Source organism: Nonomuraea sp. NPDC051191 (genome assembly GCF_044455665.1).
Lineage (GTDB): Bacteria > Actinomycetota > Actinomycetes > Streptosporangiales > Streptosporangiaceae > Nonomuraea.
This window is the reverse complement of sequence record NZ_JBITEZ010000002.1, coordinates 393,163-506,878: the sequence shown is the minus strand read 5'-3', so window position 1 is coordinate 506,878 and position 113,716 is coordinate 393,163. Positions and strand designations below refer to the sequence as shown.

Here is a 113,716-nt window from a genome sequence, read left to right as displayed (position 1 = left end):
TCCCACAGATGCACCGGCAGGCCCGACAGAGCCAGCTCCCGGTAGCGCCGCACGAGCCGTTCCCGGTCGCCGCCGAAGCGCGCCAGCGCCTCGCGCTGCCAGACCGCGCCGGTGCGCCGCAGCCGGGTGCGCTGGGCGATGACGTCCAGGGCGGTGTCGGCGTCGTGCGGGGTCACCCCGTTCGCCAGCAGCGCGGCCCGCGCCTCGGGCAGCAGCCTGAGCACCAGGTCGGCGGCCTCGAACTCGCCGTCCAGGCCCGGCCAGGCCAGCTTGGCCTCCAGCCCGTCCTGGGCGGCGCGGTAGAAGTTCTGGTATGCCTCGGCGAACCGGTAGCCGGTCAGGTCCCGCTCGGCCTGCGAGAGCGTCAGCCCCAGCAGGAACGCCGTGTTCGCGGTCATGTCCGCGCACGACGGCCCGGCGGGCAGCGCGCGCATCTCGACCCGCAGGTGCCCGCCGTCGGCCGGGTCGTAGACGGGCCGGTTCCACTGCCAGATCGTGCCCTGGTGCAGCCGCAGCTCGGGCACCTCGTGCGGCTCGGCGCCGTCGGACAGGTCGGGCACGATCGGCTCGTAGTCCTGCACGTACCGCTCGAACAGCTCGTGCGCGCCCTCCCGCACCCAGTCCGAGCCGAACGTGACCCGCCCGTCCCTGCGCCCGCGCCGCTCCACGTCGCGGTCGTCGGCCGCCTCCTCCATCAGCGCGATCCGCGTCTCCGCCCACAGGTCCCTGCCCAGGAAGAACGGCGAGTTGCCGCACGCGGCCAGCACCGGCCCGATGGCGAGCTGGGCGGCGTTGAACAGCCGGGCGAAGCGGTCGGGCGGCGTGCGGATGTGCACCTGCCAGGAGGTGTTGGCGTTCTCCAGGATCACGTCCTCCACCGACAGCTCCAGGTCCTCGATCTTGACGAGGAACGGCTCCAGCCGCAGCCGCCTGATGCCCCTGCTCATGGCCCGGTAGCGGTTCTGGTCGCTCAGCGCGCCGCGGGTGAAGTCCTTCGCGTCCAGCGTGGGCAGGATGCCGATCGGCAGCGCGCCGCCGTCCTCGACGGCGGCGTCCACCTTGGTCACCGTCTCCTGGATCTCGGCCCCCATGCGCTCGAAGGGCGCGCCCGCCAGCGGCGTCGGGGTGAGGTTGACCTCGATGTTGAAGCGGCCCAGTTCGAGCACGACGCGCGGGTCGTCGAGCTGGTCCCGGACCTCGTCGTTGCGCGGCAGCGGCCGTCCTTGCCGGTCGATCAGGAACAGCTCCAGCTCGGCCCCGATCGTGGCCGGCCCCTGCCCGAAGCCGGGGGTTTCGAGCAGCTCGCGAAGCGTGCCGAGTTGCTCCCGGATGCGTTCTCCGAAGCGCGCGTACTCCGCCTCGGAGAACCGCTCCTTGTCCAGATCTCGTCCCATCGCCCCCTTCTGTCCACTACGCAGGTGTCCACACCTCACCAGGCGATCGGTCCGTCATCCTCCAGGTAGGCGCCGGTCGGGCCGTCGGCGTCCAGGGTCGCCAGCCGTACGGCGACGGCCGCCCCCTGCTCGGCGGTGCGGAAGCCGGTGTGCCCGTTGAGGTCGGTGGCGCAGTAGCCGGGGTTGGCGGCGTTCACCTTGATGGAGGTGTCCATCAGCTCCTTGGCGTAGCAGACGGTGATCATGTTGAGCGCGGTCTTGGAGGAGTTGTAGACGGCGAAGTTGAGGCCCCAGAACGGGCTGCCCGGCGTGAGCGCCAGGCTGATCGAGCCCAGCTCGCTGGACATGTTCACGATCCGGCCCGCCGGCGACCTGCGCAGCAGCGGCAGCATGGCGTTGGTCACGGTGACCACGCCGAACACGTTCGTCTCGTAGACGTCCCTGAACGCCTGCGCGCCGGCGGCGCTCGGGACGCCCCCGTCCAGGCCGCCGGCGATCCCGGCGTTGTTGACCAGGATGTCGAGCGAGCCGTACTCGGCCTCGATCCACTTGGCGGCGGCGGCCACGCTCGCCTCGTCGGTCACGTCGATCCGCACGTACGGCAGGCCCAGCCGACCGGCGGCGGCCCGCCCGCGCTCTTCGTCGCGGGCTCCCACGATCGCGGTGATCCCCCGCTCCGACAGCAGCCGCGCGACCTCGTGGCCGATTCCCTTGTTCGCGCCCGTGATGAGGGCAGTCGTCGTCATGGCCTAACGTTCTCCCAGGTCGGAAGGGGTGTGGGAGAGACCCGCGGAAGCTGGGATCAGCGGTACCACCTTCGCGAGCCCGCTCACCTGCCCTCAGGACGGAGGATGGAGGCATGAACCGCGACGAACTGGCCGCATTCCTGCGCAGCAGGCGCGCCCGCGTCACCCCGTCCGACGTGGGGCTGCCGGGCGGCGACCGCCGCCGCACGCCGGGCCTGCGCCGGCAGGAGGTGGCCCAGCTCGCCGGGATGTCGATCGACTACTACATCCGGCTGGAGCAGGGCAGGGGCCCGCACCCGTCGCGCCAGGTGCTCGGCGCGCTGTGCCGGGCGCTCATGCTGGACCAGGACGAGCGCGCCCACCTGTTCCGGCTGGCCGGCCAGCTGCTGGAGGCCCCCCGCATCAGGGAGGACGTGCCCGCGGGCATCCTGCACCTGCTCGCCTTCCTGGAGGACGTCCCCGCCTACGTCCTGGACGCCCGCTACGACCTGCGCGCCTGGAACCCGCTCGCCGCCATGCTCATGGGCGACCTGGACTCCCTGCCTCCCGACCGGCGCAACGTGATCCGCTGGGTGTTCATGTCGCCCGGCATCGCCGAGCACCTGTCCGACGAGGAGAAGGGCCGCTTCGCCCGCGCCTCGGTCGCCGACCTGCGCGTGGCCGCCGGGCGCTACCCCGACGACCGGGCGCTCCAGGCGCTGGTGGCCGAGATGCTGGCGCTCAGCCCCGAGTTCGCCGAACTGTGGGCCGGGCACGAGGTCGAGGTGCGCAGGGAGCAGCGCAAGCAGGTCACCCATCCGCTCGTCGGCACGATCGACGCCATCTGCCAGGTGCTGCCATGGCCCGACCGCGACGACCTCCGGCTGGTGCTCTACACCACCGAACCCGGCTCGCCCTCCCACCGGGCCTTGCGCGACCTGCGGCGACTCACTCTAAGCTCATGAGATGCGAGCGGTTGCCTTTGACGTCTTCGGCGGGGAACTCGACCTGCGCGAGCTGCCCGATCCCACCCCCGCGCCCGGCGGGGCGGTGATCAGGGTCGAGGCGACCGGTCTGTGCCGCTCCGACTGGCACGGCTGGCAGGGACACGACCCCGACATCACGGTCTTCCCCCACGTGCCCGGCCACGAGCTGGCGGGCGTGATCGAGGCCGTGGGCCCCGACGTGCGCGGCTGGCTGCCGGGGGCTCGGGTCACCGTGCCGTTCGTCTGCGCCTGCGGCACCTGCGCGGCCTGCGCGACGGGCGAGCAGCAGGTGTGCGAGCGGCAGACCCAGCCGGGCTTCACCCACTGGGGCTCCTTCGCCGAGTACGTCGCCGTCGACCACGCCGACGTCAACCTCGTGCCGATCCCCGAGGAGATGGCCTACGCCACCGCCGCCGGGCTCGGCTGCCGCTTCGCCACCGCCTTCCGGGCGGTCGTCCAGGTGGGCGAGGTGCGTCCGGGCGAGTGGGTGGCGGTGCACGGTTGCGGCGGCGTCGGGCTGTCGGCCGTGATGATCGCGGCGGCGTCCGGGGCGCGGGTGGTGGCGGTGGACATCAGCACCGACGCGCTGCAACTGGCCGAGCTGGCCGGGGCCACGCACTTCGTCAACGGCTCGGCGGGTGACACGGCGGCCCAGGTCAGGGAGCTGACCAGGGGCGGCGCGCACGTCTCGCTCGACGCGCTGGGCAGCCCGCGCACGTGCGCGGCCTCGGTCGAGAGCCTGCGCAGGCGGGGGCGGCACGTCCAGGTCGGCCTGCTGCCGGGCGGGCCGACGCCGGTGCCGATGGACCGCGTGATCGGCCACGAGCTGCGGCTGCTGGGCAGCCACGGCATGGCCGCGCACGCCTACCCGCCCATGCTGGAGCTGATCAGGGCCGGGATCCTGCACCCCGACCAGCTCGTCACCCGGACGATCGGCCTGGCCGACGCGGGCAAGGCGCTGGCCTCGATCGGCTCGGTCCCGGGCGTGACGATGATCGTGCCCGGCGGCTGACCGCCGGGCCGGGCTCACTCCTCCAGTTGCACGCCGAGCGCCCTGAGCACCAGCGCCAGCATGGAGTAGTGGGCGACGAGGACGACCAGCTCGATCCTGCGCACCTCGTCGTAGCGGTCGCACAGGGCAGCCCAGGTGGCGTCGGTGAGGTCGCCCGCGTAGTGGAGGTCGTCGGCCACCTGTAGCACCAGGCGGTCCTCGACCGGCCAGAGGGCGTCGAGCTGGCGGACCGACTCGATCTCCACGTCCGTCAGGCCCGCCTCGCGGGCGATGCGGGCGTGATGGGTCCACTCGTACGCGCTGCGGCTGTGGAAGGCGGTGCGCAGGATGGCCAGCTCGCGGTCGCGGGCCGGCAGCGTGCCGTTCAGCAGGGCGCCGCCGAAGCGCAGCCAGCCCTCGTAGACCGCGGGGTGCCGGCCCAGCGTCGTGAACACGTTCTGGGGGTTCGCCTGCTGAAAGTCGTCCCATTCCGCGGGAGGCAGGGGCTTCACTCGAGGCTTCATGGCTTGACCATTCCCCAAATGAGCGCCCTCTTGTGCGGGGGACGGCTTTACCCTCACTTAGGGGGACTTTCCACAGTGCGGGCAATAGGTCAGGATTAAGACGCCCGCAGGACGTTGCAAGCCTGGTCGACCGCAAGGATCCCATGGTGATTCGAACGTTGCTCGCTGAGGACATGCACCTGGTACGAGGGGCGCTTGTGGCGCTGCTGGCCTACGAGGAGGACATCGAGGTCGTCGCCGAGGTCGAGCGGGGCGACCACATCCTGGCCGCCGCCCAGTCGTGCCGTCCGGACGTGGCGGTGCTCGACATCGCCCTGCCGGGCATGGACGGGCTCGCCGCCGCCCGCGAACTGCACGACAAGCTGCCCGGCTGCGGCGTGCTGATCCTGACCGGCGTCGGCACCCCCGGGCTGCTGAAGCAGGCGCTGGAGGTGCACGTACGGGGGTTCATGGCCAAGGACGCGCCGCCGGAGCGGCTGGCCGACGCCATCCGCAGGGTCGCCGACGGCGAGCGGGTCATCGACTCGGAGCTGGCCATCGCCGCCATGCGCCCCGAGGAGCCGCCGCTCACCCCCCGCGAGCTGGACGTGATCGGCGCGGCGGCCGACGGCGCCTCCATCGGGGAGATCGCCGCCTCGCTGTTCCTGGCCGAGGGAACGGTCCGGAACTACCTGTGCCGGACGACGGCCAAGCTGGGCGCGCGCAGCCGCATCGACGCCATCCGCATCGCCCGCGAGTCCGGCTGGATCTGACCCCCTGCCGCCTCCCCTCAGCCGCCCGCCGCCCGGTCAGGGCCGGGTGTGGGCGGCCAGGAAGGCCAGGACGTCGGCGGCGAGCGCGATGGACCGGCTGACGGCGCGGGCACCGTGGCCGACGTCGCGCTCGTGGCGCAGCAGGACGGGACGGGAGCCGTCACCGGCCCACTGCATGGCCGCGCACATCTTGCGGGCGTGCATCGGGTCCACGCGGGTGTCGGCGGCCGAGACCGTGAACAGCGTCGCCGGATAATCCGCGTCCCGGCGGACGTGGTGGTAGGGCGAGTAGGCCAGCAACCAGGCCAGGTGGTCGGGGTCGCAGGGGTCGCCGTACTCGCCGGTCCAGGACGGGCCGAGGCCGCTGCGGTGGTAGCGGGCCATGTCCAGCAGGCCGGCCGAGCAGACAGCGGCGGCGAACAGGTCGGGGCGCTGGGTGACGGCCGCGCCGACGAGCAGGCCGCCGTTCGACTCGCCCCAGATGCCGAGCTGCTCCGGGGTCGTCCAGCCGTCGGCGACCAGCTTCTCGGCCGCGGCGACGAAGTCGTCGAAGACGTTCTGCTTGCGTTCCAGCATGCCGTCCCGGTGCCATGACTCGCCCTCCTCGCCGCCGCCGCGCAGGTTCGCGATGGCCAGCACGCCGCCCGACTCCACCCAGGCCAGCGAGTCGGCCGCGTAGCCGGGCATGAGGGGGATGCCGAAGCCGCCGTACCCGTTGAGTACCGCCGGGCGGGGGCCCGACCCTGAGGAGAGCGCGACCACGACCATGCGCACGCGGGTGCCGTCGGCGGAGGTGTACTCGACGTGGTGGCTCTTCACGTCGGGCAGCGCGACGCGGCCGGGCGGGGCGGCCCACAGGGTGCTGGCGCCGGTCCGGGCGTCGTAGCGCCAGATCTCGGCGGGGGTGACGGCGTCGGTGTAGGTGAACCAGGCCTCGTGGCCGCCCTCGGGGCGGGAGGTGAGCGAGGCGATCGAGCCGCTGCCGGGCAGGGGCACCTCGCCCAGCCGCTCGCCCGTCCTGGCGTCGTGCACGGCGATCTCGCCGACCGCGTGACGGGTCCTGGAGACCAGCAGGCGGTCGCCGTCCAGCAGGGTGAACGCGCCGAGCACCGCCCGGGGGTCCTCGGGGACCAGCTCGCGCCACACCTCCGGCTCGGCCGGGTCGGCCACGCACAGCCGGCGCCGGGGGGCGTTGCGGTCGGTGAGCAGGTACAGGCGGCCGTCGGGGGCCACCGCGCCCGCCGTGCGCACGTGCGTCCCCTCCTGTACGGCCCGCAGCTCCGGCCGCTCGGGGTCGCCCGCGGCCAGGTCCGCCAGCCAGAGCGAGTTGCCGACCGTGCCGCCCGCCGAGATCGTCAGCCAGCGGCCGTCCGCGCTGATCTGCACGCCGTACGAGACCGGCCCGCCGGTCAGGACGGGGACGTCGTCGGGGACGCCGAGCCGGTGCAGGTGCACGCCCTCGTGGAAGCGCACGTAGTAGAAGCCCTCGCCGCCGGGCAGCCAGGCGACCGGCGAGTACCGGCAGCCGCCGATGGGGCCGTCCACGAGCTTGCCGGTGTCGACCTCCTCGACGTACAGGTCGGCCTTCTCGTCGCCGCTGCGCGAGATCTGGTAGGCGACCAGACGGCCCGACGGATCGGGTTGCCAGTCGTCCAGGGTGGTCAGGCCGGTGGGGTCGCGGTCGGCCGGGTTCAGGAAGGGCCGGTCGTCGCAGTAGAGGACCGGGTGCTCCTGGCAGCCGGTCTGCCGCAGGTGGAAGCACCGGCCGCCGCGCCACACGGGCGGGGTGACCAGGCCCGTGACGCTCAGCTCGGTGAGCCGGGCCAGGAAGCGCTCGCGGTCCGGCAGGCGCGCGGCGGCCTCCCGCCACAGCCGGTCCTGCCCGGCCAGCCACTCCTCGGTACGGGGGTCGAGGGGGTCCTCCAGCCAGCGGTACGGGTCGGGGACGTCGTGCCCGCCGAGGCGGTCGGTGACCGGTTGACGTTCGGCGGGCGGGTACTCGTCTGCAAGTGTCATGACACGGGCTCCGGTTGCCAGTGGCCGGCCAGGTCGGCGTACAGGGGCGAGACCCGGATCAGCTCGTCGTGCGTGCCGATCGTGATCCGGGGACCGTCCATGAGCAGGACGCGGCGGGCGCGCAGCGCGGAGGTGAGGCGGTGCGCGACCACGATGAGCGTGCCGCCCCTGGCCGCGAAGGCGTTCTCGGCCAGGGCTTCGGCGGCGGGGTCCAGGTGACAGGTGGCCTCGTCCAGGATGACCAGCGGGGCCTCGGTCAGGTGGGCGCGGACGAGGGCGATGAGCTGCCGCTGCCCGGCCGACAGCGCCGCCGGGTCCAGCGTGGCGTCGTACCCGCCCAGGCTCTCGACCAGCTCTCCGGCGCCCAGGGCGGCCACGGAGCCGTCCAGGCCGCCGGACCCGGGCACGAGATAGGCGAGGTTGTCGCGCAGCGTGCCGCGGAAGACGTACGCCTCCTGCGGGATCAGCACGCGGGCGGCGGGGTCGGCCCGGCCGGCGGGGACGCCGCCGATCAGCACCTCCCCCTCGCCGGGCGGCAGGATGCCGCTGAGCAGGGCGGCCAGCGTGGACTTGCCCGCGCCGCTCGGCCCGACGACGGCCAGGTGCTCGCCCTCGGGGACGGCGAGGTCGAGGCGGTCCAGGACGGGCGCGGAGTGCGGCCCGTAGGAGAAGGTGACCGACCGGAGCGCGACGTCGGCGCCGGCCGGGCGGACCCTGGGCGGGGCGGGCGGCGGGGGCGGCGCGGCGGCGGCGATGCGGCGCAGCGTGGCCACGAGCCGCACGCCGCTCACCCCGAGCCCCTGGACGAGCCCGCCGAGCGCGGGTGCCAGCGACTGGGTGACGTAGGCGAGCGCGCCGACGATCACGCCCGGCCCGGCGCCGCCGTCGAGCAGCCACGGCGTGCCGGCGAGCAGCAGGACGACGGGCAGCCAGCCGCCGACGGCCAGCGCGGCGGTGCGCACCGAGGTCACCCTGGCCAGCGCGCGGGCGGCGTCGCGCTGCGCGCCGACCTGGCGGGCCAGCCGCTCGTCCTCGCGGTCGGCCAGGCCGCACGCCTCGATGTCGCGCAGCCCGGTGACCGTCGCGGTCATCGACCGGGCCAGCTCCTCGTCGGCCAGCAGGAACGCGCGCTGCCGCCGGGCCAGCGCGGGCAGCGAGGCCAGGAAGAACGCCAGCCCGGCCGCGAACGGCGGCAGCACCAGCACGAGCGTGCCCGGCGCCAGCGTCAGCAGCCCCAGCACCACGCTGGCCAGCGTGAACGCGAACCCTCTGACCGTGGTGACGACGGCGGCGAAGGCGTCCCTGGCCAGCTCGACCTGGAGCCCGGCCCGTGCCGTGGCCGCGCTGTCGGGCCGCTCGGCGAGCGGGCGGCGCAGCGCTCCCTGCACCACCCGCGTCAGGAGGTCGTCGCGGAACGGCTCGGCCACGGCGGCCACGGCCAGCACCACCTGGCGGGCGCCGACGGCGGAGACCAGCCACGCCAGCCCGAGCGCCGCCAGCCAAGCCAGGCCGGTCAGCGGCCTGGCGCGGGCGAAGCCGTCCTCGATGGCGCGGGCGACCGCGTGCCCGACGAGGAACGCGGGCGCCGCCTCCAGCACCGACCACAGCAGGATCGCGACCAGCCGCCGGGGCTCACGGACGAGCGCCCGCCAGAACCCGGCGGGGGCGCCGGGGATCGAGGGGCCGTCGGAGACCGAGGGGCCGTCAGGGGCCGCGGGAACGTCCGGGGCCGGGGTCATGGGGGGCCCTCCTGGAAGACGGCGCGGTAGGCGGGGTCGCGCCACAGGGCGTCGTGGGGGCCGGCGGCGCGCACCCGGCCCTCGTCGAGCCAGACGACCTGGTCGGCGCGGGCGGCGGTGGCCAGGCGGTGGGCGGTGATCAGGCGGGTGCGACCCCGGGGATCACCGGTGAGCGCCCGGCTGACCTCGCGTTCGGTGACGGTGTCCAGGCTGGAGGTGGCGTCGTCGAGCACCAGCACCCGGTCCCCCCGCGCGAACGCCCTGGCCAGGCCGAGCCGCTGCCGCTCGCCGCCGGACATGGGGGTCTCGGCCAGCGGCGTGTCGTAACCGGCGGGCAGGCGGCGGACGAACCCGTCGGCGCGGGCCGCCACGGCGGCCTCCCGTCCGGCCTGGGAGCCGGGGACGGCGCCGATCGCCTCGCCGACGGTGTCGCCGACCAGGACCGGGCGCTCGAAGGCGTAGCCGATGGCCGATCGCAGGCCGTCGCGGGTCAGCTCGCGCAGCGGGACGCCGTCGAGCAGCACGTCCCCGCGTTCGGGGTCGGTCAGCCGGCCGGCGAGCGCGGCCAGCAGGGACTTGCCGGAGCCCGACCGTCCCACCACGGCGGTGACCGTGCCGCCGGGGATCGTCAGGTCGCCCACGGTGAGGCCGTTCGCGGCGACGTCCCGGAACTCGACCGTGCCGGGGCCGGACGGGAGCGGGCGCGTGCCGTAGGAGACCGGCGGCAGGGCGAGGACGTCGGCCACCCGGGCGGCGGCGGCCCGCGCCCTGGCCAGGCCGCCGATGTAGCCGAGCGAGGTGCTGAGCGCGGCGCCGAGCGCGGCGTAGCGGGCGGCGGCGTACAGGTCGCCGACGGTGAGCCGCCCGGCGGCCAGCATGAGCCCGCCGGCGGCCAGCACGGCGACCTCCAGCAGCGGGATCATGAGCCCAGACCGGACCCCGGCGGCGGCGTTCGCGCGCCACAGGGCCATGCCGTGCGCGCGCAGCCGGGGCAGGGGCGCGAGCACCCGCCGGGCCTCCTGGCCCGCGGTCCCGGCGGCGGCGATGGTGCGGGCGCCGTCGAGCGCGTCCACGAGGCGGGCCGCGATCTCGCCCTGGACCTCCTGGTAGCCGCCGGAGATGACGGTCGTGGCGCGCAGGAAGGCCCGCAGGACGAACACGATGAGGACGATGCCGGCCCCGAGCGTGAGGGTCAGCAGCGGATGGATGAGGGTGAGCGCGACCAGGGCGCCGGCGGTCGGTACCAGCAGGGCCAGGGCGCCGGTGACCGTCTCGGGGGCCCGTCCGGCCTCCTCGGCGTTCAGCCCGGCCCGGGTGACGAGGTCGCCCTCGGGGAAGCGTCGGGTGGCGGCCCGGCCGACGCCGAGCACGTGCCGCAGCACGCCGAGCCGCAGCCGGGCGGCCGCGTACGCGCTGCTCGCCCCTCTGGCCCAGCCGCCGAGGCTCTCGCAGAGCACCACCACGGCGACCACGCCCGCGCACAGCACCAGAGCGGTGGCGGCGCCGGAGGAGCGGGCGAGGAGCAGGTCGAGCGTGCGGCCGACGAGGAACGGGACGGCCAGCTCACCGGCCGCGCCGGCGACGGCGGTGACCGCCAGCACGGCGGGCCACGGGCCGCAGCGCCGTACGGCGTCCGCCACCAGGCGGTCTCCCGGTCCCACCTGCCGGCCTCCTTCGGACTCGGGAGGTCCCCGCGCCACCACGAAACGGCGCGGGGACCCTGTCAGCTATCAGTGGCAAAGAGCGACACTGAGGTTGCTCGGGTGGCCCGAGTGACACGTGAGAGCAGTGAGCGAGCTGCCGCCGCTGGCCACGTCGCTGGCCGCGGGAGCCTCCAGACCCTGCAGGTCGAGAAGAACCATGTTCTACACCTCCTTCCACGGTTGATCATGCGCAGGCCGCTCGGGTGCGGCCTCCAGGAACGGCAGGCGTGCCGGCTGGTCTCCCAGCACCGCCCCGAGGGCGAACAGCACGCCGGCCGTTCCGGTCGCGAAATCCATGGACAGGCGCAACAGCCCGTCACCGGGGAAGGCCAGGCCGCCGCCGTACGGCATGGCGTGCCAGCTCAACCCCTTGATCAGCTCGCGGGCCACCGGATCTCCGGCGAGCGCCGCGATGATGCCCGCGCGGCCGGTGAACAGCCCCGGCTGGACGAAGAACCCGGAGCGGGCGACCAGCTTCAGCCGGTCCAGCTCCGCGGCGAGCTCCTCGTCGTCGCGATGCACGAGATGACGTCCGAGCACCAGGGCGATGCCCACGGAGCCCTCGTCCAGGTAGGGCAGCGTCCGCCAGCCCTGGTCCACCTGGAGCGAGCCGTCCTCCGAGGCCCGGCAGCGCCGCAGGTCCTGCCTGAGCGCGATCTCGGCCAGGTCGAGGAGTGCGCGGTCGCCGGTGTGCTCGTAGGCGTGCAGGAAGAGCAGGGCGGAGCCGGACGAGCCGTACATGAGGCCCGCTCTCGGGTTGTCGCCGCCGCTGATCCCGGGCACGTCCTCGGGGCCGCCGAGGCGGTCGGCGCACATGTCCACCGCGCGCATGGCGTGCTCGGCCAGGGCGGGCTCGGTCCGGCCGAGGCGCAGGAGGTTCAGGCCGATGCCGGGCAGGCCGGAGAACAGGGCCGTCTCCAGGCGGTCCCACTGCTCCCGCAGGGCGATGTCGACGACGTCGAGCGCGTCCTGGCGGTGTCCGAGCCGGTCGAGGACGTGGGCGATGCCGTGCAGGCCGTCGTACAGGCCGATCCCGGAGCCGGCGGCGGGGCGCAGGGCGCGTTCGCGCAGCCATTTCTCGTACTCGGGGAAGGGGCCGAGGCCGGTGGCCGACAGGGCGAGCAGGACGCCGGCCGCGCCGGTCGCGATGTTGAGGCCGCCGCCGGGCCTGAACTGGGCGACGTCGCCGGGGAAGAGGCGGTCGTCGCGGTCGGGGGTCGCGGCCGCCCGGATGGCCCGGCACATCGCGTCCCGCAGCTCGGCCCAGGTGGCCGTCCCCGGCATCGGCACGGGGGTCTCGACGGCCTGGTCACCCGCGATGGTCGCGGCGGCGGTGTCCATGAAGGCGGCGGGGACGGGGAAGGTCTCCTTGACGATCCGCGCCAGCTGGACGATCTTCGGCCGGTGTATCGGCAGCATGATCGTGCACTGCGGGGCGAACAGGGCGAACCGCAGGCAGGCCAGCGCGTACCGGTCGACCTCGACGCCGTGGCGGTCACGCGGCGCGGCGAAGGCGGGGTGGGCCAGCGCGGCCCTGGCCTGGTCCGCGGCGAGGGTGGCGACCTCGTAGTCGATGAGCACGACCCGGTCGTCCTGGGTGATCAGGATGTTGTCGGGGTGCAGGTCGCCGAAGACCACGCCGCGTCCGTGCAGTGACGCGACGGCCTCCTCGACGCTCCCCAGGGTCGTGGTGGCCCAGGCGGTGTACTCGGCGAGGTCCTGGTCGGTGCAGGTGGCGCGGGTCAGCGGGAAGCGGCGCACCAGCCGCCGCTGGAGCGGGGTGCCGTCCACGAACTCCTGCACGAGGAAGTGGTGGCCGCCGATGCTGAAGTAGTCGCGCAGGCCGGGGGCGGCGGGCAGGCCGGCCAGGCGGCGCAGCATGTCGCGCTCGTGCTGGAGCCTGGCGACCGCGTCCCGGCCGGCCACGTCCAGCCCGGCGTGCGGCCTGGCCTCCTTGAGCACCACCCGTTCGTCCGTACGGGTGTCGCGGGCCAGGTAGACGCCGCCGCCGTTGGAGAAGTGCAGCACGCTCTCGATCCGGTACGGCAGCTCCTCCATGGTCACGGCGTTGCGCGCGGCCAGGTGGGGTTCCAGGAACTCGGGCAACGTCGTCCAGGGCGGCACCGAGAACGTCGCGCCGCGCACGTCGGGGATCAACGTGCCGTCGCCGTCCTCGACGGCCAGCACCCGCTCCCCGGACGGGGACAGGCAGTGCCGCTCGGCGAACCCGCCGTACCGGACGAACATCGGCCCCTCGCCGTAGCGCAGGTCGCTCAGGATGTACGGCCCCTCGACGCCGCGCAGCAGCTCGTCGAGCTCCTTGAGCACGAGTTCGAGCTGGCCCTCGTCCCGGGGGTAGATGGTGATCAGCTTGCCGCTCGACGCCCGGGAGGCGGCCTTGGAGTTGACCATGACGAGCACGGCCGGGCCGCGCAGGAACTTGAAGGCGACCCCGCGGGGCACGCAGTAGTCCCACACGGTCTGGACGACCTTCTCGGCGTCCTCGACCCGGGCCGACACGTGGATCTTCCAGCCCTGGGTCGGCAGGGGCGCCTCCTGGGTCGGCATGTAGTAGGCCCAGGTGTCACTGAGGTCGTGGGCCCAGCCTTCCGGGACGGGCCGGCGCAGCTGGGGGAAGTCGGCGTCCGCCGCCGTGCTGTGGTCGGGAGTGTCGTAGAAACACTGGTCCACAAGGCAGTAGAGCTCGTACTTGTCCATTTGGCGCGGCCCTCCGAGGCGGTGTGCTTAGAGCCTGCCGCAGCCGCGCCGGGGCGCACTAGTAACACGCAACATAAGTCATATATGGCTATGGAATGCGCTTTGATGCGTTTTTCACAAAAGGTAATTATCTGCGCGGGGCATAAACACTGAAAGAGAACTGCCCGCCGCGCGACGTGGACGCCTCCAGCCAGCCGCCCAGCGCCGAGACGCGTTCGGCCAGGTTGAGCAGGCCCTGACCGGCGTCGCCCGGCCGGCGCGGGGGACGTACGCCGTCGTTCCTGATCGACAGGCGGACCACGTTGTCGCGTTCCATGAGCTGGATCCAGCACTGCCCGGCCTCGGCGTGCCGCAGCACGTTCGTCACGCCCTCGCGCAACGCGTGCGTGAGGGCCTCCTCCACGTCAGGGTGCAGATCGCGGCAGGCCACCCTGATCTGGCAGCGCACCCGCGCCGACTCCAGCAGCGCCCGCGCCGAGCTCATCTCGGCCGCCAGCGAGGAGCTGCGCAGGCGTCCGTGCGCGACGGCCCGGACGTCGGCCGACAGCTCCCGCAGCAGGTCGAGCGTCTCGGTCAGCTCCTGCCGGGCCTTCTCGTCACCCTCCGCCACCAGCCGCTGGATGAGCCGCGCCTTGAGCGTCAGGACGGTCAGCCGGTGCCCGACCAGGTCGTGCAGGTCGCGGGTGAAGCGGCGGCGCTCCAGCGTCACGGCCTGGCGCATGACGTCGGTACGGGCCCCGGCCAGCCGGCGCACCTGGGCCAGCAGGCTCAGCAGCGCGAACTCCACGACGCCGACCAGCGGGCAGGCCAGCGCCCACGCCGGCTCGACCTGCCAGGAGGGCGCGGCCAGCAGCACCGGCCCGCACGACAGCGCCAGCACCACCAGCACGACCGACCTGATCCGGGACGCGACCACCAGCAGGGCGCCCGCCAGCAGCCCGCACACCGGCGTCCAGGCCGGCCCGAACACCGCCAGCGGCACATAGGTGAGCCACGCCTGGACGGCCACCAGCCACCACGCACCGGCCCGGCGCGAGGGCTCCTCCAGGACGAACCTGCCGTGCAGCGTGAGCAGGACGGCCAGCGCGACCGACCCCTCGACCACCAGCCCGGACCCGGCCAGCCCGGCCTGCACCGGGATCGCCAGCCCGACGCCCCCGGCCACCAGGCCGAGCCCCCCGGCCCAGGACGGCGACGAGAGACTGTGCATCCTGGACCGTAATCGAGGCGTCAGGCCACGGTGTGTCGCGTCCACCTCACCCCCGGTACACGGTTGATGCGTCGGGACAGTACGCGTGGCGAGTGCGCTCACCGCTGCCTCGTTCCTCTAATCGACCTGATCGCGTAGCCCCGTGTAAAGGCCGGGGCCGCTTCCGGACACGCTGACTTCCCACCCCACAAGAGGTTAGACAGTTCATATCAGCCATAGGGTGGCGGTATGGAATACATGCGACTTGGCGCGACTGGTATGAAAGTTTCTCGCATCTGTTTGGGGATGATGAGCTACGGCGACCCGGCGCGGCAGGAATGGGCGCTGCCCGAGGAAGAGGCCGAGCCGATCATCCGCCGGGCCGCCGACGCGGGCGTGACGTTCTTCGACACCGCCGACATCTACAGCCGGGGCCAGAGCGAGGTCGTCACCGGCAGTGTGCTGCGCCGGATCTTCCCCCGGCGCGAGGACTACGTGCTGGCCACCAAGGTCTACTTCCCGATGGGCCGGGGCGCCAACGACCGCGGCCTGTCGCGCAAGCACATCCTGTCCGCCGTCGACGCCTCGCTCGACCGGCTCGGCACCGACTACGTGGACCTGTACCAGATCCACCGATGGGACGACGAGACCCCCATCGAGGAGACCATGGAGGCACTGCACGAGGTCGTCAGGTCGGGCCGGGCCCGCTACATCGGCGCGTCCACGATGTGGGCCTGGCAGTTCGCCAAGGCCCAGCACGTGGCCGAGGCCAACGGCTGGACCAGGTTCGTCTCGATGCAGAACCACCTCAACCTGCTCTACCGGGAGGAGGAGCGCGAGATGCTGCCCCTCTGCGCCGACCAGGGCGTGGGCGTGATCCCGTGGAGCCCGCTCGCGCGCGGCGTGCTGGCCAGGGCGGGCTCGACGGCCTCCGCGACCGCCAGGACCGGCTCCGACCAGCGCATCGACTTCCTGTACGACCCCGACAACGACCGGCAGATCCTCGACCGGGTCGCCCAGGTCGCCGCCGAGCGGGAGCTGCCGCCGGCCCAGATCGCCCTGGCCTGGCTGCTCAACCGGCCGGGGATCACCGCGCCGATCGTCGGGGCCACCAAGGACCGGCACGTGGACGACGCCGTCGCCGCCGTCGGCGTCACGCTGTCGGACAGGGAGATGGAGTTCCTGGCCGAGCCGTACCGGCCGCGGGAGGTCAAGTTCTGATCACCGGGATTGTCGGTCGAAGATCCTAAGGTAGGGGCATGCGGGCTAATGAGGAGGCGGCGGCGGCGCTGCAGGAATACGCGGAGCTGTTCGCGCTGAGCGGCGGCGACGCCTTCCGGGTGCGGAGCTACCAGAAGGCGGCCAAGGCGATCGCCGGGTTCCCCGAGGACATCTCGGAGGTCGACGTGCGCGGCGTCCCCGGCGTCGGGGAGGCCATCGCCAAGAAGATGGAGGAGTTCCTCCAGCGCGGCAGCTTCCGGCAGCTCGACGACCTGCGGGGCCGGGTGCCCGAGGGCGTGCGGCGGCTGACCCGGGTGCCCACGCTCGGCCCCAAGACGGCCATCATGCTCTTCGAGGACTACGGCATCGACTCCACGGTGGCGCTGGGCGAGGCCATCACCTCCGGCCGGCTCGACGGCGTCAAGGGCCTGGGCCCCAAGACGCTGGCCAACCTGCTCAAGGGCATCGAGCAGCTTGAGCAGGCGGGCCGGCGGGTGCACATCGGCGTCGCCATGGCGCTGGCCGAGCAGGTCATCGGCTCGCTCAAGGCCGAGCGCATCGCGTACGCGGGGTCGCTGCGGCGGATGAAGGACACGATCGGCGACATCGACATCCTGGCGGTGGCGCCCGAGTCGATCATGGCCGACTTCCGCGCGCAGCCCTACGTGGCCGACGTCATCGCCGCCGGCGACAAGAAGACCTCGATCCGCACGACCTCCGGCGTCCAGGTCGACCTGCGCCTGATCCCGGCCGGGTCGTGGGGCGCGGCGATGCAGTACTTCACCGGCTCCAAGGAGCACAACGTGACCATCAGGGAGATGGCGGTGAAGAAGGGCTGGAAGCTGTCCGAGTACGGGCTGTTCGAGGGCGAGCGGGTGATCGCCGCGGAGTCCGAGGAGGACATCTACGAGGCGCTCGGCATGCAGTTCGTGCCGCCGCCGATGCGCGAGGACGGCGGCGAGGTCAAGGCGGCGCTGCGCGGCGAGCTGCCCGTGCTGGTGGAGCTGGCCGACCTCAAGGGCGACCTGCACACCCACACCGACCTCACCGACGGCATCGCCTCGCTGGAGGACATGGTGGCCGCCGGGGCCGCGCGCGGCTACTCCTACTACGCGGTCACCGACCACGCGCCCGACCTGGCCATGCAGCGCATGACGCTGGACAAGGCGCTGGAGCAGCGCGGGCGGGTGGCCGAGCTGCAGAAGAAGTATCCGCACATGCGCATCCTGCACGGGTCGGAGCTCAACATCGCGCCCGACGGCTCGGTCGACTGGCCCGGCGAGGTCCTGCGCGAGTTCGACGTGTGCGTGGCGTCGGTCCACTCGCACTTCGGCATGTCGCGGGAGGAGATGACCCGCCGCTTCATCGCCGCCTGCGAGAACCCGTACGTCGACATCATCGGCCATCCCACCACCCGGAAGATCGGCAAGCGGCCGCCGGTCGAGGCCGACTGGGACGCCGTCTTCCGGGCGGCCGCCCGTACGGGCACCGCGATGGAGATCGACTCCTATCCCGACCGGTCCGACCTGCCGGCCGACCTGGTGCGGCTGGCCAAGCACCACGGGGTGAAGTTCTCCGTCGACAGCGACTCGCACGCGATCCCGCACCTGGCCCACCAGCGGTTCGGGGTCGGCATCGCGCAGCGGGCCTGGCTGACCGGCGACGACATCATCAACACCTGGCCGCTCGACCGGCTTCTCGCCTTCCTCGGGCGCTAGTCCCGGCCCCGTCCCGCGTCGGAGGGCGGGTCGGGTGCGGCCCGCACCCAGCGCGGGCCGCACCCGAGCCTGGAGGCGGGGGTCCGCCGCGGGCGGTCGCGGCCTTCGTCCTGGAACGAGCGTCCACCCAGATTTCTGCTCTCAAATTCGGACTTAACACCATAAATTAGAACATTTGCCGCATTCTTGCCGCGCCACGCGCAGATCATCCCGCTTCGCTAGCTTGGACGGCGATGAAGGACAACCATCCCCCGGCCCGGCCCACCGAACGGGCATCCGGGACGAAGAGCAGGCGGCGCTGGTGGCGCATTCTCGTCGCCGTACTGGCCTCGTTGCTGCTGGCCGCCGTCGGTGGGGTCGCGCTGGCCTACCCCTCGCTCGCCGCCACCACCTGCCCCGGCTGCTACGGCCTGACCGAGCTGCACCCGGGCGTCTACACCGAGGACGGCCTGACCCCCGCCCAGCGCACCCGCGTCGGCGAGGTGGCCGAGCAGGCCGCCCGCCGGGTCACCGGCTTCTACGGCACCCGCCTCAGCTCCCCCGGCCTGCTCGTCTGCCTGACCGACACCTGCTACCGGCGCATCGGCGGCGGCCAGGAGCGCGGCGTCGCGGTGCTCAACCGGTCGGTCATGCTCTCGCCGCGCGGCCTCGACCCGGTGATCGCCTCGCACGAGCTGTCCCATGTCGAGCTGCACGCCAGGCTCGCCTCCTCCGCCACCGTCCCGCAGTGGTTCGACGAGGGGCTGGCGGTGGTGGTCTCGGGCGACCCGCGCTACCTGGCCCCGGAGTCCGCGCCGGACCGCTGCCTGGTGGCGCCGTCCGGGCCGCTGCCGGTGACGCTGGAGGAGTGGCTGCGGACCGCGAGCGCGGACCCCGCCACGTACGCCAGGTCGGCCTGCCAGGTGAGCCGCTGGCTGCGGGAGAACGACGGCCGCACCGGTCTGCTCGGCCTGGTGGCCCGGCTCAACGCCGGCGAGCCCTTCTCCACCCTCGTCCGGACGCCCTGACGAACCACCCCGAAAGGCACGGTTGCCGCACCCACGCCGTTGGGTAGGTCTCGTCACGGCTGGAACGGTCCCAGATCCGGGACAGGATTCGGCAAGCACTCGCACGCGGAGACAGCGCGAGGAGATTAAATGGTTTCCAGGTAGGAAATACGTCTTGCGAGAGGTGGCTCCCATGAGGCAAGTCGCGGCGACGATCGTCAAACCGCTCCCCGACCACCTGTTCCTGGTCCACGACGGGAACGCGGAGATGCGATGGGAGGCGATGTCCGGGGTCGGCTACCACACGCCGAACGACCGCTTCTTCGTCAGGAACCACACCTCCACGCCGCTGATCGACGCCGCCGCCTGGCAGCTCCACCTGCACGGCGCCGGGCTGCGCGCGCCGCGCGCCTTCACCTACGACGAGCTGCTGTCGATGCCCTCGCGCACCCACGACGTCGCCATCGAGTGCGCCGGCAACGGCCGCGCGTTCTACGGCACCCAGCAGGGCGACCCCGCGCCCGGCGCCCAGTGGGGGCTGGGCGCGGTCGGCGTGGCGAGGTGGCGGGGCGTGCCGCTGCGCCACCTGCTCGCCGAGGCCGGGCTGCGTCCCGAGGCCGTGGATGTGCTCCCCACCGGCCTCGACGCGCCCTTCGAGCACCACGGCCACGTCCGCCGTCCGCTGCCCGTGGCCAAGGCCGTGGGCGACGTGCTGGTGGCGTACGAGATGAACGGCCGGCCGCTGCCTCCCGACCACGGGTTCCCGGCGCGGCTGGTGGTGCCGGGGTGGGTGGGCATCGCCTCCATCAAGTGGCTGGGGGACATCGAAGTCTCCACGAGCAAGCTGTTCACGCCGTGGAACACGGTCTTCTACCGGGACGTGGCGGCACAGCCCGTGAAGAGCGCCTTCGAGCTGCCCTGGGACGCCCGGCTGCCGATCCGCGGCCCGCACGCCTGGCGTGGCCGTCCGGGGCCGCACGTGCTGCGCGGCCGGTCGTGGTCCGGGCGCGGCCGGATCGTCAAGGTCGAGGTCAGCTTCGACGGCGGCCGGACCTGGCACCTGGCCGAGCACCACGGTCCGCACCTGGTCGGGGCGTGGTTGCCGTGGCACGTCCAGTGGGCGCCGAAGCACCTCGGGCCCGCCGTGCTGATGGCCAGGGCCACCGACGAGACCGGCGCCACCCAGCCCCTGCGCACGCCCAAGCACCCCTTCGGCTACTCCTTCGACGCGGTCGTGCGTCATCCCGTGCAGGTGGTCAACGGATAGGTAAGTGTCACGAACGCGGCTGAGCTGGCCCTTCACGAAAAGGTGGTCCGGAGGTGTGCATTTCATCTGAAAGACTCTCGCGGAAACGTTACGGAAATGACACCGTGCGAGGCTTTCGCACACGACGAAGAAGGGAGAGCAGATGCGCCAGCTGACCCCGTTGGACGCCCAGTTCCTCCATGTCGAGTCCGAGACCACCGCGGCGCACGTCGCCGGGCTGGCGGTCCTCGACCCGGCCGGCGGCGCGGTGGACCGGGACGCGCTGGCCCAGCTGCTGCTGGACCGCGTCCACCTCTCCCCCGCGCTCAGCCTGCGCCTGGTCGAGGTGCCGTTCGGGCTCGACCGTCCCTACTGGTGCGCCGATCCGGCCTTCGACCTGGGCAACCACCTGTTCGAGACGACGCTGCCCGCGCCCGGTGACGACGCCGCGCTGGCCGAGGCGGTGGCCGCGATCCACGAGCGCAGGCTCGACCGGTCGCGTCCGCTGTGGGAGATGCACCTGATCAAGGGCCTGGCGGGCGGCCGGGTCGCGGTCTACACGAAGGTGCACCACGCCGCCATCGACGGTGTGTCGGGCGCGGAGACCCTGGCGACCCTGCTCGACCTGACCCCGGAGGGGACCCGGGAACGACGGCCGCGTCCGGCGGCGCCGCGGCAGGACGCGCCGGGCCTGATGGAGATGCTGGCCGGCGCCGCCGTGCGATCGGTCACCCATCCGGTGCGGGCGGCCCGCTCGGCGGTCAGGGCCGCGGGCGACCTCGACGCGATCCCGCTGGCCGGCGCGCTGCCCGGCGCGAAGGCGATCGCCAGGGCCGCCCGGCTGGTGGCCGGCGACCGGAAGGAGCGGCCCGAGCTGCCGGGCCTGACCGCGCCGCGCACGCCGTTCAACGGGCCGATCAGCGCGCGGCGGGAGCTGTCGTTCGGGTCGGTGCCGCTGAAGGAGGTCAAGAAGGTCGCCAAGGCCAACGGCATCAGCGTCAACGACGTGGTGATGGCGCTGTGCGCCTCGGCGCTGCGCTCGTGGCTGGACGAGCGGGACGCGCTGCCGGAGGAGCCGCTGGTGGTGGCCGTGCCCGTGGCGGTGCGCACGGGCGGCGCCAAGGACGTGGTCGGGAACCAGATCGCGGCCATGGTGGCGCCGATGCCGACGAACGTCCCCGACGCCGGGGAGCGGCTGCGGGCGGTCGGCGAGACCATGAACAGGGCCAAGCGGCGCTTCGCGCTCGCGCCGCCGAGCTGGCTCGGCGAGCTGTGCTCGCTGCTGCCCGCGCCGGTCACCAGCCTGGCCACCCCGGCGATCTTCCGGCTGGCCGGCTCGGCGTTCCCGCCGATCAACCTGATCATCAGCAACGTGCCGGGCCCGCAGTTCCCGCTCTACATGTGCGGCGGCCGGGTGCTGGCCTACTACCCGCTGTCGGTGCTGACCGACCTGTCCGGCGGCGTGAACATCACCTGCTTCTCCTACGACGGCATGCTCGACTTCGGCATCGTGGCCTGCCCCGAGCGGGCGGACGACGTGTGGGGCCTGCTCGGCCACCTGCGTGACGCCCTCGACGAGCTGCTAGCCGAGTGCGTGGGCGATGAGTTCGGCGACGGCGTCGGGGTCGATCTGGTGACCGGTTAGCTGGCAGAGGTTCTCCTGGTAGAGCAGCACGGCGGCGAACGTCGCCGCGGCCACCTCCAGCCGCGCCGCGTCGCCGCGCGTGCCGGGCAGCGCGAGCTCCAGCGCGAACCTGGCCCTGCTGATCAGCTCGCCGTTGAGCCTGCCGAGCCGCTCCTTGACCGAGCCGTGCGTGTCGGCCTCGCGGAACAGGATGCGCCGCATCGCCGGTGAGGCCCGCAGCGGCAGCCCGCGCGCCAGCCGGGCGAGCGTGCCGGCCGGGTCGCCGGGCACGGCGTCGACCTCGCGGCCCTCCTCGACCATGGTGCGCTCGTCGACCAGGGCGACGAGTACGTCGATCTTCCGCGGGAAGTAGTGGAAGATCAGACCCTTGGGGACTCTCGCGAGCCTGGCTATCACCGCGGTCGGAGTGGCCTCGTAGCCGCCGCCCGCGAACAGTTCCTCGGCCGCGTCCAGGATGCGCGTGCGCGCGTCACCGATCGACACAGCTCGCACCCTAACGCCACCTGCGACTTCGTCGCCATCCCGCCGGGGCGAGAGCCTGCTGCCCTTGGGCCGTCATGTAGCATATGAGACGTAAATGTCTCATATTCGACGGAGTTGTCTCATGGTGGTGAGCCGGGAGCAGATCATGACCGCGGCGATCCAGCACCTCAACGAACATCCGGCCGCCTCGATGGCCCAGCTCGCCGAGGCGGTGGGGATCAGCAGGGCCACGCTCCACCGGCAGTTCAGCAGCCGCGAGGAGCTGATGACGGCGCTCGGCCACCGCGCGCACGACCGGTGGCACGACCTCCAGGTGCGCGCGGACGTCAGGTCCGCCGCCGCCTCCGACGACCCCCACCTGATCCGGCAGGCCCTGGAGGCCCTGCTGGAGGGCTGGATCGACGTGGCCGACGACTACGGCTTCGGCCTGACCGACTACGCGATGGCCGTGCACCCGGAGCTGCTGCGCCGCGCGGACGAGCTGGAGGAGCACGAGATCGCGCTCTTCGCCGCCGCCCAGCGGGCCGGCCTGCTGCGCGCCGACCTGCCCGCCCGCTGGATCAGCAACACGGTCTACGGCCTGCTCGTGGCCGTCCGGGAGAGCCTGCGCCGCGGCGACGTCGCCCGCAGGGACGTGCCCAGGCTGCTGCGCGAGACGTTCCTGGCCGGCACGGGCGCCGGGGGGTGGGCGTGATGACGGCCACCGGCGTCCCGGCGCGCAGGCGGTGGGCGGGCCTGGCCGTGTTGTCGGCCAGCGTGCTGCTCGTGGTCATGGACATGACCGTGCTCAACGTCGCCCTGCCCGCGATCACCGAGGACCTGCGGCCGACCTCGGTCGAGCTGCTGTGGATGGTGGACGCGTACTCGCTGGTGCTGGCCGGCCTGCTGGTCACGGCGAGCGCGCTGGGCGACCGGTGGGGGCGCAAGCGCATGCTGCTGGCCGGGTTCGCCGTGTTCGGGCTGGCCTCGACGGCGGTCCTGGCGGCCGACTCGGCCGCCGAGGTGATCGCCGTACGGGCGCTGCTCGGCGTGGGCGGCGCGATGATCATGCCGTCCACGCTGTCCATGATTCGGAACCTGTTCACCGACCCGGGCGAGCGGGCCAGGGCGCTCGGCGTCTGGTCGGCGATGGCGGCGATGGGCGCGGCGCTCGGCCCGATCCTGGGCGGGTTCCTGCTGGAGCACTTCGCCTGGCAGTCGGCGTTCCTGGTGAACGTGCCCGTCATGGCGGTGGCCGTGGTCGCCGGGCTGCTCCTGCTGCCGGAGACGCGCAACCCCCGGCCGGGCCGGTGGGACGCGCTGGGCACCGTCCTGTCGATGGCGGGCATGGCCGCGCTGCTGTACGCGGTCAAGACGTTCGGCAAGGACGGCCTGACCTCGCCCGCCGCCCTGGCCGCCACCGCGGTCGCGGCGGTCGCGCTGGGCTGGTTCGTGGTGCGGTGCCTGCACAGGCCCGATCCGCTGCTGGAGATCAGGCTGTTCCGCAGCGGGCCGTTCTCGGCGGGCGTGGTGACGGCGCTGACCACGTCGATCGCGATGGCCGCCGTGCTGCTGCTGCTCGCGCAGTGGATGCAGCTCGTCCAGGGGTACGCGCCGCTGGAGACGGGCGTGCGACTGCTGCCCGCCGCGCTGGCCGCGCTGATCGCCTCGCCGCTCGCGCCGGTCCTGGCCGAGCGCGTCGGCGCCCGCCCGGTGCTGACGGGCGGGCTCGCGGTGACGGGGCTGGGGTTCCTGCTGCTGGCCCTGGCGCCGCACCCGCTGGGCTACTGGCCGGTCGCCGTCGCGCTGGCGCTGATCGGCGCGGGCAACGGCGCGCTGGCCATCGCCTCCGCGGTGATCATGGCCGGTTCGCCGCCGGAGAAGTCGGGCAGCGCGGCGGCCATCGAGGAGACCAGCTACGAGGTGGGCGCCGCGCTCGGCGTGGCCGTGCTGGGCAGCGTGGCCGCCGTGGTCTACCGGGACGCGCTGAACTACGGCGGCCCGGCCGCGGGCGCGGCGCGCGAGTCGCTGGGCGGCGCGCTCGACGTGGCCGCCGAGCTGGGGGCTCAGGGGGCGCGGCTGGTGGAGACGGCCAGGACGGCCTTCACCGACTCGCTGGCCCTGACCTCCGGGGCGGGGGCGGCGCTGATGCTGATCGGCGCGCTGGTGGTCTGGCTGCTCACCCCGCGCGCCCTCGACCTGGCCTCCGTGGAGCACTGACGTCAGGTCCGCGACCAGGCACGGACGTGACCGGGGCGCCGTCCGTGCCTCTTCGCCGGGGGCGCGGATAATGGCCGCATGAGATCAATAGGCACGACGGACCTGTCCGTTTTCCCGATATCGCTCGGCACCAACGTCTTCGGCTGGACCGCGGACAAGGAGACCTCGTTCGCGATACTCGACGCCTATGTCGAGGGCGGGGGCAACTTCATCGACACGGCCGACGTCTACCCCCACTGGGTGACCGGCGAGTCCACGTCCGAGCTGATCATCGGCGAGTGGATGGCCGACCGCGGCAACCGCGACTCCGTGGTCGTGTCCACCAAGGTCGGCATGCTGGAGGGGCTCGAAGGACTGGCCCCGGCCACGATCCGGACGGCCGTCGAGGACTCGCTGCGCCGCCTGCGCACCGACTACATCGACCTGTACTGGGCGCACGTGGACGACCACGACACACCTCTGGTGGAGTCGCTGGCCGCCTTCGACGCGCTGGTCAGGGAGGGCAAGGTGCGTCAGGTCGGCGCGTCGAACTACGGGCCGGAGCGGCTGGCCGAGGCCCTCCGGATCTCCCGGGACGAGGGGCTGGCCTCGTACGTGGCGTTGCAGCAGCCGTACAACCTGGTCGACCGGGGGTATGAGGGCGAGCTGCGGGACGTGGTGGCGGCGGCCGGTCTGTCGAGCACGCCGTACTTCGGGCTGGCCCGCGGGTTCCTGACCGGCAAGTACCAGCCCGGCGTCACCGTCGACAGCCCGCGGGCCGGGAAGGCGGCCGAGTACCTCGACACCGAGCACGGGCGCAGGGCGCTCGAAGGGCTGCTGAAGGTGGCGGCCGAGCGCGGCGCGGAGCCCGCCTCGGTGGCGCTGGCCTGGCTGGCCGCCCAGCCCACGGTCACCGCGCCGATCGCCAGCGCGCGCGACCCGCGCCAGCTCAAGCCGCTGCTGGCGGCGGCCGAGCTGGAGCTGAGCGAGGAGGAGCTGACCCTCCTCGACGAGGCCTCCCGCCCCTGACCCTCTCCGCCGGCCCGCCTGACGGCCTCGCGCCCGACGTCGCCTGTCGACCCGCGCCGGACGCCGCCCGACGACCCGCGCCCGACGTCGCCTGTCGGCCCGCGCCTGACGACCCGCGCCGGGCGTCGCCGAACCCCTCCGGGAGCCGCGGCCGCGCGGGTCGTGGGCGTCAGTGGGTGCGGTTGGTCACCGAGGCGCACAGGGCACGCAGGGCGGCGGCGCCGGGCAGGTGCTCGTCCATGACGGCCAGCGCCGCCGACAGGTGGCGGTCGGCGACCTCCTCGGCCAGGGCCCGGCCGCCCGCCTCCTCGACCAGGCGGGCGGCCCGCCGCGCGCTCTCCTCGTCCCCGGCGCCCTTCGCCAGCACCTCGGACAGCTCCTCGGCGGCCGGCCCGCCGACGGCGAGCGCCGCGAGCACGGGCAACGTCTTCTTGTCGCGCCGCAGGTCGCTGTGCACGGGCTTGCCGGTGACCCGCGGGTCCCCCCAGATGCCGAGCACGTCGTCGGCGATCTGGAAGGCGATCCCGAGGTCCAGTCCCATCCCCCACATGCGGCCGGAGAGCGCGGGCGCCCCGCCGAGCGCCGTCCCCGCCGCCGCGGCCGCGGCCAGCAGGCTGCCCGTCTTGCCCGCGGCCATCCGCGTGTACTCCTCGACGGTGACCTCCTCGGGCCCCGTCCACGGGCGGGTCTCGAACGTCATGTCGGCCGTCTGCCCCTGCACCAGCTCCGTCAGGGCCGCCGACAGGTGGCGCATCGCCTCGGCGTGGCCGCTCAGGCGGCTGACGGCCAGCGCCAGCAGCGAGTCGCCGGCCAGCACCGCCGGGCCCACGCCGTACGCCTTCCACAGCGCGTCCCGGTGCCTGCGTTGCTCGTCGCGGTCGATGATGTCGTCGTGCACGAGGGAGAAGGCGTGCACGAGCTCGACCGCGACCGCGCCGGGCAGCGCCTGCTCGGCGGTGCCGCCGACGGCCTCGGCGCTGAGCATGGCGATGGCGGGCCGGAGGATCTTGCCGCCGCCACCAGCACCGCCACCACCGCCGCTGACGTGGCCCTCGGCGTCGGGCCAGCCGAGGGCGAAGGCGGCCATGCGCGCGCCCCAGGGATGCAGCTCGGAGACGGCCTCGCGGAGCGCGGGTTCGAGCAGGGCGCGGCAGCGCGCGATCACGTCGTCGTCGCGTCGTGGCGTCGTCCGGCCGGGATGCATCGCCGCTCTACCCCCAAGTACGATCTTGAATCTACACGGAAGACCGCAGCATCCAGCGACGAAGCGCCAGGTCGGATGAGGGACAGGCCGTCAGCGCAGTGTACGGCCCAGGCCGCGCGCCCCTACGACGCGGCTCGCATGATCCCACAAGAAGCGTAACTGTACCATCACGCCCCAACCTTGATCACGGGCGGATGATCATGCCATAATCACGCAAAAAGTAACATATGGCGATATAGCCACTCTTGCCTTCAGCGTCATCCTCAGGATCGGGGTTCCCCCCAATGCCGCACGCCCCCGCGAGTAGCCCCAAGACCCTTCCCCTTTATCGAGTGGTGCCGCGTCTGGTCAAGGATCCTGTCAGTGAACTCGCGAAAATGGGGACGGAGGCGGACGGGCGGATCGTCCGGCTCGACCTCGGCCCGTTCCGCCCGTACCTGATCTCGCACCCCGACCACGTGCAGCAGATCCTCAAGACCGACGCGGCGAACTTCGTCCGCGAGGGCACCCTCTGGCAGGCCGTACGCCGGGTGACCGGCCACGGCATCCTCAGCGAGGGCGACACGTGGTCGACCACCAGGAAGATCCTCCAGCCGCTGTTCACCGTGAAGCACACGGCCTCGCTGGCCGAGGACATGACCGAGCTCATCGACGACTACCTGCGCGCCTTCGACGGCCACGCCCGTACGGGCCGCCCGGTGGACGCCGGGCGTGAGATGACCACGATCATCAACCAGGCCGTCGCCCAGGTCCTGTTCGGCGGACGGATCTCGCGGGAGACGGCCGCGGTGCTGGCGCCCGAGTTCGCCACGTGTGCCACGTCCATCGCCTTCCGGCTGCTGCTGCCGTTCGTGCCGGACTCCGTGCCGCTGCCCGGCGACCGCGCGTTCATGGCCGCCAAGAAGAAGATCGACGAGATCGTCTACCCGCTGATCGAGCAGGCGGTCGCCGAGACCTCGCACGGCAAGGACACCGACGTGCTGGCCGCCCTGGTCAGGGGCAGGCGCGGGCCGGACGGCGAGGTCGACGTCCACCAGGTCCGGCACGACCTGGTGAGCGTCTACGGCACGGCCACCGAGACCACGGCGATGTCGCTCACCTGGCTCTGGGGCCTGCTGCACGAGCACCCCGAGGTGGACGCCCGGCTGCGCGCGGAGATCGCCCGCCTCGACGTCGACGGCCCGGTACGCCCGGCGCAGGTCGCCGAGCTGCCCTATCTCCGCATGGTCCTGCAGGAGCTGCTGCGCATCTACCCGACGGCGTGGATCGTGCCCCGCCAGACACTGGCCGACACGGAGGTCGGTGGCGTCCGGATCAAGGCGGGGACACACGTGCTGATCAGTCCGTTCAGCACCCATCGGCTGCCGGAGTTCTGGGACCGGCCGCTGGAGTTCGACCCGGACCGCTGGGCCGACGGAAAGGGCGAGCGGCGTCACCGTTACGCCTTCATCCCGTTCGGCGCCGGCCCGCACATCTGCCTCGGCCAGCACCTGTTCTACGTCGAGGCGCCGCTCGTCGTCGCCAACCTGCTGAGCCGGTACCGGCCGGAGCTGACCAACCCCCAGCCGTTGACGGCCCTGCCCGGCGCCTCGACCCGGCCGAAGGAGAAGCTGATGCTGAGGCTGCACCCGATCGAGCGGACCGCACGCGCGTGAGCCGGACGAGCACCGCCGCCGGCACGGCGGCGGACATCAGCGCGCGCGCGGACGACCTGGTCTCCAGCCTCATGCTCCGGCCGTGGGGGCAGGTCTCGCCGTCGGTCTACGAGACCGGGCGGCTGGTCTCGCTCGCCCCCTGGCTGATCGGGCACCGCGAGCGCCTCGACCACCTCACCGCCGTCCAGCACGCGGACGGCTCCTGGGGCGCTCCCGACGGTTACGGGCTCGTGCCGACGCTGAGCGCGACCGAGGCGCTGCTGACCGCGGCGCGCCGGGGCGACCCGGGCGTGGACCTCGACGCGGCGGCCCCGGCGGCGGGACGCGGACTCCGCGCGCTCTCCGCCATGTTGTCCGCGCCGCTCAGCCTGCCCGACATGCCGGCCATCGAGCACATCGTCCCCTCGCTCGTGTCGCTCATCAACGGGCACGGCGGGCACCCGCCGCTGCCGCTGCCCACGGGCATGGGCTACGGGACCCTGGACACGATCAGGTCCTGGGTCGCCGCCGGGCAGGACATCCCGGACAAGCTGCTGCACGCCCTGGAGATCGCGGGCCCGGACGCCCGCGGCGCGTTGGGGGCGCGGCCGTCGGTCATCGGCACCGTCGGCGCCTCGCCCGCCGCGGCCGCCGCCTGGCTCGGCGGCCGGGTCGCGGGCCCGGTCCTCGACCACCTGGAGGCGGTCGTGCGCATCCACGGCGGCCCGGTCCCGGTCGGGCTGCCGATCACCGTGTTCGAGCGCGGCTGGGTGCTGAGCTGGCTGGCCCGCGCCGGGGTGCCCGTCGAGGTGCCGCCGGAGATGATCGCGGACCTGCGGGCGGCGATCGGGCCCCAGGGCACCCCGGCGGGCCCGGGGCTGCCGGCCGACGCCGACACCACCTCCGTCGCGCTGTACGCGCTGGCGCTGCTGGGCTCGCCGTACGAGCCGGACTGCCTGTGGCACTTCCACAACGGCTCCCACTTCACCACCTGGCCCGGCGAGCAGGGCGTGTCGATCAGCGTCAACGCGCACGTGCTCGACGCCTTCGGCCAGTACGCCGCCCGCCGGCCGGACGCCGCGCCGCGCTACGGCGAGGTGATCACCGGCCTGTCCGCCTGGCTGCGCGAGCGGCAGGACCCCGGCGGGTTCTGGGCCGACAGGTGGCACGCCTCGCCGTACTACGCGACCGTGAGCTGCGCGCTCGCGCTGGCCGACTTCGGCGGCCCCGCCTCGGACGAGGCCGTGGCGGCGGCCGCCCGCTGGGTGCTGGACACGCAGCGGGCGGACGGCTCGTGGGGCCGCTGGACGGGCACCCGAGAGGAGACGTCGTACGCGATGCAGACCCTGCTGCTGACCCCGGGACGGGCCGAACCCCGGCGCGAGGCGGCCGTGGAACGGGGGCTGGAGTACCTGACCCGCGCGGCGGACGAGCGGCACGTCCCCCTCTGGCATGACAAGGACCTGTACGTGCCGGTCGCGGTGGTCAGGTCGGCCGAGCTCGCCGCCGCCCACCTCGCGCGTCCCTCCTAGCCGCCATGTGCTCCGACGTCCCCGGCCAGCTCGCGAACCGTGTAGGCGTGCGTGTCCCTGGCCAGGTACCACGCGCCGTTGAAGGCCACGCTCCTGCGCTGCCCCTCGGCGATCGCGGCCAGTTCGGGGGGCAGCTCGGCGAGCGCGTTCAGGAAGCGCCCGTTGAGCTCGGCGATGTGGGCGGCGACCCGGTCGACCGCGGCCCGCGTGTCCGTGCCCGCCCGCTCCAGGATGAGGACGGAGTTCGGCTTGCCCTCGCTGCGCTCCCGCTCGAACGTCCTGATGTCGTTGGCCAGCCGCATGCAGGCCGCGCCGAGATGGGTGGCGGACACGACGGCCCGCCAGTGCCGGTCGTGCGCCGGGCGGGGACCGCGCACCCCGAGACCGGCCACCCACCACGTCCTGTACAGGATCGTCTGGGTGCCGTTGTCCACGTAGGTGTCGTAGTCGGGCCAGGGTTCCCCGCCTTCCGACCACGCCCGCTCGCGGGCCATGGCCGCGCCCGCGAGGTCGAGCTGCTCGGCCAGGGCGGGCGCGTACACCGCCACCTCCGGGTCGGCGCCGAGCCGCGTCCACCAGTCGCGCCAGGCGCGCAGGGCCTCGCCCAACGGCCCCTCGTCGCCGGGGTCGGTTCCGTGTCCGCGCAGGGCCGAGGAGAGGCGGCCGAAGATCGCCAGGACGTCGTCCGGGGACCAGGAGCCGGCGATGTTGTCGGCTATGTCGTCCAGACCGAAAAGGATCGCGGTGAGTGTGCCGAGTTCGGCTACTTCGTCACGCGCTGCGTCCGGAAACGTGGCCGCGGCGGACAGGCAACTGAAGGCCAGCCTGCTCGCCGAGCTGTCGCCCTCGGCGAACAACGTGGAGTACGGCCGCAGGAATCCGGCCGCCACCGGGACGGCGTCCAACGCGGTTGCGAGTACCGCGGCCCGGTCGGGTTCGGGCACGCCGGCGAGCTGGTCGGACTGCTTGAGCAGGGTATTTCTGATGCTGAAGTAAGCAGGGGGAGACGAGTCGGGCATTAATAAAGGCTACCCATTTTGCCCATTTTTGACTACTGGTGTCAAAAATGGGATATAAGTACAGATAGTGCCTAGTGTTGCTTGAGAGACGCTTTGGAACTGCGCTAAGGTTTCGTGATCGACAGCGTCGATATGCCATGACCTGTCCGGATGATGAGCACGCGAAATGACTTTCACAGGGTGGGTATAAATGGGCTTCCGCAATACGAGCCTGCGGACCAAAGTCACAGCTCTACTGCTCTCCCTCACGGCACTGTGGGCGTTCGCTGCCTGGGTCACCCTTCGTGAGGGTGTCAACCTGCTCTGGGTCTCTCAAGTCGACTCCAGCGTAGTGGGCCCCAGCGAGCCCTTGCTCATCGAGCTCCAGAGGGAGCGCCGGATCTCCGTCGTGAAACTCAGCGACGCCACCGGCGGCCCCCGCCGTGACCTGGACAACCAGCGCGAGAAGACCGACGGCCTGCTCGCCGCGTTCCAGGAGGCGGCGACCGGCGGCCTGGTGAGCTGGGCCATCGACGACGAGGGCGCCGGTCGCCTGAACGACGTGCTCAAGGCCCTCGGCACGCTCAAGGAGACCCGCAAGGCCATCGACGCCGGCCGCCTGGACAAACTGGAGGCCACGGCCGCCTACAGCGATCTGATCGACTCCGTCTTCACCCTCTACGGCTCGCTGGCGACCGTCGACGACAAGACCGTCGCCAAGGACATCCGCACGCTCCTGGCCCTGAACAGGTCCCGCGAGGTGCTGGCGCGCGAGGACGCCCTGCTGGCCGGCGCGCTCGTCCAGGGGCGGATCTCGGCCGAGGAGCAGGCGCAGTTCACCCAGACCGTCGGCGCCTGGCACGTCCTCGCCGAGCAGGCCGGCGACGAGCTGCCCGACTCCGAGCAGGCGGCCTTCGACAAGCTGCTGAAGGGCGAGTCGCTGAGCAGGCTCCAGACCATGGAGAACCTGATCTCCGGGCAGGGCCCGCAGGCCGGGGCGCTGCCGTTCGGCGCGGCGCAGTGGAAGACCGCGGCCGACCGCGCGCTGGCCGACTTCAGCGCCCTGGTGCTGGCCGCCGGCGACCGCCTGGTGGACCGGGTCGTGCCCGTCGCGGCCGGCGTCATCGTCCGGCTGGTGCTGGCCGCCGGTCTCGGGCTGGTGGCCGTCGTCGCCTCGATCATCCTGTCCATCACCACCGCCCGCGCCCTGTTCGCCCAGCTCCAGAAGCTGCGCGACGCCGCGCACGAGCTGTCCGACGAGCGCCTGCCCGGCATCGTCGAGCGCATCGGCCACGGCGAGGAGGTGGACGTCGCCAAGGAGGCGCCCGCGCTGGAGTTCGGCGACGACGAGATCGGCCAGGTGGGCCAGGCGTTCAACACCATGCAGCACACGGCCATCACCGTCGCGGCCGAGCAGGCCGAGCTGCGCCGCAGCATCCGCGACATCCTGCTCAGCCTGGCCCGCCGCACCCAGGGCCTGGTGCACCGGCAGCTCACCGTCCTGGACGTGATGGAGCGCCGGGAGACCGACCCGGAGGAGCTGAAGGAGCTCTTCCGCCTCGACCACCTGGCCATCCGGATGCGGCGCAACGCCGAGAACCTGATCGTCCTGTCCGGTTCGTCGCCCGCCCGTACGTGGCGGCGGGCCGTCCCCATGGTGGACGTGGTGCGCGGCGCGCTGGCCGAGGTCGAGGACTACACCCGGGTCACGCTCATGCCGATGGGCGAGGTCGTGCTCGTCGGCCGGGCCGTCGGCGACGTCATCCACCTGCTGGCCGAGCTGATCGAGAACGCCGTGTCGTTCTCGCCGCCGTACACGAACGTGCAGGTCAGCGGGCAGCTCGTGGCCAACGGGTACGTCATCGAGATCGAGGACCGCGGGCTCGGCATGAAGCCCGAGGACCTCGACGCCGCCAACGAGCGCATCGCCGACCCGCCCGAGTTCCGCATCTCCGGCACCGCCCGGCTGGGCCTCTACGTGGTCAGCCAGCTCGCCCGGCGGCACGACATCCAGGTCGTGCTGAAGTCCTCCCCGTACGGGGGGACCACGGTCGTGGTGCTGCTGCCGCAGGAGCTGGTCGAGCTCGACCCGGCGCCGCGGCACCCGGAGGGCGACGACCGGCCGAGCCTGCCCCGCCGTACGAGCACCGGGACCACGCTGGCGACGGTCGCGCGGCCCGCCGAGAACGTCCGCACCCTGACCCCGCCGCGTCCCGCCCCCGCCCCCATCGCCTTCCCCACCCAGATCCATGCAGTGGCAGATCCCTTCCCAGCACCAGTACCAGCACCCTCGCCTTCACCTGAACCAGAACCGCCCGCGGAACCGGAGCAGCAGCCTGTGGCCGAGTTCACGCCGTCCGGCCTGCCCTTCCGAGTCCCCCAGGCCAACCTGGCGCCAGCGCTGCGTGACGACACGCCGACGCAGCCCGATTTCGAGGAGGACGATGACGAGCGCTCGCCCGAGGAGATCCGCGCCATGATGGGATCCCTGCAGTCAGGCACCCGTCTTGGCCGCACCGAGGCGGCCAGGCTGATGGAAGAGCAGCCGGGGGGCGAGGCATGACCGCCGCGGCCCGGCTCCCGACGGGAGGCCCGACATGACGCCCACCGCGGGCACCGACCTCAACTGGCTGCTCGACGACCTGATCGGCCGGATCAAGGAGGCCGAGCACGCCATCGTGCTGTCCTCCGACGGCCTGCTCATGGCCTCGTCCGCCGGTCTGCAACGCACCGACGGCGAGCACCTGTCGGCCGTCGCCTCCGGCCTGCAGAGCCTGGCCAAGGGCGTCGCGGACCACATCTCCGCCGGTCCGGTGCGGCAGACGGTCGTGGAGTGGAAGTCGCAGTTCCTGATCGTGACCACCGCCGGCGAGCGCGCCTGCCTGGCCGTGCTCTGCGCCCAGAACGCCGACATCGGGCTGGTGGCGTACGAGATGGCGATGCTGGTGGCGCGGGTCGGCCAGTACCTGACCTCCGGCGCGCGCAACGCCGAGGCCGTGGCCAGGAGCGACCGGTGAGCACCACGGAGGAGTCCACGGACGAGCACTGGATAGATCCGGAGATCATCCGGCCCTACGTCGTCACGCGCGGGCGGACCCAGCCCGCGCACGGCAAGTTCGACCTCATCTCCATGGCGCTGGCGGTGGGTCCGCCGCCGGGCCCCGACGCCGGGCTGGACCCCGAGCACCTGCGCATCCTCCAGCTCTGCCGCGAACCCAAGTCGGTCGCCGAGATAGCCGCGCACCTGAACCTCCCGGCCGGCACGATCCGCGTGCTGCTAGGCGACCTGTTCGACCGTGAACTCGTCTCTGCCCAGGAACCGCAATCCGAGGTGGACATGCATGACATGAAGATGTACAGGGCGGTGCTCGATGGTCTTCGCTCGCTCTGAGCGCCCGCGCCTCCCGACGGCGATCAAGATCCTGATCGCCGGAGGATTCGGCGCGGGCAAGACGACGATGGTCGGCGCCGTGTCCGAGACCAGGCCGTTGCGCACCGAGGAGGTGCTGACCGACCGAAGCGTGGGCGTCGACGACCTCACCTCCGTGGAGGCCAAGCGCACCACCACGGTGGCCATGGACTTCGGACGCATCACCCTGGGCACCGACTACGTCCTGTACCTGTTCGGCACCCCGGGGCAGGAACGCTTCTGGTTCGTGTGGGACGAGCTGGCCGAGGGCTCCCTGGGGGCCGTCATCCTGGCCGACACCCGCCGCCTGGCCGACTGCTTCCCCTCGGTCGACTACTTCGAGCGGCGCGGGACGCCGTTCGTGGTGGCGGTGAACTGCTTCGAGGGGGCGCCGACGTTCGAGCTGGACGAGGTGCGGCTGGCGCTGCAGCTCAACCCGTCGATCCCGATCGTGATGTGCGACGCGCGGAAGCGGGACTCCAGCCGGGAGGTGCTGATCACCCTGGTCAAGCACTCGGCGCGGCTGCGCGCGGAGCCCGTCGGGAGCTGAGCCGCCCAGATCCCGAGCCGACCGGTGGCCGCGCCGGTCGGCTCACCTGCCGGGCCTGGGACGATGGGCCCATGAGAGCCTCCTGGCGCAACACGACGCACGACTGGACGGGCACGGTCGACGTCGAGCATCTCGCCCACGTCCGCGCCCGTCCCGGCGTGTTCGCCCCCGGCGGCGTCCGGCACCTGGTGCTGGAGGTCCTCGCGTACGCGGCCGACGAGGCGGAGTCCCGTGGCGGCGGGCGCTGCGTCGTCGTCCTGCGCCCGGACGGGTCCGTCGAGGTCGCCGACGACGGCCGGGGCACCGACACCCGCCTCGACGAGCACGGACGTCCGGTGCGCAAGCCGGTCATGGCGACGAAGGACCTGCGCTTCTTCGACCACCCCGAGGCCCCGGCGCTGCCCGACGGCCGCCCGCGCCGGGGCATGTCCGTCGTCGCGGCGCTCAGCGCGTGGCTGGTCCACACCAACCGCCGCCTCGACGGCTCCTGGAGCGGCCGCTACGAGCACGGCGTGCCGGTGACCGGCCTCGAACCCGTCGCCGACGACGGCACGACCGGGACCGTCGTCCGGTTCCTCCCGCAGGAGGGCCTGCCTCCGCTCGGCGCGCTGACCGCCGCCGACCTGGCCTGGCCCCACCTGGCCGTCGAGGTGGACGACCGGCGGGGCTGAGGCCCGGGTCAGGGGATCTGCAGGGCGAGCAGGGCGACGTCGTCGCGGGCGCCGTGCTCGGTCATCACCCGCAGGGCGCGGTCGCAGACCGACTCGGCGTCGCCGGGTCCGCCGGCCAGGGCGGCGCGCAGGTCGTCCAGCCGCCGGGTCAGCGGCTCGTCGCGGGTCTCGACCAGGCCGTCGGTGTACAGCAGCAGGGTCGAGCCCCTGGGCAGGACGAACGTCTGCCCGCCGTAGGCGAACCCGGGGTCCACGCCGAGCGCCTGGCCGTGGTGCGCCTCCAGCAGGCGTACCGCCCCCGTGGACGGCACCAGCATCGGCGGGACGTGACCGGCGTTCGCGATCTCCAGGCGGCGCTCGGCCGGGTCGTAGACGGCGAAGAGCATGGTGGTGAAGTAGCGGAGGCCGCCCTGGGTGACGAACACGTTGAGGCGTTCGAGCAGGCGGGCGGGGCGCACGCCTTCGAGTGCGTAGGCGTGGACGGCGGCGCGCAGCCTGCCCATGAGCGCGGCGGCCTCCACGCCCTTGCCGACCACGTCGCCGATCACCAGGGCCACGCGGCCGCCGGGCATGGCGATGACGTCGTACCAGTCGCCGCCGACGAGCCGTCCTGAGGTGCCGGGCTCGTAGCGGGCGGCCAGGCGCAGGCCGTCGAGGTCGGGCAGCCGGGCCGGGAGCAGCGAGCGCTGGAGGCTGAGGGCGGTGCGGTGCTCGCGGGCGTAGGCGGCGGCGTTGTCGAAGGCGAGGGCGGCGCGGTCGGCCAGCGCGGTCAGGAAGGCGCGGGCCTGCGGGTCGGCGGTCGCGGCGGCGGGCTGGGCGAGGGTGACCACGCCGACGCTCCCACGCCGTCCCCGCAGGGGTAACACGAGCAGCCCGGCGGGGTCGGGCGGGGGTGGACCGTGCAGCAGGGCGCGGGCCGGGCCGGATGCGGGCGGGGTGCGGAGGAGGGTGCGGGCGGGGGCGGGGAGGTCGGGGGTGGTGCGGACGGCCTGGCGGCGCGGGGGCGGTGGCGGGCCGCCGGGAGCGTCCGCGTCGTCCGGGACGAGCCAGACCGCGCAGCCGGCCGCGTACTCGGGCACCAGGTGCTCGCACAGCACGCCGGCGATCTCGTCCGGGTCGAGGCTGGCGTGCAGGCGTTCGCCCAGCTCGGCCAGGGCCCGGATGCGCCGGGTCGCCTCGACGCGCCGACGCAGGGCACGCAGGTGGGTGCCCACCCTGGCGACCAGCTCGGCGGCCGTGAACGGCTTGATCAGGTAGTCGTCCGCGCCCGACTCCAGGCCCTCGACGGTGGCCTCCTGGCCGGCCCGCGCGGAGACCATGATCACGGGGATGGTGCGGGTGCGTTCGTCCGCGCGCAGGGCGCGCAGCAGGCCGTACCCGTCGAGGCCGGGCATCATGACGTCGGTGAGCACCAGCTCGGGCGGCGCCTGCGCGACAGCCCGCAGGGCGGCCTCGCCGTCGGCGACGGCGGCGACCCGCCAGTGCGGGGACAGCAGGCGGACGAGATGCGCCCGCATGTCGGCGTTGTCGTCGACGACCAGCACCTCGGGCGCCCGTTCCGCGGCGGCGGGGTCGTTCGGGACCCAGCCGAGCGCCTCCTGCACGAAGGCGGCCGCGTGGGCCCCGCTCCCGGCGGCCGTCCCGGACGCCTGCCCGTCGGGTGCGAACGGCAGCAGGACCGTGAACGTGCTCCCCTCCCCCAGCACGCTCTCCACCTCGATGACGCCTCCGTGCCGCTCCACCAGCTCCCGCGTCAGCGCCAGCCCGATGCCGCTGCCCTCGCCGCTCCTGGCCCGCGTGCCGGCGACGCGGCGGAACCGTTCGAACAGCCGGGGCAGCTCGGCGGCCGGGATTCCGACGCCGGTGTCGCCGACGGTGACCCTGGCCCGGTCGCCCGCCACGTCCACGCGGACCCTGATCTCCCCGCGCAGGGTGAACTTGAACGCGTTGGACAGCAGGTTGAGCACGACCTTCTCCCACAGGTCGGGATCGACGAGGACCGGCCTGGGCAGCGGCGGGCAGTCCACGACGAGGCTCAGCCCGCCGCGCTCGACCGCCGCCTGGAACAGGCTGGCCACCTCGGCGGTGAGCGCGCCGAGCTCCACCGGCCGGGGCTCGGCGGGCAGCGCGCCCTCCTCGCCCCTGGAGAACTCCAGCAGCGTGTTGACCAGCTTGAGCAGCCGCAGCGCGTTGGCGTGCACGGTACGGACCCGCTCCCGGTCGGCCTCGCGCAGCACCGAGCCGAGCAGGTCCTCGGCCGGGCCGAGCATGAGCGTGAGCGGCGTGCGGAACTCGTGGCTGAGGTTGGCGAAGAACATGGTCTTGGCCCGGTCCAGCTCGGCCAGTTGCTCGGCGCGGCGGTGCTCGGCCTCGAACGCGGTGGCGTTGGCCAGGGCCGCCGAGATGTGGTTGGCGGCCAGGCCCAGGAAGGTGTGGCAGTCGGCGTCGAGCGGGCGGGCGCTGTTGACGCCGGCCACCAGGAACCCGGCCGGGTGATCGGCTCCCGCCTGCTCCAGCGGCAGGACCAGGGCGGTGTCCGGCGGGTCGAACCCTGGCCTGGCCAGCCGGGCGAGCGCCTGGTCGGGCGGGCAGGACGTCACGACGCGGCCCTTCTCGGCGGCCTCGCGCAGCGGCCAGCAGGTGCTCTCCTCCTCGTCCAGGAGGAGGGTGGCCGGGCTCAGCGCGCCGCCGGGTTCCAGGCCCGCGGCGGCGGCCAGGCGGGCGGTGCGGCCGTCGGCGTCCAGCAGGTAGAGCAGCGCGAACGGCACGTCGTCGCGGTGCCGGGCGAAGACGGCGGCCGCCTGCGCGCAGGCCTCGGCGGCGGAGGTGGCGGTCATGGTCCGCTCGCCGAGGTCGCTCAGCACGGCCAGCCTGCGTTCGCCCACCACCCGGCCGGTGGTCTCGGTGACGGCGCAGAACACCCCGCCCACGCCGCCGGACTCGTCGCGGATCGGGCTGAAGGAGAAGGTGAAGCAGCACTCCTCGGCGTACCCGCTGCGCCGCAGCACGAGGTGCAGGTCGTCGGAGTACGTCGCCTGTCCCCGGTCGAGCACCTGGTGGAGCATCGGGCCGACGACGTCCCAGATCTCCCGCCAGCACTCGTCGGCGGGCTGGCCGAGCGAGCCGGGATGCTTGCCGCCGAGGATCGGGACGTAGGCGTCGTTGTAGAGCTGCGCCAGCTTGGGGCCCCAGAAGATGATCATTGGGAAGCGGGAGGACAGGCAGATGCCGACCGGGCCGGTCAAGCTCTGCGGCCAGCTCTCCGGCGGGCCCAGCGGGGTGCGCTCCCAGGGATGGCTGCGCATGAGCGCCCCCATGGCCCCGCCCGCGCCGAGCACGGCGTCCATGGCGGACCGGTCCTCGCACAGCCGGTCGGGTGGCTGGTCGGAGGCGCCGCCGGAGGGTTTGCCTGAAGGCCGAATGGCGTCCATCTCAACCTCCATACGCTCGGAGGCGTCCAGATTATGCTTGTTCGTTCGCCGCGCGCCTCCCCCTGCCGTACGTACGTGAACGGGGCCCGGCCGGTGACAGGCCGGGCCCCGTTCACGCGGGGGGCTGGGTCAGTGCTCGGTGGCCTTCTCGGCGCCCACGCCGGTCAGCGAGCGCACCTCGATCTCGGCGTACTTGGCGGCGTTGTACTCCTTGCTGAGGATCGTCCCCAGCCAGCCGAACAGGAAGCCGAGCGGGATCGAGACGATGCCCGGGTTGCTCAGCGGGAACCAGTGGAAGTCCACGCCGTGGATCAGCGCGGTCACCGCGCCGCCCGCGGGCGGCGGCGGGGCCGAGACCACCGGCGAGAAGATCACCAGGATCAGCGCCGAGCCGAGGCCGCCGTAGATGGCCGCGACCGCGCCCGCCGTGTTGAACCGCTTCCAGAACAGGCTGTAGAGGATCGCCGGCAGGTTGCCCGAGGCCGCGATGGCGAAGGCCAGGGCGACCAGGAACGCCACGTTCTGGCCCTGGGCCAGGATGCCGAGGCCGATCGCGATGGCGCCGATGACCAGGGCCGAGACGCGGGCCACGACGACCTCCTGCCGCTCGCTGGCGCCGCCGCGCTTGAAGACGTGCGCGTACAGGTCGTGGGCGAAGCTGGAGGAGGAGGCCAGGGTCAGGCCCGCGACGACGGCCAGGATCGTGGCGAAGGCGACGGCGCCGATGAGCGCGAGCAGGATCGTGCCGCCGACGTCGCCGAACATCTGCGCGCCGATCCGTTCGGCGAGCAGCGGGGCGGCGGTGTTGGCCGCCTTGTCGGCCTTGAGGATGTCGGTCTTGCCGACGATCGCCGCCGCGCCGAAGCCGAGCACCAGCGTCAGCAGGTAGAACACGCCGATGATGCCGATGCCCCACAGGACAGACTTGCGGGCGTCCTTGGCGGTCGGGACGGTGTAGAAGCGGATGAGGATGTGCGGCAGGCCAGCCGTGCCGAGCACCAGCGCGAGGCCGAGGCTGATCAGGTCGATCTTGCCCGCCAGGCCCTGGGCTTCGGTGCCGTACTTCAGGCCCGGGATGAGGAAGTTGCCCGGGTTGGCCTTCGGGCCGCTGGTGGCGGCGGCCTCGCCGAGCAGGGACGAGAGGTTGAAGCCGTACTTGCCCAGCACCATCAGCGTCACCAGCGCGGCGCCGGTCATCAGCAGCACGGCCTTGACGATCTGGACCCAGGTCGTGCCCTTCATGCCGCCGAAGACCACGTAGACGATCATCAGGGCGCCCACGCCGATGATCGTCCAGACCTTGCCGGCCTCGCTGGTGATGCCGAGCAGCAGGCCGACCAGCGCGCCCGCGCCGACCATCTGGGCCAGCAGGTAGAAGATGCTGACCACGATCGTGGACACGCCCGCCGCCGTGCGCACCGGACGCGGGCTCATCCGGAAGGCCAGCACGTCGGCCATGGTGAACTTGCCGGAGTTCCGCATCAGCTCGGCCACCAGCAGCAGCGCCACCAGCCAGGCGACCAGGAAGCCGATGGAGTAGAGGAACCCGTCGTAGCCGGAGACGGCGATGATGCCGGCGATGCCGAGGAAGGAGGCGGCCGACATGTAGTCGCCGCCGATCGCCAGGCCGTTCTGGACGCCGCTGAAGGACCGGCCGCCGGCGTAGTAGTCGGCGGCCGTCTTGGTCTGGCGGCTGGCCCAGAACGTGATGGCCAGGGTGCCGGCGACGAAGGTGAGGAAGAGGATCATCCCCAGCGTCGTAGAGCTCACTGCGTCTTCTCCTCGACCTCGTGGCGGAGCTTGTCGGCGATCGGGTCGAGCTTCCTCTCGGCGTGCCGCGCGTACGCCCACGCGATGAGGAACGTCGAGACGAACTGCAACAACCCGAAGACCAGCCCGACGTTGATGTCGCCGAGCAACTTGATGCCCATGAAGTCACGGGCCCAGCCGGACAGCACCACGTACAGCAGGTACCACAGCAGGAAGGCCACCGTCATGGGGAAGGTCCAGCGGCGGAAACGCCGTTTCAACTCCTGGAACTCAGTGCTCTCCTGTACCTGTTCATAGACAGACGCGTCATGTTCTCTGGTCGTCACGAGACCTCCACTGTGATGCGGATCACGCCCAACGTAAGAGCGCAACCTACCCGTCGTGGAGAGCCGCGGGGGCGCTGTTCGGCGAGCCGCTCGCGTACCGCGATTAGTTGGGGATGGCCTGCGGTGAAAGGTCTGTTCAGCGCGATGAGCGGTCGGGTATTCCGTTCACCCCGATATCGGGCCCGCGTTGCCGGGCAGGGCGTCCAGGGCCTGGGCCAGGTCCTCGATCAGGGTCTGGGCGGGCTCCAGGCCGATCGACAGGCGGGCCAGGCCGACGGGGATGCCCATGGTGGCCCGTACGCTCTCCTCGATGGTGAGGGCGGGCGCGTTGACCAGGCTCTCGAAGCCACCCCAGGAAACACCAATCCTGAAATGTCGCAATTTATCGAGGAAAAGTGCGGCCTGTTGGCGATCGTCGGTGGCGAGTTCGATGCTGAACAGGCTGGAGAAGCCGGACATCTGGCGCGACGCGATCGCGTGGCCGGGATGGGAGGGCAGCCCCGGATGGTTCACCGCGCGGACGGCCGGATGCCCCTCCAGGAACGCCGCCACCGCGAGCCCCCGCTCCTGGTGGGCGGCCATCCGGACGGGCAGCGTGCGCAGCCCCTTGATCACCTTGGCCGCGTCGTGCGGCGACATGGCCGCGCCGTAGAGCTGGTACTCCGTCAGCGCCAGCGGCCGGATCAGCCGGGACGGCCCGACCACCACGCCGCCGACCAGGTCGCTGTGCCCGCCGACGTACTTCGACAGCGAGTGCACGACCAGGTCCACGCCGAGCGTCAGCGGCTTCTGGAACAGGGGTGTGGACCAGGTGTTGTCCATGACGGTGACGAGCCCGCGCCCGCGCGCCCAGTCGGCCACCCCCGCGATGTCCACGATCTCGTACGCCATGTAGGAGGGCGACTCGAAGTAGAGTAGGCGCGTGCTCGCCCTGATAGCGCTGTCACATCCCGCGAGGTCGTCGACGTGCGTATGCGTGACACCGAACTTCTCCAGGTAGCGCAGGAACTGCGTGGTCGGCCCGTACACCGCGCCGAGCACCAGCACATGGTCACCGGCGGAGACCAGCGAGGAGATCGTCGCCGAGATGGCGCCCATCCCCGAGCCGAAGCACTTGGCCCGCTCACCGCGTTCCAGCGCGGCCAGCTTGCGCTGCGCCACGTCGACGGTCGGGTTGGTGCCGCGGCCGTAGACGTACCGCTCGTCCTCGTCGCGGATCGCGGCTCCCAGTTCGGCCGCCGTGGCGAAGGTGAACAACGAGTTCTCGAACACCGGCGGGTTCACCGCGCCCAGCGTCCACGGCTCGTCCTCGCCCATCCGGCCGCAGATCCATTCATCCTCCATGGGGGGAGACTATGACAAACCGGAAACCCACCATGGCGGACGTCGCCCGGCACGCGGGCGTCAGCCTGAAGACCGTGTCCCGCGTGGTCAACCAGGAGCCGCACGTCCGGGCGTCGCTCCAGCAGCGCGTGCACGACGCGATCAGCGCGCTCGGCTTCCGCCGCAACGAGGCCGCCGCCCGGCTGGCCCGCGGCGCGACCATGCTGACGCTCGGCCTGGTCATGGAGAACATCTCCAACGAGTTCTACGCCCGTCTCGCCGCCGCGGTGGAGGCCGCGGCGGCCGAGCAGGAGGCGCTGGTGGTGTTCGGTTCGTACGAGGAGCGGCCGGACAAGGAGCGCATGCTGATCGAGTCGATGCACGCGCGGGGCGTGGACGCGCTGATCGTCGTGCCGTCGCCGGCCGACCACGCGTGGCTGGCCGAGCACGGCGGCCCGCGCACGGTCTTCGTCGACCGCGTCCCGCACGGCCTCGACCACGCCGACGTCGTCATGCTGGACGACGAGCGCGGCGGCCGGACCGCGACCGCGCACCTGCTCGCCCACGGGCACCACCGCATCGCGCTGATCTCCGACGACGACGGGCTGAGCTCGGTGCACGACCGGGCCCGCGGCTACCGGGCGGCGCTCGGCGCGGCGGGGGTGGCGGCCGACGAGGCGCTGGTGGTGCGGGGGGTGTTCGATCCGGGGCGGGTGTCGTACGAGGTGGGGCGGCTGCTTGGCCTGCCCGACCCGCCGACGGCGTTCTTCGCGACGAACAACCGGGCGGCGATCGGCGTCCTGCAGGCGTTGCGGGGGCGTTCCGAGCGGCCGGCGTACGTGGGGTTCGACGACTTCGCGCTGGCGGACCTGTTCAGCCCCGGCGTGACGGTGGTGCGTTACGACATCGGCCGCCTGGCGCGCGGGGCGGTGGAGCTGCTGCTGGATCCCGTACGCGAGCCGCGCCGGATCAGGGTGCCCGTCGAGCTGGTCGCCCGGGGGTCCGGGGAGCTCCCGCCTCCCTGACCTTCTGGTCAAACCTCCCCCAAGTCCCCACATGTCGGGGCCTGAGGGGATACGCGAGGGGTAATCGCAGGTCATGTCCGAGAGCAGCCCGCACCGCGATGACCGTACGCCCGAGGAGCGGGCGCTCGGCTCCGACGCCTCCGCGCCCGCCTGCCCGAGCCCCGACGGGCGGCTGCCGCGGGTGCGCGACACCTCGACGGGGCCGGGCGCTCCCGACGTCCGCCTGGAGATCTCCGAGGTCCGGGTGGAGGAGCTCGACGTCGAGGGCGAGGACCTGCACGCGCGGCTCGGCGGCACCCGGGCGCGAGCGACGCTCCGGATACGGCTGGACGACGTGGCCCACCTCATCGACCGCCTCCTGGACGCCGACCCCCACTTCCTGGACCATCTCCCCGCTTCCCTGCCCCGCCACGCCCTGCGCACCGCGGGCACGTCCGCCCCGGGAACGCCTGCGTCGGCGGCCCATGAAGCCGGAGCGGCCATGGGCCGGGCACGAGAGCCCGGGACGGGCGTCGACCGGGCACGCGAGACCGGGACGCTGCGGGACTGGCCGAGAGGCGGCGCCCCCTCCTGGCGACCGGGCCGCAAGCACGCGGGCGACCTGGGAGCGGCCACCGGCCGGACCGTCCACCACCCGCCCCCGGTCGAGGAGCCCCTGCACACCGTCCCCGGGCACGAGGTGCTCGACGTCGAAACCCACGCGGGCACGGACGCCAGACCCATGACCGAACAGGCCACCCGGCACGGCGACGTCCCCCGCCCGACGCCTCCCACGAGACCGTACTTCGCCCCCGACGAGGGAACCACCCCGGACGACCCCTCCGACACCACCCCGCACGAACCTGCCGGCACCACGCAGTACGGCACGCGCGCTCAGCGTCCTGGCCGGATCGCCCGGCCGTCTCCCACGGACGGCCTCTCCCGCCGACCTCAGCCCTCCGCCCAGGACCCGGGCCCCGGTCGCTCCAAGACCCCGCCCACCGACGTCGGCCCGCGTCCGGGCCTGGACCCTCCACCGCCTGAGCCGCCCCACCCGAGCCTCGCCCACCGGATACCGGCCCAACCCGGCCCTCCCCCACACGCACCACCCCATCACGACCGGACACCGCAAGGCTCGGCCCAACCACGCCCCGGCCGCGCCCCGACCCCACCCGGCCCCGCCCTGTACCGCCCCGGCCTGGACCCGCCGCCACAGAGCGGCCGGCCCCACGACCAGGCCCGGCTTCCTCGGCACGCGCGAAGCACCCGCGAGGCCCCGGCCGGACACGACCGCGCAACCGAATCCGCCACCAAGGCCGGGGCCGGAAGCGGGGCTGGGACCGTGGCGGAGAACGAGGGTGCGAGTGGGAACAGGGTGGCGTCGGAGCGGTTGGGAGGCGTCGCCGCAGGCTGGTCGTGAGCCGAGGAGGCGCACCGGCTCGCGTCCCAGAGCCCCGGGGAGGCTCGGAAGGCCGTCCCCCATGGGTCAGGGGGAGCGGGGGCGCCAGTCGCCGCGGTCCAGGTCCAGGTTCTCCGGGGTGTGGAGGCGGACCATCGTGCGGGCCACCCCCGGCGGTACGCGGTGCGGCGTCAGGAACGACACCGACACCATCACCGTGAACGCGATCGGCACCGTCCATGCCGCCGGCTGGGCCAGCAGCGCCCCCGGCAGCCCCTCGTACGGCCCGCCGGTGATCGTGACGAGCACGGCCGCGCACGCCAGCCCGCCCCCCACGAACAGCCCCGCCAGCGCCCCGGTCGTGGTGAGCCGCCGCCACCAGATGCCCAGCACCAGCAGCGGGCAGAACGACGAGGCGGCCACCGCGAACGCCAGCCCCACGACGTCCGCGACCGGCAGCGCCCGCGCCCAGAGCGCCAGCGCCAGCGGCACCGCGACCGCCATGAGCGTGGCGATCCTGAACGAGCGCACCCCGCCCTTCAGCAGGTCTTGCGCGATCACCCCGGCGACGGACACGGTCAGCCCGGACGAGGTGGACAGGAAGGCCGCGAACGCCCCCGCCGTCACCAGCGCGGTCAGCAGGTCGCCGAGCGTGCCGCCGATCATGCGGCTGGGCAGCGTGAGCACGACGGCGTCGGTACGCACGAGGTCGGGGGCGTAGAGGCGGCCGAGCCAGCCGTACAGGGCGGGCAGCAGGTAGAACGCGCCGAGCAGGGTCAGCACGACCAGCGTCGTCCGGCGCGCGGCCCGTCCGTCGGGGTTGGTGTAGAAGCGCACGAGCACGTGCGGCAGGCCCATCGTGCCGAGGAACGTGGCCAGGATCAGCGAGTACGTCGAGTAGAGCCCGTACTCCTTGGCCCCGGCCAGCGGCATCTGCCAGGTGACCGCGTCCTGGACGCTGAGGGCGGGCGCGCCGTCGCCCTTCCAGGCCAGCAGCAGGAACACCAGCGGCACGGCCAGCGCGGTCAGCTTGAGCCAGTACTGGAACGCCTGCACGAACGTGATCGACCGCATGCCGCCGGACAGCACGTTCACCGCCACCACGCCGGCGACCAGCAGCCCGCCGGCCCACACCGGCGCGCCGGTGATCGTGCGCAGCACCAGCCCGGCGCTCTGGAACTGCGGCATCAGGTACAGCCACCCGATCAGGACGACGAGCACGCTGGCCGTCCTGCGCACGGTCATCGACTCCAGCCTGGCCTCGGCGAAGTCGGGCAGCGTGTACGCCCCCGAGCGCCTCAGCGGCGCCGAGACCAGCACCAGGAGCACCAGGTAGCCGCCGGTCCACCCGACGGGCAGCCACAACATGTCCACGCCGTAGGACAGGATCAGCCCGGCGACGCCGAGGAAGGAGGCCGCCGACAGGTACTCGCCGCCGATGGCCGAGGCGTTCCACAGGGGGCTGACGGTCCGGGAGGCGACGTAGAAGTCGGAGGTGGTGCGGGAGAACCTGATGCCGTACGCGCCGATGAGCACGGCCGCGGCCATCACGACGACCACCGCGGCGAGGCTCACGACGGGCCCTCAGCGCCGGTCACCGGCGTTCCACCAGCTCGGCGAAGTGGCGTTCGTTGCGCTCGGCCTGGCGGACGTACAGCCAGGCGCCGATGACGAAGGCGGGGTAGATGAGCCCGGCCAGCACCGCCCACGGCAGGGAGACGCCGAGGACGTCCACCTCGCGCAGCTCGGGGATGAGCAGGAACAGCAGCGGCAGGCCGCCGACCACGCAGGCCAGCACGGTGCAGACGAACAGGGCGAGCCGGAACTGGGTGCGCAGCAGGGAGCGCATGTAGACCTCGCCGAGGCGGGTCTGCTCGTCGATCTCCCTGGTGGCCGGGTAGCGGGGGCGGCGGGCGGCGGCGCGCGGGCTGGTGACGCTGACCCGGCGCGGCGTCTCGGACCGGCGGAAGGCGTCCATGCGGCGGGCGGCGTCGGTGCGCGGCGCCCCGGCGGGGCGCCCCGGACGGGGGTCGGAGGTCATTCCGTCCTGCCCTTCCTGGCCCGGCGGACCAGCAGGTCGCGCAGCTCGCGGGTGTGCCGCCGGCTCACCGGCAGCTCGGTGTCGCCCACCCGGACACTGCACCGGCCCGAGTCGATGTGCAGCTCCTCGATGTGCCTGACGGCGACCAGATGACTGCGGTGCACCCGGACGAACCCGGCCGGCGCCCAGCGTTCCTCCAGCGTGGCGAGCGGGATGCGGACGAGGTGGCTGCCGGTCGCGGTGTGCAGCCGCGCGTAGTCGCCCTGGGCCTCCACGTAGAGGACGTCCGCGCTGGAGACGAACCTGGTCACACCGCCCAGCTCGACGGGGATCGTGTCGGTCTCACCGGTCTCGGCGGGCACGTCGGCCGAGACCGCCACGCGCCTGATGGCCTCGGCCAGCCGTTCCGGACGTACGGGTTTGAGCAGGTAGTCCTCGGCCTTGATCTCGAAGGCGTCCACCGCGTGCTCCTCGTACGCGGTGACGAACACGACCCGCGGCGGGTTGGCGAACTGCGACAGCAGCCGTCCGAGCACGACGCCGTCCAGGCCGCGCATGCGGATGTCGAGGAAGACGGCGTCGATCGGGCGGCCCTCGGCAATGCCCCGGTCCAGCAGGCGCAGCGCGGCCGCCCCGTCGCGCGCCGTCATCACCTCGCCGATGCGGGCGTCGGCGCGGAGCAGGTAGGACAGGTCCTCAAGTGCGGGTAGCTCGTCGTCCACCGCCAGGACGCGCAGCCCGGTCACACGTGACTCCTCACACCTCGAATGCATTAGACAGTGATGAAACCGGCACCAAACGTCAAGGCCGTCACGGCAGGGTCACAGGTGGGGGCAGGTGTGTGTGAGGGGCGGGTCAGCGGGCCGAGACGCCGGGGTGGTACTTCGGCAGGCGCACGTTGACCTTCGTGCCCGCGCCCGGTCCGGTCTCGACGACCAGGCCGTACTCGTCGCCGTAGACCTGGCGCAGCCGTTCGTCCACGTTGGCCAGGCCGACGCCGCCGGTGGGGGCGATCTCGCCGGCCAGGATGCGGCGCAGCCGTTCGGGGTCCATGCCGAGCCCGTCGTCCTCGACGCTGATGCGGCACTCGGCGCCGGCGTCCTCGGCGATGATCGTGATGCGGCCGACGCCGTTGCGGCTCTCCAGGCCGTGCCGTACGGCGTTCTCGACGAGCGGCTGCAGGCACAGGAACGGCACCGCGACCGGCAGCACCTCGGGCGCGATGCGCAGGGTGACCTGCAACTGGTCGCCGAACCTGGCGTGCTCAAGGGTGAGGTAGCGCTCGATCGAGTGCAGCTCCTCGGCCAGCGTGGTGAACTCGCCGTGCCGCCGGAAGGAGTAGCGGGTGAAGTCGGCGAACTCCAGCAGCAGCTCGCGGGCGCGTTCGGGGTCCGTACGGACGAAGGAGGCGATCGTGGTGAGCGAGTTGTAGATGAAGTGCGGCGAGATCTGCGCGCGCAGGGCCCGGACCTCGGCCTCCATGAGCAGCGTGCGCGAGCGGTCGAGCTCGGCCAGTTCGAGCTGCGAGTTCACCCAGCCGGCCACCTCCTGCGCGGCCCTGACCAGCCCGGCCGAGGCGTTCTGCCCGTAGGCGGCCAGCGCGCCGACGAGCCGGTCGTCGGTGGTGAGCGGCACGACGACGGCGTGCCGGATCGGGCATTCGAGCAGCTCGCAGTCGATGGTGAGCACCTGGGTACGGCCGTCCTCCAGGGTGGCGGCGGCGTGCTCGAACGCCTGGGCGGCGTGGTGGTCGCCGGCGCCGTCGTAGACGAGCAGGCGCTCCCGGTCCGTGATCGCGAGCGCGGCCGAGCCGAGGAGCGCGCGCAGGTGGCGGGAGGCGCGCTCGGCGCCCTCGGCGGTCAGCCCGGCCCGCAGCGGCGGGCCGGCCATGGAGGCGGTGTGCAGGGTCTCGAACGTGGCCCGCTCGGCCGGGCTCGTGCCCAGCTCGCGACGGCCCCGCATGACGCGCCAGAGCACGATCGCGGGCACGCCCACGAGCACGGCCACGACGGCGACGCCGACCAGGTACTCCACGCGCCCCGAGCCTAGCGCCCCCGCCTCCCGGCCCTGACCCCGCCTGCGGCCCTCACTCCCCCACCTGCCCTCACTTCCCCACGGCGCTCATTCCGCCGCCGTCAGCGCCTTGGCGACGGCCGCCGCGTACGACTCGGCCTCCTGCGCGGACTCGTACGTGGTGCGCGGCCAGAAGAAGCCGCGCAGGCCGTCCTTGCGGTTGCGCGGCACGACGTGCACATGCAGGTGGGGCACGCTCTGGCTGACCCGGTTGTTCATCGCCACGAATGTGCCGGCCGCCTCCAGCCCCTCCTCCACGGCCCTGGCCACGGCCTGGACGCGCGCGAAGAACGGCCCCACGTCGGCGAGGTCGGCCAGCGTCTCGACGTGGACCCGGGGCACGACGAGCACGTGCCCCTTGAAGACCGGCCGGGTGTCGAGGAAGGAGACGGCCACCTCGTCGGCGCTCACCACGTACGCGGGACGCTCACCCGCGACGATCTCGCAGAACAGGTCGGTGCTCACCGGCCGACCTTATCGGCGAAGGCCGTCCAGCTCGTCATGTTGGGCGCCGTCCACTCGGTGGGGGCGTGCAGGAAGTGCTCGCCGACGCGGTCGCGCAGGCGCTGGGGCACGTCGGTGACCTTGGCACCCCTGCAGTGGTAGACCAGCCCGCCCGGACGCTGCCCCATGGCCATCCAGGGCAGCCAGGGCGAGACCCGGCACCAGGAGAAGACCGCCGGCACGTCGGGCATCCCGGACTCGACGTCGGCGGCGGAGGCGAAGAACTGGAACAGCTCCAGCGCCCGGTACATGTCCCGAGCCGAGTTATCCGGATATTTCGCGACAGGCAGCGGCGAAGGGTAAGAAAGGCGGATATCGGCGTTGAAGACCAGCTGCTCCCCCAACCGCGTCACCGGCACCGGATACGCCCCGAGCCGCTGGTTGACCGGGTCGTTGAAGACGTGCATCACCTCCACGGACCGCCCGGTGAGCGGGTTGTCCCACACGTCGAGCGGTTCCCTGGTCCTCGGGTCGAGGTAGAGCGCCGCCTCCCTGGTCAGCAACTCCCAGCCGCCGTCCGCCGGACGCGCCCGCGCCACATTCAGCCCCTCGAAGCCGAACAGGTGGTGGGGGCCGTCGTCGTCCTGCCAGCCGTAGACGTCGCCGGTCCAATACGAGATCGTCTCGGCGCCGTCGGCCGAGGCACGCACCCGGATGAAGTCCATGATCCGGAGCTTACCCCTTGTTTCGCGACAGCTTGTTGCTATGTTTAGGGACATGGTGTCGCTAAATGAGCGGACCCGGCAGAGCTGGCTCCCGCTGTTCGTGCTCGGCGTCGGGATGTCGATGATCATCATCGACGCGACGATCGTGAACGTCGCCGTCCCCGCGATCATGGGCGATCTGGGGCTGTCGGCCACGGACGTCGAATGGGTGAACTCGATCTACTCGCTGGCCTTCGCCGCCCTGCTCATCCCCCTCGGCCGGACCGGCGACGTGCACGGCAGGCGCCGGATGTTCGCCGCCGGGCTGGTGGTGTTCCTGGCCGCGAGCATGCTGGCCGCCTCCGCGCCGACCGGCGCGCTGCTCATCGCCGCCCGGGTCGTCCAGGGAGTGGGGGCGTCCATGGTCGTCCCGATGACGCTGGCGATCATCAACTCCCTCTACACGGGCTCGCGCCGGACGATCGCCTTCGCCGTCTGGGGCTCGATCATCGGCGGCATGGCCGCGCTCGGCCCGCTGCTCGGCGGCTGGGTGGTGACCGACTTCGGCTGGCGGTGGGCGTTCTGGGTGAACCTGCCGATCGGCCTGCTCGTGCTGCTCGGCGCGGCAAAGGTGCCCGAGTCGAAGGACCCGGCGGCGGGCGGCTCGGACGTCCCCGGCGTGCTGCTGTCGGTGATCGGCCCGGCCGCGCTGGTGTTCGGGCTGATCGAGGGCCAGCGCTACGGCTGGTTCACGCCGACCGGCGAGGCCACCCTGTTCGGATGGACCTGGCCGCTCGGCGGCGTCTCGCCGATCCCGTTCGCCTTCGCGCTCGCGGTGCTCGCGCTGGTGGCGCTGCTGCTGGTCGAGCGGGCGCGGGCGCGGGCCGGCCGCCCGGTCGTGCTGGACCTGTCCCTGTTCTCCATCCCCTCCTTCAGGTACGGCGGCGCCGCCGCGATGATCATCACGCTGGGCGAGTTCGGCCTGATCCTGGTGCTGCCGCTGTTCCTCCAGGCGGCCATGGGGTTCACCCCGTTCACCACAGGCCTGATCATCGCCTCGCTGGCCGGGGGCACGTTCCTGGCGGGCGGCGTCGTCCCCCGGCTCAACCTGGCGCCCAGGCTGATCGTGCGGCTGGGGCTCGTGCTGGAGGCCGCCGGCGCGATCGCCATCGGCCTGGCCGTCTCCCCCTCGCTCGGCCCGTGGACGCTGGTCCCCTGGCTCGTCCTGTACGGAGTCGGCGTCGGCTTCGCCTCGGCCCAGCTCCCGAACGTGATGCTCGCCGACGTCCCCGCCCGCCGCTCGGGGGTGGCCTCCGGGCTCCAGAGCACGATCCGCCAACTGGGCGCCGCCGTCGGCATCGCGGTGCTGGGCGCCGTCCTGGTCACCGGCCTGGACGCGGCGATGGCCGAACGCCTGCCGGACAAGCCCGCCCTCGGGCACGCCGTACGGGAGAGCGGCGGCGCGGCCATCGCGGCGATCAGGGAGCCCGCCGACCACGCCGCCGCGGTCGCGGCGGGCGCGGACGCCACCCGCCGGGTCACGATCGTGACCGGCATCGTGCTGTTCGGCGGCGTCGGGGCGACGTTCCTGCTGCCCGATACTGGGAGGAGACGACGCGAGGAGGAGTGAGCCCGGTGCCGAGGATCAGCGCGGCGACGGTGGCCGACCATCGGGCCAGCCAGCACGCGGCCCTGCTGGCGGCCGCCATGGAGATCCTGGTGGCCGAGGGCCCGGCCGGGCTCACCCCCGCGGCCGTGGGCGCGCGGGTCGGGCTGGCCCGCTCCAGCGTCTACCGCTACTTCTCCTCCACCGCCGACATCCTGTCCCAGCTCGTGGAGGACGCGATCCCCCGGTGGGCCGAACGGCTCGTCACGGCCACCCGCGACGGCGGCCTGGAGGAGCGGGTGCGCGCCTTCGGCACCGTGTCGCTGGCGTTCGTGACCAGCCCCGACTACGCGCTGCTGCGCGCGGTGGCCTCGGTCGACCTGCCCGGCGAGTGCCGGCACCGGCTCGACCAGCTGCACGAGACGATGATCGAGCCGCTGCGCGGCCTGCTCGCCGAGGCCGGGCAGCCGCATCCCGACCTGGTGGCCCACCTGGGGTGGAGCATCCTGGGCGAGGGCCAGCGCCGCCTGGCCGCGGGCGCCGACACCGACGCCGACGTGGTCACGACGACCACGCTCGACGTGCTGTGCCGCGCCGTGCTCAGCGCACGGTGATCTCGAAGACCGCCTCGCCCGACTGCCGCCTGCTCGCCTCGTCGGGCGGCGTCGAGCCCTGCCCGCAGCGCCAGCAGTCGCGCAGCGTGATCCGGGCGCTGCCCGGGCTCTTGGTGTTGAAGACGAAGTAGGCGGTGCCGCCGCTGCCGGGGCCCTCGCCGGCGCTCTTGCGCTCCTCGCTGATGTAGGAGGCCACCTTGGCGTCGGGCACCGCCACCAGCCGCCAGTTGTCGCCCACCGACGGGTTGTCCGGCACTGCCAGCGAGAACCGCTGCCCGGCGCGCAGCTCGGCGCGCACGGTGGTGCCCTTGGCGCCCTTGACCACCGTGCCGAAGTCGCTGACCGCCGAGCCGTCGCCGCAGCCGGCCACCAGGCCCGATGTCGACACCGACGTCAACAGGGCGATCGCGACGACGAACCTCCCACGCTTCACTCCGGCAGGCTATCCGCCTTCGGCGGGTCCCGGGGCTCCACGTACGGCTCCCGCTCGGCGGGCTCCCCCTCGGCGATCCGGCGTTCCCTGATCAGCTCGGCGTCCAGTTCGGCGCCCAGCAGCAGGGCCATGTTCGACAACCACAGCCAGATCAGGAACACCACGACACTGGCCAGCGTGCCGTAGGTCTTGCCGTAGGAGCCGAAGTTGGCCACGTACAGGGCGAAGCCGCCGGAGACGACGACCCAGAGCACCACGGCGAGCAGCCCGCCGGGGCTGATCCAGCGCACGCCCGGCTGGCGCACGTTCGGCGCGGCCCAGTAGAGCACCATGATCAGCCCGGCCGCGACGAGCGCGAGCACCGGCCATTTCACGATGTCCCAGGCGGTCACCAGCGCGCTGCCCAGGCCGAGCGCCCTGCCGACGGTCCTGGCCAGGTCGCCGGTCAGTGCGACGGAGATCGCGCCGAGCGCCAGCAGGACGGTGGCCAGCACGGTGAGCCCGATCCGGAGCGGGGTCACCTTCCAGAACGGGCGTCCTTCGTCGATGTCGTAGATGGTGTTGCCGGCCCGGATGAAGGCGCCGATGTAGCCCGACGCCGACCAGAGCGCGACCAGCAGGCCGATGACCGCGACCAGGCCGGCCGAGGCCGCGTTCTGCTGGACCGACTGGACGCCAGACACGATCAGGGAACGCACCTCGTCGGGCGCCAGCACCACGAGGTTGCCGACCAGGCTGGCGGTGTCGCGCCGCCCGAGCAGCCCGAACACCGAAACCAGCACGATCAGCGCGGGGAAGATGGACAGGACGGCGTAGTAGGTGAGCGCTGCCGCGAGATCCTGGACCCCGTCGTTCCGGAACTCGACGACGGTCCTCCTGAGGACGCTCCACCAGGCCCTGCGCGGCAGTTCAGCGGGTCTTTCGGGGGAACGCACGCCTACTTCGTCCTGCTGCGCTTCCTGAGGCTCCGCACGATGATGGCGGTCACCGCCGCCGCCGCGGCCATCAGCAGCACGGGACGCTTCCTCGCCCCCGTGGCGGCGTCCTTGACCTGGTGGGGGGTGGCCTCGCGGACCTTGTCCGCGACCTCGCCGGCCTTGCCCTTGGCCACGCCGGTCACCTCCGCGGCCTTGCCCTTGGCCACGCCGGTCACCTCGGCGACCTTGCCCTTGGCCGTGCCCGCCGCCTCGGCGGCCCGGCCCTTGAGGTCGGCCTTGTGGGCCAGCGCACTCACCGTGTCGCCCAGTTCGTTCCTGGTCTCCTTGATGCTCTTTCGCACGTCGTCGTCCTCCTCGTCTTCGTCTTCGTCCTCCCCGCGTCCCCCGGTCAACGACTCCTCCTCGACCGCGCGGCTGTCCACCGCCTCGGTCCGGTCGTCGGGCACGGGGGTCTCGGGGATGAAGGTCTCGTGTTCCTGCCGGGCCAGCTCGGCGCGCCTGGCGTTCTCCGCCGCCCCGGGTCTCGTCGGGGGCACGTTGATCGACTCGCGCTCGGTCGGCGTGCCGACGGTCGCCCTGCGGGCGCCCACGTCACCGGCGTGCTGTTCGCTGTATCCGGGATCCGTCTCGCTCATCGGCGTGCCCTCTCCTTGACCATGTCGATATCGGCCCTGACGCTCGCGATGGTCTCCGCGGGGACCGGCGGCCCGGCCTGTTTCACCTGGTTCTTGCCGGTCAGGCCGAGCAGTGCGGCGGCGATGAGCAGGACCGCCCCCACGATCGCGGCGGCCGCCCACGCGGGCAGGACCAGGGCGAGGAGCAGGATGACGGCGGTCACCAGCGCGGCACCGCCGAAGAACGCGGCCATCCCGGCCGCGCCGAACAGCCCCGCGCCGAAGCCCGCGCGCTTGCCCTTCTCCGCCAGCTCCATCCTGGCCAGGCGCAGTTCGTCCTTGACGAGCCTGGAGACCTGGTCGGAGAGATCACTGACCAGCTTGTGGGTATCGTTCACGACGTCGCCTCCTCCGCTGCGGAAGGCGACTACCCAGCTGACCGCCGGTTATTACCTCTTGGCGGCCTTCAGCAGGAACCCCAGGACGGACACCACCGGCGACTTGGGCACGTCGCACCAGTTGTCAGGCTGCCTCGGCCTGCTCCACGGAGAGGGGAGCTCGCACGAGGGAGCCTGCGGCTCGGGCCGCTCACACCACGATCCGGGAGGATTCATACCTTCATGCTACAACTTCGGGTTCGGCTGGGCTAAGCCGCGGGATCGGCCGCCCGGCGGGCGGCGGTAATCTGCCGAGGTGCTGGTACACGGGGTTTGGGCGGGTGACGGGCTCGCCTTCTGGGGTGAGGATCCCGGTCGTGCCGGCGCCGCCGTGCCGCGTGGGGCGGGCGCGCGTCCCCATCCGTTCGCCGCGTCGCCGGGTGAGCTCGCCGGCGTGGCGGGGCTCGGGGTGGGCGGGCCGCCGTCCAGGGTGCTGGAGCTGCTGCTGCCGGGGTCGGCCAGGGGCCCGCTGCCCTCGCCGGAGACCGGGCTGCTGACGGAGGTGGTCCGGCCGCGGCTGCTGCCGTGGGAGGTGCCCGCGGTGGTCCTGCCGCCCGCCGAGGCCCTTCAGGCGCTGGACGAGCATCCGGGCGAGGCCACCGCCACCGTGCGCCACTGGGCCGCCGTCGCCGCCCTGGCCCGCGACCTGGTACGCCGCGGCCGGGTCGTCCCCCAGCTCATTCCCGGGAGCCCCGAGGACGGCGGCGCGCTGGCCCTGTGGCGGCCCGTGCCGACCGGGGCCGACGCCGCCTACTTCCGCGACCTGGCGCTCGCCATGCCGCCCGCCTGCCGCACCTGGGCCGCCGAGCGCCCGGCCGCCGTCGTGCAGCTCCAGGCGCTGGAGGCGTTCACCGACGCGCTCGTCCGGCGGGCTGTGGCCGCGCCCCTGGCCGCACCCCTGGTCGCCGGCCCGAGGACGCCGCGGGAGCGGTGGCTGGCCGCGCTGACCGGCGACCCGGCCTGCCCCGACGACCCCGCGCTGCGCGAGGAGCTGGACCGCTGGCGGGCGGCCGTCACGGCGGCCGAGGGCGCCACCCGCGTGTGCTTCCGCCTGCTCGAACCGGCCGAGGGCGACGACTGGCGGGTCGAGCTGGCGTTGCAGGCCGCCGACGACCCCAGTCTGTACGTCCCCGCCGCCCGCGTCTGGAGCGGCGAGAAGGGCCTGCCCGGCCGGCCGGAACGCGAGCTGCTGGCCGGGCTCGGCCGGGCCGTGCGGCTCTACCCGGAGCTGGACCGGGCCCTGCGCGTCCCGGAGCCGAGCGAGCTGGCCCTCGACACGGCGGGCGCGTTCGGCTTCCTGCGTCAGGCCGCGCCGCTGCTCCAGGCAGCCGGGTTCGGGGTGCAGCTGCCGCGCTGGGCGGGCCGTACGCGGCTCGGGCTCAAGCTCACCACCAGGACCAAACCGCAGACGGCGGCCGTCAGCCAGGGCTTCGGGCTGCGCGAGCTGGTCGACTTCCGCGTCGACCTGGCCGTGGGCGAGGAGACGATCAGCGAGGCGGAGCTGGCCGAGCTGGCCAGGCTCAAGGTGCCGCTGGTCCGGGTCCGCGGCCAATGGGTGGAGCTGGACGACCGGCAGCTCAAGGCGGCGCTGCGGGCCGTGGAGGGGGTGCGCGCGGGCGAGGCGGCGGCGGCCGACCTGCTGCGTCACATCGTCCAGGGCGACGACGAGCTGCCGCTGCTGGAGGTCGACGCCGACGGGGTGCTCGGCGACCTGCTGTCCGGCCAGGCCGAGCGGCGGCTCGTCCCGCTCGCGACCCCGCCGGGCCTCGACGCGGTGCTGCGGCCCTACCAGGAGCGCGGGCTGGCGTGGTTGAGCTTCCTGTCGGAGCTGGGCCTCGGCGGGGTGCTCGCCGACGACATGGGGCTGGGCAAGACGGTCACCACGCTGGCGCTGCTCGTCCACGAGCGGGCCGCCACGCCCACGCTGCTGGTCTGCCCGATGTCGCTGGTGGGCAACTGGCAGCGGGAGGCGGCCAGGTTCGCCCCCGGGCTGCGGGTCTACGTCCACCACGGCGCCGGCCGGGACGCCGCCCGGATCGCCGGGGCCGACCTGGTGATCACCACGTACGGCACCGCCCACCGCGACCTGGAGACCCTGCGCGGGCACGAGTGGCGCCGGGTGGTGTGCGACGAGGCCCAGGCGATCAAGAACAGCGGCACCCTCCAGGCCCGCGCCGTACGGTCGATCCCCACCGGCACCCGGCTGGCCCTGACCGGCACGCCGGTCGAGAACCACCTCGCCGAGCTCTGGTCGATCATGGAGTTCGCCAATCCGGGCCTGCTCGGGCCGCGTTCCCGCTTCCGCACCCGCTTCCAGGAGCCCATCGAGGCCCACCAGGACGAGCAGGCCACCGAGGCGCTGAAGCGGGCGACCGGCCCGTTCATCCTGCGCCGTCTCAAGACCGACCGGTCCGTCATCTCCGACCTGCCGGAGAAGATGGAGGTCAAGGAGTGGTGCCCGCTCACCCCCGAGCAGGCCACGCTCTACCAGGCCGTCGTCGACGACATGCTGGCCAGGATCGACGACAGCGAGGGCATCGAGCGGCGTGGCCTGGTGCTGTCGGCCATGGCCCGGCTCAAGCAGGTCTGCAACCATCCGGCCCACCTGCTCAAGGACGGCTCCCGCCTGGCCGGCCGGTCCGGCAAGCTGGCCCGGCTGGAGCAGCTGGCCGAGGAGATCCTGGCCGAGGGCGAGAAGGCGCTGCTGTTCACGCAGTACGCCGAGTTCGGCACCATGCTCCAGCCCTACCTCGCCCAGCGGCTCGGCCGCCCGGTCCTGTGGCTGCACGGCGGCCTGCCGAAGAAGACCAGGGACCGGCTGGTCGACCGGTTCCAGCACGACCCCGAGCCGATGTTGTTCCTGCTGTCGCTCAAGGCGGCCGGCGTCGGGCTCAACCTGACGGCCGCCGGCCACGTGATCCACGTCGACCGCTGGTGGAACCCGGCCGTCGAGGACCAGGCCACCGACCGCGCCTACCGCATCGGCCAGCGCAGGAACGTCCAGGTGCGCAAGCTCATCTGCGTCGGCACCCTCGAAGAGCGCGTCGACCAGATGATCGAGCGCAAGAAGGCCCTGGCCGAGCGGGTGGTCGGCACCGGCGAGGAGTGGCTGACCGACCTGTCCACCGACGAGCTGCGCGAGGTGTTCCGCCTCACGGGAGGGGCCTGACCATGCCCAACCGGCCCAACCGGCCCAACCGGCCCGACCGGCCCAACCGGCCCGACCGGCCCGACCGGCCCGACTGGTACGACGGCGGCGGGCCCGTCGAGGTCGAGGGCGGCCTGCGGGCCCGCTCGCGGCGCGGCAGCATCGGCTCGGCCTGGTGGTCCAGGCGTTTCGTGGACATCCTGGAACGCGTCTGCGACAAGGGCCGGCTCGGCCGGGGCCGCGCCTACGCCCGCAAGGGCCAGGTGCTCTCGATCGACCTGTCCGCAGGGCTGGTACGGGCCTCCGTCCAGGGGTCGCGGCCCGCGCCGTACGACGTCGTGGTGCGGATCGACGCCTACGGCGAGGACGTGTGGGCGCGGCTGGAGGAGGCCGTCGCGGCGCAGGCCGTCCACCGGGCCAGGCTGCTGGCCGGGGAGATGCCGGTGGAGATCGAGGAGCTGTTCGCCGCGCAGGGCGTCGACCTGTTCCCGCGCGACCTGGACATGGAGTGCTCGTGCCCCGACTGGGGGTTCCCGTGCAAGCACCTGTCGGCCGTGCTCTACCTGCTGGCCGAGTCGTTCGACGACGACCCGTTCCTGGTGCTGGCCTGGCGTGGGCGCACCCGCGAGCAGCTGCTCGGCTCGCTGGCCGACGACCCGCCCGCGCCCGATCCGCTGGAGGTGGCCGACGTGCCGTTCGCCGACCGGCTGGCCGACTTCTACGCGCCCGGCGCCACCGCGCACCGCCCCGAACGCCGCCCGGCCGCGGACGCGCCCGACCTGCTGCCGCGGGTCTTCCCGCCGCCCGCCGGCCTGGCGGACGCGCTCATCCCCGCCTACCGGTCGCTGGGCGGCGGCTGAGTCAGTTGTCCTCGAAGGAGTCGGGCACCATCACGCGCACGCCGTTGGGCACCACGCGCAGCGTGATCGGGGTGCGCAGGCGCACCTCGCCGTCGACGTCGGCGGCCATCGGCGGGTCGGTCTCCAGCAGCATCTCCCGGCCGACCACGAACGGGCCGCCCGCCAGGCTGCGCCAGCGGCCGGTGGTCGCCCGCAGCAGCGTCTCGCCGAGCAGGCGCAGCTTCTTGCCGGAGCCGAGCTGGTAGGCCACCAGCATGCCGTTGTCGATGCTGATGTCCTTGGCCACCTGCCAGCCGCCGTGGAAGCGGCCGTTGGCGATGTTGAGCTGGTGGGTGAGCAGCTCGTGCCGCCGCCCCTCGACGGTGATGTACGCCCGGAAGGGCCGGTGCCCCGGCAGGACGGTGAGGGCGGTCATCGGGTAGGCCGGACGGCCCACGATGCGCTTGAGCCACGGCTTGACCCGGCCGGCCACCTCGACCGAGACGCCGAAGCTGGCCAGGTTGGCGAAGGGCCGGTCGCCGGCCATGCCGAGGTCGATGTCGGCGACCTTGCCGGTGGAGAACACCCTGATGGCCCCGGCCAGGTCGAGCGGCAGGCCGAGGCTCCTGGCGAAGTTGTTGGTGGTGCCGAGCGGCAACACACCGAGCGCCACGTCGCGGTGGGCGACGTGGCGCACGGCCGAGGAGAGGGTGCCGTCGCCGCCGCCCACGATCAGCAGGTCGGGGTCGGTGGCGAGGGCGGTGTCGAGCAGGTCGCGCAGCCGCTTGGGGTTGTAGACCGACAGCTCGGCCAGCGGCTCGAACCCCAGGTTGTGCAGCTGCTCGATGACCTCGAAGTAGTGGCGGCGGCCGCGGCGTGAGCGAGTGTTCACCACCACCGCCACCCGGCGATCCCGCCGGATCGCCTCAGTGTGCTCGATCTTGGTGCGCAGTTCGCTCATGGTCATCAATCGTAGGCGCTGGATCCGCCGTTCCGTGCTGGAACGAGGGGCCGCCGGGATGCGGCGGCCCCTCGTCGCCCTACTTCTTCGGCGGGACGACCTGGACGATGGCGCCCAGGTTGCCCGGCAGCGGGCTGATCAGCTTGAACTGCACGCCCAGCGCCTTGCCCTCGTCGCCCGGGTTGCCGGTGCCGGCCACGTGGCCGTCGCCGAGGTCGGTCCCGTACAGCTCGGTGGCGGGGGTGCCGTCCACGTGCACCACGCGGGTGCTGTACGGCTGGTCGCCCTTGCTCGGCACCACCGTGGAGGCGTCGAAGTCACGGTAGTAGAGCGAGCCGTTCTGCAGCTCGAAGCCCGGAACCCAGGTCTTCGCGTCGGTGAAGTTCGGCACGCCCTTGAGCGCGGGGATGGTGGAGCAGTACTCGCTGAACGGCTCGTCCGGCGCCTCCAGGCACTCCTTCAGCGGGTAGGTGTTGTTGAAGGAGAAGGCCGCGTTGGAGGACTGCGTACGGCCTTCCAGGTTCTTGTGCCTGCTCGGGTCCTTCTGGGCGGCGGTGCCGTTGCGGCGCAGCGGGTCGTAGTGCGAGTCCACGACCAGCAGGCTGCCCTTGGAGCCGATGCTCGGCGGCAGGGTCAGGTTGTTGACCACCGAGTTGTTGGTGAAGGTCGAGTCGCGGTACCAGACCAGCAGGCCGGGCGCGTTGTACTTGACCTTCTCCACCTTCCACGCCCCGTCGCGGGAGTAGTTGGTGTCGTAGGCGTACTGCAGGCCCTTGTCGAAGCCGTCGAAGTTGCGCCACTCGGCGAGGTAGAAGCGGGCGATCTCGCGGGAGCCGTTGTTGACGGTCCAGCCCTGGCCGCTGGTGTTGGTGAAGGTGCCGCCGGTGGCCTTCCAGCCGTTGTCGCCGTTCTCGACGTCGTCGCTCCAGACGGTGGTGCCGCCGTTGGTGAGCGAGAAGTCGTCGGCGTGCCAGCCGCGCGGTTCGAAGGCGGCGTCGGTGTTGTAGGCCAGACGCAGCTTGACGGACTGGCCGGCGTACGGCGTCAGGTCGACGTAGTCGTGCCGCCACTGGCCGCCGGTGTCACCGGTGAGCCCGTACTTCTTGTTGCCGAACGTCTTGAGGTTCTTGTTCGGGTCCGGGTAGCCGTCGGGCGTGGTGACCTCGTTGCCGGCCTCGTCGCGCACCTTGAGCTGGCTCCACGTCTGGCCGCCGTCGGTCGAGACCTCCACGAAGCCGAAGTCCCAGTCCTGCTCGATCTCGTAGTTGTTCCACATCCAGAACCGCACGTCGGAGCCGGCGGGCACCGGGACCTCGCGGGTCAGGGTCTGGTTGGCCCAGTCCTGGTCCAGGTTGGACCACCAGGCCTTCGTGCCGCTGTGCGGGTCGATCATCTTCAGCGGGGTGGAGGCCAGGTTCACCCGGACGCCGTCCTCGGTGAGCTTGGGTGTGCGCGAGGACTGTCCGACCGTGACGATCCTGGAGGCGTCACCCGGGTTGAACGTCTTCGGGTTGGCCCAGCCGAGCACCCACTTGTCCCACAGGCCCATGTGCGTGGGCATGGACTGGAAGATGGGGCCGGAGTGGGAGCCGCTGGACATCAGGTCCCAGAAGTCCACCGCGGAGCTGGCCTGGCCGCTGGTGTCGTACAGGTCGGGCAGGCCGAGGTCGTGGCCGTACTCGTGGGCGAAGACGCCGACGCCGGAGTCCTCGGGCTGCACGATGTAGTTGGAGATCTTCTTGTCGCTGCCCGGGATCTTGTAGCCGCCCGCGACCGCGCTGGAGTGCGCCCAGATGGCGTAGGTGCCCTCGGCGCCGCCGTCGGAGGACTTGTCCTTGCCGGCGTGCACCATGACCAGGTGGTCGATGACGCCGTCGGGCTCGTCGAAGTTGCCGTCACCGTCGGAGTCGGCCACGTCCTCGACGTCGTAGTCGGCCCACGGGAAGTTCGGCTGCGCCTTGGCGAGGGCGTCGACCGTGTCGATGGCGAGCTGGCCCGCGCCGGTCGGGTTGCTGGGGTGACCCGACATGTCCTGCGGCTGGCCGCCACAGGCCGCGGCGCCGTAGTACGCCTCGGAGTGCGGGGCCTTGATCCAGCCGACGGCCGAGCCGGTGACGGAGTAGGCGCCCTTGGACAGCTCCTCGTACATCTTCTTCATCGTGTAGCCGGAGATGTCGATGCCGGGCTTGCCGTCGCGGGGGTCCTTGAGGTCCTTGCGCACGCGCTCGGTGATGCCCTTGTCGCTGTAGAGCATCTTGTTGAAGTGGTCGGTGCTGAAGTCCTTGAGCCAGAAGGAGTTGTTGTCCTTCTTCGGCAGCGTCGCGGGGTCGGGGATGTTGTTGTGCAGCGGGCCGTTCTTGAACGTGCCCGCCGGCTCGACCACGCAGTCGTCCGGCGCGCTGTCGGTCGTGCGCAGCCGGTTGAAGCCGGAGAAGTCGTCGTTCGCCTGGTCGTTGAACTCGACCAGCACGGTCAGGAGCTTGGCGGTCTTGACCTGCTTGGAGTTCTTGAAGATCCATTCGGCCGGGTTGCGGCCGGTCCTGATCGCCTGGTTCTCCCGGGCGGCCAGAACGCGGGCCGCGGCGGGGTTGCCGGTGACGAACTTCCTGTCGAACTTCTCCGCCGGTGAGAGCGAGCGGGCCTTGCCCTTGTTCAGCCCGGGTTCCTGCGGCTCCTTCTCGACCCGCGGAGGTGCGTAGTTGATGTAGTAGTCCGCCGCCGTGGGCTGGTAGTTGGCCACTGACGTGGCCTGGGCCGCGGGGACGGTCAGCGCGGCGCCGAGGAGGGCGACCGCCGGGAACGCGACTAACAGGCGCTTTGAGCTTGGCACCAGGTACCCTCTCTGCCCGGGGTCGCCGGGCGCATGGCCATAGGGTGTGCAATGCCGGACGCTAGAGGGTGGATAAACGGGTCGTAAAGTACGTTGTTGAAACGTGATCAAACTACGACATTTCAACCAGCAGAATTGCGGCGGCGGTACTGCCCGCAATGGCCCTCGGATAAACGCGACAACGCGATCATGAAATGCCGGCCGCACGGCCCTCCGGGAAGGTCAGTCGGAGGCGAGCACCGGGGGCGGCTCGGGGCCGGCGTCCGGCTCGACCGAGGGCTCGACGGCGGGCTCGTCGTCGTGCGGGGCGTCCTTGTGCGGGGCGTCCTCGTGCGGGTAGTGCAGGTCGAACGCGGGCCGCTCCGAGCGGATCGGCGGCATGCTGGTGAAGTTGTGCCGCGGCGGCGGGCAGGAGGTCGCCCATTCCAGCGAGTTGCCGTAGCCCCAGGGGTCGTCGAGCGTGACCTTGGGCGCGTGCCTGGTCGTCTTGTAGACGTTGTAGAGGAACGGCAGCGTCGAGGCGCCGAGCAGGAACGCCCCGGCCGAGGAGATCTCGTTGAGCGCGGTGAAGCCGTCGGCCGCGCTGTAGTCGGCGTAACGCCGCGGCATGCCGAGCTGGCCGAGCCAGTGCTGGACGAGGAACGTGGTGTGGAAGCCGACGAACAACGTCCAGAAGTGCACCTTGCCGAGCCGGTCGTCGAGCATCCTGCCGGTCATCTTCGGCCACCAGAAGTAGAAGCCGGCGAACATGGCGAACACGACCGTGCCGAAGACCACGTAATGGAAGTGGGCGACGACGAAGTAGGTGTCGCTGATCTGGAAGTCGAGCGGCGGCGAGGCCAGGATGACCCCGGTCAGCCCGCCGAGCAGGAACGTGACCAGGAACCCGACCGAGAACAACATCGGCGACTCGAACGACAGATGCCCCCGCCACATCGTGCCGACCCAGTTGAAGAACTTCACCCCGGTCGGCACCGCGATGAGGAACGTCATGAACGAGAAGAACGGCAGCAGCACCTGCCCGGTCGCGAACATGTGGTGCGCCCACACGGTCATCGACAGCCCGGCGATGGCGATCGTGGCCCCGATCAGGCTCATGTAGCCGAAGATCGGCTTGCGGCTGAACACCGGGATCACCTCGGTGATGATGCCGAAGAAGGGCAGCGCGATGATGTAGACCTCGGGATGGCCGAAGAACCAGAACAGGTGCTGCCACAGCAGCGGCCCGCCGTTGGCGCCGTCGAAGACGTGCGTGCCGAGCTTGCGGTCCGACTCCAGCACCAGCAGCGCGGCGGCCAGCACGGGGAAGGCCATCAGCACCAGCATGCTGGTCAGCAGCACGTTCCAGGTGAAGATCGGCAGGCGGAACATGGTCATGCCAGGGGCGCGCATGCCGATGATCGTGGAGATGAAGTTGACCGCGCCCAGGATCGTGCCGAGCCCGGACATCACCAGGCCCATGATCCACAGGTCGCCGCCGACCTGCGGCGAGTGGATCGCGTTCGACAGCGGCGTGTAGGCGAACCAGCCGAAGTCGGCGGCGCCGCCGGGGGTGAGGAAGCCCGCCAGGACCATGAGCCCACCGAACAGGAACAGCCAGTACGCCACCGCGTTCAGCCGGGGGAAGGCGACGTCGGGCGCGCCGATCTGCAGCGGCATGACCACGTTGGCGAACCCGGCGAACAGCGGCGTGGCGAACAGCAGCAGCATCACCGTGCCGTGGATGGTGAACAGCTGGTTGTACTCGTGCTGGTTGACCAGTTGCATGCCGGCCTGCGCCAGCTCGGCCCTGATGATCATGGCCATGATGCCCGCGACCAGGAAGAAGCCGAAGGAGGTGATCAGGTAGAGGTACCCGATGACCTTGTGATCGGTCGTCGAGAGCCAGGAGGCGATGACGGTCCCGGTACGGCGGCGCCTGACCTGCTCGATCGAGGTGTCCCGAACAGTCGTCACGGCTGCTCCCTCCTTCGCGGAGTTGTGCCTGCCCGATGCCGTCCATTCCACGCCAACCAACGCCGGACGGGAAGCGCTTCTTTAGAACGTCTTTGAACCGGTGTCCCACATGCCGGGCGATTACCGGTCCCCCTGTGGATTTCTTCTATCCTTTGGACCGAACCGACCCGGAGGAGAGATCTCGTGACCGCACAGAGTGACTACGCCGCCCTCGTCCAGCGGGGGCTCTCGCTCGACCTCACCAGGGGCAAGCCGTCACCGCGCCAGCTCGATCTCTCCGACGGCCTGCTCGGGCTGCCCTCCTCCGTCAAGGCCGCCGACGGCACCGACGGCCGCAACTACGGCAACCTGCAGGGCCTGCCCGAGCTGCGCGAGATCTTCGCGCCGCTGGTCCAGGTGCCCGCCGGGCAGCTCGTCGTGGGCGGCAACTCCAGCCTGACGCTGATGCACGACACGATCGTGCACGCGCTGCTGTCGAAGGTGCCGGGGGCCGAGCGCCGCTGGGTCGAGGAGCCGGAGATCACGTTCCTGTGCCCGGTGCCCGGCTACGACCGGCACTTCACCATCTGCGAGCGGCTCGGCATCAAGATGACGGCCGTCCCCATGGACGGCGACGGCCCCGACATGGACGTCGTCGAGCGCCTGGTCGCCGCCGACCCGACGGTCAAGGGCATCTGGTGCGTGCCGAAGTACAGCAACCCCTCCGGGATCACCTACGGCGACGAGACCGTGCGCAGGCTGGCCGCCATGCCGACGGCCGCCCCCGACTTCCGGATCATGTGGGACAACGCCTACGCCGTCCACCACCTCACCGACACCCCTGACGAGCTGGCCGACCTGCTCGCGCTGGCGGCCGAGCACGGCAACGCCGACCGCGTGTTCGTCTACGCCTCCACCTCGAAGGTCACGTACGCGGGCTCGGGCGTGTCGTTCTTCGGCTCCTCCCCGGCGAACGTGGAGTGGTTCCTCGCCAACACCGCCAAGCAGTCCATCGGCCCCGACAAGCTCAACCAGCTCCGGCACGTCGAGTTCCTGCGCGACGCCGCGGGCGTGGCCGCGCACATGCGGCGGCACGCCGCGCTGATCGGGCCGAAGTTCGAGCTGGTCGACAAGGTGCTGACCGAGCGGCTCGGCGACCTGGCGAGCTGGACCAGTCCGCGGGGCGGCTACTTCATCAGCCTGGAGGTGCCGCACGCCGCCGAGGTCGTGGCCAGGGCCAAGGCCGCCGGCATCGCGCTCACCCCGGCCGGCGCCACGCACCCCTACGGCCAGGACCCGGCCGACAGCACGATCCGCATCGCCCCCACCTTCCCCGAGCTGGACGAGCTGGAGCAGGCCATCGAGGGCCTGGCCGTCTGCGTCCGCCTGGTGGCGGAGGAGCGCGGCTAGATCGCCCGGCCCCTGAAGCCGAAGATGTACTCGCGCGTCTCGCCCGGATGGAACGAGACGCCGACCCCCGGCTCGAACGCGACGTTGTCGCGGGCGCAGTAGTACAGCCGTTCCCACACGGCCAGCGCCTTGTCCCGGGCCGGGGCCTCGGCGTGGTCGCGCCTGCGGGCGCCGCGCGCGCCGAGCACGAACAGCAGCCCGAGCCCCCAGAACAGCCCGGTGAGGCAGAACGGCGCCAGCAGCACCTCGGTCCACCGCGAGTCCTTGCCCATCGCGATCACCAGCGACACGACGAGATGCACCAGGGCCGCCGCGCCGAGCATGATCCACCCCTGGTTCCTGGCCCAGGGCGTGTAGTGGCGGCTGGGGAACGACATCCACACCGCGAGCTGCGTACGGCTCATGACGTGCTTCGACGCGCCCATCGACGGCGCCGTCGGCAGGTCGGCGATCTGCCGCTGCCCGGGGAGCCTGACCCTGCCGATCCGGTATGTCGTCCCCGCGGCGACCGCCCCCGGAACCGAGACGAGCTGGTCAGCCTGCGTACACACCGGGCACCTGACTTCCACCCGGGCAGTCTGGCCTTAAGGCACGTTCCGCGCAAACCGTAAGGTGCAGGTGTGAGACCGATTGATGCCCTGGTGAACTCGCTGTCCGAAGCTCGTGTGCTGACCGACCCGGACGTGATCGACTCCTACGCCCGCGACCGCACCTTCGTGGAGCCCGGCAAGCCGCTCGGCGTGGTGCTCGCCGCCTCCCGCGAGGACGTGGTGACGACCCTGCGGTGGGCCACCGAGCACCGGGTGCCGGTCGTTCCCCGCGGCGCCGGGACGGGCCTGGCGGGCGCGGCCACGGCGGGCGACGGGACGATCGTCCTGTCGCTGGCCAGGATGACGGCCATCAGGGAGCTCTCCCCCGCCGACGAGATCGCCGTGGTGGAGCCGGGCGTCATCACCGCCGACCTCGACCGCGCCGCCCGCGAGCACGGGCTCATGTACGCGCCGGACCCCTCGTCGTACGAGATCTCCACGATCGGCGGGAACCTGGCCACCAACGCCGGCGGCCTGCGCTGCGTGAAGTACGGCGTCACCAGGGACGCCACGCTCGGCCTTGAGGTCGTGCTGGCCGACGGGCGCGTCCTGAACACCGGCCGGCGCACGATGAAGGGCGTCACCGGCTACGACCTGACCGGGCTGTTCGTCGGCTCGGAGGGCACGCTGGGCGTGATCACCGCGGCCACCGTGCGGCTGAGGAGGGCCCCCGCCGCGCCGCCCGCGACGTTCGCCGCCGAGTTCGGCTCGCTGCGCGAGGCGGGCGCGGCCGTGTCGGCGATCATGGCCGCGGGCTGCCAGCCCTCGCTGATGGAGCTGCTGGACCGGGCCACGCTGGAGGCCATCGACGACTGGCGCAACATCGGGCTCGAACCCGCCACGCAGGCCATGCTGATCGGCCAGTCCGACGCGACCGACAGCCAGGACATGGCCGCCCGCATGGAACGGCTCTGCCTGGACAACGGCGCCTCGTTCGTCGCCGTCTCCTCCAGCCCGCAGGAGACCGAGGAACTGGTCGGGCTGCGCAGGATGGCCTATCAGGCCAAGGAGCGGCTGGGGGCGTGCCTGGTCGAGGACGTGTGCGTGCCGCGCTCGGCGCTGCCCGAGATGATCACGGCGATCGAGGCGGCGGCGGTCCGGCACGGCGTGCGCATCTGCACGGTCGCCCACGCCGGGGACGGCAACCTGCACCCGGTCTTCATCTTCGAGCACGGCACGGCCGAGCCGCCCGCCGAGGTGTGGGCCGCGGCCGACGAGGTGTTCCGGTACGCGCTGTCGCTCGGCGGCACCCTGACCGGCGAGCACGGCGTGGGCGTGCTCAAGCGGCGCTGGCTGGGACTGGAGTCGGGGCCGGTGGCGACCGAGGTGCAGCAGGGCATCAAGGCGGTCTTCGACCCTCTGGGGATCATGAACCCGGGCAAGGCCATCTGAATTTGCCAAGCCGTGACCTTGGCCTCCGACACGGACACGACCTGCGACGAGACACTGACATCTTTCGTCAGAAAGTGGAAGTTACTTACACGTCCGGCAGACGCCCCACTTGTCACGCTGGTAGCGTTTTGCCCCATCTGTTGGTTGCGATGGGGGTCCGACGTGAATCAGTTCCAGCCGTTGGCAGGGGACGACCCGCGGCGGCTGGGGGCGTACGACATCGTCGCCCGGCTCGGCGAGGGTGGTCAAGGCGTCGTTTATCTGGGCAAGAGTGACTCAGGTGAACAGGTCGCCGTCAAGCTGCTGCACCATGCCCTCGTGGCCGACGCCGACGCGCGGACCAGGTTCCTGCGCGAGGTGGCGGTGGCCCAGCGCGTCGCCCGGTTCTGCACCGCGCCCGTCCTCCACGCCGACCTGGACGGGAGCCGGCCGTACATCGTGAGCGAGTACGTGCCGGGGCCCTCCCTGCGCGAGCTCGTCATCAACGAGGGCCCGCGGCGGGGCGCGGCGCTGGAACGGCTGGCGATCAGCACGGCCACCGCGCTGGCGGCCATCCACCGGGCCGGGATCCTGCACCGCGACTTCAAGCCCGCGAACGTGCTCATGGGTCCCGAGGGGCCGGTCGTGATCGACTTCGGCATCGCCCGCGCGCTGGACTCGCCGGGGGCGACGGCCACCGGGATGGCGATGGGGACGCCGTCGTACCTGGCGCCCGAGCAGCTCAGCGGGGCCGCCGTGTCGGAGGCCGCCGACGTCTTCGCGTGGGGCGTCACGATGGTGTACGCGGCCACCGGCAAGCCCGCGTTCGGGGCCGACTCCATCCCCGTGGTGATGAACCGCATCCTGAACGAGGAGCCGCAGCTCGGCGGGATGGAGGGCGAGCTCGCCGCGCTGGTGGGGCTGTGCCTGTCCAAGGACCCGGCGCAGCGGCCGAGCGCCGACGAGCTGATCGTCCGCCTCACGGGGCAGCCCGCGCCCAAGGCCGCCGTCGAACCGGTCACCGGCGCCACCGTCACTCCCGCCGTCCCGCAGCAGGCCGGTCCGTCCGGGGCCGGGCAGGACGCCTATCCGGGGCCGTGGACCCAGATGTCCGGGACCAATCCCGTCCCGCAGCAGGGCGGGCCGCACAACCGCCCCGCCCCCGGCGCCCCGCAGGGACCGGCGGGCGCCATGCCCGGCGCTCCCCAGGGCGTCCCCCACGCCGGTGCGCCCGGCGCCCCGGGCGCGTCCGTTCCCGGCGGCCAGCACGCACCGGGCGGCCCTCAGGCAGGCGCGCCCCAGGGCGGCGCGCCGAACGGCCCTCAGGGCGGCGTTCCCGGCGCACCTCAGCACGGCGCACCCCAAACCGGCGCACCCCAGCACGGCGCGCAGGGCGGCCCGCAGGCCGGCGCCATGGGCGGACCGGCCGCGCAGGGCGGCCAGCCGGGTGCGGCCCCGCACGGGCACCCGCACGGCGGCATGCCCGGTGGCCCTCAGGCGGGACACCCCGGCGGACCCCAGGCGGGTCATCCCGGCGGGAACCCGGGGGCGACCCGGATCGGAACCGCCGGTGGTCCGCAGGGCGAGCCGTCCGGTGGAGCGCCGGACAAGCAGCGGCGGACGTTGACGCTCGCCCTCTCCGGCGCGGCCGCCGCCGCGCTGCTCGTGGTGGCCGGGGCCGTCGTCGTGCAGGCCAACAGCGGCGACGTCGCGATCACCGCCACCGGCAACGCCTCCCAGAACCCCAAGGGTGACGGCCAGGGCGCCGGGCAGCCCGGCGAGCCGCCGGTCGCCGAGGTGACCCCCGACCCGATCCTGACGGCGGACACCGGCGAGCCCGTCCCCACGCTGGACGTCGGCCAGGCCGATCCGCCCAAGAAGGCCAAGCACACCAAGGAACCCGTCATCGCGGTCCCGAACCCGGTGACGAACGTGCCCACGACCCACCCCACCACCACCAAGGCCCCCACGGCCAAGCCGACCCCCACCAAGACGAAGAAGCCCACCGGCCTCGTCGACGGCGAGGACGAGCCGACGGCCGACCCGACCTCCGGCCTCTCGGCCACGGCCCCGACGAAGAAGCCGGCGACGACCAAACCCACCACCAAGCCCACGACGAAGCCCACGACGAAGCCCACGGCCAAGCCGACCGCCACGCTCAAGCCGAACACCTACAACGTGGTGACCGTCTGCGGCTCGGGCTTCAAGGTGATCGAGCAGCACGCGCTGGGCGGCTCGGCCACGATCTACCTGCTCTACAACGCCAGCGCGGGCAAGAACTGCGTGGTCACGATGTCGAAGCTGGTCTATCCCGGCAAGGTCTCCATGAACGCCACCCTTCAGGTCCAGGGCGGCGCGAGCGGCAGCAACCCCGGCAAGTTCACCGCGTACGCGGGGCCGGTGCGGCTGGCGGCCGTGAAGAAGTGCGTGATCTGGGGCGGTTCGTGGAACTCGCTGAGCTGGAAGTCCGGCTGGAGCCACTGCACCTGACGCCGCCGCGCGCGGCGGGACCCCTTCCTTCCGCGCGCCCCGGTCGCTACCGTGACTGACGTGATCGTCAGGTCCCTGACCCTGCGTGGCAAGCGCACGCGGGCCACGTTGCTCGCGGCCGGGCGCGAGGCGTTCGAGGAGCACGGGTACGACGCCGTGCGGATCGACGACGTGTGCGCGCGGGCGGGTGTCTCCCACGGCACCTTCTACACGTACTTCGACTCCAAGGAGGCGTTGTTCGGGGAGGTGGCGCAGGCGGTGGTCGGCGAGATGTTCGCGGCGAGCGCGGTCGGCGCGGCCGCCCCCGACGACCCCTACGCCCGCGTCGAGGCCGCCAACCGCCTCTACCTGCGGGCCTGGGCGGCGAACTCGCGCCTGGTCCGCATGGTGGAGCACGCCGCCGACGCCGACCCCGGTTCGGGCGGCTGCTGCTGGAGCTGCGCGAGGCGTTCGTCCGGCGCGGCGCCGACGGGCTGCGCCGCCTTCAGGAACAGGGCCTGGCCGACCCCTCGCTCGACCCGCGGCTGACGGCCGTCATGCTGGGCGGCATGGTCGAGCACTTCGCCCACGTGTGGCTGGACCTCGGTGAGCAGGCCGGCGAGCAGGACGCCGTCGACCACCTGACCCGGCTGTGGGCGCGGGCCATCGGGTTGACGCCCACGTCGACTTCGTCACAGGAGGCTTCGTGATCAGGAGCCGGCTCGACCCGCGCGGCGCCGAACAGCGGGCCCGGCGCGAGGCCATGCTCGCCAAGCTGGCCGAGCTGGACGCCGAGCACGCCAAGGCGGTGGGAGGCGGCGGCGAGAAGTACGTCGAACGTCACCGCCGGCGCGGCAAGCTGCTCGCCAGGGAGCGCATCGAGCTGCTGGTGGACCCCGACTCGCCGTTCCTGGAGCTGTCGCCGCTGGCCGCGTGGGGCAGCGAGTTCCAGGTCGGCGCGGGCATCGTGACCGGCATCGGGGTGATCGAGGGCGTCGAGTGCCTGATCACCGCGAACGACCCCACGGTCAGAGGCGGCGCGTCCAACCCGTGGACGCTGCGCAAGACGCTGCGCGCGGCCGACATCGCGCTCACCAACCGGCTGCCGTACGTGAACCTGGTCGAGAGCGGCGGCGCGGACCTGCCGACGCAGAAGGAGATCTTCATCCCGGGCGGCCGCGTCTTCCGCGACCTGACGCGGCTGTCAGCGGCGGGCGTCCCGACGATCGCGCTGGTCTTCGGCAACTCCACGGCCGGCGGCGCGTACGTGCCCGGCCTGAGCGACTACGTGGTGATGGTCCGCGACCGCGCCAAGGTGTTCCTCGGCGGCCCGCCGCTGGTCAAGATGGCCACCGGCGAGGAGTCCGACGACGAGTCGCTGGGCGGCGCCGAGATGCACGCCAGGACCAGCGGCCTGGCCGACCACCTGGCCGAGGACGAGCACGACGCGCTGCGCATCGGCCGCGCCGTCGTGCGCTCGCTCAACTGGCGCAAACAGGGCGTGACGCCGCTGCCCGCCCGCGAGCCCGCCTATCCGGCCGAGGAGCTGCTGGGGATCGTCCCGGAGGACCTGAAGATCCCCTTCGACCCGCGCGAGGTGCTCGCCCGGGTGGTGGACGGCAGCGAGTTCGACGAGTTCAAGCCCCTGTACGGCCCGTCGCTGGTCACCGGCTGGGCGCGGGTCCACGGCTACCCGGTCGGGGTGCTGGCCAACGCGCGCGGGGTGCTGTTCAGCGAGGAGTCGCAGAAGGCCACCCAGTTCATCCAGCTCGCCAACCAGTCGCGCACGCCGTTGCTGTTCCTGCAGAACACCACCGGCTACATGGTGGGCAAGGACTACGAGCAGGGCGGCATCATCAAGCACGGCGCCATGATGATCAACGCCGTGTCGAACTCGACCGTGCCCCACCTGACCGTCGTCATGGGCGCCTCCTACGGCGCCGGCAACTACGGCATGTGCGGGCGCGCCTACGACCCCCGGTTCCTGTTCAGCTGGCCGAGCGCCAAGTCGGCGGTGATGGGCCCGGCCCAGCTCGCCGGGGTGCTGTCGATCGTCGGGCGGGCCGCGGCGCAGGCCAGGGGGCAGGTCTACGACGAGGAGGCCGACGCGGCGATGCGGGCCATGGTGGAGTCCCAGATCGAGGCGGAGTCGTTGCCGTTCTTCCTGTCGGGGCGGCTCTACGACGACGGGGTGATCGACCCGCGCGACACCCGTACGGTGCTGGGCATGTGCCTGTCGGCGATCAACAGCGCGCCGGTGCCGCCGGCCGCGGGGTTCGGGGTGTTCCGGCCGTGATCACCCGTCTGCTCGTCGCGAACCGGGGCGAGATCGCCCGCCGGGTCTTCCGCACCTGCCGCTCGCTCGGCGTCTCCACGGTCGCCGTCTTCTCCGACGCCGACGCCGGCGCGCCGCACGCCCGGGAGGCCGACCTCGCCGTCCGCCTGCCGGGGTCCCACCCGGCCGAGACGTACCTGGCGGTGGACCGGATCGTCGAGGCGTGCCGGGCCTCCGGCGCCGACGCGGTGCACCCGGGTTACGGCTTCCTGTCGGAGAACGCCGCGTTCGCGCGGGCCGTGCTGGAGGCCGGGCTCACGTGGGTGGGTCCGCCGCCCGCGGCGATCGAGGCGATGGGCTCGAAGATCGCGGCCAAGCGGCTGATGGCGGAGGCCGGGGTTCCGGTGCTGCCCTCGCTCGACCTGGCCGCGCCGGGCGAGTTCCCGCTGCTGGTGAAGGCGTCCGCGGGCGGGGGCGGGCGCGGCATGCGGATCGTCCGGGACGCCGGCGGGCTGGCCGCCGAGGTGGAGTCGGCGCGGCGGGAGGCCGCGGCGGCCTTCGGCGACGGCGCCGTGTTCGCCGAGCCGCTGCTGGAGGCCGCCCGGCACGTCGAGGTGCAGGTGCTGGCCGACGTCCACGGCACGGTGTGGGCGCTGGGCGAGCGCGAGTGCAGCGTCCAGCGCAGGCATCAGAAGGTCGTCGAGGAGTGCCCGTCGCCGGGGATCTCGGAGCGCACCCGCGAGCTGCTGTGCGCGGCGGCCGTACGGGCGGCCCGCCGGATCGGCTACGTCGGGGCCGGCACGGTCGAGTTCCTGGTCAAGGACGACCGGGTGGCGTTCCTGGAGATGAACACCCGGCTCCAGGTCGAGCACCCGGTCACCGAGCTGGTCTTCGGCGTCGACCTCGTACGGCTGCAACTTGAGGTGGCCGAGGGCGCGGCGCTGCCGCCGGAGCCGCCCGGCCCGCGCGGCCACGCGATCGAGGCGCGGCTGTACGCCGAGGACGCCGGCTACGTGCCCCAGACGGGCGTGCTGCGCCGGTTCGAGGTGCCGGGTGACGTGCGGGTGGACTCGGGCGTCGAGTCCGGGTCGGAGGTGTCGCCGCACTACGACGCGATGCTGGCCAAGATCGTCGGCTACGGGGCGACGCGGGCGGAGGCGGCGCGGAAGCTGGCCGCGTCCCTGCGCCGGGCCCGGCTGCACGGCGTCACCACCAACCGCGACCTGCTGCTGGAGATCGTGACCAGCCCGGCCTTCCTCGCGGGCGAGACGAACACCGCCTTCCTCTCCCCCGGCGGCCCGCTGTCGCCACTGTCGGCGCCGTCGTCCCCGCCTTCCGGCGACGGCGGGCTGCCGGCGCTGGCCGCCGCGCTCGCCATGGCCGCCGCCAACCGTCGCGACGCCCGCGTCCTGGCCGGGCTGCCGGCCGGCTGGCGCAACGTGCGCTCGCAGCCCGCCCGCGCCCGCTTCGAGGAGGCCGACGTCGTCTACGACCCGCTGCCCCCGGGTGTCAGCGTGGTCTCGGCCCGGCCGGAGGAGGTCGTCCTGGAGAGCGACGGCCTGCGGCGGACGTTCCAGGTCGCCCGGTACGACGGCGACGACCGCGTCTACGTCGACTCCGCGGCGGGCGCGGCGGTGCTGACGCCGGTGCCGCGCCTGCCCGAGCCGGTCGAGCACGTCGCCCCCGGCTCCCTGCTCGCGCCCATGCCGGGCAGCGTGCTGCGGGTCGAGGTGGCCGAGGGCGACACGGTGGTCCAGGGCCAGCCGGTCCTGGTGCTGGAGGCGATGAAGATGGAGCATCGCATCGCGGCCCCGGCGGGCGGCGTGGTGTCGGACGTACGCGTCGAGAAGGGACAGCAGGTCGAGGCCGGGGCCGTGCTGGCGATCATCCAGGAGGAGAACCCATGACGAGCCTGGTGCACAGGGAGCTGGCGGAGGGCGTGGCCACCGTCACGCTCGACTCGCCGGCCAATCGCAACGCGCTGTCCAGGCGGCTGCTGGCCGAGCTGGCCGAGCAGCTGCGCTGGGCGCTGGCCGAGCCGGACGCCCGGGTGATCGTGCTGACCGGCACGGGCCGGGTGTTCTGCTCGGGCGCCGACCTGAAGGAGCAGCGCGGCGACTCCGACGCGCCGGTGACGGCGTCCTTCCCGGAGATCATGACGCTGCTCTGGGAGAGCCCGAAGCCGGTGATCTGCCGCCTGAACGGCACGGCCCGCGCGGGCGGCCTCGGCCTGGTCGCCGCGTGCGACTTCGCGATCGCGCCGGACACGGCGTCGTTCGCGTTCACCGAGGTGCGGCTCGGGGTGGCGCCTGCGATGATCTCGGTGCCCGTGCTGCGCCGGCTCGACCCGCGGGCGGCGGCCGAGTACTTCCTGACCGGCGAGGTGTTCGACGCCGCCACGGCGGCCCGCATCGGCCTGCTGACCAGGGCCGTGCCCGAGGACGAGCTCGACCCCACCGTGCGCCACTACACGGGGATGCTGGTCAGGGGCGGCCCCGAGGCGCTGGCCATCACCAAGCGGCTGGTGCGGGAGGTTCCGGCGGTGTCGTTCGAGGAGGGGCTGCGGCGGATGAGCGAGCTGTCGGCCGAGCGGTTCACCTCGGCCGAGGGGCAGGAGGGCATCGCGGCGTTCATGGACAAGCGGCCGCCCAAGTGGGTGCCGTGATGGCGTTGCGCGTCGCCAATTGCAGCGGTTTCTACGGCGACCGGCTCTCGGCGGCCAGGGAGATGGTCGAGGGCGGCCCGATCGACGTGCTCACCGGCGACTGGCTGGCCGAGCTGACCATGCTGATCCTGGCCGGCAACCGGCTCAAGGGCCGTCCCGGCTACGCGCCCACGTTCCTGCGCCAGCTTGAGGACGTCCTCGGCGCCTGCCTCGACCGCGGCATCAGGATCGTGACGAACGCGGGCGGGCTCGACCCGGCCGGGTGCGCCGAGGCCGTGCACGAGCTGGCCGCCCGGCTGGGCCTGTCGCCCAAGGTCGCCCACGTCACCGGCGACGACCTCATGGGCCGCCCGCTCGACCTGATCGACACCGGCACCGACACCGGCGAGCGCGCGCCGGCCGCGCCGCTGACCGCCAACGCCTACCTCGGCGGCCGTCCCATCGCCGCCGCGTTGTCGGCGGGCGCGGACGTCGTGGTGACCGGCCGCGTGACCGACGCCGCCCTGGTCACCGGCCCCGGCATCTGGCGGTACGGGTGGGGCCCCGGCGACCTCGACCCGCTGGCCGGCTCGGTCGTGGCGGGGCATGTCATCGAGTGCGGCTGCCAGGCCACGGGCGGCAACTACGCCTTCTTCCAGGACGTGCCCGACCTGGCCCACTGCGGCTTCCCCATCGCCGAGCTGCGCGCCGACGGCTCGTCCGTGATCACCAAGCATCCGGGCACGGGCGGCCTGGTCTCGGTCGGCACGGTCACCGCGCAGCTCGTCTACGAACTGGGCGGCCCGCGCTACCTGGGCCCCGACGTGGTCGCCCGGTTCGACACGATCACGCTCTCGGACGACGGCCCCGACCGGGTGCTGATCTCCGGCGTCCGGGGCGAGCCGCCGCCGGACACGCTCAAGGTCGCCGTCAACTACCCCGCCGGCTACCGCAACACGATGACGCTGGTACTGACCGGCCTGGACGTCGAGGCCAAGGCGCGGGTCGCCGAGGAGGCCATCTGGGCACGGGTGCCGCGCGAGACCTTCGACCAGGTGGACGTGACCCTGACGGACGCGGGCCTGCTGCGGATCACCGTCATGGACGCCGACCGGCGCACCGCGGGCCGGGTCTTCTCCTCGGCCGTGGTGGAGACGGGCCTGTCCAGCTACCCGGGCTTCTACGGCCTCACCCCGCCGGGGGACGCCTCCCCGTACGGGGTGTACCGGCCGGCCCTGGTGCCGGCGTCCGAGGTGCGGCCCCGCGTCTTCCTGGACGGCGTGGAGCTGCTCCTCCGGGAGACGCCTCCGGTTTCCCAGGGCGAGCCGATCGAGCCGCCGGTCGAGCCGTCCGTTCCGGCGCCGCCCGGCGGACCCACCGTGCGCGTGCCCCTGGGACGGGTAGCGGGCGCGCGCTCCGGCGACAAGGGCGGCGACGCCAACCTCGGCGTGTGGGCCGCGACCGGCGAGCAGTACGCCTGGCTGGCGGCCACCCTCACCGCCGACCGGCTCAAGGTCCTGCTCCCGGAGCTGGCCGCCCACCGCGTCGACCGGCACGAGCTGCCCAACATCAGGGCGCTCAACTTCGTCGTCCACGGGCTGCTGGGCAGGGGCGTGGCGGCCAGCCCGCGCATGGACCCGCAGGCCAAGGCCCTGGGCGAGGAGCTACGCGCCCAGGTGGTCGACGTCCCCGCCGCCCTGCTCCCGCAGGGCGCGCAGGCCGAGCAGGCCGGCGCCTAGCAGGCCCGCGTCCACGCCGAGCGCCGAGACCCGTACCTCGGGCGCGGGACGGAAGGCGAGGCGGGCGGCCAGCCGGGTCCGCAGCGGGGTCAGCAGGGCGTCCCCGGCCAGGGAGAGGCCGCCGCCGACGACGATCACCGCGGGGTCCAGCACCAACGTGTACGTGGCCAGGCCCAGCGCGAGCGCCTCCACGGCCTCCGCCCACACGCGGGCGGCCGGTTCGTCCCCGGCCGCGGCCCGGCGGACGACGTCCTCGGCGGAGGTCTCGCCGGCGCGGGCGGCGACGGAGGCGGCCGAGGCGTAGGCCGCCAGGCAGCCGCGCTGCCCGCACGGGCACGGGAGCCCGCCGGGGTGCACGGGGACGTGCCCGATCTGCCCGGCCCACCCGGCGGCGCCGCCGTACAGGGAGCCGGACAGGACCACGGCTCCGGCGATGCCGGTGCCGATGGGCACGTACAGCGCGTCGGCGGCGGCCGATCCGTAGGCCAGCTCCGCCTCGCCGGCCGAGCGCACGTCGTGGCCGAGGGCCAGCGGGAGCGTCCCGTCGGTGAAGGCGGCGGCGGGGACGTCCCGCCAGCCGAACGCGGCCGAGAAGACGGCCCGCTCGGGCGCGACCAGACCGGGCACGGCCAGGCCCACGGCCTGGGGGCGCAGGAGGGCGCCGGAGACCGTGCGCGGCGGGGTCAGGTCGGCGACGAAGGCGGAGATCGCCGCGATGACGCGTTCGGGCCCTTCGGAGCGGGGAGTGGGACGGCGTTCCCGGTAGAGGATGGTGCCGTCCTGGGCGATCAATCCGCCTTTCAGGGTGGTCCCGCCCACATCAATCGCCACAACACACTTCATCAACCCATATTCCCCCAATGCGGGATGATGTCTGACATGACGCTACGTCGCCTGACATTTGATGACCTGGAGGACTGCACCCGGCTCGCCGAGGACCGCGGCTGGGGCGCCGAGCGGCACAAGTGGCGCCTGCTGTTCGAGGTCGGGGAGCCGTACGGCATCGAGGCCCCCGACGGCGACGGCCTGGCCGCCACGAACATCCTCACTCTCTACGGCGACGACCACGCGGTGATCAGCATGGTCCTGACCGCCTCCAGGTTCGCCCGGCAGGGCCTGGGCCGCACGCTGATGCGGCACGTGCTGGAGCGCGCGGGCGGCCGCACCGTCTCGCTGCACGCCACCGAGCACGGCCGCCCGCTCTACGAGGAGTTCGGCTTCCGCGTCACGAACCGGACCGCGACCAGGACCGGCGTCTTCCACGGCGAGCCGTCGGGCCGCACCCGCCCGGCCACCCCGGACGACCTGGACACCATCCTCGCCCTGGACGCCGAGGTGTTCGGCACCGACCGGTCGCCCGTGCTGCGCCGGATGTTCGGCTTCGGCGAGGGCGTCAGGATCACCGACGGCGGCTACGCCCACCGCTGGGACAACGACGGGACCGCCACCATCGGCCCGGTCGTGGCCCAGGACGAGCGGACCGCCCGCGACCTGATCGGCGACCTGGCCCTGGACTCCGGCCGCAAGGTCAGGATCGACCTCGACCTGGCCAGGGAGGACCTGACGCGCTGGGCGGACGGGCACGGCCTGACCGAGGCGTTCACGAGTTCGCAGATGGTGTGGCACGGCGACCTGCCCGGCGACCGCTCGCGGCAGTTCCTGCCGTTCATGCTGGCCCTGGGTTGACCGGCCCTCGGAGGCTCTCATAGGTTGAAGCCCTCCAGAATATCGTTCTGTCAAAGGGCGGCCATGACCTCCACCCACATCGACGTCAGCGCCATCGACCTCGACGACCTCGGCGCGTGGATGGACGCCGAGGGGCTGCCGGGTGGGCCGATCACGGAGGTCGCCCCGATCCCGGGGGGCACGCAGAACGTCATGGTCCGCCTCGAACGCGGCGGCCGGCCGTACGTCCTGCGCAGGCCGCCCCTGCACGCCCGGCGCAGGAGCAACGAGGTGCTGCGCCGCGAGGCGCGGTTGCTGGCCGCGCTGAGCGGCACGGCGGTGCCCGCACCGCGCCTGGTGACCGCGCAGACCGCCCGGGAGCCGGTGTTCTACCTGATGGAACCCGTGGCCGGGTTCAATCCTTCGACCGGGCTGCCCGAGCCGCACGCCTCCGACCCGGCGATCCGGCACCGGATGGGCCTGGAGGCCGCCGCCGCGCTGGCCGAGCTGGGACGGGTGGACCCGGACGTGCTGCCCGGCTTCGGCCGCCCCGAGGGCTTCCTCGAACGCCAGGTGCCGCGCTGGCTGAAGGAGCTCGACTCCTACGGCGAGCTCGACGGCTACCCCGGCCCCGACATCCCGGGCCTGGAGGCGACCGCCGGCTGGCTCACCCGCCACCGTCCGGCCACGTTCGTCCCGGGGATCATGCACGGCGACTACCACTTCGCCAACCTGATGTTCGCCCTCGACGGGCCCCGGGTGGCGGCGATCGTCGACTGGGAGATGTGCACGATCGGCGACCCGCTGCTCGACCTGGGCTGGCTGCTGGCCACCTGGCCGGTCAACAACGGGCACGTGCCTGGACTGCCGGGCGAGCGGGAGCTGGTCGCGTACTACGCGGAGCTGTCGCGGCGCGACCTGTCGGCGATCGACTGGTACGCGGTGATGGCCTGTTTCAAGCTCGGCATCGTGCTGGAGGGCACGCACGCGCGGGCGTTCGCCGGCAAGGCGCCCCGCGAGATCGGCGACGTGCTGCACGCCACCACCCTCGGCCTGTTCGCCCGTGCCCACGACATCATGGAAGGTTTGTTGCGCTGAACCCGATGCGGGAAAAGGATCACGCCGGACGCCCAGATGCGTACAATTGCGCGCAATTGCATCTGGCATTCGGGGAAAGGATCGTCATGCGCATGCGGTTCCTCGGCTCCACCTCGGAGGCGGGCGCCTGCCCCACCCTGTACGAGACCGATCGCGGCACCATCGTCGTCCAGGGGCTTCACGTCACCGACCCCGAGGCGCTCGCGGACCTCCGCGACGTGCTCGACGGCGAGGCCGCCGTCGAGGTGCCCCGCGAGCTCCTGACCGAGATCGCCCGCCGGGTCCTGCCCGACGGGTCAGCCGGTGTCCGGCCCACCAGCGACGGGACACCGTCGGCAACCGCTTGATCACGATTGCGCGGCTGGGCCTGGCATGATCGGTGCCCGCGAGGCTAGCCTCTTGCCGCGTGACGTCCTATCAGCAGGCGCGGATCGACCTCGGCGGCCAGCTTCGACAGCTGCGCGAGGCCGCCCACCTGTCGGGCAAGGACCTGGCCGAGCGGCTGCGCTGGCAGCCGTCCAAGGTCTCGCGCCTGGAGAACGCCAGGCAGACGGCGACCGAGGACGACGTCGTCGTGTGGGCGCAGGCCGTGGGGGCCTCGCCCGACACGGCCGACGAGCTCATCAGGCAGGCCATCGCGCTGCTGGAGCGGCACGACGACTGGAAGCAGCGTCACCGCAGCGGCCTGGCCGCCATCCAGGAGGACATCCGCGACCTGGAGGCGCGCACCAAGCTGTTCCGCGTCTTCGAGCCCGGCATCGTGGTCGGCCTGCTCCAGACCTCCGAGTACGCCCGGCACGTGTTCCGCAAGGTCAAGCGCCTCTACAGCGCGGCCGACCAGATCGACGCGGCCGTCCGCGTGCGCATGCAGCGCCAGGAGATCCTCTACGACCGCACGCGCACGTTCCGGTTCGTGGTGCCGGAGTCGGCCCTGCGCAGCGCGCTGGCCCCGGCCGACGTCATGCGCGGCCAGCTCGACCGGCTGCTGGCCGTCAGCACGCTGCCCAACGTGGAGTTCGGCGTGATCCCCTTCGGCACCGAGCTGCCGTCCGCGCCGATCAACGGGTTCTGGATCTACAACGAGGCCATGGTCGGCGTCGCCACGATGACCAAGGACCTGGTGCTGCGCGACCCCGACGACATCGCCTTCTACGTCCGGGCCTTCGACGACTACGCCAAGGTGGCCGAGTTCGGGGAGCCGGGGCGAGAAGTCATCATCCGTATTCTTCGCGAATACCTGCAACAAACTCCACATTAACCTCAGCAATTGCTTGCCACCCGCAGCAAGATCGTGCAATTCTGTCGCGAGACGTTGCGGAGGTGACGCATGATGCTGGATACCGCGCTCTGCCTTGAGCGGTTCGCGTGGCACGCGGGCCGTCACGCCGATCTTTCGGTGCAGAGTGTCGCGCTGGCCAGCGACCCGGCGTACGTGTCGGTGCGCAATCGTTTCTCCGCGACGCTGGCCGAGACCGTGACCTGCTCCGACGAGGGCGCGTACATCACCTCGTGGGGCTACCGCCTCGGCACCGCCGAGGACGTCGAGTCGGCGGCGGCCCGCCTGGCCTTCCTGCTGGCCGCCCTGCCCGCCTGACCCGGGAAGCCCGCCTGACCCGCAAGCCTGCCCGCCCGGGTCAGCCGAAGCTCTCCTCCGCGATGCCCGCCTCCCTGGCGGCGGCCGTGCGCGCGTGAGCCAGCAGCCGCGCCCGGTCGAGCACGTTGGGATGCAGGGTGTAGCGGATGATCAGGCCGTCGAGCATGGCGTCGATGCGCTCGGCCGCGCCCGCCGGGTCGGCGCAGGCGAACTCCCCCGCGTCGGTGCCCGCCGACAGCACCTGGGCCAGCGCGTCGAGCCAGGCCGTCTCCAGCTCCAGCATGATCGCGTTGACGGCGGGCTCGCGCAGCGCCGTGTTCCAGGCGTCGATCCAGAGCAGCCAGCTCTGGTCGGAGGGCGACTCGGGGATGTAGTAGCGCAGCACCCGGTCGAGGCGCTCCACCGCCGTGCCGGGGCCGTCGGCCAGCTCCTTGAGCCGGGCGCTCTCGATGTCGAGCGTGGCCCGCAACATGGCGGTGATCAGCTCGTCCTTGGTCGCGAAGTGGTAGTGGATCAGGCCGCCGCTGACATTGATGGACTTGGCGATGTCGGCGATGCGCGTGTGGGCCAGGCCGCGTTCGAGCACCACCTTGCGGGTGGCCTCGAGCAGCTCCGCTCTGCGCTGGTCGGCCTGATCGGCTCGGGTCGTACTCGCCACCCGATCAGCCTATAGCGCGCCGCGGGAATGATCCCCGCGGCCGCTCTCGCTCGTTCGTCAGCCGGCGCAGTCGTACAGGCCGGTGTGGCCGTCCACGGCCGCGCAGTTGGCGGTGACCCATGCGGTGACCCTGCCGGTGACCTCGGTGTCGCCGCCGCCGGGGCCGCCTCTGCCGCCGCCGGACAGCACGTACCTGAGTCGTCCCGCCGCGACGAGGCCGCGGAGGCGGGGGACGGTCATGGCGGGGTCGGAGCCGGTGAAGCCGCCCATGGCGATCACCGGGCGGCGGGTGGACAGGATCATCGAGGACGCCTGCTGGGCGCTGCTCACGGCCGCCAGCCAGGTCGCCTTCCCCTGGTTGGCGACCAGGTACTTCACCGTGGAGTCGGCCACGCCGCCCATGAAGCCGCCACCACGAGCGCCCGGCCGCTCCTGAGCCGACTCACCGCCCGGCGCCTCGCCGCCCTGAGGCGGGCCTCCGGGGAACTCGCCGCCCGGGGGTGGGCCGCCGGGGCCGCCGAAGCCGCCCATGCGGCCCGTGGACGGGCCCGCCGTGGGGTTGGTGCCGTTCACCGGCGACCCCAGAGGCGAGACGGCGTAGGCCGCCGGACCGGCGAGCCCCGCGACCAGGACGGCCGCCAGCGCCACGGCGGTCACCCCGCCCGCCGCCCGAGACCCGCCCGCCGTCCGCGAGCTGCCCATCATTCGCGACCTGGCCGGTACGAGCACCGCCACGGCGGCCGAGGTCGCCCCGAGCACGACCCAGGCCAGCCACGGCAGCCACTCCGGCGTACGGCGCAGCACCGCGAACGCCCACCCGCCCGTCACCGCGACGCCCAGCGGCAGCGCCCACGCCCACCCCCGCGACCTGCGGTACGCCTGCCACATCACGGTCACCCCCATGCCGGTCAGCGCGGCCACGGCGGGTGCCATCGCGGTCGTGTAGTAGGGGTGGAAGGTACCGCTGGAGAAGCTGAACACCGCGTAGTGCACGACCAGCCAGCCGCCCCACACCAGCCACGCGGCCCCGTCGAAGGGCATCCCGCGCAGCCGCAGCAGCACGGCGAGGACCAGGGCCACCGCGCAGAACGGCAGCAGCCAGGAGATCTGCCCGGCCATGACGTCGTTGAACAGCCGCCCGGCCCCGGCCTGCCCGCCGAAGTTCGCGCCGCCGAACCCGCCGCCGGCCCGGTCCTGGCCGAAGATCCGGCCGAGCCCGTTGTAGCCGATCACCAGGTCCCGGACGGTGTTGTCGGTCGAGCCCCCGACGTAGGGCCGCGAGCCGGCGGGCCACAGGTCGACGACCACCATCCACCAGGCGCTGGACACCACCATCACGACCCCGGCCGCCAGCAGGTGCCCCACCCGCCGGGCCAGGCCGTGCCGCGCGCACGCCAGGTACGCCACCCCGAACGCCGGCACGACCAGGTACGCCTGCAACATCTTGGCGTTGAACCCGAGCCCCACGAACAGCGCGGCGAGGAGCAGCGGCCGCAGCCGTCCCGTGCGCAGCGACTCCAGGCAGAACCAGGCCGCCAGCACCAGCAGCAGCACGAGCACGGTGTCGGGGTTGTTGTCCCGGTTGATGGCCACGGTGATCGGGGTGAGCGTCATGACCACGGCCGCGACCAGCGCCGCGACGTGCCCCTGACGGCCCTGCCCGAAGGACCGCCGGACCGCCGACCAGACCGTGCCGACGGCCGCGACGCCGGCGAGGACCTGCGGCAACAGCATGCTGTACGTGCTGTAGCCGAAGATCCGCGCCGACAGCCCCATCACCCACAGCGCGAGCGGCGGCTTGTCCACCGTGATGAAGGACCCGGCGTCGATCGCGCCGAAGAAGAACGCCTTCCAGCTCTGCGTGCCCGACAGGACGGCGGCGGCGTAGTACTCGTTGGCGTCCCCGCCGAGCGCCCAGGCGTACAGGACGAAGGCGGCGGCGAGCACCGTCCACATCGCGGGCCGCGACCAGCGGGGGTCGCCCTCGGCCCCGGCGAGCAGGCGGACACGGGCGGGCGCGGCGACGGCGGTCATCGCGCGCTCCTGCGCCTGGGGTTGAACACCCACACGCGCAGCAGCAGGAACCGTACGAGGGTGGCCGCGGCGTTGGCGGCGATGACCGCCATCAGCTCCACCTCGTGCGCGACCCCGTCGGGCAGCAGCGCGAGGCTCCCGGACGTCAGCGCCAGCCCCACCAGGAACGCGATCAGGCCCTCGAACTGGTGGCGCAGCGCCCCGCCCGAGCCCCTGACGCCGAACGTGAAGCGGCGGTTGGCCGCCGTGTTGGCCACAGCCGTGACGAGCAGCGCGACCGCGTTGGCGAACTGCGCGGGGACGACCTGCCGCGACATCGAGAACAGCGCCAGGTAGGCCAGCGTGCTCACCACGCCCACGATCGCGAACCTGGGGAGCTGCCTGGCCATCCCCTTCGGCAGCTCGGCCCGCCGCACCCGGGCGGGCATCGGCAGGCCCGCCGCGCCCGACAGGGTCCTGCGGGCCACCCTGGCCAGCCCGCGCAGGTCGTCCAGGGCGGTCCGGAGGAGGTCCACGCGGCTGTCGGGGTCGTCCACCCAGTCGACGGGGACCTCGTGGATGCGCAGGCCGTGCCGTTCGGCCAGCAGCAGCAGCTCGGTGTCGAAGAACCACTGCTCGTCCTCGACGGCGGGCAGCAGCGCCTGCGCGATCTCCGTGCGCGCGGCCTTGAACCCGCACTGCGCGTCGGAGAACCCGGCGCCCATCACCGAGCGCAGCAGCAGGTTGTACGAGCGCGAGATGAACTCCCGCCTGGGCCCGCGCTCCACCCGCGAGGCCCTGGCCAGGCGGGTGCCGATGGCCAGGTCGCTGTGCCCCGACAGCAGGGGTGCCACCAGCGGGAGGAAGGCGTCCAGGTCGGTGGACAGGTCGACGTCCATGTAGCTGACGACGTCGGCCTCGCTGGTGGACCAGACCTGGCGCAGGGCCCGGCCGCGGCCCTTCTCCTCCAGGTGCACGGCCTGGACCTGCGGCAGTTCACGGGCCAGCTCGGTGGCCAGCCGCCAGGTGTCGTCGGTGCTGGCGTTGTCGGCGATGGTGATGCGGAAGCCGTACGGGAACGTCGTGGCGAGGTAGTCGTGCAGCCGGGCGATGCTCTCGCGCAACGCCCGCTGCTCGTTGTGGACCGGGACGACCACCTCGACCAGGCGCGTCCTTACTGCTGTTGTCTCCATGCAGCCAGCTCACGATTCGGGTCTTTAAGAGGACTTATCCGATTCTGAGTGACGAATGAGAGTTCCGGGAAGCTCGATCGTCGCGATCGCGCCGCCGCCGGGCGCGTTGGACAGCCGTACCCTGCCCCCGATCTCGGACACCGCCTGCGCCACGATCGCCAGGCCCAGCCCCGAGCCGGGCAGGCCGCGGGCCGAGGGCGAGCGCCAGAAGCGCTCGAAGACGTGCGGCAGCTCCTCCTCGGGGATGCCGGGGCCGTGGTCGCGGACCGTCAGGCGGCCGTCCTTGAGCGAGACCTCGACCTGGCCCTCGGGGCTGAACTTGCGGGCGTTGTCGATGAGGTTGAGCACGGCGCGTTCGAGCGAGGCGGGGCTGCCGACGACGTACCAGGGGTGCAGGTCGGTGGCCACGTCGGCGCCGCGCAGCCGGGCGCGTTCGGCGGCGGCCGTGACGACGTCGTGCAGGGCCAGCTCGACGTGCGGCTCGTGGTCGGTGTCGCCGCGCGCGAGCTGGAGCAGGTCGCCGACCAGCGTGGACAGCTCGGCGAACTGGGCCTTGACGTTGACCAGCAGGCGTTCCTTGGCGCCCGGGTCGAGCTGCCTGCCGGTCTGCTCGCTGCGCAGCAGCAGGTCGATGTTGGTGCGCAGGGTGGTGAGCGGGGTGCGCAGCTCGTGACCGGCGTCGGCGACGAGCTGCTGCTGGCGTTCGCGGGAGCCGGCCAGGGCGGCGGTCATGGCGTTGAAGGAGGAGCTGAGCCGGGCGATCTCGTCGTTGCCCTGGACGGGGATGCGCGTGTTGAGATCCTCGGTCTCCGCGATGTGCTCGGCCGCCTTGGTCAGCCGGACGACGGGACGCAGCGCGGCGCGCGCGATGAGCAGCCCGACCCAGGCCGCCAGCAGGACGCCGAACAGCGCCACGCCGCCCAGCAGCAGCGCCACCGCCTTCAGCGTGTTGCGCAGCTCGCGCAGGGGGGCGGCGTCCATCACCGCGACGCCCGGCGCGATCTGCTGGGTGAGGACGCGCATCTCGGTGCCGTCCGCGGTGACGCCGTTGTGGAAGTGCCTGGACTCGGGCCACTCGCCCTTGGCCACCGCCATGTCCTCGGGCGTCACCACCAGCGCGGGGCCCACGTAGCAGGGCGGGGTGCCGTTGGCGAAGATGAGCTGGGTGGAGTGCGGCGGGCCGTAGTGGTCCTTCGGCGCGGGGGTGGCGCGGCAGCTCTCGCGGATCCAGACCAGGTCGTTGTCGGGGTCCTTGTCCGGCTGGGAGCCGAGCTGGCGGTCGGCCTGCTCGTAGGTCTGGTGGCGGATGATCAGGAAGCAGGCGCCGGCGCTGATCGCGACCGCCAGCGCCACGGCGAACGTGATGAGCAGCGTCAGCCGGGCGCGCAGGCTGTTGCGGATCATGGTGTGGCCCGTAGGACGTACCCCACCCCGCGGACCGTGTGGATCACCCGGGGCTCTCCCCCGGCCTCGGTCTTGCGGCGCAGGTACATGACGTACACGTCGAGGGAGTTGGAGGTCGGCTCGAAGTCGAAGCCCCACACCTCGTTGAGAATCTGGTCGCGGGTCAGGACCTGGCGGGGGTGGGCGAGGAAGAGCTCCATCAGCAGGTATTCGGTCCTGGTCAGGTCGAGCCCGCGGGCGCCGCGGGTGACCTCCCTGGTGGCCGGGTCCATGCGCAGGTCGCCGTACGACAGCGTGCCGACGTCGGCGGCGCCGGTGCTGAGCGCGCCGCGGCGCAGCAGCGCGCGCACCCGGGCCAGCAGCTCGTCCAGCTCGAACGGCTTGACCAGGTAGTCGTCGGCCCCCGCGTCGAGCCCGGACACCCGGTCGCCGACGGCGTCGCGGGCAGTGAGCATGAGGACGGGGATGTGGTTGCCCTGCGCCCGCAGCCGCCGGCAGGCGGTGAGCCCGTCGAGCCGCGGCATCATCACGTCGAGCAGCACCGCGTCGTACGGCTCCCCCGCCAGCGCCTCCAGCGCCGCCTGGCCGTCGTTGGCGGTGCCGACCCGGTAGCCCTCGAACTCCAGGCTCGACTGCAGCGCCTCGCGCAACGCGGGCTCGTCGTCCACCACCAGCAACCGTGCGGGCTCAGTCATGTCTCACAAGATATGAGCCCACTATGAGAACACGATGAACGGGTTCGCGGGGGTCCGCCGGGAGTCACCACGCCACGGGCAGGGCCTTGAGCCCGAAGACGACGCCGTCGTACTTGGCGGGCACGTCCTCGTCGGCGACCGTGACGCGCAGGCCGGGGACGCGCTCGAAGAGGGTGCGCAGGGCGATCTCCAGCTCGGCCCGGGCCAGGTTCTGGCCGAGGCACTGGTGCACGCCGTAGCCGAAGGCCACGTGGTGGCGGGCGCCGCGGGCGACGTCGAACTCGTCCGGCCGGTCGAAGACGCGCTCGTCCCTGTTGGCGGAGGCGCCGAGGACGAAGATGCCCTCGCCCTTCCCGACCCGCTGCCCGCCGATCTCCTGGTCCCGCGTGGACACCCGGTCGAAGGCCACCCAGTCGACGACCGAGTGGTAGCGCAGCAGTTCCTCCACCGCCATCGGCCAGCCCGCGGGGTCGGCGCGCAGGGCGGCGAGCTGGGCGGGGTGGCGCAGCAGCGTGAGCACGCCGAGCGGGATCATGTTGGCCGTGGTCTCGTGGCCGGCGACGAGCAGCAGGAAGATCACGCCGACGAGCTCCTGGTGGGTGAGCTGCCCGCCGGTGACCAGGCGGCCGAGCAGGTCGTCCTTCGGCGCGCGTTCGGCGGCGGTGACCAGCTCGTCCAGGAAGCTCCTGATCTCCATCATTGCCGTGTAGCCCGCCGCGGGGTCCTCGGTGGCCGAGACGATCAGGCGGGTGCGCGACTGGAAGAACTCGTGCTCGGCGTACGGGACGCCCAGCAGCCGGCAGATCACCAGGGACGGCAGCGCCAGCCCGAACGCCTCGACCAGCTCCGCCTCCGGGCCCTTGGCCAGCATGTCGTCGATGAGCTCGTCCACGAGCCGCTGGATGGACGGCCGCAGCTCCCTGACCCGCCGGACGGTGAACTCGGGGATGAGCAGCTTGCGGAAGCGGGTGTGTTCGGGCGGGTCGAGGTCGATGAAGTGCCCGGTCGCGGACTCGCGCAGCGTCTCGGCCTGCTCGGGCGAGGGCGGCTCGGGGGTGAGCAGCGTGTTGGGGTGGCCGGGCGTGGCGGGGTTGGTGCTGATGCCCTCACCCGACAACACCCGCTGGGCCTCGGCGTGCCGGGTGACGAGCCACACCTCGCCGCCGGGGAGCGCGGCCCGGACGAGCGGGCCCTGCTCGCGCAGGCGGGCGTACTCGGGAGGCGGAGCGAACGGGCACGTGCGCTGGACAGGGAAGTGCTGAGCCATAGTCTGCTCCCTACAAGCCGGACCGCATTGCTTACTTACGCGAAAGTAAGCAATGGGCGGCCCGGTCGTCAAGGGATGGGAGCACAATGGCAGGGCGGCGGACGGACACTCGCGAGCGGATCCAGCGGGTGGCGCTGGAGTTGTTCGCCGAGCGCGGCTACGACAAGACGACCCTCCAGGAGGTCGCCGAGCGCCTGGGGATCACCAGGCCCGCGCTGTACTACCACTTCCGCACCAAGGAGGAGATCCTGACCGGCGTCGTCGACCACCTCGTGGTCTCGATCGACGAGCTGGTGGCGTGGGCGGGCGAGCAGCCGCGCACGCTGGAGGCCCGGCAGGAGATCCTGCGGCGCATCTCCGGGCTGCTGGAGGACAGGTGGCGGCCGCTGTTCAGGTTCGCCCAAGTGAACCAGGGGGTGATGCAGGACCTGCCGTCCGGCTCGCGGATGCAGGAGGGCCTCATCTCCATGGTGTCGGTGCTGAGCGCGCCGGAGGACGATCCCGTTCAGCAGTTCGAGGCCAGGCTCGCGGTGTTCGCGGTGATCCTGGGGAGCATCCCTTTCCTCTTCGACCTGCAACTGCCCGACGCCGACCGCACGGATGTGGCGCTCACGGTGGCCACGAAACTGATCTCCCGGTGATTCACGCCCGATTCACCGGTTGATTCACACCGGGTTCACGGCACAGTTCCCGCCACAGTTCCCGCCACAGTTCACGGCACAGTTCACGGCACAGTTCACGGCACAGTTCACGGGCGCAGGAGGGCCATGGCCGCGTTGTGGCCGCCGATTCCGCTCACGCCGCCGCCTCTGCGGGCCGCGGCGCCGCACAGCAGAATGCGTTCGTGCCCGGTCTCGACGCCCCATCCCTTTTCTTCCGAGTACGGCCAGCTCAGGTCGGCGTGGAAGATGTGACCGCCCGGCAGTCCCGCGTCCTTCTCCAGGTCGACGGGGGTCTTGACCTCGACGCACGGGGTGCCGTCGGGGGCGCGGAGCAGGCAGTCCTCGATGGGCTCGGCGAGCACCGCGTTCATGGAGGCGAATGTGGCCCGCAACGCCTCTTCGCGCGCTTTTTCTGGATTTTTCCGGAAAAGTCGGGCGGGCATGTGCAGGCCGAACAGGGTCATCGTCTCGGCTTTCCCCCGGAGTTCCGGGCCGAGAATGGACGGGTCCGTCAAGGAATGGCAGTAGACCTCCGCGGGCGGCAATTCCGGGATCTCCCCTCGCGCCGCCTGCTCGTACGCCTTCGCGAGCTGGTCGCGTCCCTCGTTGATGTGGAAGGTGCCGCTGAAGGCGGCGAAGGGGTCGGCCGACGGGTCCTTCAGCCGGGGCAGCCGGGCCAGCACCATGTTGACCTTGAGCTGCGCCCCCTCGGGCACGGTCGCGGGCCTGCCGAGCACCCGGTCCAGCACCGCCGGGGGCAGGTTGACCAGCACGTGGCGGCCGTCCACGGTGTGCTCGCCGTCCTCGGCGACGTAGGTGACCTCGCCCGACGGCGAGATGCCGACGATCTCCGCGCCGGTCCTGATCTCGGCCCCCGCCCGCCTGGCCGCCCGCTCCAGCGCGCCGGAGACCGCGCCCATGCCGCCCACCGGGACGTTCCACTCGCCGGTGCCGTCGCCGATCACGTGGTAGAGGAAGCACCTGTTGGCCAGCAGGTCGGCGGCCGGGTCGGCGAACGTGCCGATGAGCGCGTCGGTGAGCACGACGCCGCGCACGGTGTCGTCGGCGAACCGCTCGTCCACGGCCTGGCCGACGGGCCGGGCGAACAGGTCGCGCCAGGCCTCCGGGCCGACCAGGCGCTCGATCTCGGCGGGGGTGCGCAGCGGTTCGAGCAGAGTGGGGGCCAGGACGCGGGCCACGTCCGCCGTCATGGCGTAGAAGTCGCGCCAGGCCCGGTGGTCGTGCTCGCCGCCGGTGACGGCGCGGAAGGAGGCGGCGGTGCGGGCCTCGTCCTCGTTGTCGACGAGCAGGCCGGTGTAGCCCTTGGGGGTGTAGGAGGCGTACCGGCGGCGGCGCAGGTCGAGGTCGAGACCGAGGTCGCGGACGATCCGGGCGGGCAGCAGGCTCACCAGGTAGGAGTAGCGGGACAGGCGTACGTCCACGCCCGGGAAGGCCCGCGTGGAGATCGCCAGCCCGCCGACGTGCCCGAGGCGCTCCAGCACCAGGACCCGCCGGCCCGCTCCGGCGAGGTAGGCGGCCGCGACCAGCCCGTTGTGCCCGCCACCTGCCACGACGACGTCATACGCACCCATCCCCGCACCTTATGACCCGACCTGTGCCATTCGTCAACGGTTTCGGGGCAAGGCGCCGCTTCCCGGTGAGCCCGCGGGACGGTCAACCCGTCTTGTTCACCCAGACGCGCTTGACCGGCCACGGCGTGAGCCGCACCGAGGAGACCCCGCCGACGGCCGTCCAGCCGCCGGTGAGCACGATGGGCCCGGCGTAGGGGTGCGACTGCTCCACGCCGACGGCGTGCTGGCCGGTGCCGGAGGTGCAGCTGCTGTAGGCGTAGCCGTTGCTGACCCAGGCGGTGCAGTCGGTGGGCGCGGCCAGCGCGGGCGACGGCGCGAGGCCCGCCGCCACCAGGCACAACACGGCCGATCCGGCCAGGGCGACGAGAGGACGACGAAGGCTCATACGGAGTCTCCAGAGGTTCGGGGGGTGAACACGCGTCTTACTCTTAGGAAACTTTCCTAAGGGAAAGCTAGATCGTCCTCGAGGCGGCGTCAACGGCCCCTTTTCGGCGGCCTTCTCACGGGCGGCTGGCGATGGCGAGCAGGGTGGCGGCCGGGGCGGTCAGCGAACGTCCGCGCCGCCACACCGCGCGCAGGTTCCGGACCAGGTTGAGACCGGCGAGCGGCACCTCGACCAGGCGTCCGGTCGCGATGTCCGCCTCGACCGCGTAGCCGCTGAGCACCGCGGGCGCGGCCCCGGCCTGCGCAGCCCCCTTGACCGCCGAGTTCGACCCGAGTTCCAGGCGCGGGCTGGCCCGGTGGAGGCTCTTGAACGCCACGTCCAGGGTCTCGCGCGTGCCGGAGCCCGGCTCGCGGACCACGAGCGGCGTGGCGGCCAGCTCGGCGCCCCGCAGGGCCGTCCGGCGGCGGGCCCACGGATGGCCGGGGGCCACCACGACGACCAGCCGGTCGGTGCCCACGACCCGGCTGTCCAGCCCCTCGGGCACACTCGGCCCCTCGACGAAGCCCAGCTCCACCTCCTCGCCCAGCACCCTGGCCGCGACGTCGGTGGAGTTGACGACGTCCAGCCCCACCTGGACCTCGGGCTCGCGGTTCTGCAGCTCGCCCAGCCAGCGCGGCACCAGGTACTCGGCGACCGTCATGCTGGCGGCCACCCGCAGGTGGGCCGCCTCGCTGTGGCGGACGGCCTCCACGGCCCGCATCAGCTCCTCGGCCGCGGCCAGCACCTGGGCCGCCCAGCCGGCCACCATCCTGCCCTCGACGGTGAGCGTGGACCCGCGCGGCGTGCGCTCCAGCAGGGGGACGCCGAGGCGGCGTTCCAGCATGGCCACCCGCTTGCTGGCCGACGGCTGGGCCATGCCCGCCGCCTTGGCCGCCTGCCCGAGGCTGCCCAGCTCGCCCACGTCGACCAGCAGCTTCAGCGAGTCGAGGTCCGGCAGCGCACTCATAGCCACAGGCTATGGCCTCCTAGGCAACGCGTGTCTACCGGCCGGTACGAAGGCCCCGAAGACTGGGATCATGCCTCTCCCCGACCAGCAGCTCCCCCAGCTCACCGCCCCCGCGCGCCCCCAGGGCGGCACGCCGACCGGAGCATCGACGTGGCCCGGGATCGGGCTGGCGGCCGTCGCCGTGGTGGTCGCCATGGTGGTGAACCGGTCCGCCCCGGCGTTCAGCCCGGCGGTGATCGCGGTCCTGTCGGGGGCGGTGCTGGCCAACCTCGCGGCGTGGGCGTCCTCGTCCGCGCGGTGGAGCGGGACGGGGGCCGCGTGGGAGCGGTTCAGGCCGGGGCTGGCGTTCGTGGCCAAGAGGGTGCTGCGGGTGGCGATCGCGCTGCTCGGGCTCCAGATCGCGCTGCCGCAGGTGTTCGCGCTCGGCTGGCAGACGCTGGTGATCGTGGTGACGGCGACCGGCGTGACGTTCACGGTGACGCCGCTGATCGGCCGCCGGATGGGCCTGTCGCCCGGCACGTCACTGCTGGTCGCGACCGGCGTGTCCATCTGCGGGGCGGCGGCGGTCGCGGCCATGCGGGAGAGCGCGGAGGACGCCGACGACGACGACGCGGCCGCCGCCCTGAGCGTGGTCGTCCTGTACGGCAGCGCGGCCATCGTGGCCGTCCCGGCGCTGGCGGCACTGCTGGGGTTGTCGCCGGCCCAGCTCGGCGTCTGGACGGGCGCCGCCGTGCACGAGGTGGCGCAGGTGGCCGCGATCGGCGCCGCGTCGGGCGTCCTGGCCGCCGCGGTGACGGTCAAGCTGGCCCGCGTGATCCTGCTGGCCCCGATCGTCGCCCTGACCTCCCTGTGTGCCCGCCGTGCCCGCGCCGACGCGCCCGCGGCGAACCGGCGGGAGGGACGCCGGACGCCCGTCATGCCGCTGTTCGTGGCGGCGTTCCTCGCCATGGTGGCGGTACGCGCCACCGGCTGGGTCCCGGACGCGGTCACGCAGGCCGTCCCGCAGGTCACCAACGTGCTCATGGCCGCCGCCCTGTTCGGCCTGGGCACCGGGATCGACGTGCGGAAACTCCTCAAGGGCGGCCGGGCCGTGCTGCTCGGCGCCATCGCCACCGGCCTCATCGCCGCCGTCTCGCTCACCGGGGTCGCCGTGCTGCTGTGAGGCGCCTGAGTGGACGTCCTGGCCGGGCCCCCGTACGCTGCTCCGTTCGGAACAAATTCCGACAGGCACGCCGTTCTCCCTGAACCGGCCAGCACCACTCAAGGAGCTTGAAACCCACCATGCGCAGCACCACCGTTCCCCTTCTCCAGCCGTCCGACGAGGTCGCCGAGGCCCTGGCGGGCGGCGCGCCCGTCGTGGCCCTGGAGTCCACGATCATCTCCCACGGACTGCCGCAGCCGCGCAACCTGGAGGTGGCCCGCGAGCTGGAGGGCGTGGTCCGCGCGGCGGGCGCGGTGCCGGCCACGATCGCCGTCCTGGACGGCGTGGCCAGGATCGGCCTGAACGAGCTGGAGCTGGAGCGCATCGCGACCGAGTCCGGGCTGCGCAAGCTGGGCCAGCGTGACCTGCCGCTGGCCTCGGCGCTCAAGGCGAGCGGGGCGACGACCGTGTCGGCCACGTCGTTCCTGGCCGCCCGCGCCGGTATCCGGATCTTCGCGACCGGCGGCCTGGGCGGCGTGCACCGCGGCTGGACCGAGGACCAGGACGAGTCCGCCGACCTCGACACCCTCGCCCGCACCCGGATCACGGTCGTTTGCGCGGGCGTGAAGTCGATCCTCGACGTGCCGGCGACGTTGCAGCGGCTGGAGACGCGCGGCGTGACCGTGGCCGGCTACCGCACCGACACCTTCCCCGGCTTCTACCTGAACTCCTCCGGCCAGCCGATCGACTGGCGCATCGAGACGCCCGAGGACGCCGCCGCGGTGATGCGCGGCCAGGACGCGCTGGCCGGCCCGGAGACCGCGTTCATCGTCGCCAACCCGGTGTCGCAGGACCAGCAGCTCGACCCGGCGCTGCACGACCGCGTGCTGGCCGAGGCGCTGGCCGCCGCCGAGCGCGAGGGCGTCAAGGGCCAGGCGATCACGCCGTTCCTGCTGAGCTACCTCGTCAACGGCACCGCCGGCGCCTCGCTGGAGGCCAACCTGGCCGCCGTGCGCGGCAACACCGCGCTGGCCGCCGAGATCGCCGTGGCCTGGTCGCGGGCGTGAGTGACACGGGCCTCCTGGTCATCGGTGACGTGGTCACCGATGTGGTGGCGCTGCACGGCTCGCCGGTCATGGCGGGCACCGACACCGCCGCGGAGATCGTGCTGCGACCCGGCGGCTCGGGGGCGAACACCGCCGCCTGGGCCGCCCACCTGGGGGCCGACTCGCGGCTGCTGGCCAAGCTCGGCTACGACAGCAGCGAGTGGCACACGACGGAGCTGGTCAAGACCGGGGTCCGGCCGCACGTGACGGTGGACCGGGAGCATCCCACGGCGGTCGTCATCGCCATGGTGGACAAGACCGGCGAACGGTCCATGCTCACCAACCGCGGCGCGGGCGGCCTGATCTCCGAGGCCGACTGGGACCCGTCCCTGCTCGACGGGGTCGGGCGGCTGCACCTGTCGGGGTACACCCTGTTCGCGGCGCCCGGCCTCCGCCTGGTCAGGGCCGCCGTCCGGGACGCCGTCGCCGCCGGGGTGCCGATCAGCGTCGACCCGGCCTCGACGGGGCCGCTGCGGGACTTCGGCGTCGAACGTTTCATGCGGGAGACGTCCGCGGCCGACCTGATCATCCCGAACCTGGACGAGGCCCTGGTCCTGACCGGCGTCCCGGCGCCGGAGCGGGCCGCCGTCCTGCTGAGTGAGACGTACGGCACAGCGGTCGTGAAGATGGGCGCCGAGGGCGCGCTGGTGGCGGTGGACGGCGAGCTCACGGCCACGTGCGCGGGCGTGTCCGCCGAGGTGGTGGACTCCACGGGCGCGGGCGACGCCTTCGCGGCCGGGTACCTCGCGGCCATCCTCCAGGGAGCCGGCGCCGCGCTCGCGCTGGAGGCGGGTTGCCGTGCCGGGGCGGAATGTGTGGCCCAGGTGGGCGGCCGTCCACGGTACGGTTTGGATCTGAACCGTCTTTACCCTATTCACACTGATTGATAGCTTGCCGCGTAGGCTGCACCATTAGCCACATGCGTACCGGGTTGCCCACGCGGCCCACTGGGGAGGATAAGGTCCGCCGATGGAAGTCGAGTCATCGATCTGCCTGAGCGACCTCGTCCCTGCTCTGCGCTGGAGCCGCCCTCAGCAGGTGGCCGAGGTGCTGGGGGATCCGCGGCTGCCGGCGGGGTGGTGGTCCTCCCTCGCGGTGTCCAGGGCGCTCGGCACGGCCGGTCTCGACTGGGTCTGCGAACGGCTCGCCCGGCTGATCTCCGCCCGCTGGGACCATCTGCCGCTGATGGACCTGCTTCCCGCGCTCGCCGTCCACCAGGTCGATCCGGCGCTGCCCGGCTGGCCGGAGGCCAGCCGTACGGCCGTCACGGGGCTCGGCGGCTGGCAGCGGCTGCGCCGCCTGGCGCCCGGCGAGCTCGGCACCCCGTCGGCGACGCCCGAGGTGGTGATCGGCTCGGTCCTGCGTGAGGTCCTCGGGCGCATCCCGGCGCAGCGGGAGGCCGTACCGGCCCAGCAGTCCGGGTCGCCGGACGTCACCCGTCCGCTCGTACGCGGCTCGGGCAGTCAGACGGGCTCCTTCCCGGCCGTCCCGGCGGCCGAATCCGGTGCGTACGCCGCCCAGCCCGGCAGCGGCCCCCAGCGCCGGCCCGCCGCCTTCACCCCACACAGCGACGCCTTCCCCGCCCAGCCCCAGGCCGCCTCGGGGCAGGGACCGACCGGCGAGGGCCCCCTTCCGCAGCGTCCGGCCGCGTCCCGCCCGGCCGCCCAGCAGCCCGGCTCGTTCCCCCCGCCGCCGGAGAACGCCCCGGGACACCAGACCGGCTCCTTCGCCGCCCAGTCGGACACCGCCCGCCAGACCGGCTCGTTCCCCGCACAGGGCGGTGGCGGCCCTCAGACCGGCTCGTTCCCCGCCCAGCCCGACCCGGGACGCCAGACGGGTTCCTTCGCCGCCCAGCCCGATCCGGGCCGCCAGACCGGCTCCTTCCAGGCGCAGCCCGAGGGACGCCAGACGGGCTCTTTCCCGGCCCAGCCGAACAGCGGCCCGCAGACCGGGTCGTTCCCGGCGCAGGGCGGTGCCCGGCTTCCGCAGCGGCCCACCGCCGGCCGTCCGGACGGCGGCCCGCAGGCCGACGGCCCCGCGTACGCCGCCCCCGTCCCAGGCGCCCCCGTCCCAGGCGCCCCCGTCCCCGGTGCCGCAGTCCCCGGTGCCGCTGTGCCCGGGGCCGCCGCTTCCGGCCAGGTCCCGGCCGACCCCGACCACGCGATGGTCCGCGTCGTCGACGGCCTGTTCCGCGGCCTGGACAAGCTGGAGCTGGCCGTCGCCGTGCACCGGCTGTTCGCCGAGGACCCGGTCAGCCTGCGGACCCTGGCCCACAAGCTGCTCGTGGACCGCGACGTGCTCTCCCAGGCCCAGCGCACCGCCGAGGAGCGCGTCCTGCACTGGCTGCGCTCGTCGGAGTCCGCGCCGGTGACCGGCCACATGTTCCGGCTCACCGAATGGCTCGGCGCGGCGGCCACCGAGGAGCAGCTGATCGGCGCCGACCCGGCCCACCCGGCGATGGTCCCGTCGCTGCGCACGCCCCTGTGGCGGGTCCTGGTGACGCTCATGCCCGACCGCCGCCTCCAGGACGGCTGGCTCGTCGTCGGCGACATCCACGGCCTCCAGGCCCGTACGCGGCAGCTCCTGGCCGCCGCCCCGCCGGACACCGACGTCGTGGAGCTGCTGACCGAGCTGGGCATCCGGGCCCACTCCGCCAAGGCGTGGCTCGACGCCCTGCCGTCGGAGTCGGCCCCCGGCCCGATGGACGCCTCGCCGCAGCCCGCCCAGCCCCTCCCCCGCCGTACGCCGGGCGCCAACGGCCACCACCACCGCGGCGGCCAGCCCATCCCCGCGGCGAACGCCAACTCCATCGACCCCTCGGCGGCCCTGGCCACGTTGTCGGCGCTGTCCGGCGGGCTGTCGGGCGGCCGGCCGGGGATGATGCCCGGCGCCCTGGCCGGAACGCCGTCCACGCCGCCTCCGCCGCTGCCGAGCCCGTCGTCGGACCCGCGCCGCTGGCAGCGCATCGAGGTCACCCCGGAACACCTCAGGGGCGGCCCGGTGCCGGTGCCGGAGGGCTACGCGGCCCAGCTCGGCATGCGTCCCGGCACCCTGCTGTCGGTGACCGGCCCGGGCGACAACGCCATCGTGCTGGTCTGGCAGGGCCACCAGCCGGTCTTCGACTCGCTCCAGCCGGTGCTCATGCGCCTGAACGCCCGTCCCGGCGACCAGGTCTACGTCACGGTGGACGGCTACCGCCTGGAGGCCCAGCTCACCGGCTGACGGCCGTCCCCGGGCTTCTCAGCCGAACAGGCCCAGCCGGTGGGCCGTCGCCGCCGCCTCGCCGCGCGTGGCGACGCCCAGCTTGGCCAGGATGTTGGAGACGTGCACGCTCACCGTCTTGACCGAGATGAACAGCACCTCGGCGATCTCCCGGTTGCTGCGCCCGTTGGTCACCTCGCGCAGCACCTCCAGCTCGCGCGCGGTCAGCCCCAGCGGCGGCCCGTCGGGCTCGTCGGTGCCGCCGATGCGGGCCCGCCGGCCGAACACGTCGAGCTGTTCGAGCAGCGGCGTGGCCCCGAGCTGCCCGGCCAGCTCCCGCGCCCGCGCGAGCATCCCGGCCGCGGCCCGCCGGTCCCCCTCGGCCAGCGCCGCGTGGGCGGCGCCCATCAGGCACTGCGCCTCCGCGTACGGCTGCCGCAACCCCGCCCAGGCCGCCACCGCCGACCCCCACGCCTTGAGCTGGGCCGCCCCGCCGAGCCCCTCCTCCGGCCCGGTCAGCGCCGCGAACGTCAGCCGCTGCGCCTCCTGGAGCTCGCCGTCCACCGCCAGCTCCCGCGCCACCTCCCGCAGCCGCGCGACGACGGACGCCGCGACCCCGGCGTACGGCGAGCCGCTCTCGCCGAGCACCGGCCGCGCGAGCTGCGCGAACGTCACCAGCACCGGCCAGGAGTAGCGCGGCGAGGGCAGCAGGTCCTGCGTCTCCAGCCCCCGGGCCGCGGCCTCCAGCGCCTCGCCGAGCCGTCCCTGCGCCCGCAGCAGCAGGACCTGCCTGCGCAGGTGCGGCAGCATGGTCTGGTCCCGGTAGGTGCCGCGGGCGAACACGCTGGCCGACGACGACAGCAGGTTGTCGGCCCGGTCGATCTGCCCCCGCGCGAGCGCGATGTCCATCACGAACCCCTGGAGGCTGGCCCGGTAGGGGGCCGGCGGCGCGAGGTCGAACGCCTGCTCGACCACCTGGAGCGCCTCGTCCCAGCGGCCCAGCGAGAGCAGCGGCTCGGTCAGGTTGATCGCCAGGAACGTGCCGGACGTGCGGGCCAGGCCGTAGTTCCCGGCCTCCTGGACGCCCTCGCGGGCGACCTGCGCGGCCCGCTCGTGCCATCCGGCGCCCTCCAGCGCGTCGGACTCGGAGATCGCGCAGCGCATCAGCGCGTTGTAGGCCCCCTGCGCGCGGGCGACCCTGCGCGCCTCGGCGAACTGCGGGAGCTGGGCCTCGATGTCGGAGAAGCACGACCGCGCCCAGGCCAGGCTGATGAGCGCGTGCGCCTCGACGTTGGCGTCGCCCGTCTGGTGGCCGATCTCCATGGCGAGCTGGGCCGTCGCCAGCTTCTCCGGCCAGTCCTCGGGACGGTGCAGCATGCGCGCCAGCGTCTCCAGGACCTGGCCGCGCAGCTTGGACGGCGGGTCGGCGGGCACCAGCTCGGCCGCCTTGCGCAGGTCGTCGAGGTAGCCGGCGCGGCCCAGATCGTAGCGGGTCAGGCCGCGCTGGCGCAGCAGGGTGGCCGCCCTGATCGGGTCGGCGTCGAGGTCGACCTCGGCGAGCGCGGCTCCGGCCAGGGCCAGGCCGCGTTCGTACTCGCCGGCGAGGTGGGCGACCGTGGCGGTCTGCCTGAGCACGTCGAGGCGGTCGCAGCCGATGCGCTCGGCGGCGTCGGGCACCTGGTCCCACAGCTCCAGCACGCGCGAGAGCATCCGGAGCTGCTCGTCGTAGGCGGTGGACTTGCGGGCCGCGGCGGCCGCGCGCCAGGCGCTGACCAGCGCCCAGGTTGAGTCGTGGGCGGAGTGCCAGTGGTGGGCCAGCTCGATCGCGCCGCGCGGGGCGGGCAGGATCGACAGGTCGCGTTCGAGGGCCTGCGCGTAGCGGGTGTGCAGGCGGGTGTGCTCGCCGGGCAGCAGGTCGTCGTGGAGGGCCTCGCGGATGAGCGCGTGCCGGAAGCCGTAGCCCTCGCCGTCGACCACCAGCACGTTGCCCGCCACGGCGGGGCGCAGCGCCCGCGACAGGGCGGTGTCGTCGAGCCCGGCCACGGCGGTGAGCAGGTCGTGCTCGATGCGCTGGCCGCCCGCGCTGGCCACCCGCAGCAGCTCCTGGGTCTCGTCGGGCAGCCGTTCGACGCTGGCCAGCAGCAGGTCGCGCAGGGACTCGGGGAGCATGTCGCCGCCGTCGGCCTCGCTCAGCAGCGCCTCGACGAACAGCGGGTTGCCCTCGCTGCGGGCGTAGATCAGGTCCATCGCGGCGGGGGACGGCTCGCGCCGCAGGATGCTGGCCGCCTGCGCGACGGCCTCCCTGCGGGTGAGCCGGCGCAGCTCGACCCGGCTCACCCACTCGATGCGGCCCAGCTCGGCCAGCATCGGACGCAGCGGATGGGTGCGGTGCAGCTCGTCGGTGCGGTAGGTGACCACGATCATCAGCCGGGCCGCCGTGCGCTGGTAGCGGACCAGGAAGGAGAGCAGGTCGCGGGTGGAGCGGTCGGCCCAGTGGGCGTCCTCGACCACCAGCAGCACCGGGCGCTCCTCGGCCAGCCGCTCCAGCAGCCCGAGCACCTGCTCGAACAGCCGGGCCCGCGCCTCGGCGCCGTCCTTGTCCGGCTCGCCGAACTCGGGCAGCAGCCGGGCCAGCCCGCGCGTCGTGCCGCCGGGCACCAGCGCCGCCACGCCGTCGCGGCCCAGCTCGCGCACGAGCCCGCGCAGCACGGCCGTGAACGGCGCGAACGGCAGGCCCTCGGTGCCCAGCTCCAGGCAGCCGCCGACGAGCACCCGCGCCTCGCCGGCCCGGTCGGTGAACTCGTTGACCAGGCGGGTCTTGCCGACCCCCGCCTCGCCGCCGACGAGCACGGTGGACGACGCGCCCGCGCGTGCTCTGGCCAGGGCGTCTCCCAGAGCGTTCAGCTCGCGGGCCCGCCCGACGAACAGTGGGCTGACGGCGTGGATGCTCACGCCCCAAGGATGCCATCAAACACCGACAAAACGGACCGTTACTCGGAGCAATCGTCTGTCAGCGCAAAACCTTGCGGAAGAAGGTGGCCGACGCCTCGTAACCCAGTGCGTGGTAGAACTCCGGCGCCCGCCGGGTGGCCATCGCCACGTACCCGGCCTGCCGGGTACGTGCCCACGCCTCGAACTCCTCCAGGAGCCGGCGGCCGATGCCCTGCCGGCGCGAGCCCGACTGGACCATGGCCTCCTCGACCCAGGCGACCGGCCCGTTGGCGAACAGCGTCAGGTGCACGAACCCCAGCAGGTATCCGTGGACGCGGCCGCCCACGACGGCCGTCAGCAGCAGGGCGTCCTCGTTGCGCAGGAGTTGCGGGAGCGCGGCGTCGAAGGCCCCGCGCTCCGGCCTGAAGGTCAGCCCGAACTCGCGCGCCAACGCGAACACCTCGTCCGCGTCCGCCTTCTCCGCCCTCCTGATGAGAAGATCGTCCGCTGTCATGAGGTACGACACTAGAACCTCTGTGCCCTTTCGTCCATCATGGCGTTCTGGCGGGTCAGAGGTCGCCGAGGCCGAGCTGACGGGCGATGAGCATGCGCTGCACCTCGCTGGTGCCCTCCCCGATCTCCAGGATCTTGGCGTCGCGGTAGAAGCGGCCGACCGGGAACTCGTTCATGAACCCGTACCCGCCGAACACCTGCGTGGCGTCGCGGGAGTTGTCCATGGCCGCGTTCGAGGACACCAGCTTGGCGATCGCCGCCTCCTTCTTGAACGGCGCCCCGGCCAGCATCTTCTCGGCCGCGTGGTAGTAGGCCAGGCGGGCGGTGTGCGCGCGCACCTCCATGTCGGCGATCTTGAACTGGATGGCCTGGTAGTGGCCGATCGGGTGGCCGAACGCCTTGCGGTCCCTGACGTACTTGAGGCATTCGTCCACGCAGCCCTGCGCCAGGCCCACGCTGAGCGCGGCGATGGCGATGCGGCCCTCGTCGAGGGTCTGGAGGAACTGCGCGTAGCCGCGGCCCCGCTCGCCCAGCAGGTTGGCGGCCGGCACCCGGCAGTCGGAGAAGGACAGCTCGCGGGTGTCGGAGGCGTTCCAGCCGACCTTGGAGTACTTCTTGGAGACCGTGAACCCCGGCGTGCCGCTCGGCACGAGGATCGTGGAGATCTCCCGCTCGCCGGTGAGCGCGGCCACGCCGATCACGCCGGTGATGTCGGTGCCGGAGTTGGTGATGAACGCCTTCGTCCCGTTGATCACCCATTCGCCGCCGTCGAGCACGGCGGTCGTGCGCATGCCGCCCGGCACGTCGGAGCCGCCGCCCGGCTCGGTCAGCCCGAACGCGCCCAGCATCTCGCCCGAGGCCAGCCGGGGCAGCCACTCCTGGCGCTGCTCGTCGGTGCCGAACCGGTAGATCGGCATCGCGCCCAGCGAGACCGCGGCCTCCAAGGTGATCGCCACACTGGAGTCGGCGCGGGCCAGCTCCTCAAGGGCCAGGCACAGGGCGAAGTAGTCGCCGCCCATGCCGCCGAACTCCTCCGGGAACGGCAGGCCGAACAGCCCCATGTCGGCCATCTTGCGCACGATGTCGTACGGGAACTCCTCGCGCTCGTAGTAGTCGCCGATCACGGGCGCCACCACGTCACGGGCGAACGCCTCGACGGTCTTGCGCAGCTCTTGGTATTCGTCGTTCAGCATGATCAGCCTTTCGCGAGGGCCTGGACGACGCGCGAGGGGCTGGGCCGGCCCAGCCGCTCGGCCAGCCAGGTGCTGGTGGACACGAGTTTGTCCAGGTCGAGCCCGGTCTCGATGCCGAGCCCGCGCAACATCCACACGAGGTCCTCGGTGGCGAGGTTGCCGGTGGCGGACTCGGCGTACGGGCAGCCGCCGATGCCGCCCGTGGAGGCGTCGACGGTGGTCACGCCCGCTCTCAGCGCGGCGAGCGTGTTGCCGAGCGCCTGCCCGTAGGTGTCGTGGAAGTGCACGGCGAGCCGGTCGGGCCCGCCGAACGCGCCGATCAGCTCGGTCACGTGGCCCGGCGTGCCGACGCCGATCGTGTCGCCGAGGGACAGCTCGTAGCAGCCGAGCCCGAGCAGCCGCTCGCCGACCTCGACGACCTGCCCGACCGGCGTGGGCCCCTCCCAGGGGTCGCCGAAGCACATCGACACGTACGCGCGCACCCGCAGCCCGTGCTCCAGCGCCCTGGCCACGACCGGCTCGAACATGTCGAACTGGCTCTCCAGCGTGCGGTTGAGGTTCTTGGCGGCGAAGGTCTCGGTGGCGCTGGCGAAGATCGCGATCTCGGTGACGTCCAGCTCCAGCGCGCGGTCGAGCCCGCGCTCGTTGGGCACCAGCACCGGGTAGCGCACGCCGGGCCTGCGGTCGAGGCGGCCGAGCAGCTCACCGGCGTCGGCGAGCTGCGGCACCCACCTGGGGTGGACGAAGCTGGTCGCCTCGATGACCCGGTGCCCGGCGTCGGCCAGCCGGTCGATGAACTCGGCCTTCACCTCGACCGGCACGATCGCCGACTCGTTCTGCAGGCCGTCGCGCGGGCCCACCTCGTAGACCGTGACCCGCTCGGGAAGCCCTTCCATGCGGTACGGCATCACGCCTCCTCACCGGTGACCACGGCCAGCACGGCGTCCATGTCGACCGGCTTGCCCGGCTGGACGGGCAGCTCGGCGACCACGCCGTCACAGGGGGCGGTGACCGTGTGCTCCATCTTCATGGCCTCGACGACGACCAGCGGCTGCCCCTCGCTCACCCGGTCGCCGGGCTGCACCTTGACCAGCAGGACGGTGCCGGGCATGGGGCTGCGGACCACGCCGTCGCCCGCGCCCGCGGCTCCGGGCCGGTCGCCCGGGTCGCCGATGAGGTGGCGGGTGAACGCCCACGACTCGCCGTCGCGGCCGAGCCAGAGCGTGTCGCCGTGGCGGGCGGTCAGGTAACGCGTGGTCCGGCCGCCCAGGGTGACCGTCAGCCCGCCGTCGCCGGTCGCGATCCGCGCGGGGACCGCCTCGCCGTCGAGCCGCACCTCGGCCGAACGGCCGGGCAGCCCGCGTACGGGCACCGCGTGCACGCCGTCCCGCGACTCCAGCCGCCAGGTCGTCCAGGCGCGCTCGCCGACCCGCCAGCCGTCGGTGACCTGCCAGGGGTCGGGGCCCTGCGGGAGCGCGTGGAAGGCCAGCGCCGCCGCGGCGGCCACCTCCCGGGGCACGCCCTCCCGGGGCAGCAGCTCGGGCAGCACCCGTTCGACCAGGCCGGTGTCCAGCTCCCCCGCCTCGACGGCCGGGTGCCGGACGAGCGCGCGCAGGAACGGCACGTTGGTGACCACGCCGAGGACCGCCGTGCGGGCGAGCGCCCGGTCCAGCGCCCTGAGCGCCGAGGCGCGGTCCGGCGCCCAGGTGATCACCTTGGACAGCATGGGGTCGTAGTCGCTGCCGACGACGCCGCCCTCGGCCAGGCCGGAGTCGACCCGCACCCGTCCCGGGCCGTCGCCGCCGGGCTCGCGCAGGGCCAGGACGCGCCCGCCGCTGGGCAGGAAGCCGCGCGCCGGGTCCTCGGCGTAGACGCGGGCCTCGACGGCGTGGCCGTCCAGCCGCACCGCCTCCTGGCCGAACGGCAGCGGCTCGCCGGCCGCGACGCGCAGTTGCAGCTCCACCAGGTCCAGGCCGGTGACCAGCTCGGTGACCGGGTGCTCGACCTGGAGCCGGGTGTTCATCTCCATGAAGTGGTAGGAGCCGGTGGTGCCGTCGACGATGAACTCGACCGTGCCGGCGCCGACGTAGCCGACCGAGCGGGCGGCCTCGACGGCCGCGGCGCCCATGCGGGCGCGCGTGTCGGGGGTCACGAAGGGCGACGGCGCCTCTTCGATGATCTTCTGGTGCCGGCGCTGCAGGCTGCACTCGCGCTCGCCCAGGTGCACGACGTTGCCGTGGGCGTCGGCCATCACCTGGATCTCGATGTGCCGGGGGTTCTCGACGTACCGCTCGATGAGCAGGGTGCCGTCGCCGAACGCCGCCCGCGCCGTACGGCGGGCCGACTCCAGCGCGTCGGGCAGCTCGGCGGCCGAGCGCACCAGCACCATGCCCTTGCCACCGCCGCCCGCGGACGGCTTGATCAGCGCCGGGAAGTCGGCCCACTCCGCCAGGTCGTCGCCGGGCTCGGCCCCGCCGGGGACGACCGGCACGCCGGCCGCCGACACGGTGGCCTTGGCCCGGATCTTGTCGCCCATGGCGTCGATGGCCTCGGGGGACGGGCCGACGAAGACGAGCCCGGCCTCGGCGCAGCGCCGCGCGAACGCGGCGTTCTCGGCCAGGAAGCCGTAGCCGGGATGCACGGCCTGCGCGCCGGAGGCGAGCGCCGCCTCCACGATCGCCTCGATGTCTAGATATTTCGAGACTTCGAGGGCGATGTCTGCTTCGCGGGCGTGTCTGGCGCCCGCGTCGGGCGGCGTGAACACCGCCACCGACTCGACGCCGAGCGCGCGCAGCGTCCGGACGACCCGGACGGCTATCTCGCCCCGGTTGGCGATGAGAACACGGTCGAAGAGCATGATCACATCCGGAAGACGCCGTAGCCGGCGGGTTCGAGCGGCGCGTTGGCCGCCGCGGACAGGGCCAGCCCGAGGACGGTGCGGGTGTCGAGCGGGTCGATCACGCCGTCGTCCCAGAGCCGGGCGGTGGAGTAGTAGGGGTTGCCCTGGTGCTCGTACTGGGCGCGGATGGCGTCGGGGTCGGCGTCGCCGACGGTGGTCAGCACGTTCGCCGCCTGCTCGCCGCCCATGACGGAGATGCGGGCGTTGGGCCACATCCACAGGAACCTGGGCGAGTAGGCCCGTCCCGCCATGGCGTAGTTGCCCGCCCCGAACGAGCCGCCGATCACGACCGTGAACTTGGGCACCCGCGCGCACGACACGGCCGTCACCATCTTGGCGCCGTGCTTGGCGATGCCGCCCGCCTCGTAGGCCTTGCCGACCATGAACCCGCTGATGTTCTGCAGGAACACCAGCGGGATGCGGCGCTGGTCGCACAGCTCGATGAAGTGCGCGCCCTTCATCGCCGACTCGCTGAACAGGATGCCGTTGTTGGCCACGATGCCCACCGGGTGGCCGTGCAGATGGGCGAAGCCGGTGACGAGGGTGGAGCCGTACTCGGCCTTGAACTCCAGGAAGCGCGAGCCGTCCACCAGGCGGGCGATGACCTCGCGCACGTCGTAGGGCTGGCGGGTGTCGGCGGGGACGACGCCGTACAGGTCGCGCGGGTCGTGGTGCGGCTCCTCGGGCGCGACGGTGTCCCAGGGGCGAGGCGCCCTGGGGGCCAGCGTCGAGACGATGTCGCGGACGATGGCCAGGGCGTGGGCGTCGTCCTCGGCCAGGTGGTCGGTGACGCCGCTGACCCGGGAGTGCAGGTCGCCGCCGCCCAGTTCCTCGGCCGTGACCTCCTCGCCGGTGGCCGCCTTCACCAGGGGCGGGCCGCCCAGGAAGATCGTGCCCTGGCCGCGGACGATGACGGCCTCGTCGCTCATGGCCGGCACGTACGCGCCGCCGGCGGTGCACGAGCCGAGCACCGCGGCGATCTGCGGGATGCCGCGGGCCGACATCGTGGCCTGGTTGTAGAAGATGCGTCCGAAATGCTCCCGGTCGGGGAAGACCTCGTCCTGTTTGGGGAGGAACGCGCCACCGGAGTCGACCAGGTAGACGCAGGGCAGGTGGTTGTGCAGAGCCACCTCCTGGGCCCGCAGGTGCTTCTTGACGGTCATCGGGTAGTACGTGCCGCCCTTGACGGTCGCGTCGTTGGCCACGACCACGCACTCGCGCCCGGCCACCCGGCCGACGCCGGTGATGATCCCGGCGGCGGGCGCCTGGTCGTCGTAGAGGCCGCCGGCCGCCAGCGGCGACAGCTCCAGGAAGCGGGATCCCGGGTCGAGCAGCCCGTCGACGCGGTCGCGCGGCAGCAGCTTGCCCCGCTCGACGTGCCGCAGCCGCGACCGCTCGGGACCGCCGAGCGCCGCCGTGGCCAGCCGTTCGAGCAGTTCGGCGGCCAGGCGCTCGTTGAGCTCGGAGTTGCGCTTGTACGCCTCGCTCCCGGGCTCCACGGCCGACCTCAGCACCGGCCAGTCGCTCATGAGTCCCCTCTCGTCATGGCCGAGATGTTAGTCATCATTAACGTAACCGTCTAGCATGTGAGACGTGACCACTGCCTCCCCACCTACCCGCGAGCGCGGCAGAAGGCGCATGGAAATCCTCGCGGCGGCCGCCCGCCTGTTCGCCGCGCGAGGCTTCCACGGCGTCTCCATCGAGGACATCGGCGGCGCGGTCGGCGTCTCGGGCCCCGCGCTCTACCGCCACTTCAGCGGCAAGGACGCGCTGCTCGCCGAGATGCTGCTCGACGTCAGCTCGCGGCTGCGGGAGTCGGCGGTGGCGGTGGCGACCTCGTCCCGGAGCCCGGCCGAGACGCTCGACGCGCTGCTCGACGTGCAGATCACGTTCGCGCTCGACCAGCCCGCGCTGATCACCGTGCACGACCGCGAGCTGGGCAACGTGCCCGAGCCCGAGCGCCGCGGGATCAGGCGGCTGCAGCGCCTCTACGTCGAGGAGTGGGTGACCGTGCTGGCCGAGCTGCACCCGGAGTGCCCGCCGGCCCGGCTGCGCGCGGCGACCCACGCGGTCTTCGGGCTGCTCAACTCCACGCCCCACAGCGCGGGCGAGCTGCCCGCGCACGCCATGCGTCCCCTGCTGCACGCGATGGCCCGCGCCGCGATCGAGGCCAGTGTTAGCGACCACTAACTGACCGGCCCGCGTTTCACACCGCACACAGCACCCCGAAAGCCCGTGAACTCTGACAAACGACCATGGATCAGGGTTAAACGGACGGACCACAATCTGTCATGGACTCCGGCAGACGGCGGCGGCGATGACAGACATAATCAGGGGTGTGGCGCGCGACACTGTTGAGACACATTTCATCCAATCCGTTGCGGCGCTGAAGGCAGGCCCCGCCCGAGATCCCGGCGGCCCGGTGCGCGAGGGCACGTCGCTGACCGGCGACCGGTGCAGGACCCTGTTCCAGCGCCAGCTCGACAGCCGCCTGCTCGACATCGCCGCCCGCTGGCTCCGCGAGCAGGACGAAGGCTTCTACACGATCGGGTCGGCCGGCCACGAGGGCAACGCGGCGGTCGCCGCCGCGGCCAGGGCGAGCGACCCGGCGCTGCTCCACTACCGGTCCGGCGCCTTCTACCTGACCCGGTCCGAGCAGGCCGGGCGGCTGCCCGAGCAGGGTCTGCGCGACGTGCTGATGGGTCTGACCGCGGCGGCCGACGAGCCGATCGCGGGCGGCCGCCACAAAGTGTTCGGCCACCCCCACCTGGCCGTCATCCCGCAGACCTCGACCATCGCCAGCCATCTGCCGCGCGCCGTGGGCGTCGCCTTCGCCATCGAGCGGGCCGCCGCGCTCGGCGACCGGTCGGCCTGGCCGCCCGACGCCATCGCCGTGTGCAGCTTCGGCGACGCCTCGATCAACCACGCCAGCGCCCTGTCCGGGTTCAACACCGCCTCCTACGCGACCTTCCAGGGGCAGCCGCTGCCCATCCTGTTCGTGTGCGAGGACAACGGCATCGGCATCAGCGTCCGCACCCCCAAGGGGTGGGTGGAGGCGGCGGCGCGGCGGCCGGGCATCGCGTACTTCGCCGCCGACGGCTGCGACCTGCCCGACGCCTACGACGCCGCCATGCTCGCGGTCCAGCACGTCCGGGCCAACCGCTCCCCCGCGTTCCTGCACCTGTCCACCGTGCGGCTGATGGGTCACGCCGGGTCCGACGTCGAGTCGGCCTACCGCACCCAGCGGGAGCTGCGGGCCGACATGGAGCGCGACCCGCTCCTGCGCACCGCGCGGCTGCTGGTCGAGGCCGGGCTCGAGACCCCGGAGGACCTGCTCAAGGCGTACGAGTCGGCGCGCGAGCACATCCTGCGCATCGCCCTGGAGACGACCCGCGCCCCGCGCCTCGGCTCGGCCGCGGAGGTCATGGAGCCGATCGCGCCGCGCCGCCCCGACCTGATCGCCAACATCAGCCCGACCGCCGGCGAGGGCCCGGTCAGGGAGAAGGCGTTCGCGGGCTCGCTGCCCGAGCTGGAGAAGCCGCTCACGTTGTCGCAGACCATCAACCGCACGCTCGCCGACGCGCTGGTGGTCTACCCCGAGATGACGGTCTTCGGCGAGGACGTCGCCAGGAAGGGCGGCGTCTACGGCGTCACCCGGGGGCTGCAGAAGCGGTTCGGCGGCTCGCGGGTGTTCGACACGCTCCTCGACGAGCAGGCCATCCTCGGCCTCGCGCTCGGCTCGGCCGTGTCCAACCAGCTGCCGGTGCCGGAGATCCAGTACCTGGCCTACCTGCACAACGCGCTCGACCAGATCCGCGGCGAGGGCGCCACGCTGTCGTTCTTCTCGCGCGGCGCCTACACCAACGGCATGGTCGTCCGCGTCGCCGGCTACGCCTACCAGAAGGGCTTCGGCGGCCACTTCCACAACGACAACGCGGTGGCCGCGCTGCGCGACATCCCGGGCCTGGTCGTGGCCTCGCCCGCGCGTCCCGACGACGCCGCCGCCATGCTGCGCACCTGCCTGGCCGCCGCCCGTACGGCCGGATCGGTCTGCGTGTTCCTGGAGCCGATCGCGCTCTACCACACGCGTGACCTGTTCGAGGAGGGCGACGGCGGCTGGCTGGCGTCGTACACGCCGCCGGCACGCTGGCGCGAGACGCACGTGCCCGTCGGGCGGGCGCGCTCGTACGGCGAGGGCCGCGACCTGACGATCGTGACGTTCGGCAACGGGCTGCGCATGAGCCTGCGGGCCGCCGTCCGGCTCACCCAGGAGGGCTACGGCTGCCGCGTCCTCGACCTGCGCTGGCTGGCGCCGCTGCCGGTGGACGACCTGCTGCGGGCGGCCGAGCTGACCGGCAAGGTGCTGATCGCCGACGAGACCCGGCACTCCGGTGGCGTGTCCGAGGGCGTGACGACCGAGCTGCTCGACGCCGGGTTCACCGGGCAGGTCGCCCGGGTGACCTCGGCCGACAGCTTCATCCCGCTGGGCGACGCGGCCAACCACGTGCTGCTGTCGGAGGAGGAGATCGAGCAGGCGGCGCGCAAGCTACTGGGCTGAGCGCGCCCCTCTGATGCAGGCCGGTCTCGACCAGGCGACCGTGGAGTCCGCCGAGATGCGCAGCGGCACGCCCACCAGGAAGCAGTAGCCGGTGTCCGGGTCGAGACCGGCGACGCGCGTGGTGGTGGCGCCCTGGCCGAGAGCGGTGACGGCCTGCTCGCCTTCGCCCGCCGGCGAACGTTGCAGGACGACCGGGTAGCGGCGGGCGTCGGCCGGGAGCGTCCAGCTCAGCTCCACCAGGGCGCCGCGGTCGGCGGTGACCTTGAGCCTGCGGGGGGCGAGCGCGGCGACGTCCCGCTTGCTGATCGGCGGCGGGGTGGTGGCGGCGGTCCTGGCCTCGGGCTGTCGCGTGGCGGCGGAGGTCGGGCCGGCGGGTTGCCGGAGCGACAGGTGGATGGCCAGGGCCGTGCCGCCGATCGCCACGACCGCGACCGTGCCGCCGATCAGCAGGCGTTTCCTGAGGCTCCCCGCTCCGGTGGGCGGCGTCGTGGGGGCCTCCGGCCGGGGGCCGCCGGGGTGGCCCGGAACGCCGGGCGAGTACGGGCCGGGGCCGGAGCCGGGGCCAGGGCCCGGAGGCAGGTGGCTGCCGGTCGCGGGCAGGGAGGGGTCGCCGGGGTGCGGTGGGGCGTCCGGGCCGCCGTGCGGGCGGCGTGGGACGGTGGACATCGCGGGCCCCGGCCCTGGGTCCTGGCCCACCAGGTCGGTCACCGACAGCCCCAGCTCCGCCTGCACCTCCTGCAACCGCCGCGCCAGCTCCCTGGCCGAACCGGGCCGCGACCCGGGTTGCCTGGACATCGCCCGCAGGATCGTCCCGAACACCACCGGCGGCACGTCGGCCCGGTTGATCGGCGGCGGGTCGAGGCTCAGCACCCGGTACATCAGCGGCGCGATCGACGGGTCGGCGGGGTTGTGGAAGGCGGGCTGTCCGGCCAGCAGGTGGTAGAGCGTCGAGCCGAGGGAGTAGATGTCGCTCGCGGCCGAGTGCGGCTGCCCGGTGAGCACCTCGGGGGCGGCGTGCAGCGGGGTGAACGCCTGCGAGGTGGCCGAGATCTCGGCGGCGTCCACGACCCTGGCCACGCCGAAGTCGGCTACGGCGAGCTCGCCGTAGCGGGAGATGAGGATGTTCTGCGGCTTGATGTCGCCGTGCAGCACCCCGGCCTCGTGCACGGCGGCCAGCGCGCCGGCGAGCTTGACGCCCGCGCGCAGCACGTCGGGCACCCCGAGCGGCCCCTCCTTGCGGATCTTGTCGCGCAGCGAGCCGTTCTCGAAGAAGTCCATCGCGATGTACGGCTTGCCCGAGCGCGTCACGCCGGTGTCGAAGACGGTCACGACGTTGGGATGGCCGGTCAGGCGGCCGGTGAGCTGGAGCTCGCGCTGGAAGCGGCGCATGGTGCGCTGGTCGACCCGGTCGACCGACAGGACCTTCAGCGCCACGACCCGGTCGAGGCGCTCCTGGTAGGCGCGGTAGACGACGGCGAACCCGCCCTGGCCCGCCTGATCGAGCACCCGGTACCCGGGCGCGTCCTCGGCTGGCAGCACGGCACACACCCCCCTGTTGCCGGTGAGTTTAATGTGAAATTTCGGCTTTCAGGGGGTCAGCGGGTTCATCAAGTACGCGCCGAACACCACCGACACGGCGGCCACCAGCAGGAAGAAGAACACGTAGAAGCCGCCGGGCAGGAACGTCAGCCGGGCGAGCTGGTCGGCGTCGGAGTCTCTGGCCTGCCGCCTGCGCCGCTTGCGCTGCAGCTCGACGATCGGCCGGACGCCGCCGAACAGCAGGAACCACGTCGCGACCATGGCCACGGCCTGCTGGACCTCGGCGGGGGCGTACATGGACAGGGCGAACACCGCGCCGCCGGTGACCAGCAGGATCAGCGCGCCGTAGAGGTTGCGGATCAGCAGCAGCATGCACACCAGGAAGAGCAGCACGCCCCAGATCAGCAGCGTGATGCGGCCCTGCTCGGTCAGCCACGCGGCGGCCAGCCCCAGCAGCGACGGCGCCAGGTAGCCGGCGAGCGCGGTCAGCACCATGCCGGGACCGTTGGGGCGGCCCCTGGTCAGCGTGACGCCGGAGGTGTCGGAGTGGAGCCGGATGCCTTCGAGCTTGCGCCGGGTGAGCAGCGCCATGACCGCGTGACCGCCCTCGTGGGCGATCGTGATCAGGCCCCTGGACACCTGCCAGGGTGTGCGGAACGCGACGACCGCGAGCGCGGCCAGAGCCGAGACCAGCACGACCCAGGGGTCGGGGTCAGGCTGAACCTTGATCAGGTGGGCCCAGAGCATGTCCATCGAGGAGAAACACTAGCCGGGTAAAGTCCCGGCTGTGGCCGCAGAACTGCATTCTGACGCGGGCGTTCCGGCGTGGTGGCGCGAGCTAGGGCTGCCGGGCCTGATCGACCTGCATGTGCACTTCCTGCCCGGACGCATGGAACGCCGGGTCTGGCATCACTTCAACCACGGCGGCCCGCTGATGGGCGCCGGCTGGAAGATCGAGTACGAATGGCCGGTCGAGGAGCGGCTGACGCGCTTGCGCGAGATGGGCGTACGGCGTTTCCCGGCCCTGGCGTACGCGCACAAGCCGGACATGGCGCGCGACCTCAACGCCTGGACCCTCGACTTCGCCCGCCGCAACCCCGACTGCCTCCCATCGGCGACGTTCTACCCCGAGCCCGGCGTCGCGGACTACGTGCGCGCGGCGCTGGCGGAGGGCGTCAAGATCTTCAAGGTGCACCTCCAGGTCGGCGGCTTCGACCCGGCCGCGCCAGAGCTGGCCGGGGTCTGGGGGCTGCTGGCGGAGTCGGGCGTGCCCGTGGTCGTGCACGCCAGCTCGGTGCCCGTGCCCGGCGGCCACGTGGGGCCGGGGCCGATCGGCGCGGTGCTGGCCGCCCATCCCCGGCTGCGGGTGGTGATCGCGCACCTGGGCATGCCCGAGTACGAGCCGTTCTTCGAGCTGGCCGTCCGCCATGAGCGGGTCGCGCTGGACACCACCATGGCCTTCACCGACTTCTCCGAGCGCGGCATGCCGTTTCCCACCCGATTGCGCCCGGTTCTGCGTGATCTCGGACTTTCGGGGAAGGTGGTGCTCGGCAGCGATTTCCCGACGATCCCGTACCCCTACGCGCACCAGCTCGACGCCCTCGCCCGCCTGGATCTCGGCGAGGAGTGGCTGCGGGCCGTGTGCTGGGACAACGGTGCGGCCATGATTCGATAGCAAGGTGAACGATCGGCACGTGGCGCTCATCAGCGCCTTCTACGACGCTCTCGGCCGCGGGGACTTCGCGGCCATGGAGCGCTGCTATCACCCCGACGTCAGCTTCGGCGACCCCATCTTCCAGGAGGTCGAGGGCCGGGACCGGGTGATGGCGATGTGGCGGTTGCAGCTCGGCGTGCGCAACGGGCTGAGATCCGGCTACCGCGACGTCCAGGCCGACGAGTTCAGCGGCTCGGCCCACTGGACGGCCAGCTACACCTTCTCCAGCACCGGCCGGGCGGTCGTCAACGAGATCGACGCGCTGTTCAGGTTCGAGGACGACCTCATCGTCCGCCACCACGACGAGTTCGACTTCAGGCGCTGGTCCAGAATGGCTCTCGGCAGACCGCAGGGGCTGCTGTTCGGCTGGACGCCGATGTGGCGCAAGACCATCAGGGATCGGGCGACCCAGGAGCTCAACGGCTTCGCGGCGACCGGGCAGTCATCGCAGTAGACCGGATCGGAGGGGTGCATGGCCAGGGTGAAGGGGTTCAGGCGCAGCGGTGACAACCGCGAGGAGGCGCCGGAGCACTCGATGGACCCGCGTGCCACCGAGGAGCACCCCTATCGGCCCACCGTCATCGACAACGCGATCTACCAGAACGGCGAGCGGGTCGACAATCCCGGCTCGCTCGCCGACGCCTTCGAACGCCTCAAGCAGATGCCGGACAGCATGGCCTGGATCGGCCTCTACCGTCCGAAGGAATGGGAGCTGGTCAAGCTCGCCGAGGAGTTCGAGCTGCACGAGCTGGCGCTCGAGGACGCGATCGTCGGCTCCCAACGGGCCAAGGCCGACCGCTACGGCGACACCCTCTTCGTGGTGCTGCGCGCCGCCCGCTACCTCGACGACGTGGAGGAGGTGGCCTTCGGCGAGCTGCACGTCTTCATCGGCCCCAACTTCGTGATCACCGTACGCCACGCCGAGGCCCCCGACCTGCAGGGCGTGCGCAAGCGCATGGAGTCCGACCCCGAGCTGCTGCGTCAGGGCCCGCAGGCCGTCCTGTATGCCATCCTCGACGCCGTGGTCGACGGCTACGCCCCGGTGGTGGCCGGGCTGCAGAAGGACATCGAGGAGATCGA

96 protein-coding genes (2 of these 96 running past the window's edge) are annotated in these 113,716 nt (G+C 72.7%); 48 read left to right on the top strand and 48 right to left on the bottom strand.

The window, feature by feature from the left end:
- Both ACIA8R_RS06915 and ACIA8R_RS06910 read right to left on the bottom strand, forming a co-directional pair.
- A protein-coding gene (locus ACIA8R_RS06915; protein ID WP_397037014.1) for a glutamate--cysteine ligase crosses the window boundary here: on the bottom strand, positions 1–1,394 show its 5' portion. The gene continues 4 nt to the left of window position 1, outside the view; the window shows 1,394 of its 1,398 coding nt (coding positions 1–1,394); the start codon lies at positions 1,392–1,394; its stop codon lies beyond the left edge, outside the window.
- 35 nt (positions 1,395–1,429) lie between these two features.
- Complete coding sequence (locus ACIA8R_RS06910) at positions 1,430–2,140, bottom strand: SDR family oxidoreductase (protein ID WP_397037012.1); 711 nt, start codon at positions 2,138–2,140, stop codon at positions 1,430–1,432.
- Positions 2,141–2,253: 113 nt separating this feature from the next.
- Here ACIA8R_RS06910 and ACIA8R_RS06905 point away from each other — a divergent pair, with 113 nt between their 5' ends.
- Both ACIA8R_RS06905 and ACIA8R_RS06900 read left to right on the top strand, forming a co-directional pair.
- Positions 2,254–3,084: a helix-turn-helix transcriptional regulator gene (locus ACIA8R_RS06905; protein WP_397037010.1), complete on the top strand. Its 831-nt coding sequence runs from the start codon at positions 2,254–2,256 to the stop codon at positions 3,082–3,084.
- A gap of 1 nt (position 3,085) precedes the next feature.
- Complete coding sequence (locus tag ACIA8R_RS06900; protein WP_357701014.1) at positions 3,086–4,117, top strand: zinc-dependent alcohol dehydrogenase family protein; 1,032 nt, start codon at positions 3,086–3,088, stop codon at positions 4,115–4,117.
- A 14-nt stretch (positions 4,118–4,131) separates the two neighbouring features.
- Here ACIA8R_RS06900 and ACIA8R_RS06895 read toward each other — a convergent pair whose 3' ends face one another.
- Positions 4,132–4,620 carry a carboxymuconolactone decarboxylase family protein gene (locus tag ACIA8R_RS06895; protein WP_357701016.1) on the bottom strand — a complete coding sequence of 163 codons (489 nt, stop codon included), beginning with the start codon at positions 4,618–4,620 and terminating at the stop codon, positions 4,132–4,134.
- A gap of 143 nt (positions 4,621–4,763) precedes the next feature.
- Between ACIA8R_RS06895 and ACIA8R_RS06890 the strand changes: the two genes are divergently transcribed.
- Positions 4,764–5,372 carry a response regulator transcription factor gene (locus ACIA8R_RS06890; RefSeq protein WP_357701018.1) on the top strand — a complete coding sequence of 203 codons (609 nt, stop codon included), beginning with the start codon at positions 4,764–4,766 and terminating at the stop codon, positions 5,370–5,372.
- A 36-nt stretch (positions 5,373–5,408) separates the two neighbouring features.
- On the opposite strand, the gene ACIA8R_RS06885 is transcribed toward ACIA8R_RS06890, so the two are convergent.
- From ACIA8R_RS06885 to ACIA8R_RS06860, 6 genes are all read right to left on the bottom strand, one after another.
- Entirely contained in the window at positions 5,409–7,388 is a 1,980-nt protein-coding gene (locus ACIA8R_RS06885) for a prolyl oligopeptidase family protein (protein WP_397037007.1), read from the bottom strand.
- Positions 7,385–9,127 (bottom strand): ATP-binding cassette domain-containing protein, encoded by a 1,743-nt coding sequence (locus ACIA8R_RS06880; protein ID WP_397037005.1) that lies wholly within the window; start codon positions 9,125–9,127, stop codon positions 7,385–7,387. The genes ACIA8R_RS06885 and ACIA8R_RS06880 overlap by 4 nt, the downstream gene beginning before the upstream one ends.
- Complete coding sequence (locus ACIA8R_RS06875; protein WP_364097779.1) at positions 9,124–10,788, bottom strand: ABC transporter ATP-binding protein; 1,665 nt, start codon at positions 10,786–10,788, stop codon at positions 9,124–9,126. Before ACIA8R_RS06875 ends, ACIA8R_RS06880 begins: the two co-directional genes overlap by 4 nt.
- Before the next feature lie 69 nt (positions 10,789–10,857).
- Positions 10,858–10,989: a SapB/AmfS family lanthipeptide gene (locus tag ACIA8R_RS06870; RefSeq protein ID WP_352327332.1), complete on the bottom strand. Its 132-nt coding sequence runs from the start codon at positions 10,987–10,989 to the stop codon at positions 10,858–10,860.
- Positions 10,990–10,992: 3 nt separating this feature from the next.
- On the bottom strand, positions 10,993–13,548 hold the full coding sequence (lanKC, locus tag ACIA8R_RS06865) for a class III lanthionine synthetase LanKC (protein ID WP_397037002.1): 2,556 nt from the start codon (positions 13,546–13,548) through the stop codon (positions 10,993–10,995).
- A gap of 127 nt (positions 13,549–13,675) precedes the next feature.
- Complete coding sequence (locus ACIA8R_RS06860) at positions 13,676–14,758, bottom strand: histidine kinase (RefSeq protein WP_364097786.1); 1,083 nt, start codon at positions 14,756–14,758, stop codon at positions 13,676–13,678.
- Positions 14,759–14,986: 228 nt separating this feature from the next.
- Here ACIA8R_RS06860 and ACIA8R_RS06855 point away from each other — a divergent pair, with 228 nt between their 5' ends.
- From ACIA8R_RS06855 to ACIA8R_RS06835, 5 genes are all read left to right on the top strand, one after another.
- Positions 14,987–15,958, top strand: coding sequence for an aldo/keto reductase (locus ACIA8R_RS06855; RefSeq protein ID WP_364097789.1), 972 nt, complete (start codon positions 14,987–14,989; stop codon positions 15,956–15,958).
- A gap of 38 nt (positions 15,959–15,996) precedes the next feature.
- Entirely contained in the window at positions 15,997–17,676 is a 1,680-nt protein-coding gene (polX, locus tag ACIA8R_RS06850) for a DNA polymerase/3'-5' exonuclease PolX (RefSeq protein ID WP_397036999.1), read from the top strand.
- Between the two features lie 233 nt (positions 17,677–17,909).
- Positions 17,910–18,683 carry a hypothetical protein gene (locus tag ACIA8R_RS06845; RefSeq protein ID WP_397036997.1) on the top strand — a complete coding sequence of 258 codons (774 nt, stop codon included), beginning with the start codon at positions 17,910–17,912 and terminating at the stop codon, positions 18,681–18,683.
- Positions 18,684–18,855: 172 nt separating this feature from the next.
- The gene (locus ACIA8R_RS06840; RefSeq protein WP_364097798.1) at positions 18,856–19,929 is read left to right on the top strand and encodes a sulfite oxidase; all 1,074 of its coding nucleotides are present in this window, start codon (positions 18,856–18,858) and stop codon (positions 19,927–19,929) included.
- Between the two features lie 142 nt (positions 19,930–20,071).
- Entirely contained in the window at positions 20,072–21,553 is a 1,482-nt protein-coding gene (locus ACIA8R_RS06835) for a wax ester/triacylglycerol synthase family O-acyltransferase (protein ID WP_397036995.1), read from the top strand.
- On the opposite strand, the gene ACIA8R_RS06830 is transcribed toward ACIA8R_RS06835, so the two are convergent.
- The gene (locus ACIA8R_RS06830) at positions 21,491–22,036 is read right to left on the bottom strand and encodes a helix-turn-helix domain-containing protein (protein ID WP_364097803.1); all 546 of its coding nucleotides are present in this window, start codon (positions 22,034–22,036) and stop codon (positions 21,491–21,493) included. The genes ACIA8R_RS06835 and ACIA8R_RS06830 overlap by 63 nt on opposite strands.
- A gap of 121 nt (positions 22,037–22,157) precedes the next feature.
- On the opposite strand from ACIA8R_RS06830, the gene ACIA8R_RS06825 reads away from it, so the two are divergent.
- The 3 genes from ACIA8R_RS06825 (at position 22,158) to ACIA8R_RS06815 (ending at position 25,243) form a co-directional block, all read left to right on the top strand.
- Positions 22,158–22,730: a TetR/AcrR family transcriptional regulator gene (locus tag ACIA8R_RS06825; protein WP_397036993.1), complete on the top strand. Its 573-nt coding sequence runs from the start codon at positions 22,158–22,160 to the stop codon at positions 22,728–22,730.
- Positions 22,730–24,235, top strand: coding sequence for an MFS transporter (locus tag ACIA8R_RS06820; protein ID WP_364097809.1), 1,506 nt, complete (start codon positions 22,730–22,732; stop codon positions 24,233–24,235). Before ACIA8R_RS06825 ends, ACIA8R_RS06820 begins: the two co-directional genes overlap by 1 nt.
- Before the next feature lie 78 nt (positions 24,236–24,313).
- On the top strand, positions 24,314–25,243 hold the full coding sequence (locus ACIA8R_RS06815) for an aldo/keto reductase (RefSeq protein WP_357701045.1): 930 nt from the start codon (positions 24,314–24,316) through the stop codon (positions 25,241–25,243).
- A gap of 169 nt (positions 25,244–25,412) precedes the next feature.
- On the opposite strand, the gene ACIA8R_RS06810 is transcribed toward ACIA8R_RS06815, so the two are convergent.
- Positions 25,413–26,447 carry a polyprenyl synthetase family protein gene (locus ACIA8R_RS06810; RefSeq protein WP_397036990.1) on the bottom strand — a complete coding sequence of 345 codons (1,035 nt, stop codon included), beginning with the start codon at positions 26,445–26,447 and terminating at the stop codon, positions 25,413–25,415.
- Between the two features lie 284 nt (positions 26,448–26,731).
- Between ACIA8R_RS06810 and ACIA8R_RS06805 the strand changes: the two genes are divergently transcribed.
- The gene (locus ACIA8R_RS06805) at positions 26,732–28,102 is read left to right on the top strand and encodes a cytochrome P450 (RefSeq protein ID WP_364097815.1); all 1,371 of its coding nucleotides are present in this window, start codon (positions 26,732–26,734) and stop codon (positions 28,100–28,102) included.
- Complete coding sequence (locus tag ACIA8R_RS06800; RefSeq protein WP_364097818.1) at positions 28,099–29,613, top strand: prenyltransferase/squalene oxidase repeat-containing protein; 1,515 nt, start codon at positions 28,099–28,101, stop codon at positions 29,611–29,613. Before ACIA8R_RS06805 ends, ACIA8R_RS06800 begins: the two co-directional genes overlap by 4 nt.
- Here ACIA8R_RS06800 and ACIA8R_RS06795 read toward each other — a convergent pair.
- Complete coding sequence (locus tag ACIA8R_RS06795) at positions 29,610–30,632, bottom strand: terpene synthase family protein (RefSeq protein ID WP_397036987.1); 1,023 nt, start codon at positions 30,630–30,632, stop codon at positions 29,610–29,612. The two genes, ACIA8R_RS06800 and ACIA8R_RS06795, sit on opposite strands and share 4 nt — an antisense overlap.
- A gap of 190 nt (positions 30,633–30,822) precedes the next feature.
- Between ACIA8R_RS06795 and ACIA8R_RS06790 the strand changes: the two genes are divergently transcribed.
- The 5 genes from ACIA8R_RS06790 (at position 30,823) to ACIA8R_RS06770 (ending at position 35,241) form a co-directional block, all read left to right on the top strand.
- Entirely contained in the window at positions 30,823–33,174 is a 2,352-nt protein-coding gene (locus ACIA8R_RS06790) for a nitrate- and nitrite sensing domain-containing protein (protein ID WP_364097824.1), read from the top strand.
- A gap of 34 nt (positions 33,175–33,208) precedes the next feature.
- On the top strand, positions 33,209–33,628 hold the full coding sequence (locus tag ACIA8R_RS06785; protein WP_357701054.1) for a roadblock/LC7 domain-containing protein: 420 nt from the start codon (positions 33,209–33,211) through the stop codon (positions 33,626–33,628).
- Entirely contained in the window at positions 33,625–34,002 is a 378-nt protein-coding gene (locus ACIA8R_RS06780) for a DUF742 domain-containing protein (protein ID WP_352356948.1), read from the top strand. Before ACIA8R_RS06785 ends, ACIA8R_RS06780 begins: the two co-directional genes overlap by 4 nt.
- Positions 33,983–34,570 carry an ATP/GTP-binding protein gene (locus ACIA8R_RS06775; protein WP_357701056.1) on the top strand — a complete coding sequence of 196 codons (588 nt, stop codon included), beginning with the start codon at positions 33,983–33,985 and terminating at the stop codon, positions 34,568–34,570. Before ACIA8R_RS06780 ends, ACIA8R_RS06775 begins: the two co-directional genes overlap by 20 nt.
- Before the next feature lie 71 nt (positions 34,571–34,641).
- Positions 34,642–35,241 (top strand): hypothetical protein, encoded by a 600-nt coding sequence (locus ACIA8R_RS06770; protein WP_364097829.1) that lies wholly within the window; start codon positions 34,642–34,644, stop codon positions 35,239–35,241.
- An 8-nt stretch (positions 35,242–35,249) separates the two neighbouring features.
- Here ACIA8R_RS06770 and ACIA8R_RS06765 read toward each other — a convergent pair whose 3' ends face one another.
- The 4 genes from ACIA8R_RS06765 to ACIA8R_RS06750 form a co-directional block, all read right to left on the bottom strand.
- A complete protein-coding gene (locus ACIA8R_RS06765; protein ID WP_397036984.1) occupies positions 35,250–38,672 on the bottom strand; it encodes a SpoIIE family protein phosphatase in 3,423 nt (1,140 codons plus the stop codon).
- Positions 38,673–38,801: 129 nt separating this feature from the next.
- Positions 38,802–40,421 carry a cation acetate symporter gene (locus tag ACIA8R_RS06760; protein WP_357701343.1) on the bottom strand — a complete coding sequence of 540 codons (1,620 nt, stop codon included), beginning with the start codon at positions 40,419–40,421 and terminating at the stop codon, positions 38,802–38,804.
- Positions 40,422–40,438: 17 nt separating this feature from the next.
- Positions 40,439–40,768, bottom strand: coding sequence for a DUF485 domain-containing protein (locus tag ACIA8R_RS06755; RefSeq protein ID WP_357701062.1), 330 nt, complete (start codon positions 40,766–40,768; stop codon positions 40,439–40,441).
- Positions 40,769–40,933: 165 nt separating this feature from the next.
- A complete protein-coding gene (locus ACIA8R_RS06750; protein WP_357701064.1) occupies positions 40,934–42,112 on the bottom strand; it encodes a PLP-dependent aspartate aminotransferase family protein in 1,179 nt (392 codons plus the stop codon).
- A gap of 11 nt (positions 42,113–42,123) precedes the next feature.
- Here ACIA8R_RS06750 and ACIA8R_RS06745 point away from each other — a divergent pair, with 11 nt between their 5' ends.
- Together ACIA8R_RS06745 and ACIA8R_RS06740 are read left to right on the top strand one after the other, a co-directional pair.
- Positions 42,124–43,116: a LacI family DNA-binding transcriptional regulator gene (locus ACIA8R_RS06745; protein WP_397036981.1), complete on the top strand. Its 993-nt coding sequence runs from the start codon at positions 42,124–42,126 to the stop codon at positions 43,114–43,116.
- 73 nt (positions 43,117–43,189) lie between these two features.
- The gene (locus ACIA8R_RS06740; RefSeq protein ID WP_397036979.1) at positions 43,190–44,515 is read left to right on the top strand and encodes a hypothetical protein; all 1,326 of its coding nucleotides are present in this window, start codon (positions 43,190–43,192) and stop codon (positions 44,513–44,515) included.
- 66 nt (positions 44,516–44,581) lie between these two features.
- Here ACIA8R_RS06740 and ACIA8R_RS06735 read toward each other — a convergent pair whose 3' ends face one another.
- The 6 genes from ACIA8R_RS06735 to ACIA8R_RS06710 form a co-directional block, all read right to left on the bottom strand.
- Complete coding sequence (locus ACIA8R_RS06735) at positions 44,582–46,042, bottom strand: cation acetate symporter (protein WP_397037334.1); 1,461 nt, start codon at positions 46,040–46,042, stop codon at positions 44,582–44,584.
- Positions 46,043–46,088: 46 nt separating this feature from the next.
- Entirely contained in the window at positions 46,089–46,535 is a 447-nt protein-coding gene (locus tag ACIA8R_RS06730; protein ID WP_357701071.1) for a hypothetical protein, read from the bottom strand.
- Positions 46,532–47,281 carry a LytTR family DNA-binding domain-containing protein gene (locus ACIA8R_RS06725; protein ID WP_357701073.1) on the bottom strand — a complete coding sequence of 250 codons (750 nt, stop codon included), beginning with the start codon at positions 47,279–47,281 and terminating at the stop codon, positions 46,532–46,534. The genes ACIA8R_RS06730 and ACIA8R_RS06725 overlap by 4 nt, the downstream gene beginning before the upstream one ends.
- A 109-nt stretch (positions 47,282–47,390) precedes the next feature.
- Positions 47,391–48,569: a histidine kinase gene (locus tag ACIA8R_RS06720; RefSeq protein WP_357701074.1), complete on the bottom strand. Its 1,179-nt coding sequence runs from the start codon at positions 48,567–48,569 to the stop codon at positions 47,391–47,393.
- A gap of 87 nt (positions 48,570–48,656) precedes the next feature.
- The gene (locus tag ACIA8R_RS06715; RefSeq protein ID WP_357701076.1) at positions 48,657–49,073 is read right to left on the bottom strand and encodes an HIT domain-containing protein; all 417 of its coding nucleotides are present in this window, start codon (positions 49,071–49,073) and stop codon (positions 48,657–48,659) included.
- Positions 49,070–49,777, bottom strand: coding sequence for a DUF1838 family protein (locus tag ACIA8R_RS06710; protein ID WP_397036976.1), 708 nt, complete (start codon positions 49,775–49,777; stop codon positions 49,070–49,072). Before ACIA8R_RS06710 ends, ACIA8R_RS06715 begins: the two co-directional genes overlap by 4 nt.
- A gap of 52 nt (positions 49,778–49,829) precedes the next feature.
- Between ACIA8R_RS06710 and ACIA8R_RS06705 the strand changes: the two genes are divergently transcribed.
- Complete coding sequence (locus ACIA8R_RS06705) at positions 49,830–51,386, top strand: MFS transporter (protein ID WP_397036974.1); 1,557 nt, start codon at positions 49,830–49,832, stop codon at positions 51,384–51,386.
- A gap of 5 nt (positions 51,387–51,391) precedes the next feature.
- The gene (locus ACIA8R_RS06700; RefSeq protein ID WP_397036972.1) at positions 51,392–51,976 is read left to right on the top strand and encodes a TetR/AcrR family transcriptional regulator; all 585 of its coding nucleotides are present in this window, start codon (positions 51,392–51,394) and stop codon (positions 51,974–51,976) included.
- Here ACIA8R_RS06700 and ACIA8R_RS06695 read toward each other — a convergent pair.
- From ACIA8R_RS06695 to ACIA8R_RS06680, 4 genes are read right to left on the bottom strand one after another with little or no spacing between them, the layout of a single operon-like run.
- Complete coding sequence (locus ACIA8R_RS06695; RefSeq protein WP_364097857.1) at positions 51,963–52,409, bottom strand: protease inhibitor I42 family protein; 447 nt, start codon at positions 52,407–52,409, stop codon at positions 51,963–51,965. The two genes, ACIA8R_RS06700 and ACIA8R_RS06695, sit on opposite strands and share 14 nt — an antisense overlap.
- Complete coding sequence (locus tag ACIA8R_RS06690) at positions 52,406–53,344, bottom strand: YihY/virulence factor BrkB family protein (protein ID WP_364097860.1); 939 nt, start codon at positions 53,342–53,344, stop codon at positions 52,406–52,408. The genes ACIA8R_RS06695 and ACIA8R_RS06690 overlap by 4 nt, the downstream gene beginning before the upstream one ends.
- Before the next feature lie 2 nt (positions 53,345–53,346).
- Positions 53,347–53,982, bottom strand: a complete 636-nt coding sequence (locus tag ACIA8R_RS06685; RefSeq protein WP_364097863.1) for a DUF3618 domain-containing protein — start codon at positions 53,980–53,982, stop codon at positions 53,347–53,349.
- Positions 53,979–54,359 (bottom strand): phage holin family protein, encoded by a 381-nt coding sequence (locus tag ACIA8R_RS06680; protein ID WP_397036969.1) that lies wholly within the window; start codon positions 54,357–54,359, stop codon positions 53,979–53,981. Before ACIA8R_RS06680 ends, ACIA8R_RS06685 begins: the two co-directional genes overlap by 4 nt.
- Positions 54,360–54,654: 295 nt before the next feature.
- Between ACIA8R_RS06680 and ACIA8R_RS06675 the strand changes: the two genes are divergently transcribed.
- Both ACIA8R_RS06675 and ACIA8R_RS06670 read left to right on the top strand, forming a co-directional pair.
- The gene (locus tag ACIA8R_RS06675; RefSeq protein WP_397036967.1) at positions 54,655–57,567 is read left to right on the top strand and encodes a DEAD/DEAH box helicase; all 2,913 of its coding nucleotides are present in this window, start codon (positions 54,655–54,657) and stop codon (positions 57,565–57,567) included.
- A 2-nt stretch (positions 57,568–57,569) separates the two neighbouring features.
- A complete protein-coding gene (locus ACIA8R_RS06670; RefSeq protein WP_397036965.1) occupies positions 57,570–58,406 on the top strand; it encodes an SWIM zinc finger family protein in 837 nt (278 codons plus the stop codon).
- Position 58,407: 1 nt separating this feature from the next.
- Here the strand turns inward: ACIA8R_RS06670 and ACIA8R_RS06665 are convergent, their stop codons facing one another.
- The 3 genes from ACIA8R_RS06665 to ctaD form a co-directional block, all read right to left on the bottom strand.
- On the bottom strand, positions 58,408–59,346 hold the full coding sequence (locus ACIA8R_RS06665; RefSeq protein WP_357701098.1) for a diacylglycerol kinase family protein: 939 nt from the start codon (positions 59,344–59,346) through the stop codon (positions 58,408–58,410).
- Positions 59,347–59,425: 79 nt separating this feature from the next.
- On the bottom strand, positions 59,426–62,176 hold the full coding sequence (locus ACIA8R_RS06660; RefSeq protein WP_397036963.1) for an immune inhibitor A domain-containing protein: 2,751 nt from the start codon (positions 62,174–62,176) through the stop codon (positions 59,426–59,428).
- Positions 62,177–62,398: 222 nt separating this feature from the next.
- Positions 62,399–64,132, bottom strand: coding sequence for a cytochrome c oxidase subunit I (gene ctaD, locus ACIA8R_RS06655; RefSeq protein ID WP_364097877.1), 1,734 nt, complete (start codon positions 64,130–64,132; stop codon positions 62,399–62,401).
- A 183-nt stretch (positions 64,133–64,315) separates the two neighbouring features.
- On the opposite strand from ctaD, the gene ACIA8R_RS06650 reads away from it, so the two are divergent.
- Positions 64,316–65,521 (top strand): aminotransferase class I/II-fold pyridoxal phosphate-dependent enzyme, encoded by a 1,206-nt coding sequence (locus tag ACIA8R_RS06650; protein WP_357701104.1) that lies wholly within the window; start codon positions 64,316–64,318, stop codon positions 65,519–65,521.
- Here the strand turns inward: ACIA8R_RS06650 and ACIA8R_RS06645 are convergent.
- Positions 65,518–66,072, bottom strand: a complete 555-nt coding sequence (locus tag ACIA8R_RS06645) for a hypothetical protein (RefSeq protein WP_357701106.1) — start codon at positions 66,070–66,072, stop codon at positions 65,518–65,520. The genes ACIA8R_RS06650 and ACIA8R_RS06645 overlap by 4 nt on opposite strands.
- 69 nt (positions 66,073–66,141) lie before the next feature.
- On the opposite strand from ACIA8R_RS06645, the gene ACIA8R_RS06640 reads away from it, so the two are divergent.
- From ACIA8R_RS06640 to ACIA8R_RS06605, 8 genes are all read left to right on the top strand, one after another.
- Positions 66,142–67,503, top strand: coding sequence for an FAD-binding oxidoreductase (locus ACIA8R_RS06640; RefSeq protein ID WP_397036962.1), 1,362 nt, complete (start codon positions 66,142–66,144; stop codon positions 67,501–67,503).
- A gap of 162 nt (positions 67,504–67,665) precedes the next feature.
- Entirely contained in the window at positions 67,666–69,972 is a 2,307-nt protein-coding gene (locus ACIA8R_RS06635; protein ID WP_397036960.1) for a serine/threonine protein kinase, read from the top strand.
- 60 nt (positions 69,973–70,032) lie between these two features.
- Positions 70,033–70,500 carry a TetR/AcrR family transcriptional regulator gene (locus ACIA8R_RS06630; protein ID WP_397036958.1) on the top strand — a complete coding sequence of 156 codons (468 nt, stop codon included), beginning with the start codon at positions 70,033–70,035 and terminating at the stop codon, positions 70,498–70,500.
- A gap of 20 nt (positions 70,501–70,520) precedes the next feature.
- Positions 70,521–70,661, top strand: coding sequence for a hypothetical protein (locus ACIA8R_RS06625; protein WP_397036956.1), 141 nt, complete (start codon positions 70,521–70,523; stop codon positions 70,659–70,661).
- Positions 70,662–70,714: 53 nt separating this feature from the next.
- The gene (locus ACIA8R_RS06620; RefSeq protein ID WP_357701345.1) at positions 70,715–72,247 is read left to right on the top strand and encodes a carboxyl transferase domain-containing protein; all 1,533 of its coding nucleotides are present in this window, start codon (positions 70,715–70,717) and stop codon (positions 72,245–72,247) included.
- A complete protein-coding gene (locus ACIA8R_RS06615; protein WP_397036954.1) occupies positions 72,244–74,133 on the top strand; it encodes a biotin carboxylase N-terminal domain-containing protein in 1,890 nt (629 codons plus the stop codon). The genes ACIA8R_RS06620 and ACIA8R_RS06615 overlap by 4 nt, the downstream gene beginning before the upstream one ends.
- The gene (locus tag ACIA8R_RS06610) at positions 74,130–74,891 is read left to right on the top strand and encodes an enoyl-CoA hydratase-related protein (RefSeq protein ID WP_397036952.1); all 762 of its coding nucleotides are present in this window, start codon (positions 74,130–74,132) and stop codon (positions 74,889–74,891) included. The genes ACIA8R_RS06615 and ACIA8R_RS06610 overlap by 4 nt, the downstream gene beginning before the upstream one ends.
- Complete coding sequence (locus ACIA8R_RS06605) at positions 74,891–76,609, top strand: acyclic terpene utilization AtuA family protein (RefSeq protein ID WP_397036950.1); 1,719 nt, start codon at positions 74,891–74,893, stop codon at positions 76,607–76,609. The genes ACIA8R_RS06610 and ACIA8R_RS06605 overlap by 1 nt, the downstream gene beginning before the upstream one ends.
- Here ACIA8R_RS06605 and ACIA8R_RS06600 read toward each other — a convergent pair.
- Positions 76,535–77,440, bottom strand: coding sequence for an ROK family protein (locus ACIA8R_RS06600; RefSeq protein ID WP_397036948.1), 906 nt, complete (start codon positions 77,438–77,440; stop codon positions 76,535–76,537). The two genes, ACIA8R_RS06605 and ACIA8R_RS06600, sit on opposite strands and share 75 nt — an antisense overlap.
- A 48-nt stretch (positions 77,441–77,488) precedes the next feature.
- On the opposite strand from ACIA8R_RS06600, the gene ACIA8R_RS06595 reads away from it, so the two are divergent.
- The 5 genes from ACIA8R_RS06595 (at position 77,489) to ACIA8R_RS06575 (ending at position 80,966) form a co-directional block, all read left to right on the top strand.
- Positions 77,489–78,295: a GNAT family N-acetyltransferase gene (locus tag ACIA8R_RS06595; protein ID WP_364097903.1), complete on the top strand. Its 807-nt coding sequence runs from the start codon at positions 77,489–77,491 to the stop codon at positions 78,293–78,295.
- 63 nt (positions 78,296–78,358) lie between these two features.
- A complete protein-coding gene (locus ACIA8R_RS06590; RefSeq protein ID WP_397036945.1) occupies positions 78,359–79,372 on the top strand; it encodes a phosphotransferase family protein in 1,014 nt (337 codons plus the stop codon).
- An 86-nt stretch (positions 79,373–79,458) separates the two neighbouring features.
- On the top strand, positions 79,459–79,719 hold the full coding sequence (locus tag ACIA8R_RS06585; RefSeq protein ID WP_357701126.1) for a hypothetical protein: 261 nt from the start codon (positions 79,459–79,461) through the stop codon (positions 79,717–79,719).
- 59 nt (positions 79,720–79,778) lie between these two features.
- Entirely contained in the window at positions 79,779–80,630 is an 852-nt protein-coding gene (locus tag ACIA8R_RS06580) for a helix-turn-helix transcriptional regulator (protein WP_357701128.1), read from the top strand.
- Between the two features lie 69 nt (positions 80,631–80,699).
- A complete protein-coding gene (locus ACIA8R_RS06575; protein ID WP_357701130.1) occupies positions 80,700–80,966 on the top strand; it encodes a hypothetical protein in 267 nt (88 codons plus the stop codon).
- Between the two features lie 40 nt (positions 80,967–81,006).
- On the opposite strand, the gene ACIA8R_RS06570 is transcribed toward ACIA8R_RS06575, so the two are convergent.
- From ACIA8R_RS06570 to ACIA8R_RS06545, 6 genes are all read right to left on the bottom strand, one after another.
- Positions 81,007–81,624 carry a TetR family transcriptional regulator C-terminal domain-containing protein gene (locus tag ACIA8R_RS06570; RefSeq protein ID WP_364097908.1) on the bottom strand — a complete coding sequence of 206 codons (618 nt, stop codon included), beginning with the start codon at positions 81,622–81,624 and terminating at the stop codon, positions 81,007–81,009.
- 57 nt (positions 81,625–81,681) lie between these two features.
- Positions 81,682–83,658, bottom strand: a complete 1,977-nt coding sequence (locus ACIA8R_RS06565) for an ArnT family glycosyltransferase (RefSeq protein ID WP_397036942.1) — start codon at positions 83,656–83,658, stop codon at positions 81,682–81,684.
- Positions 83,655–84,830: a bifunctional glycosyltransferase family 2/GtrA family protein gene (locus tag ACIA8R_RS06560; protein WP_357701136.1), complete on the bottom strand. Its 1,176-nt coding sequence runs from the start codon at positions 84,828–84,830 to the stop codon at positions 83,655–83,657. The genes ACIA8R_RS06565 and ACIA8R_RS06560 overlap by 4 nt, the downstream gene beginning before the upstream one ends.
- A gap of 24 nt (positions 84,831–84,854) precedes the next feature.
- Positions 84,855–86,234: a sensor histidine kinase gene (locus tag ACIA8R_RS06555; RefSeq protein ID WP_397036940.1), complete on the bottom strand. Its 1,380-nt coding sequence runs from the start codon at positions 86,232–86,234 to the stop codon at positions 84,855–84,857.
- Positions 86,231–86,929, bottom strand: coding sequence for a response regulator transcription factor (locus ACIA8R_RS06550; RefSeq protein WP_397036938.1), 699 nt, complete (start codon positions 86,927–86,929; stop codon positions 86,231–86,233). Before ACIA8R_RS06550 ends, ACIA8R_RS06555 begins: the two co-directional genes overlap by 4 nt.
- 64 nt (positions 86,930–86,993) lie before the next feature.
- Positions 86,994–88,196, bottom strand: coding sequence for a cytochrome P450 (locus ACIA8R_RS06545; RefSeq protein ID WP_397036936.1), 1,203 nt, complete (start codon positions 88,194–88,196; stop codon positions 86,994–86,996).
- A gap of 86 nt (positions 88,197–88,282) precedes the next feature.
- On the opposite strand from ACIA8R_RS06545, the gene ACIA8R_RS06540 reads away from it, so the two are divergent.
- Positions 88,283–88,837: a helix-turn-helix domain-containing protein gene (locus ACIA8R_RS06540; RefSeq protein WP_364097923.1), complete on the top strand. Its 555-nt coding sequence runs from the start codon at positions 88,283–88,285 to the stop codon at positions 88,835–88,837.
- 107 nt (positions 88,838–88,944) lie between these two features.
- Here ACIA8R_RS06540 and ACIA8R_RS06535 read toward each other — a convergent pair whose 3' ends face one another.
- The 3 genes from ACIA8R_RS06535 to ACIA8R_RS06525 all read right to left on the bottom strand — a co-directional run bounded on the left by ACIA8R_RS06535 (position 88,945) and on the right by ACIA8R_RS06525 (position 91,841).
- Positions 88,945–90,450, bottom strand: a complete 1,506-nt coding sequence (locus tag ACIA8R_RS06535) for a phytoene desaturase family protein (protein ID WP_397036933.1) — start codon at positions 90,448–90,450, stop codon at positions 88,945–88,947.
- A gap of 82 nt (positions 90,451–90,532) precedes the next feature.
- Entirely contained in the window at positions 90,533–90,835 is a 303-nt protein-coding gene (locus ACIA8R_RS06530) for a hypothetical protein (protein WP_364097926.1), read from the bottom strand.
- Positions 90,836–90,950: 115 nt separating this feature from the next.
- Complete coding sequence (locus ACIA8R_RS06525; protein WP_397036931.1) at positions 90,951–91,841, bottom strand: LysR substrate-binding domain-containing protein; 891 nt, start codon at positions 91,839–91,841, stop codon at positions 90,951–90,953.
- Positions 91,842–91,911: 70 nt separating this feature from the next.
- Between ACIA8R_RS06525 and ACIA8R_RS06520 the strand changes: the two genes are divergently transcribed.
- The 4 genes from ACIA8R_RS06520 (at position 91,912) to ACIA8R_RS06505 (ending at position 97,310) form a co-directional block, all read left to right on the top strand.
- A complete protein-coding gene (locus ACIA8R_RS06520) occupies positions 91,912–93,003 on the top strand; it encodes a YeiH family protein (protein ID WP_397036929.1) in 1,092 nt (363 codons plus the stop codon).
- Positions 93,004–93,122: 119 nt separating this feature from the next.
- Positions 93,123–94,049 carry a pseudouridine-5'-phosphate glycosidase gene (locus ACIA8R_RS06515; RefSeq protein WP_357701153.1) on the top strand — a complete coding sequence of 309 codons (927 nt, stop codon included), beginning with the start codon at positions 93,123–93,125 and terminating at the stop codon, positions 94,047–94,049.
- Positions 94,046–94,975: a PfkB family carbohydrate kinase gene (locus ACIA8R_RS06510; protein ID WP_357701155.1), complete on the top strand. Its 930-nt coding sequence runs from the start codon at positions 94,046–94,048 to the stop codon at positions 94,973–94,975. The genes ACIA8R_RS06515 and ACIA8R_RS06510 overlap by 4 nt, the downstream gene beginning before the upstream one ends.
- 82 nt (positions 94,976–95,057) lie before the next feature.
- On the top strand, positions 95,058–97,310 hold the full coding sequence (locus ACIA8R_RS06505; protein WP_397036926.1) for a hypothetical protein: 2,253 nt from the start codon (positions 95,058–95,060) through the stop codon (positions 97,308–97,310).
- An 18-nt stretch (positions 97,311–97,328) separates the two neighbouring features.
- Here the strand turns inward: ACIA8R_RS06505 and ACIA8R_RS06500 are convergent, their stop codons facing one another.
- The 6 genes from ACIA8R_RS06500 to ACIA8R_RS06475 are packed head-to-tail and all read right to left on the bottom strand — an operon-like array spanning position 97,329 to position 106,354.
- A complete protein-coding gene (locus ACIA8R_RS06500; RefSeq protein WP_397036924.1) occupies positions 97,329–100,241 on the bottom strand; it encodes an AAA family ATPase in 2,913 nt (970 codons plus the stop codon).
- 58 nt (positions 100,242–100,299) lie between these two features.
- Positions 100,300–100,734: a GNAT family N-acetyltransferase gene (locus tag ACIA8R_RS06495; protein ID WP_357701161.1), complete on the bottom strand. Its 435-nt coding sequence runs from the start codon at positions 100,732–100,734 to the stop codon at positions 100,300–100,302.
- Positions 100,735–100,789: 55 nt separating this feature from the next.
- Positions 100,790–101,926 carry an acyl-CoA dehydrogenase family protein gene (locus tag ACIA8R_RS06490; protein WP_364097945.1) on the bottom strand — a complete coding sequence of 379 codons (1,137 nt, stop codon included), beginning with the start codon at positions 101,924–101,926 and terminating at the stop codon, positions 100,790–100,792.
- 2 nt (positions 101,927–101,928) lie between these two features.
- A complete protein-coding gene (locus tag ACIA8R_RS06485) occupies positions 101,929–102,834 on the bottom strand; it encodes a hydroxymethylglutaryl-CoA lyase (protein ID WP_357701165.1) in 906 nt (301 codons plus the stop codon).
- Positions 102,834–104,783, bottom strand: a complete 1,950-nt coding sequence (locus ACIA8R_RS06480; protein WP_397036921.1) for an acetyl/propionyl/methylcrotonyl-CoA carboxylase subunit alpha — start codon at positions 104,781–104,783, stop codon at positions 102,834–102,836. The genes ACIA8R_RS06485 and ACIA8R_RS06480 overlap by 1 nt, the downstream gene beginning before the upstream one ends.
- Positions 104,784–104,785: 2 nt before the next feature.
- Positions 104,786–106,354, bottom strand: a complete 1,569-nt coding sequence (locus ACIA8R_RS06475; protein WP_397036919.1) for a carboxyl transferase domain-containing protein — start codon at positions 106,352–106,354, stop codon at positions 104,786–104,788.
- A 109-nt stretch (positions 106,355–106,463) separates the two neighbouring features.
- Between ACIA8R_RS06475 and ACIA8R_RS06470 the strand changes: the two genes are divergently transcribed.
- On the top strand, positions 106,464–107,015 hold the full coding sequence (locus tag ACIA8R_RS06470) for a TetR/AcrR family transcriptional regulator (protein WP_364097981.1): 552 nt from the start codon (positions 106,464–106,466) through the stop codon (positions 107,013–107,015).
- Positions 107,016–107,247: 232 nt separating this feature from the next.
- A complete protein-coding gene (locus tag ACIA8R_RS06465) occupies positions 107,248–109,383 on the top strand; it encodes a thiamine pyrophosphate-dependent enzyme (RefSeq protein ID WP_357701171.1) in 2,136 nt (711 codons plus the stop codon).
- Here the strand turns inward: ACIA8R_RS06465 and ACIA8R_RS06460 are convergent.
- Positions 109,372–110,922, bottom strand: a complete 1,551-nt coding sequence (locus tag ACIA8R_RS06460) for a protein kinase (protein WP_397036917.1) — start codon at positions 110,920–110,922, stop codon at positions 109,372–109,374. The genes ACIA8R_RS06465 and ACIA8R_RS06460 overlap by 12 nt on opposite strands.
- 48 nt (positions 110,923–110,970) lie before the next feature.
- Entirely contained in the window at positions 110,971–111,675 is a 705-nt protein-coding gene (locus ACIA8R_RS06455) for a M50 family metallopeptidase (protein ID WP_357701175.1), read from the bottom strand.
- Between the two features lie 34 nt (positions 111,676–111,709).
- Between ACIA8R_RS06455 and ACIA8R_RS06450 the strand changes: the two genes are divergently transcribed.
- The 3 genes in view from ACIA8R_RS06450 to ACIA8R_RS06440 are tightly spaced (at most 18 nt apart) and all read left to right on the top strand, a layout consistent with a single transcriptional unit that may run on beyond the window.
- Positions 111,710–112,597: an amidohydrolase family protein gene (locus ACIA8R_RS06450; protein ID WP_397036914.1), complete on the top strand. Its 888-nt coding sequence runs from the start codon at positions 111,710–111,712 to the stop codon at positions 112,595–112,597.
- Positions 112,598–112,601: 4 nt separating this feature from the next.
- Positions 112,602–113,090, top strand: a complete 489-nt coding sequence (locus ACIA8R_RS06445; RefSeq protein WP_357701179.1) for a nuclear transport factor 2 family protein — start codon at positions 112,602–112,604, stop codon at positions 113,088–113,090.
- 18 nt (positions 113,091–113,108) lie between these two features.
- Positions 113,109–113,716, top strand: partial view of a magnesium and cobalt transport protein CorA gene (locus ACIA8R_RS06440; protein WP_364097967.1) — the 5' portion only. Its footprint extends 511 nt past the window's final position; the window shows 608 of its 1,119 coding nt (coding positions 1–608); it begins with the start codon at positions 113,109–113,111; its stop codon lies beyond the right edge, outside the window.

What these genes read in the sequence shown, in the direction of transcription:
- ACIA8R_RS06530 (WP_364097926.1), bottom strand. Translation starts at nt 90,835, where the DNA reads ATGAGCCTTCGTCGTCCTCTCGTCGCCCTGGCCGGATCGGCCGTGTTG.
- ACIA8R_RS06885 (WP_397037007.1), bottom strand. Translation starts at nt 7,388, where the DNA reads ATGACACTTGCAGACGAGTACCCGCCCGCCGAACGTCAACCGGTCACC.
- ACIA8R_RS06810 (WP_397036990.1), bottom strand. Translation starts at nt 26,447, where the DNA reads ATGCATCCCGGCCGGACGACGCCACGACGCGACGACGACGTGATCGCG.
- ACIA8R_RS06825 (WP_397036993.1), top strand. Translation starts at nt 22,158, where the DNA reads ATGGTGGTGAGCCGGGAGCAGATCATGACCGCGGCGATCCAGCACCTC.
- ACIA8R_RS06485 (WP_357701165.1), bottom strand. Translation starts at nt 102,834, where the DNA reads ATGCCGTACCGCATGGAAGGGCTTCCCGAGCGGGTCACGGTCTACGAG.
- ACIA8R_RS06815 (WP_357701045.1), top strand. Translation starts at nt 24,314, where the DNA reads ATGAGATCAATAGGCACGACGGACCTGTCCGTTTTCCCGATATCGCTC.
- ACIA8R_RS06900 (WP_357701014.1), top strand. Translation starts at nt 3,086, where the DNA reads ATGCGAGCGGTTGCCTTTGACGTCTTCGGCGGGGAACTCGACCTGCGC.
- ACIA8R_RS06585 (WP_357701126.1), top strand. Translation starts at nt 79,459, where the DNA reads ATGCGCATGCGGTTCCTCGGCTCCACCTCGGAGGCGGGCGCCTGCCCC.
- ACIA8R_RS06710 (WP_397036976.1), bottom strand. Translation starts at nt 49,777, where the DNA reads ATGGACTTCATCCGGGTGCGTGCCTCGGCCGACGGCGCCGAGACGATC.
- ACIA8R_RS06605 (WP_397036950.1), top strand. Translation starts at nt 74,891, where the DNA reads ATGGCGTTGCGCGTCGCCAATTGCAGCGGTTTCTACGGCGACCGGCTC.
- ACIA8R_RS06845 (WP_397036997.1), top strand. Translation starts at nt 17,910, where the DNA reads ATGAAGGACAACCATCCCCCGGCCCGGCCCACCGAACGGGCATCCGGG.
- lanKC (WP_397037002.1), bottom strand. Translation starts at nt 13,548, where the DNA reads ATGGACAAGTACGAGCTCTACTGCCTTGTGGACCAGTGTTTCTACGAC.
- ACIA8R_RS06910 (WP_397037012.1), bottom strand. Translation starts at nt 2,140, where the DNA reads ATGACGACGACTGCCCTCATCACGGGCGCGAACAAGGGAATCGGCCAC.
- ACIA8R_RS06785 (WP_357701054.1), top strand. Translation starts at nt 33,209, where the DNA reads ATGACGCCCACCGCGGGCACCGACCTCAACTGGCTGCTCGACGACCTG.
- ACIA8R_RS06490 (WP_364097945.1), bottom strand. Translation starts at nt 101,926, where the DNA reads ATGCTGAACGACGAATACCAAGAGCTGCGCAAGACCGTCGAGGCGTTC.
- ACIA8R_RS06595 (WP_364097903.1), top strand. Translation starts at nt 77,489, where the DNA reads ATGACGCTACGTCGCCTGACATTTGATGACCTGGAGGACTGCACCCGG.
- ACIA8R_RS06525 (WP_397036931.1), bottom strand. Translation starts at nt 91,841, where the DNA reads ATGAGTGCGCTGCCGGACCTCGACTCGCTGAAGCTGCTGGTCGACGTG.
- ACIA8R_RS06805 (WP_364097815.1), top strand. Translation starts at nt 26,732, where the DNA reads ATGCCGCACGCCCCCGCGAGTAGCCCCAAGACCCTTCCCCTTTATCGA.
- ACIA8R_RS06735 (WP_397037334.1), bottom strand. Translation starts at nt 46,042, where the DNA reads ATGGCCGCGGCCGTGCTCATCGGCGCGTACGGCATCAGGTTCTCCCGC.
- ACIA8R_RS06520 (WP_397036929.1), top strand. Translation starts at nt 91,912, where the DNA reads ATGCCTCTCCCCGACCAGCAGCTCCCCCAGCTCACCGCCCCCGCGCGC.
- ACIA8R_RS06890 (WP_357701018.1), top strand. Translation starts at nt 4,764, where the DNA reads ATGGTGATTCGAACGTTGCTCGCTGAGGACATGCACCTGGTACGAGGG.
- ACIA8R_RS06750 (WP_357701064.1), bottom strand. Translation starts at nt 42,112, where the DNA reads ATGGAGGATGAATGGATCTGCGGCCGGATGGGCGAGGACGAGCCGTGG.
- ACIA8R_RS06760 (WP_357701343.1), bottom strand. Translation starts at nt 40,421, where the DNA reads ATGATCCTCTTCCTCACCTTCGTCGCCGGCACCCTGGCCATCACGTTC.
- ACIA8R_RS06905 (WP_397037010.1), top strand. Translation starts at nt 2,254, where the DNA reads ATGAACCGCGACGAACTGGCCGCATTCCTGCGCAGCAGGCGCGCCCGC.
- ACIA8R_RS06560 (WP_357701136.1), bottom strand. Translation starts at nt 84,830, where the DNA reads ATGGAGACAACAGCAGTAAGGACGCGCCTGGTCGAGGTGGTCGTCCCG.
- ACIA8R_RS06860 (WP_364097786.1), bottom strand. Translation starts at nt 14,758, where the DNA reads ATGCACAGTCTCTCGTCGCCGTCCTGGGCCGGGGGGCTCGGCCTGGTG.
- ACIA8R_RS06820 (WP_364097809.1), top strand. Translation starts at nt 22,730, where the DNA reads ATGACGGCCACCGGCGTCCCGGCGCGCAGGCGGTGGGCGGGCCTGGCC.
- ACIA8R_RS06705 (WP_397036974.1), top strand. Translation starts at nt 49,830, where the DNA reads ATGGTGTCGCTAAATGAGCGGACCCGGCAGAGCTGGCTCCCGCTGTTC.
- ACIA8R_RS06535 (WP_397036933.1), bottom strand. Translation starts at nt 90,450, where the DNA reads ATGGGTGCGTATGACGTCGTCGTGGCAGGTGGCGGGCACAACGGGCTG.
- ACIA8R_RS06480 (WP_397036921.1), bottom strand. Translation starts at nt 104,783, where the DNA reads ATGCTCTTCGACCGTGTTCTCATCGCCAACCGGGGCGAGATAGCCGTC.
- ACIA8R_RS06670 (WP_397036965.1), top strand. Translation starts at nt 57,570, where the DNA reads ATGCCCAACCGGCCCAACCGGCCCAACCGGCCCGACCGGCCCAACCGG.
- ACIA8R_RS06625 (WP_397036956.1), top strand. Translation starts at nt 70,521, where the DNA reads ATGGTCGAGCACTTCGCCCACGTGTGGCTGGACCTCGGTGAGCAGGCC.
- ACIA8R_RS06740 (WP_397036979.1), top strand. Translation starts at nt 43,190, where the DNA reads ATGTCCGAGAGCAGCCCGCACCGCGATGACCGTACGCCCGAGGAGCGG.
- ACIA8R_RS06610 (WP_397036952.1), top strand. Translation starts at nt 74,130, where the DNA reads ATGACGAGCCTGGTGCACAGGGAGCTGGCGGAGGGCGTGGCCACCGTC.
- ACIA8R_RS06470 (WP_364097981.1), top strand. Translation starts at nt 106,464, where the DNA reads ATGGAAATCCTCGCGGCGGCCGCCCGCCTGTTCGCCGCGCGAGGCTTC.
- ACIA8R_RS06745 (WP_397036981.1), top strand. Translation starts at nt 42,124, where the DNA reads ATGACAAACCGGAAACCCACCATGGCGGACGTCGCCCGGCACGCGGGC.
- ACIA8R_RS06555 (WP_397036940.1), bottom strand. Translation starts at nt 86,234, where the DNA reads ATGATCCGCAACAGCCTGCGCGCCCGGCTGACGCTGCTCATCACGTTC.
- ACIA8R_RS06590 (WP_397036945.1), top strand. Translation starts at nt 78,359, where the DNA reads ATGACCTCCACCCACATCGACGTCAGCGCCATCGACCTCGACGACCTC.
- ACIA8R_RS06545 (WP_397036936.1), bottom strand. Translation starts at nt 88,196, where the DNA reads ATGGCTCAGCACTTCCCTGTCCAGCGCACGTGCCCGTTCGCTCCGCCT.
- ACIA8R_RS06665 (WP_357701098.1), bottom strand. Translation starts at nt 59,346, where the DNA reads ATGAGCGAACTGCGCACCAAGATCGAGCACACTGAGGCGATCCGGCGG.
- ACIA8R_RS06515 (WP_357701153.1), top strand. Translation starts at nt 93,123, where the DNA reads ATGCGCAGCACCACCGTTCCCCTTCTCCAGCCGTCCGACGAGGTCGCC.
- ACIA8R_RS06575 (WP_357701130.1), top strand. Translation starts at nt 80,700, where the DNA reads ATGATGCTGGATACCGCGCTCTGCCTTGAGCGGTTCGCGTGGCACGCG.
- ACIA8R_RS06835 (WP_397036995.1), top strand. Translation starts at nt 20,072, where the DNA reads ATGCGCCAGCTGACCCCGTTGGACGCCCAGTTCCTCCATGTCGAGTCC.
- ACIA8R_RS06565 (WP_397036942.1), bottom strand. Translation starts at nt 83,658, where the DNA reads ATGACCGCCGTCGCCGCGCCCGCCCGTGTCCGCCTGCTCGCCGGGGCC.
- ACIA8R_RS06870 (WP_352327332.1), bottom strand. Translation starts at nt 10,989, where the DNA reads ATGGTTCTTCTCGACCTGCAGGGTCTGGAGGCTCCCGCGGCCAGCGAC.
- ACIA8R_RS06620 (WP_357701345.1), top strand. Translation starts at nt 70,715, where the DNA reads ATGCTCGCCAAGCTGGCCGAGCTGGACGCCGAGCACGCCAAGGCGGTG.
- ACIA8R_RS06790 (WP_364097824.1), top strand. Translation starts at nt 30,823, where the DNA reads ATGGGCTTCCGCAATACGAGCCTGCGGACCAAAGTCACAGCTCTACTG.
- ACIA8R_RS06730 (WP_357701071.1), bottom strand. Translation starts at nt 46,535, where the DNA reads ATGACCTCCGACCCCCGTCCGGGGCGCCCCGCCGGGGCGCCGCGCACC.
- ACIA8R_RS06765 (WP_397036984.1), bottom strand. Translation starts at nt 38,672, where the DNA reads ATGGACGCCATTCGGCCTTCAGGCAAACCCTCCGGCGGCGCCTCCGAC.
- ACIA8R_RS06895 (WP_357701016.1), bottom strand. Translation starts at nt 4,620, where the DNA reads ATGAAGCCTCGAGTGAAGCCCCTGCCTCCCGCGGAATGGGACGACTTT.
- ACIA8R_RS06540 (WP_364097923.1), top strand. Translation starts at nt 88,283, where the DNA reads ATGGCAGGGCGGCGGACGGACACTCGCGAGCGGATCCAGCGGGTGGCG.
- ACIA8R_RS06550 (WP_397036938.1), bottom strand. Translation starts at nt 86,929, where the DNA reads ATGACTGAGCCCGCACGGTTGCTGGTGGTGGACGACGAGCCCGCGTTG.
- ACIA8R_RS06880 (WP_397037005.1), bottom strand. Translation starts at nt 9,127, where the DNA reads ATGACCCCGGCCCCGGACGTTCCCGCGGCCCCTGACGGCCCCTCGGTC.
- ACIA8R_RS06840 (WP_364097798.1), top strand. Translation starts at nt 18,856, where the DNA reads ATGAGGCAAGTCGCGGCGACGATCGTCAAACCGCTCCCCGACCACCTG.
- ACIA8R_RS06455 (WP_357701175.1), bottom strand. Translation starts at nt 111,675, where the DNA reads ATGGACATGCTCTGGGCCCACCTGATCAAGGTTCAGCCTGACCCCGAC.
- ACIA8R_RS06775 (WP_357701056.1), top strand. Translation starts at nt 33,983, where the DNA reads ATGGTCTTCGCTCGCTCTGAGCGCCCGCGCCTCCCGACGGCGATCAAG.
- ACIA8R_RS06505 (WP_397036926.1), top strand. Translation starts at nt 95,058, where the DNA reads ATGGAAGTCGAGTCATCGATCTGCCTGAGCGACCTCGTCCCTGCTCTG.
- ACIA8R_RS06795 (WP_397036987.1), bottom strand. Translation starts at nt 30,632, where the DNA reads ATGCCCGACTCGTCTCCCCCTGCTTACTTCAGCATCAGAAATACCCTG.
- polX (WP_397036999.1), top strand. Translation starts at nt 15,997, where the DNA reads ATGCGGGCTAATGAGGAGGCGGCGGCGGCGCTGCAGGAATACGCGGAG.
- ACIA8R_RS06495 (WP_357701161.1), bottom strand. Translation starts at nt 100,734, where the DNA reads ATGACAGCGGACGATCTTCTCATCAGGAGGGCGGAGAAGGCGGACGCG.
- ACIA8R_RS06475 (WP_397036919.1), bottom strand. Translation starts at nt 106,354, where the DNA reads ATGAGCGACTGGCCGGTGCTGAGGTCGGCCGTGGAGCCCGGGAGCGAG.
- ACIA8R_RS06770 (WP_364097829.1), top strand. Translation starts at nt 34,642, where the DNA reads ATGAGAGCCTCCTGGCGCAACACGACGCACGACTGGACGGGCACGGTC.
- ACIA8R_RS06855 (WP_364097789.1), top strand. Translation starts at nt 14,987, where the DNA reads ATGGAATACATGCGACTTGGCGCGACTGGTATGAAAGTTTCTCGCATC.
- ACIA8R_RS06685 (WP_364097863.1), bottom strand. Translation starts at nt 53,982, where the DNA reads ATGAGCGAGACGGATCCCGGATACAGCGAACAGCACGCCGGTGACGTG.